The following is a 105,896-nucleotide window of genomic DNA, read 5'->3' on the forward strand; positions in this document are numbered from 1 at the left end:
ATCGCCCTAAGGAACTGTGCGGTCGGGCTAGAAAGAATTTTGGTGCACTTCGAGCTCGATTGCATGATGCGCCGATGCGAGGTTTTGCGGCTCACCGTCGAGGACGTCAAGGATGGAAGGATCGATATATGGGGAAAGGGACGGTCCGGAGGGAAGCCTCGGTCGGTGCCCTGGCACCCGCGGACCGGACAGGAATGGATGTACTACCTCAAGCTAAGGGAGGGACTGATCGCAAAGGCAAGAGAGACGAACCCGACCCTTGTGATACCTGACGAGGTCATGATATATGAGAGGAGAGGCGAGCTGCACCCCTATCGTAAGACGGCAATCGACCGCATGGTCAAGAATGTAGGCGAGAGGGCCATGATACCGAAGGAGGAAATCTCAAACCACGTCCTGAGAAGGAGTGGGGCAAGAATCCATAAAAGGGCAGGCACCCCGACCGCGACGATCATGAAGATACTCGGACACAAGACAGAGGAACAGACGCAGAGGTATCTTGGGCTCAACCTAGATGACATGTCAGAGGGCATGGTGAAGGCCGAGGAGTTTATGATGGGTTTGGAAGGGACAGTACCCGGGCATGCACCATCGGGGTTCAAGCCATAAATGAGTTGTCCCTTAGTCTTCAGGAACGCCTGGAATTCACACAATAGTGGGTGCTATTAGATGAAGCAGGTTTCTACACAGGAGCTGGTTTTTCGAAGAAAATATTTACGCAAACTGAAGATAGCGTGCCTCTGATGTAATGCGAGAGGTCCATCTGCTTGTCCGGGTGGGCTTCCAATGCTAAATGGCGCATTATCTATTTTGACAAACAAGTGATTCCTCGACCCTAGTATTGCGGGCCAGGTACCATCGGAGCAGACTCCCTCGTCTGCGATACCTTGTCCCACCTCGAGGATGCATACATCCCCACTTGATCGGCCTCGTCTCTACTGACAGAACTTGACTTTGAAGGCAAACAAAACATGATAGTTCGTTGTCAATAAGAGACTTCAAGATAATAGATAGTAATTTTATTATATTTATCATTATTTACTAACTATATTATAATATTTGTTCATATCATAATGATGTATGTAGGCCTAATACCTATCCGAGAGAATTACTAATCATCAGATGGATTGACGAGAATCAAATCCTTTTAAAATAAACTATACTAAATTCATATACCATATTTCCATGACAAATTCAATTGAATAACTCAGATAAGTTGCGTTATTTTCGTGATAAGAACCGTCATTTTTTTGGTATATTTTACCATTCATTCTCATATGATGTCAGTGTTTGAATGACCAAATAATACATTTGGTGATGTAGAACAAAGCTCTGTCCGAGCCTTATAGATACTGGCCTTAATTTGTATTGATCCATCAAACCATGGAGAAGAAGAGAGATGAATGGTATTTTTCACCGATAATGCATCGATCTTGGCGAATTCCTCAACAATAAATGCGATAATAGATATGACAATTTATTATAAATATAGTTAGATAAATATGAAGGGGTTTGGGCCTTTTTCGCATTCCTGAGATTTTTTTCCTGACCATCTGGATGAGCGGAGAATCGTATACCGACGCCCGCACTCAATCTTCATCCAGTCAGACGGAAAAAATTCTCAGAAATTCGCCTTTTACGATCTGGCCTGATAACGATAGGTTGGCGGTTTTTGGGTCGGGCCGGACATATTCAACACCCCCGGCACAATCAAGTTCTGAGAAGTAGATGTCTGCCTATACAGTGACGCATATGGGAAGAGAAGAAAAGATGGCCGAGATCCGGTCCAATTTTTCCGAGAAGTCCAAAGAATACGACGCCCATGTGAGAAAGGTCATTCCCCTGTACGAGGAGATGCTGGATGCCCTGATCTCATGCATTGATAGACCAATTCAAAGTAAATTCAGGGCGATCGACCTCGGTTGTGGGACCGGGGCGGTTTCAGAAAGGTTGATGGCCGCGTTTCCTGGAACAGAATTGACCTGCCTGGACATGACCGAGGAAATGATGAACGTCGCCAGGCAAAGGCTGAGCGCCCATCAGTCAGTGAGATATGTTCTCTCAGACCTTTACCACTTTGAGTTCGACGGCCATTACGACATCATAATCTCGTCGCTTGCCCTGCACCATATCGTCACCGATCAGGACAAGAAGATGATCTACCGCAGGATCTTCGAAGCACTCGCACCTGGTGGGTCGTTCTATAACGCGGACATCGTCCTGGGTTCGGACGACCGCATCCAAAACATCTACATGAAGCAGTGGAAGGAGTTCATGTACCGAAGCTTTCCCAGAGAGGATGTCGATGAGGTGCAAGTCCCTCGCTATGAGCATGAGGATTCACCGGCCAAGCTGATCGATCATTTGCACTGGCTTGAGGAAACGGGTTTCAGGAACGTGGACGTGATCTGGAAGTACTATAACTTCACCGTCTACGGCGGAAAGAAATGAAATTGTCATACCGTTATCGATAGAAGGGAATGAACATGAACATCGCGATAATAGGCGTTGGCGGGGTCGGGGGATATTTTGGGGGCAAGCTCACCCAATTGCTAAGGGACGACCCAGACGTGATGATATATTTCATCGCCCGAGGAAACCATCTGGCTGAGATCAGAAGGAACGGTCTGCTCCTGGATACCGACGAACACCAAATAATATGCACGCCAACGCTTGCGACCGAGGACATCTCTGAATTGCCAACCTTGGACCTGTGTCTCATCGCCGTGAAGAGCTACGACCTGGAAGAGGTGCTCATAAGACTAAGACCTAAAATCACTGGTTCGACCATCATCCTGCCGCTTATGAACGGCGTGGACATCTACGAAAGGATACGAACGATCATCGGAAAAGGGCTCGTCCTTCCCTCCAGTGTCTATGTGGGAACACATATCGAAAGGCCGGGCAAGGTGACCCAGCGGGGAGGGGCCTGCACCATCGTGTTCGGGAAAGACCCAAGAAATGGGAACGACATCGCAGGTCTGACGGACACATTGAAACGGGCCAACATCCGATTTAGCCTATCGGACAATCCCTATGTGGAGATATGGGGAAAATTCATCTTCATTGCCTCTTTCGGCCTGGTCACGGCTTGTTACGACAAGACGATGGGCGAGGTGTTGGAATCCGAGGAACTGTCCAGCTATGTTATGAAAATAATGAAAGAGATCGTTGATATCGCCAACGCAAAACGCATACCTTTGCCCCCGTCGATCATCGATGAATCCTTCGTCAAGGCTAGAAATTTTCCTTTCGGAACTAAAACTTCATTCCAGAGAGATTATGAGATCCCAGGCAAAAAGGATGAACGGGACCTTTTCGGTGGTGCGATCATCAGAATGGGAGAAGAGCTTGGAATAAATACTGAAACTACTAAAATGATCTATGAACTTCTACAGAAAGGGAAGGCAAACTATTGATTCCTCCGTAAGGGCATTAATATCGTGGTGGAAATAAGAGTTCTATCTGGGAGTTAATGTCCCCTTGGGCCTAATGCATTATTATTCTTGAGGTTATTTAGTGGTTGCCTGGATGACTCGGGTTCAAATCCCAAAGCTCGCAACCTTGTCAAGGACCTACGATGTGCGAAGACCGTTGATTAACAATTCTTGTTTTGCTTCAGAGTCGAAAATCATTGACCCCATGCAGACACGTTGACCCATGTCACAAAAACCATGAACGGCCCGCTCAGCGCACCCAATAGCAATATCCAAGGAACCACGGAGAAAAAGGAATTTGGGGCGACAACAGCGAACAGGAGCGACATGATCACAAAGCAGGCGACATGGATCATCAAGGCCTTGGTGATATAGTACCTGAACCTGGGATATGCCCTAGGAAATGCTCGAACACCGCTTACCTACCACTGAAAATTTCATGACTATGATACTATGAGCTATTCTGACCATCCTGGAAGATGGCCATCAAAGATCGATTATGAACCCGGTCTTCTTTCCCCGGACGAATCCGGCCTGTTCATAGAACCTCAGGGTCCCCTCGTCCTTCTGGCCGGTCAAGAGCATCACCTTGTAGCAATCCCGCTCCCGGGCGATGTCCACCGCTTTGCTTAGCACCATGGTGCCATACCCCCGCTTCCTAAAGTTACGGTCGGTGATCACGTTCTCGATGATGCAGTACGGCCTCATGGCCCGAGTGAGGTTCTTGATGATGGCCAGGCAACAGGAGGAGACGATCTTGCCATCCACTTCGACCGCCAGATAGTGTAAGTTGGGGTCGTTGAGGATGTTGTCCCAGTGTTCCTCCAGGCGGGGGTCCTCCCTAATGTCCGGGTCGCCCTCATGTAGTTGCCCATAGAGGCCGAGCAGGTCTTCCAGTTCCTCATTGCGAATCCTCCTAACGGTCGTGTTGAACACAAAGCACCGTGCAAATAATGAGATATCGGATATTTAGGGAACTGTCCAGGTCATGCCAGTGCAAGGCTTACAACGTGCCCTTTTTGAATGGAGTCGACCGGTCCGGAGGAGAGTAATCAGGCTGCCCAGCGTATGAATCCTGGACCACGCACCCGTGCATTGGGGCCATAACATCTCGATGAAATGCCCGATGTCGATGAACCTGGCCACAATTCCATGTCCGCTCATAGGGTTAACGAATTCCAAACCAGCGCCTCCGAGAGGGCGTGGCCGAGCATCTTTGTCAATTTCGTTAGCAAGAAAGATTCAGTCCAGCAAAACGTCCTTGTTAGAGATTCCCATCATTTCCGACAGTTACCACCACTTTCCCTAGGGCGAGCCCTTTTGATAGGTACGTGAGAGCCTCGGGAACCTCGCCGAGAGTGACCTTTCGATCAATGACCGGCGAGAGCTTGCCCCTTTCATGGAGCTCGAGCAGGAACCGCATGTCCTCATCGTTGTCAACGTTCCAAGGGTTGATGGTCATCCTCTTGCCGCCGATGGAGACCAATGGCCCTAGGACGAGCGCCTGGAAGATAGCGTATCTCGAGCCTCCCACGAGCACATACAGACCATCGGGGGCCATGACCCGCCGGTAATCGAAGATCGACCGCCGCGCGACCGTATCCAGTATGAGGTCGTAGCGCTCCCCGCCGGTCGTACAATCGACCTGGGCATGATCGATGACGTGGTCTGCCCCGATGGCAAGAAGCATCTTGTGCTTCCTCAGGCTATCAACGCCGGTCACCTCTGCCCCATAGTGCTTGGCGATCTGAACAGCGAACGTACCCATACCGCCGCCGGCGCCATTGACCAGGACCTTCTGCCCTTTTTTGATGGGGCGCCTCCCTCGGAGGCCTTGGAGGGCGATCTTGGCCGCCTGGGGAAGGGTGGCCGCGTCCTCGAAGGATATGCTGTCCGGTTTCCGCATCAATGCAACTTCAGGTACTGCCACGTACTCTGCGAAAGCGCCGAAGCCGCAGGTGAACAGGTCGCCGAAGACGGCATCGCCGGTTTTCAGCCGGTCGACCTTCCTTCCGACCTCCACGACCCGGCCGGCGACGTCCGATCCTGGTATCCGATGTCGTGGCCTGAAGGGACCGGTGATGCGCGCCGAGACCGCGCCGCCCAGCAGCTCGAGATCGGCCGCGTTCAGTGACGAGGCGTGAACCTTCACCAGTACCTGGTCGTCCCGGAGGGTGGGCCTCCCCACCTCCTCGAGCCGGAGGACATCCGGCAGGCCGTATCTGTCGCACACTATGGCTTTCATGGTGTTGTGGATTCTCAGGCATAATTATCACCGACCACGGTTATAACCACATTGCCCCTCTTGTGTCCCTTGTCGACATACCGGTGCGCCTCCGGGACATCCTCCAACGGATACGTCCTGTCGATCACCGGCCTTAACCTTCCCGCCTCCACGAGCTCTTTGAGTCGGACCAGGTCCTCATTCGACTCCCTGGTGGGGGACCACGTCGATAGGAAGACCCCGTTTTCACCCAGGGACCGGTCGCAGCTCGACCTCTTGAGCTTCCTCACGGTGTCGAAGATGACGTCGTAGGTCTTCCCGTTCTTCCTGAAATCCTCTTTGGTGTAGTCGATCACCTCATCGGCACCGATCGACCTCACCAGGTCGAGGTTCGCACCGCTGCAGACCCCAGTCACGTGTCCCCCGTAGCACTTCGCTAGCTGCACGGCGTAGGTGCCCACGGAACCGGACGCCCCATAGATGAGGACCCTATCCCCTTTCCCGATGTTCCGCAGCCTGAGTATCTGGAGCGCGGTCATCCCCCCGATCGGGATGGCGGCGGCTTCCCCGAAGGATACGTTGGCCGGTTTCATGGCCACCGCCCCCTTTCCGCCCTCCCCGGGGATGCAGACATATTCGGCGTTGGCGCCACACTTGAGGCCGGTGGTCGTTCCGAAGACATGGTCGCCGATCTGGAACGACCGAATTTCCTTGCCCACCGCCTCGACTGTACCGGCAAGCTCATGACCTGCGATCTTCTTCATCTTCATGCCCATCACGACCATCATCGGGCCCATAACGAATCGGGGCAGCTTGCGGAGGATGGCGTCCCCGATGGTCACCGTCGAGGCGTGGACCCGGACCAACATCTCATTGTCCCGGGGGGTGGGCTTTTCCACCTCCCTGAGCTCAAGGACCTCGGGCGCCCCGCTTCCCGTTATCACTATGGCTTTCATTTTGGGTCACACTCACGCGTTCAGGACGTCCAACCCTTGTGCGCTCCTTACCGCCCCGTCCCTTTGGACCCTGGGCCACTTCCATGCCACCCAAATGATCATGGCTAGGATAATGACCTCCACGACGGTCCCGAAGACGTAATAGGCATTGACCTCTCCCGAACTGAACCCTAACGCGGTCATGATCTGGAACGTGCCCAGACCGATGTTCGCATACCGGTTCATCTTGGCCGGCAACATCAGGGAGACGCAGACCATTATGACCGGCAGGGTCATCAACATCAGGCTCAGCAGCAGCCACGTTTGATCGATGTCGAAGATCCAGGCCTTACCTGCCAGAATTTCTGCTATCGTCCCCGGTTTAAAGAATCCGATGATGTCCACGTAGATGTACATGAACATCACGGCGGCCCACAACCCCGCCAGCTTGACCTGGACCGGTATCCTCAACTGTTCCAGGACCGGCCCCGGCGTCGCTTCCAGTCCCTTCCCGTTCGTCCTCTCGACCTTGTCCTTTCCGATCGTTTGATGCTGTTCCACGATTGTATCACCCGGCGATATTCGCCGACCATTGCATGCTCGAGAAAGTACTAGGAAATTGAGCAATACATGTATTATAGTTTAAATAGCGGCTTGCTTATTTTAAGTGCATGGCCATGAGGACCCTCACCCTGGAGATCGAGCCCTTCGAGGCTGTAAAAGAGGAAATGGCCGAGACCTTTGCCATGGTCAGTTCCTACTCGATACTTGAGACCCTGAAGATGGACTACAAGGAAGGCATATGCATCGAGATCATTGAGTTCACGCTGAAGGAGGGGGTGTCGATCCAGGATCTCAGGAAGGTAGGCAACATGGACATCCTGAGCGTCCTGAAATCCACCGACAACAGACATACCTGCCTTATCCGATACACGGAACCGGAAGAGACCAAGGGGCAGTTCCAGGAATCCGACCTCGGTCTGGTCCACACCATACCGACGATCGTTTCTCCGGAGAAATTGACCATCAGCATGATGGGGGAGCGGAAGAACCTGTCCGATTTCATCGAGATGATCAGGAACGCCGGCACCATACGGAAGATGTCCTTCAGAAGGGCCGCCTACCATAGCGCCGACATCCTGGCGGTCCTGACCGACAAACAGCGGGAGGTGATGGTGATGGCATTTCAGAATGGCTATTACGACTATCCCAAGCGGATCAGCAGCGAACGCCTGTGCCGGAAGGTGGGCATCAGCAAACCCACCCTATTGCAGCACATGAGGAAGGCGGAGGGGCGGATATTCAAGGAGATCATCACCGGGCGCTTCTGATCCATTAGCGATCACAGCCAGAGTGAAACACGTTAGGGACATGCATCAGATTGAGAGTAATGATCAGATCACCCCGAAGAGCATCACCGTACCGAGAAGTAGCATCACCGCGCCTATCACGAGCCTGAGTTTGCTTCTCTTCTCCAGGCGCCATTCATTGGCCTTTTGCGCCGAGACCCCGAAGTAGATTATCACCAATATTGCCGCAAGGGGCAGCACAAAGATGAGGTTGTACAGTACCAGGTAGGGCATGCCCTGAGCGGCGGTCATGTTGTCGCCCAGCAGGCTCAGTATCGCCAGGTATATGCCTCCGGTGCAAGGGAGCTCGAACATGCTCACCATCGCCCCCAGCACCACTGCCGCCGGGATGCTGGCCTTCTCGATGTATTTCTTGATCAATGGCTTCCTGGATTCCGGAATGGCCACGGTGGGTTTGTTGCCCGGGAAAATGTAGTCCTTTATGTTGATGACGCCTATCGCTATTGATAGCACGGCTGCCCCATAGTAAACGTACCTGGTCATTGCCGTGGATTGCAGGAAGGCCAGCAAACCGATCCCAGCGATGAGATAGACGAGGAATACGGTGACGATGTAGGCGATGCCGACCAGAAGCACCCGCCTCTTGTTCCCGAGGCTGGTAAGGAACATCAGCAGGAATATCATGACACTTATGGCGCAGGGATTGATGCTGTCTATCGCTGCCGCAGCTATGACCATCCCTATCGTCAGGTCCGTCGAAAACCCACCTTTGGGTGTGGAATCGAGCACATCGGTCATCGTGCCATTGCCGGCCGAGCTGAAGGCACAAACCCGGTAATAGTAGACCTGACCGTTTGTGAGACCGGTGTCTGTGTACGAAGTCGAAGTTACCGTGTTTAATAGCGTCATCGAGGCCGGGCTCGTTCCCCGGAAGATCAAGTAACCCGATATCGCGGCCGATCCGTTGGACGGTGGCGCATTCCATGACAGAAGGACTTGCCCGTCCCCTGAGGTGACGACAAAGTCCTGAGGAACGGAAGGAGCAACGGCCGTCCCGATGGAGGTGATGTTCACCTCGTTGGATTCCGGTCCCGGGCCTTGGGCGTTCACCGCCCGCACTTTATAGTGATAGGTCTGACCGTTGATCTGGTCAGTATCATTGAACCAGAGGTTCGGATATGCGTCGGTCAGGATCGTCTCTGCGTCAGAGGAAACCCCCCTCCATAGCTCATAGTTGGTGATGACGGAGCAACCGTCGTAGAACGGAGCCTGCCAGCTGAGGTTGATGTAGCCGTCGCCGCGGCTGGCCTGGAGGTTTTGGGGCGCGGTAGGTACGGTTGCAGGGGTGGCACTGGACTCGACAGACCTCGGCCCCTCCCCTACCGAGTTCACCGCGCTCACTTCGTAATAGTAGGTCTGGCAGTTGGTCAGACCTCTATCGGTATAGGTCAGAGCGCTTCCCAGGGTGAGGAACAGGGTCTCGCTGCCAGATGTCATGGAGCGATAGACGTTGTAGTTTGTGACCGTTGAACCGCCGTTGTTCGCTGGCACGGACCAGGTCAGGATGATCTGACCGTTGCCGGCGGTGGCGGTCAGGGATCGAGGCGCGGTTGGCGCGGTCGGAGCTTTGCCTGGTATGGCGTAGACCTCATTTGAACTCGGTGCCGATCCCTGTGCATTTTCGGCCCTTATGATGTAGTAATAGGTCTGACCGTTTGTCAGGCCAGTATCGTTGAACCAGAGGTTCGGATAGACATCGGTCAGGAACGATTCTTCACCTGGGGATATACCCCGCCACAGCTCATAGTTGGTGATGACGCTGCCACCGTTGCTGGCAGGTGCTTGCCAAGATAGATTGATACAGCCGTCACCAGGACTTACCTGAAAGTTCTGAGGAGTGGTTGGCGGTCCGACAGGAGTGGCACTGAGCTGATCCGACACAGGTCCGTCTCCTGCGCCGTTCACTGCGCTTACCCGGTAACAATAGGTCTGGTCGTTATCGAGCCCGGAATCGGTGTATGTTAGAACGTCGCCAACGGTGGTCAGGAGCGTCTCATACCCGGATGCGATCCCGCGGTACACCCTATAATTGGTGATAATGCTTCCACCATTACCACTTGGAGACGCCCAGATTAGTACCACCTGACCGTTGCCTGGAGTGGCCGAGGTTAGGCTCGGTGCCGAAGGTGTTGTGGCCGGAGTGGCGGCGGCTTCGTTGGATCGTTCCCCCGCTCCATCAGAATTTACCGCGCTCACCCTGTAATAATAGGTGACGCCGTTCGTCAGACCGGTGTCGGTGTAAGCCAGTACGTTTCCCAGAGCTGCGATCGGGGTCGATTCCTGCCCGCCGGAGACATATCCTCGATACACATCATATCCAGTGATAACTGCGCCGCCATTGTCTGCCGGCGTGGACCAGGTTAGAGAGACGCCTCCATTCCCGGCATTCGCAACCAGGAATTGAGGTGCGGAAGGCGGATCGACCTGGGTCAATCGCAGTATGGTCGATTCCAGGTCAGCCCTGATCTCATCCGGACCTATCAGTGCCACCTCGTTCTCTATGAAGACAGAAGGAGTCGTCGTGCGCCCGGTGCTGAAGGCGTTGTTGAAATCCAAGAACTGCAGATAGTTGGTACGGTTATGGGTTATCTCCAGTTTCAGAAAGGTGACTTGAGTATATTTTGCGGCAAGGCTATCGATGAACGGCTCCGTTGCCGCACAGTGTGAGCAGCCGATCGCCCAGAAATAGTAGATGACGATGCTTCCATCGACGCTGTCTCCGATGTATGAAGTTGCCAGCGGCGCTTTCATCACGATATCGTTCGTCTGTGCTACGGAGAGCGCGCCGTCACCGCCATAGGCAAGGCCTGAGACGGATGCTAGCGAAAGCATCAACGCCAATGCCATGATCGTCAGCGAACGCGACCTCATGTGAAGCCGATCCCCCAATTAATATGCGGAGGTCAGCGTAATAATGCTTTTTCATTTACCACATTTTTCCGCCCTACCATTGCTTCCGTACATCCCTCAATCCTAATTCAGGCCTGGACGAATGAAAGGAAGGTTGTCTCATGAGGCCGGTATCGACTGATTATGGCCAGGGTTTTTTACGCAGAGACAGGAGATCGACACGGCGCATCAAGAAATGGCCAGTAAGTATTCGCACAATCGATTGATGCTGGAAAAGATAGAGAAAAGTGTTGATGGTCCTTACCGCTAAGGACCATCAGGAAAGAGATAAAAGGAGGCGGTGAGGCCTCGTTGCTCTCGACGCTCACTTCTTCTTGCGCCTCTGCAGCAGCAGGAACGCGGCGGCCAGCAACGCTATGATGCCGATGGCCCCTCCGGCGATCAGCAGCGTGTTGTCACTGCTGGACTCGCTGGCCAGTGCGCTCAGTGTTCCCAGGGCGGTCGTCTCTCCGGCTGCGGTGGATACGCTCTGCGTGACCGTCTTGTACCCATCCTTGCTGATCGTCAGCGTATATGAGCCGGACGTCACGTTCTTGAGCTCAAAGTACCCGTTGGCGTCGGTGGTGGCGCTCATGCCGTTGCTCAGCGTGACCTTTGCGCCGGCCACCGCCTTGCCGCTGGCATCCTTCAGGGTGCAGGTTATCTTGCCCTCGTCCTTCATCGTGGTGAACGACCAGCTTACGGTGGCGAGCTCCTTCCCGGACAGGTCCTTACCGCTGACCGTGACGGTATAGGTGGTGTTATAGGCCAGCGCCGAGGAGGGCGTGTAGGTGGCGTTGTTGCCGTTCCAGGTCAGCACTCTGATGACGCCGTTGACCGAGATGGTCGTGGCGGTCTTGTTCATCGGCTCACTGAACTGGACGGCGATGGTGGCGCCCCTGGGGACGACGTTTCCGATCGGGGTCTTGTCGGTGACCGTCGGCGTTGACGATTCGACGGTCAGCGACACCGACGTCTGGTTGACGTTGCCGGCCTTGTCGGTCGCCTTGACGGTTATGGTGTATGGGCCGTCGGCCAAGGTGAGGACGCGGCTGTTCCCGGTCACGTTGGTCCAGGTCGTTCCGTCAGTGCTGAGCTCGACCTTGTCGATGCCGGAGGTGGCATCGCTGGCTTCCCAGCTCACAGTCACCGAGCCGGTGATGTTTACGGTGTTGTTGCTCGGCGAGGTTATCACGACTACTGGCTTGACCGTGTCGACGGTGAAGGCAACGGAAGTCTGGTTGACGTTGCCTGCATTGTCGGTCACCTTGATGTGCACCTGGTAGGCGCCATCGGCCAGGGTCAGAACGGTGCTGTTCCCGGTCACTGGTGTCCAGGTCGTTCCGTCGGTGCTGATCTCGGTCTTGGCAATATCCACTACCCCGCTGTCGTTCCAAAGCACCGTCACGGTGCCAGTGTTGTTGTACGAATTATTGGCCGGAGAGATGACGACGACGACCGGCTTGACCGTATCGACGGTGAAGGTTACGGAGGTCTGGTTGAAGTTGCCGGCCTTGTCGGTCACCTTGACGTATGTGGTGTAGGTTCCGTCGGCCAGGGTGAGTACGTGGCTGTTCCCGGTCACGGTGGTCCAGGTCGTTCCGTCGGTGCTGATCTCGGTCTTGTCGATGCCGGACGTGGCATCGCTGGAGGTCCAGTTGACGGTCACCGAGCCGGTGGTGTTCTTCGAGTTGTTGCTCGGGGAGGTTATCACGACTACCGGCTTGACCGTGTCGACGGTGAAGGCAACGGAGGTCTGGTTGACGTTGCCCGCTTTGTCGGTGACCTTGACGGTCACGGTGTAGGCGCCATCAGCCAACGTGAGGATGGTGCTGTTCCCGGTCACTGGTGTCCAGGTCGTTCCGTCAGAGCTTATCTCGGTCTTGTCGATCAAGGACGCGGCCTCGCTGGTGTTCCATTGCACCTTCACCGAGCCGGTGGTGTTGTACGAGTTGTTGCTCGGCATGATGATGGTCAGGTTCGATCCGAGCGTCTTGAGGACGATGGTCACATTGTCGCTGACCATCAAGCCCTGGCTGTCGGTCGCGTTGACGGTGATGTTGTTGATGCCCAACACCAATGTGGCCGTCGCGGTCCATGAGCTTATTCCGCTGCCCTGACCGGACGCTCCGGAGACCAGATTGTGCCAGGTGACGTCGGCGATGATGTAACCCGTGGTTGTTCCCGACAGAACTATGCTGGTCGCGTTAGTGTACAGGTTCGAAGGGGGTGAAAGGATCTTCACCGAGAGGGCCACTGGGTGGTTGTCAACGGATAGGCCCCCGGCGATGGCGTATGACGAATCGACTATCCCGTCCTTGTTGGCGTCGGGAGTGGCCCAGTCGCCCCAATAGTTGCCGATCGTTCCATTCCAGCGGTTGGAGGCGTCGTCATGGGCCTGGATATGGTCCGCGCTGTACACCGAGGTGCTGCCGTTGTTGCCGATCAGCACATTGGTGTAGATAAGATCGACAGCCCCGGTGCATTCCGTCAGGTTGATGCCGTAGTCCAAGGAATTGAAGATCTTGTTCCTGTTGACGGTATTGCCGAAGGACTTCCACAGGCTGATACCGCAATCCAGGGCACCGACGACGGTATTGTTGTAGAGGACATTGCCGTTGGACAGCTGGGTGAATATGCCTCTGAACGATGAACCGTTCACGATGTTATTGGAGACGTTGTTGTTGTTCGATGCCTCGATGTATATGCCGTTCCCGGTTGAATGATTCACTCTGCTATCGGTGACATTGTTGTTGTTAGAATAAGATAGGGCTATACCATCGAATGTGTCTTTGACGGTGCTGCCGGCGATGACATTGTTCGTTGAATACATCACCACTATGCCGTACGCAGTGCTGTACACGACCTGGTGAGTGACGACGGTACCGGATACAGCGTTGTGCGACGACAGGTACAGCCGAATGCCGGCGTGCCAGGCATCCACGATCTGGTTGTTGGTGTAGGTACAGTAGTTGGACGAGAACGAGTAGATCGCGTCGTACGCGCCGGTGATCACGCTGTTCTCGACCGTGATGTGAGAGCTCCAGAAGATTACTACTCCGCCGTGGTTGTTCAATCCGTTGACGTTAGCGTAGGTAACGTTCAGCAGGATGACCTCGCCTGCCCCGGAGGGGACCGAGGCGTTGTCCATGTTCTGGTTCTTAAGGAAGAACACGGCCGCGCCGTTGACGGTGTTGGTGGATGAGATCGCCGTGGCGTCGATGTAGGCTTGAACGCCGCTGTTGCTGTCGACGTGCCTAAGCTCGATCGAGCAACCGGTGAGCTTGTTCCTCTCCAGGGTGGCGGTGCTGGAATCTAGATAGATGCCGTGAGTCCCTGCCGCTCCGGTGATGGTGTTGTTGTCTACGAGTATGTTACTTGATCCGACGATCTGGATACCATAATTAGCATTGTATATGGTGCAATTGAAGATCGTAACATACAGGTTGACGTTGGTAATCGATATGCCCGCGCCCCCACTGCCGTCGATGCTGAGGTTGGCGATGACCTTCGGGTCCGAGGCCGTTCCGGCTCCCGGATAGCTGTCAAGGTCAGTGTTGCCATTAATTACGATTGGGGTCGATGTGGTGAGCGTAGCGCTCGCCATCGACGTGCCAAACACGCTAATCAGCAAGGCAATGGATATTATGGCTGTCAGAAACTTGGTCCTCATGAATTTATCCCCACTGTTAAATCGTACAGGCGTATATTAACATAATCAAAGAACCCAGCAAATGATAATAACCGCAAGACAGCCATAGGAAAATCGGTGGCCTATTTTCGATTCGTGATAGGAATGAGCGACATTTCTTATACCGCTGCCATCAAAATCGAACGCATCATCCTGGAACCATCGATAACATCATCCATTCTCCATCAACCGGGTGGTATTTTGGCTAATGGAATACGTTTTATCGACACACGATCGGACCGCAAATGACACTTTTTGTTCAGCGAAGGGCAGATGTGTGATTCCACATTAGTGAGCACCGATGGATAGGTTCAGGACCGACACCACCTTCTTGCTGCGAGACATCTTGGGAAATTCCCCGAACGTTCGGCGATCCGATCCGGTCGTCGGCAGTTCCACGGGGCGATAATCGCCAAGCAGCATGCTCCGTCCCTGGTATATCGAACCGGCAGGACGGTCCAGTGAGCGTCCCGGTTCGATGATGGAGCGTTCAGTACTTCGACAGATCTGGGCTTAGTATGTGTTGTTCGCGCCGTTCACCATGCTCCCTCCCGGCCCGGACGGGTTCTGGGATACGGTGACGATGAACTGACCGATCACATTGTTGTCCGAATTGTCATTCACGGAGAATATGATCGTCCGGCCATTCCAGTTGCTATAAGAAGCCGTGTAAGGATCGATGCTCGTAAACGTCCCATCATGGTCTGGGTCTGTCAGTGCGATATTGCCCGCCAGACCAAGCGAGGAGGCGTCGACCCACGCGTTCTTGACGCTGGTGCTTTTGACCGGGATCGTGACGAAGAAATGCACCAGGTCTTGATCGTAGACCGGGGACGGCATAAGACCCCTCTCGGCAATGATGGGTGGAGTGTTTTGATCGGTAGTGGTTCCGGCCAATGTTGTCTGCCATACGATGCTGTTGGTCGTCTTGTCCACGATCATGATGCGCACTGCCACGCTGCTATCGTAGCCTGGCACAATGTAGGACCATACCTCTCCGATATTCCAGTCTTGGCCTATGCTGGACGTACTTGATGATATGTTTAGCGTCGATGACACGTCATTCTTGAAAACGTAGATGTTAGTTGATGAATCGCTCAATGGCTGTCCTTCCTCGTGGGTTATATTGACATATAGGCTTGTGCCGGAGACACCGGTCTGAGCATTGAAATCGCTTATCGTCCGGTCCTGTGGCGGAGGCATGTTCATTACGAAGACCAGGACGCCCGAGAACATGGTGACCGTTATGGCCAGGACGAGCAGGTTCCCGATGATCTCAGAGACGGCGTTATGGCCTTTCTGGAGGCCTTTCAAGTTTCGATGATGATTATGCGTTTTAATTGTCATGGATTATGTTGCCTCGATCGTCGAGTGCCCTCTTTCGGTGCCTATCTGCCCATTTGGTTTGTCTATATTTACGATTTCCGGAGGCGGCAGGTAAATGCAGGCATGGTCTGGCTACGGCAGAAGCATCGTATCTCGTCGATCGCCAGATTCCAAGTGATTCTTGACAAGGAGATATAGGACCTTTAGCAAAATGACATATCGGAGACGCTCTGTTCATTTTTTCGAGAGGAGGTCGTCTATTGAAAGAAAATGGCGGATTTCCAGTCGTATTGACAGCTGATCGGACTCTTATGAGCGAGTACGGTGGCAGCATATTTCTCGGTTTCAGCGCCGTGGTCCCGGAAAAATGGGTCCCTCCATCGATCTATTTTTCAATATTCTGCCCTCCGGTGGATGTCAATCAGGACGGTTCGGTACCCGTGGCTCCCTGCGGAACCAGGAAGGTCGAGTCCATACTCCTCCATGGAGGGTTTTCTCGAGAGGACGTTATCGTGGCTCATCCGGAACACCTCGATAAGGTCGTGGGACCGGACACGAAGGTCATCGGGTTCACCGAGAACGATCCCCTGGGTATCGGGCCGGCCACCTCCACCTTCAGCAGCATTTTCAGAGGGGATGCGTACATGAAACGCAAGTTCAGGGAGGCGCTGAACCATCCTTCCATCCTGAAATACAAACCGAAGATCATCGTCGGGGGTCCGGGGGCATGGCAGCTGACCGACGCCGCGATCAGAAAGGAATTGGGAATAACCACGGTCGTTCTGGGCGAGGGCGAGATGGTGATCCCCCAGTTGTTCCAGAAGGCGATAAGAGGCGAGACCCTGCCAGGAATGGTCATGGGCGAGGTGACCCCGATAGACCGCATCGCGAGGATCGAGGAACCGACCGTTAACGGGCTCGTTGAGATATCCAGGGGTTGCGGAAGGGGATGCGATTTCTGCATCCCCACCATGGCGAAGTACCGGTGCCGGGAGATAAAGGACATACTGGCGGACGTAGAGGTCAATCTGGCGGCAGGCCGGCAGCCATGCCTTCATGCGGAGGATGTGTTCCGCTACGGGGCCAAGAAGATCGAGGTGGATCCAGGTCGATTGATCAGCCTGTTCCAGGCGGTCAGCGAGGTACCGGGAGTGACCCGCATGACCATCTCCCATTTTGCCCTGGCATCCGTCGCCAGCGCCCCCGAGGAGATCAGGACGATCTCTGATCTCATGAACGTAACCGAGAAGGAATGGATGTCGGGCCAGACAGGGATCGAGACCGGGAGCCCGGAATTGATGAAGCGCTACATGATCGGCAAGTGCCGCCCGTTCGAGCCTGATGCCTGGCAGGAGACAGTGGTCAGCGGGTTCAGGATCCTGGAACATAACCATTGGATCCCCTGCGCCACGCTGATAATGGGTCTGCCCGGTGAGACCGATGAGGATGTGGACATGACGATCGAGCTCGTCAGGAAGATAGACGATTACAATTCGCTGATAGTGCCCCTGTTCTTCGTCGCGCTGGGAGAACTTGACGAAGGCGGCCGATCGTTCACCGCGGAGATGATGAGCAAGGCCCAGACCGAATTGTTCCTGGCCTGCTGGGAGCACAATCTGAAGTGGTCCCCGTCGATCGTCAATGACTGGGCCCACCGCAGCATCCGCAATCCGTTGGCACGACCTTTGCTGAAGGTGCTCCTGAAGTTCGGCATGGCCGAGGGCATGGAATTGATCCGCATGTGCAGGGATGAATACGACTATGACATCCAGGAATTCCTGGACGAACGCAGGAAGGGCAATGTGAAGATCCTGCCGCTGACGGTGAACGCGATCGGGCACCTGGTAGGGCAAAGCCATTAGCGTCGATGTCCCACATTCAAAGGACAATTCGTCCTTGACATTTTAGCCGATCCCGGTCGGTCATGGCGTGAGAATTGCCTCTGGTCTGGAAAATGTTCTCAATGTCGAATAATTCCGTTTTGGCGATCTGGGAGACCCATCTGACGATATTATCCTCTGGTAAGGTAAGAAACCCAACGGCCGATTCAGATGCATCGCAGAGCCTTCAGGATTTGTATCTGAGGAGCTCTCTCCAGAAGACAGGCGTGAGGATGACGAACACTGCGATGAACTCCAGCCTTCCCGCCCACATGGTGATCGTGAGCGCTATCTTGCCGAGATCTGGGATGCCCGCAAAGGTGCCCATGGGGCCCAATGCCCCCATCCCCGGACCTACGTTCGATAGGGTGGTGATGGCGGCCGACATCGAGGTCGTTGGGTCGATCCCCAATATCACCAGCACTATCGTGCAGGCCAGTGCCGAAAGGATGTAACAGATCAGAACGGCCATCAGCGACGAGAGCACGTTCTCGCTCATCGGCTTTCCATCCATTTTCGTGGTGTAAACGGATCTGGGATGGACGGTCTTGTACAGGGTGGAATAGACGAATTCCCGGGTCAGCATGAGCCTGGCCACCTTTAGTCCGCCTGCCGTCGATCCGGTGCAGCCGCCAATGACCATCAGGCCGAAGAGAATGAACAGGGCCGCCTTCTCCCACTGGGCAAAATCTATGGTGGCAAATCCGGTCGATGTCATGGTCGAAGCGACCTGGAACATGGACGTTCTGATCCAGTATTCGATGTTAGCGAGGGACCCGTCCCATACCAGGAGGAATATCATGGCCGAGGCGATGATCATGAGCGCCAGATAGGTGCAGAACTCAGAGCTTTTGAAGTATGTGCGGATGCGACGGGACGATATGGCGGTGTAGTGGAGGTAGAAGTTCACCCCGGAAATGAACATGAACGCGATGACCGTCCATTCGATGACCGGATTCCCATAGAATGAAATGCTCTGGGTGTGGGGAGAGAAGCCACCGGTTGAGACGGTGGAGAACATGACGGCGAACGAATCATAGATCCCAATGCCACCAAGCAGCAGCAGGACGAGAAGGACCCCGGACAGACCCAGGTATATGTTCGTGAATTTTCTGGCCTCGTCCTTTATCCGGAGGGAAATGCTGCCTTGACCATTGCTGCTTCCCGGAGATTCGTTGCGGGTGAGGTATCGCCCTCCGACACCGAGCACGGGCAGAACGGCCACGAACAGCATGATTATGCCCGCCCCTCCCAGCCACTGGGTGAAGCTGCGCCATAGCAGAAGGCTCTCCGGCCACGATTCGATGCTGGTCATGATGGTGGCACCGGTGGTGGTGAACCCGCTCATGGTCTCAAAGATCGCATCGATGGGACCCATTCCGTACATGATGTAAGGCAGGGCACCGACCACTGACGTCGTAAGCCAGACCATGGCCACTATGAACATCGCCTCCGTCGACCGCAGCCTGCCGGACGATCTGCACCGGGACAGGACCATCCCGGCTATCATGCCAGAGAGAAGGATCGGGTACAACCAAGGCCTGACGTCCTCCCGGTAGATGACGGCGACGGAAAGCGGGAGCAGCATGGAAACGGCGAGATACAATGAGAGCAGCCCGAACATGTGAGGAACTGGTCTCTCCTTTCTCGCCAGACCTTCCCTGATCAGATAGAGGTTGATGCCCTTGACCTTGAGGGTCCTCTTGATCTCCCTCTTGAGGTGCTTGAGGTTCTGTCCCATCGCCCTCACCTCCTCACGGATTCACCGGGATCCGGATATCCAGCATCCGTTCCAGGGCCGGAATGTCCGCCTTCACCGTATAGAATAGCATGGTATCGCCCTTCTCCAGGACCAGCCCCATATAGGGGACCGTTGTTCTGCCATTGCGCAGGACCATCGCTATCGTCGTTCTGTCCGGCAGGTCGATCTGTTCGATGGCCTGCCCCTTGAACTGGCTTTCGTCGCCCACATCGATGCTGAACAGCATCTCGGAGAATGTTTCCAGCAAGAGCAATGCCTTGAAACCGGGGTAGATCAACCTGATGATCTCGTTGGCGACCACGTGATAATAGCCTATGTCCGCGTCGATCTCGGACATGCTGAACACGTCCTCATAGTCGCGTTTTGAAAAGGAAGCGACCACCTTCAGGACGCCCAACTGTTTGGCGATGAGGGCGGTTATGAGGTTCTTCTCCTCGTTCTCCGTCACCGCGAACAGCACGTCCGTCATGTTCACGTTCTCCGCTTTAAGGATGGACGGATCGGCACCGTTGCCCATCACGACCACGGTCCTGTTCGACCTCTTGGAGAGGCCGTTGCACCTCTCCCCATCCTCCTCGATGATCTTGACCGAGGAACCTTTCGATTCCAACCGGGTCACCAGATGCTCCCCGAGGATCCCGCCCCCGACGATGACGAAATCTTTCATCCTCATCCTCTTTCCGAGATACTGGTCGAATCTGGTCAGGCATTCGCTGCTCCCGATCACGGTGATCTCATCGCCTGCCACCAGTCTGTAGTCATCATCGGGAATGATGGATGCTCTTTCACGATGGATGGCCAGTATCTTGCATCCCTCTGGGATGGGGAGCTGCCTAACGCTGGTGCAGAAGACATGGGAGAACAATCCAGATATCTGAAACTTGCCCATGCTGACATCAATGCCGGGCAATTCCTCCCAATCGACCAAGTTCTCCATGTCGACCATCTTGATCATCTTCTCCGCGACTATGCGTTCAGGCGAGAGGACGAAATCCACATTCATCAATTTGGAGACGGCGCCGTCCTCCTCGTACTCTGGATTTCTGACCCTGGCAACGGTGATGATGTCGCCCTTGACCTGTTTTGCGACCGCGCAGGCGAACATGTTCACCTCATCCTTTTCCGTGACCGCGATCACAAGCTTGGTCTGCTCATCGATGACCTCTCGCAACACCTTGGGATTTGCTCCGTTGGCGTTCATCGCGGCGACGTCCAGATAATCGAGGATGTAGCCGAACTTGTCCTCGTCCCCTTCGACGACCGTGATCGAATGCCTCTTGGACAGCGTTCTGGCTATGGTGTAGCCAATGTTACCTGCCCCGATAATGATTATCTCCGATGACAATGCCCATCCCAATCCGAACAAGAAATATCTTCAGGCTTGAAATAATTTTGTGGCCCATTTTGGAAATCGACAGCATATCCTGACCAGATCTGACCATTGCCTTCAGGATGGCGGTCCTTCCCCGAGATAGGAAATGTCCGGCTCGGAACGATGTCATCTCGACATGAACGAACGTCATGACGATGGAAAATTCCCGATGAATGACCAAGGGTCACGAATTGGTGTGAAATTGACATTACCAAATCGCCACGTTCGGGACCGGCAGGTCGCGCTGGACCTACCGGTTTGCCTTTGTCCCTTTTCCTAGGTTCAGACCATGTTCGGGATCGAGGTTTGATCTCTTCTGTACCCTACTTCCTGGCCCTCCGTCTGTTGAACAGCACCAGTCCTGCTATGAGCATGACGGAAACGACCGCCAGTCCAGTAATGGCCACGATGGGCAGCGGGCTGTCGCTCAGGTTACTGGAACCAGTCTTGGTCACCTCGCCCAGGCTCGCCACGATGCTGTGGGTGCTGTGGTGATATTCGAAGTACAGGATCCAGGAGGATTCGGTGGAGTTGAGCTTATAGCTCATTTCCTTTCCATCCATAGAAAGCCGTATCTCGGAGCCGTTGGCCACCAGGTCCTTGCTGATGACGATCCGTGAATAACCATTGGTCCCGGTCTCGCCGCTCACATTGAAGCTCAATTTCTCGCTCTCTGAGTTGAACGACAGATCGGTGATGGTGGAGTTCGACTGGACCGTGAAGACATATTTGTCCGAGGTCTCGGTGATCGCCAGGCTCTTGATGGAGGTCGAAGGCAAGTAGATCGCATTGCCCGCCCAGGCCGCTTTCACCATAAAGATGCCGGTTGCATGCGGGTTCCATTGGGTCGAGAAACTGCCCTTGACGGATGTGCTGACCGATGATATGTCCGACCAGCTCAGACCGTTGGTGGTGCTGTACGAGAGGCTGATGCTCAATCCCTCGATCGGCATCCCTGCGTTGACGGTGACCACGCTGCCGGTCAACGTCACCAATGCACCGATGGAGCTGGATGATTCCGTCTCCATATCCAATCTGACCGCCGTGGAGGCATAGATCGGCCCGGTCTCCTTGCTAGGGATGGAGCTGCCCAGCTGATTGACCGCTTTGACGTAATAGTAGTAGTTGGTCCCGAGGACTATCGCCCTGTCGGTGTAGGAATTGACAGAGGTGTTGGCCAGCATCGATTCCGTTCCTGCGGAGGTTCCCCGTAAGATGCTGTACGATACCGGATATCCCCCGTTGTCGCTGGGGGCGGACCAGTCGAGAACGATCCCGCTGTCGATGGTCGAGACAGAAACGTTGAGCGGCTCCGACGGTACTGTCTTGGTCGGTATGGCGACGGCATAAGTGGTCGGTCCGGTTCCGGCCGGATTATGCGCGGCCAGGGTGAAGTTGTAGCTCTGTCCGTTGAGCAGGCCGGTGATCGCGAAGGTCAGGCCGGTCGGGTTGATGGACAGCACCACCCCATCCTGATACACGACATAATGATCGATCGCTGCCCCGCCGTTGTTGCTGGGCGCGGTCCACGTCAGTGTCACGAACTCATTGCCCGGGGTCGCAGTCAATCCCGCCGGGGCACCCGGTATCGTGTACGGCATGGCCAGAACAGGGGCCGACTTGGCGCTGAGGCCCATGGAGTTATGCGATGCGATCGAATAGGAATACGATTGTCCGTTGAGCAGTCCAGTGACCGACCAGGAGTTCCCGGTTACCTGGATTATCTCGATGTCGTTCTGATAGACCACGTAATAGTCGATCGGAGCTCCTCCGTTGTCGGCCGGGAGCGCCCAAGCTAGGTCGACCTTGCCATCACCTGGCGTTGCGGTCAGGCCTTCCGGGGCGCCCGGTGATGTCAATGCCGGTCTCGGTGCCGCGGAAACGGTCGTCGTCCTCGGTCCCTCCCCTGCCCCATTGCGGGCGGAAACAGCATAATCATAGGCCTGTCCAGAGGTCAGTCCAGTGATGGTGAATGACGTTTCCGTTGTTTGCTGCACGACGACCCCGTTCTGGTAGATGAAATAGGAGTCTATTGCCGTTCCTCCGTTGGACAGCGGTGCCGTCCAGTTCAAAGTGATCTGCAGATGCCCGGGTACTGCAGTCAGACCGGTCGGGGCGTCGGGGATGGCCACAGGAACGGATACCGTTGCCACGGACTGTGCGCCGATGCCGGCCAGGTTATGCGCGGCGACGGTAAAGGTGTATGATTGGCCGTTGACCAGAGCGTTGATGATGGCCACTGGCCCCGACTGTTGATAGGTCAGTGCGACCCCGTCCTGATATACCACATAGTAATCGACCGCACTGCCACCGTTATAGGCCGGCGCGGTCCAGTTCAGGGTCACCTGTTCGTTGCCTGGAACGGCCATCAGACCGGTCGGGGCGTTAGGCAAGGTGTACGGTATCGCCGTGATGGGAATGGATTTGACGCTCAGGCCGGCGCTGTTATGGGCCGCGACGGCAAAGGAATATTGTTGGCCGGGGAGCAATTCGGAAATGGTCGCGGTTGTGCCAGGGGCAGTGGTCGTCAACGCGACCCCGTCCTGATAGATCACATAGTGATCGATCGTGGCTCCTCCGTTGTCCGCCGGAGCCGCCCATGCCAGGTCGACCTTCTCATTTCCTGGGGTTGCGGTCAGTCCGGTCGGGACGCCGGCCGGGTCTGGTGTCGGGGTCGCTGGGATGGTGGCCTTGACGCTCTGCCACATGGAATTGTTGGCGGCGACAGCGAACTGATATGGCCTTCCGTTCTCCAGGTTGTTTATCAGGTAATAGGTCTGGGAGGTTTTGCCGATATATGTTCCATCCTGATAGACAGCATATGAATCAATGGCCCCGCCTGTTTCCGATGGGGCAGCCCAGGTAAGATTCACGGCCTTGTTGTGCATGGTAGCCGACAAAGAGACCGGTGCGCCAGGTACGCCCAGCGGTATCACCATTACTGGAGCGGTCTGTTGGCCTGTCCCGACCTCGTTATGCCAAGCGGCGGAAAAGTAATAGGTCCTGCCATTCGTCAGGCCGGTGACTTGTAGATAAGTGTCGGTGGTCTGCGCGACTTCCACCCCATCCTGATAGATGATGGTGTATAGGATCGACAAACCACCAGCATCGGACCGGGCACTTATATGGTAAGAGATATAGGCAGACCCGTCTCCTGCGTCGGCGGTGAAGTCCTCCACTTGGCCTGGCGTATTTACCGGATATGACTCCGCAGGATCGCTTGGCGACCCCACTCCGACAGCATTGTGCGCTGCCACGGTCCAATCGTAGGGATTCCAATCCGACGGTGATTCGATATATTGGTACAGTACTGAGATAACGGCCTTCAACCCGCTGTATTGATCAGGAAGGGGCGCCCCGTCCTGGTATACGACGTAATAATCTATTGGGCTGCCTCCGTCCGAAGCCGGAGCGGCCCATGTAAGGGTCACGTTGTTTATTCCAGAGGTTGCCGATAGTCCTGTCGGAGTCCCGGGCAGCGTTGCGTCTGGGGCAGCGGCAACCGTTTGCATTCCGAAAATGACAAATGTGCTCGACAGTAGGAACAGTGCGATGACTGCGGTTTTTGCGATCGACTTGGATTTCTCCCCCATTTTAGCCCCGCCTCAACAAGGATGAACGAACGAGCGCTTAATAATTTAGGTTCCTATTCTACTCTTGATATTGTCCTTGATATTCACATAATCACCTTGTGCCATATGCTAAGAAATAACGACAATATGTCAATATATTATCAAAAATGATAAAGATGTAAAATATTGAAGAGTGAAATAGATTGTTTGTATGAAATTTTTAGATTTTAGTGCTGGTATGCTAGATGCCGGCCGGCAACTCGTCATTTTCTGATTTGACCGCTTAGCTTTTTCGTTAAACGACCCTTCGTTCGATCGAAAGAACGAAGACCGTAAGACCATACGGTGAAAAAGGACACGGATGCCTTCCAAGGCCTTACTGCCTTTGGCCCGGACCGGCTGCCCGAGGTCCCGACGCCGACCTGGATGCATGTACGGTCGACCTCTGGCCGCCCCTATGCATACTTGATTGCTGAGCCGACGATCCTCTTGTCCGAGGCACGTTCTGCACCGGCACGACCTTCTTGATCTCCGGTTCCGGCCGGTGTACGACCTCGATCTCCAGCGGATCTATGCGCTTGTGCGTTCGGCGCTCGATGTCCCGGATCATGCCGCGTTCCTCCGGCAGGAACAACGATACCGATATGCCTTCCTTTCCCGCCCGTCCGGTCCTGCCGATCCTGTGGACATACGTGTCAGGGTCCATCGGCGAGTCGTAATTGAAGACATAGTCGACATCGGAGATGTCCAGTCCCCGCGCCGCCACGTCCGTCGCCACGAGGATCATGACCGAGCCTTCCTTGAACGCCTTGATGACCTTGTCCCGCTTGTTCTGCGCCACATCACCGTGGATAGCACCTGCGGGATAATTGTCGGCCAGCAGCTTCTTCGTCAGCTGGTCGGTCTTGCGCTTTGTCGCGCAGAACACCATGGCCTTGGGATGGGCGGTGTCAAGGATCGTGCACAGGACGTCACGTTTGACCTCCTTGTCTGCGATGAAATAGTATTGCTTCGTGAGGTCCAGGACCGGCTCGTCCTTGGAGACGAGTACTTCCTTGGGTTTGTCCATGTGGCTCATTGCCAAAGCCCGTATCTCTCTGGACATGGTGGCCGAGAACAATAGCGACTGCCTCTTCCTCGGCAGGCATCCCAGAATGAAGTTGAGGTCTCTGGAAAAGCCCATGTCGAGCATGCGGTCGGCCTCGTCGAGAACGAGGACGGATATCTTCGAGAGGTCGATGTCGTTATGCTCGATAATGTCCCGGAGACGGCCGGGGGTGGCGACGACGATGTCCGTACCTCTCCTGAGCTTCTCCAGCTGGGGACCGATGCCGACGCCGCCGTAGATGGCGACGCTCTTGTGGCCGGTGAACTGGGCCAGCTTGGTAAGTTCCTCGAAGACCTGGTTGGCCAATTCCCTGGTCGGGACGAGGACCAATGATGAAGGTGCCTTCGATCCGACCTTGATCCTGCCCAATATGATGGACCCGTAGGTGCCGGTCTTGCCAGTGCCGGTCTGCGCCTCGGCGTACATGTCGCCGCCCTTGAGGCCGACTGGTATAGCTGCTATCTGCACTGGGGTGGGTTCATTCCAGCCCATGCTGTTCATTGCTTTGATGATCTTCTCCGAGATCTGTAGGTCTGTGAAAGTTGTCACGATATTCACTCTATGGGAAATTAAAAACGATCTGTAATGTCACAGGACGATTTTGCTTTCGAACAGTGGTTGCTATTCGTGTATTTAAATGTGCGCAATTGACCTGTGAATCCGGCTGGCAAAAAAAGCATTTAGAAATCGCAGAACGGATTCTAGACCGGCTGATTTGTCGTGAACCATATACCATCGGTCTTTTCGGCCCTGAAGGTGACCCTTCGATGATCTCTCTTTTGGAGCATGGACGGGATATGTGCAAATTTTATCTGCCAATATGCTTACGACGATCCTCCACAAAAGACATGGATCCAGATCCATTCCCTCTCGCTCAAATGGTGAAATGGTATTTAATTCAGGAAATGTCCATTTATTGTTCCATGATCTGGTTCAGGCAAAAGATGTCTTGTCGGAAATGATTTAGAACACTCCTTTGACGCTCGCTATTATGACACGATACGACACGATTGCACCAGTTATATAGGAATCAGGGGAATAAGGCCTAGAATCGGAAGGATGCCGCTGTCATGAGCAACAAGCAACTAAACGATAGATGCGTGATCTTCGTTGACCAGATCTTGAACGCCGATGAAAAGGATCGAACCAAAGAGGATGTAAGGTCCATTGAGCCGGAAGTGACGGAGAAGGAAGGTCGATTCAAGATCCCATGCTGCGAGTACCTGGTGGATAACATAGGCCGGTTCAAAGGAGTGTACGATGGACATATCGGATTGGAGTTCTCGGTAGACGGCGAGGAATACTTTGAAGACTTCACCAACTGTCCATTCTGTGGAGCTGCGATCTCCTATGCCATCCGAAAGACATACAAAATGGTTCAAGGGAGAAACGCAGGGCAATGGACCAAGCAGGAAGTGGATTAGGCAGTGACACCTAATCTACCGTCTTCATCGGAAATGACGGTTATTCGATCACATATAGAGATAGTGTCTCCCAAAGACGTCTTTATGCAGATGGAGTCAATGCCTTGGTGATCAATTTCGATTACCATCCTCTAAACTCCATTCATCTCGTCCAATTGACGTCTTAAGTCCTAACTTATGAGCTGTAAGAAACGTTCCTCGACCGGCCTATCCCAAATCATGCCTATGGATAGGTCCTATGGCAATTCCTAATACAGCGCCATCTACGGACTTTTTCTTCGAATGAAATTCCAGCATTGGCGGGGGAGGTGGAAGGCATGCATAAGAATGTCACATCTTGGAATGATCTTTGATCATAATCACTGAAAAATAGTTTCTTTGCCTTCTGTCCATTGAAACAGACAGACTTGATGTTTCGGTGATCGGAAAGGAACTTGTGGAAATCATTTGATGCTCCGTTCCTGATATCTGGATCCCCGCTGCCATCCCTTTCGCACACCTCTAGGACATCCCATAATGCGATCTCGTTTTTCATTAGAAAGTCGATCTTATCTGGATAGGAAATATGGTGCAATGAACTAATGGATTGCTCGAAAACCTCATACATGATGCTCCAAAAATGGTTCCGGGGGTTGGCATAATATTCTCCCCGTGCCAATGATATCGTGCTCGGCATCGTCCCCAGTATCAACACTCGGGAATTGGGGTCGACGACCGGCGCAAATGAGTGCAATATTTCTTTCAGAGTATTTCCCAGACGAAGCATACTCCTTCTCGAGTTCTTTTCCTTATCTAAAGACGGTAAGAATTCTATCATGGTACTTCTTTGGACATTGTAGATGTACTTGGATGAGATTTAGCTCCATGGTCGTCCAGACAACTGAGACGCAGGTTGATTGAAAATGTCAGAAGAAATTCCTCAGATCATCGTTACTGACATCGGAGAGTATATCGACAAAGGTTGCTGTGCGCGCAACTTCAAGCTTCGCCTGGATAAGGGCATGGAGGCCCGGAGATTTCCTTTCTTCCCCGCAGTGAGGAAACCTCTGAACCCCATCCTGGCGATGAACGGTCAACGATTGGAGGACCAATGGGCCGAGGACTTCTCCAAGACGATGACCTTGATCAACCCCCCGATCTCGAAGAGCGAGAAAGGTGAGATCACCTGGACCGATTTCCTGGAAAGGATCAAAGAATTGCCGCCAGGTCATTCTGTCTTCGCTAGAGAGGTCGAGATATATCGCCAGATAGGGTCATTCCGCGTCACGGGAAGGATGGACTTCCTCCTCTTTCGATGGGATGGACAAACACCAGTCCTCAGAATAGTCGAATGCAAGGCCAGTCGCAAGGACAAGACATATCATCGCATCCAGCTCGCCGCGTACCGGTTGATGGTCATGGAGGCACTGGCAGAGGGAAAGCCAACCTTGGATGGGTTTGGTTTCAAGGACATTCGGATCGAATCTGTAGTGGCCAGGATAGATGAGAAGTCCAATCAGAACCAGGATGCGTTGACGATCCCATCGCTTGATCTCGAAGAGGAGATGGACGATCTCAGGCAACTTCTTTCCAATGGCGGTCCTTTCGTCCATGTCCAAGCTGCTCCGCTCGAGCAACTGAACTACCGTCTGGAACCGAAATGCGATTCCTGCCAGTATTGTCCGATCTGCCTGCCGGAAAGTGCCAGGCTCAGACGGGTAGAGCTGATCGGCATCGATCAATCGACGACCAATACCCTCATCGAGAATGGTATCGACACCATCGATGACCTAGCTGACCTGGACCGCACATCTGAGAAAGCCCAGGCGCTGGTCGGGAGTCCTGGATTCAACATGGACCTGGGCGACCTCATCGTCAGGGCTAAGGCTCGCCGGTCCACCCTCAAGGGCCGACAGGAAGGGGATTGGGGAATCATACCTCGGCCTAACCCGGGCAAGGGTCAGCTCCCAGTATATCAGAGCGGGACCGACTCCCGCCTAATCCGCGTCTACCTAGATGTTGAATACGAGTACATCGAGAACAGATTGGCAGCATTGTCCGCTCACGTCACCGACAGCGAACTGCCGTTGGTCACAAGGTCCGAGAAGGTAGGGGAAAAGAACCGATATGATCCGGTGCCGATGGAATTGGACCGAGAGACCGGACAGTCCCGGCCATGTGTCGGGACGGACGTGGTCAATTACATCTCAAAGCCTTGGACGGGCGACCATAGGACCGATGACGAAAAGGAGGGACAGATGGTCCAGGACTTCTTTGACCGGCTGGCAGACGCGATAGCGGACGTCGGTAAGGGAGAGGACATGAGGCCCGTACACTTCTATGTCTGGTCAAAGAACGATATGACCCACCTCATCGACGCCTGCTCCCGCGTCGGTGGTCCCCTGCTTCACAATCTGACCGAACTGCTCGGCTCCCGTGAGCGCTGCCAGGGTCCGATGGAACAGCTTATCTTCACCCCCCTCCGTGACGAGATCGATCAGAAGGTGGCGCTCGGTTATACAGGTCACAGTCTGGCGATCGCTACCTCGCTAGGCTGGTTCGGATTCCCCAAGTTCCATTGGACCAGGAAGGTCGAGGGTGTACCGACCGATCTGTCCTATTCCTTCCGCCGGGACATATTCGATTTCCGCACATCGCTGAACCTCAACAGCGTAGGCCAATGGTGCGAACGGAACGACCCGGACGGGCATCCCGAGTTCTTTGAGATCAGGACCAAGTTCGGCTCGGACATCAATGCCCCGTATTGGTATGCGTTGTGGGGCATCCTGCCCGAACCGGGCAACAACCTGGACAAGGTTCTGCTGAACGATTACAGGCGGGGCGGTAAGGCCCCTCTAATAGCAGCGTTCCTGCAGGCCAAGTGCCAGGCGCTCAGGTGGCTGGAGGAGCGCCTCTCAAAGAACGATGGCATCCAGAAACCTTTGATGCCGATCAACGACCTGAAACACATTGACAAACGCTTCGAGGACCGTTACGACCTGGTCAACGCCTGCCTCGATTTCATGCGCCTTGATCACCATGTCAAAAAGGTCGAATGGGTCACGTCATGTCTGCGGTCCCCGTCCACCCGGGTCGCCGAAGGCTTCGCGCTGCCGCTGAAGGACCTGATCGACGTCCCGCTGGATGACAATAGCCACGTGGTCCGCGGCGTGATCGACCTGGAGCGCTACGCAGTCGATCCGGACGTCTTCTTCTCGGTCTGCATGATCGGTGAGGAATCGTTCGTGCGCATCTCGCCTTACTCGGGCAAGCCTGACGAAGGCCAATCGATCCACGAGGTCCTGAGCAAGGGGGTCACTGGCAAGGTCACCTTCCTGGACAGGAAGACCGGTCTTTTCGCGGCCAAGGTCATCACCACGAACTATAAGGACCCGATCGCCCGGGACTATGTCCTTCCCTCGCTGTCAAGCAATGCCGCGATGCCATACGCATTAGTCGAGGAGGGCATCTCGGCCTTCGTCCAGAACCGGGTCGACGAATGGCTGAGGAACCACAGGAATGCTCCGGCGGTCAGGTGGTTCGATCCTGGATCCCCTGCGATACCATTACGAGATCAGCTGACATCTGAAACGAAAGAGGCATGCAGGAACGTTCTCCGCTCGATGAGGGTCCTCGACCGCTCGCTCGATGAGGTCCAGGTCCAGGCGTGCATCGATGGAATGGAAGGCACGGTCCAGCTTCTGCTCGGTCCGCCCGGAACGGGTAAGACCAACACCACCGCTGCGGCGATACTTCTCCGCCTGGCATCCACGCCGGAGCGCAAGCTCTTTCTCCTATCGGCGAACACCCACACCGCCGTGGATGAGCTGACGGAGCGATTGAGGCTGACCCTGCCTTCGTTCAGAAAGGCCTCGGCGGAGAACGGCTTCCGGGACAATCCGGTCAGCATCCTCCGGCTCAAGGATGAACCGTCGAGCGCGGAGGAGATCACCTTCGAGAACATCAATCAGATCAAGGACCAATTGAGCATGAACGACGTCGTCATCTGCGGTTCGGTGAACGAGGTCCTGAAACTCGGTAAGAACATGGACAAGTCGGGCTGGCCGTTGGGTTCCGCACATGCTTCCGGATTGATCGTCGACGAGGCCAGCATGATGCTGTTCCCGGACTTTCTGGCACTGGCGACTATGGTATCAGCGAAGGGAGAGATCATGCTCACCGGCGATCACATGCAGCTCTCGCCAATAACATCGCATGACTGGGAGAACGAGGACCGGGAGCAGATCGTCAGGCTGACGCCCCATGAGAGCGCATATGTCACGGTGAAGCGGCTTTGCAGCAGATGCGACAAGAAGGCTCTGAGACAATCGGAGCTCACTCTCACCTATCGGCTTACGGACGAACTGATCCACCTCATATCCGACGTCTACAAGGATGAAGGGGTCACGCTCACTTCAAAAAAGACCGCTCCGTCCAAGAGCGGCAGGATATCCTCGCTCTCTGACGTCTGGAGATATGGCGGCATATACCTGATCGTTCACGACGAATCAAGTTCGAGGAAGCTGAACGAGTTCGAGGCAGGACTTATCCAAGACGTCATCGCATCCCGGCCTGGATCGAAGAAGGATATCGAACCGGGTTCGATATCGATCATCACCCCTCACCGAGCGCAGAAGGGGGCGCTGAAGAGCCTCCTGATGGAAGACCACGGCGATCAGATAAAGATGATCGACACCGTCGAACGGCTACAGGGCGGCGAGTGTGAGACGATCATCGTTTCCGGCACCCAGAGCGACATGAACGCGATCGGGGACAGCGCCGAGTTCATCCTGAACCTAAACCGGACGAACGTGATATTCTCTCGGGCCAAGGAACGCCTCATCGTTGTTTGTTCGAGGAACCTGCTGGACAGCGTCCCTGCCGATATCGATGACTACAGATCGTCGTGGCTGTGGAAACGGTTGCGCTCAACGTGCGACACCGAGATGTTGAAGGTCGAGGGGTACGAACACGAAGTATCGGTCAGAGTGCCGGGAAGATTCTGGAATAAATGACCTTGGTCCCGATCAATCAGCCGATCGTCTGATATCATGGTGAAATTTTATTCAGCGATAGTTAATGAAACAGCTTTAAGCAAGCAGCTTCTAGGAGTACTATGGAAATTGAGAGCAGCTTTACATCCATATCTGACGAGGTTCGCTCAATCATAGGTCCGGTATTGACCACCACCGGCAGCAATGGAAAAAGAATGGTCGAATCGATTCTGAAGATCTTGGAGGACAACCCTGACATTTATCTAAAACCCACCACGCAGGGTTTCCACGTCTGCATGAAATGGAACGGGGAAGAGATCAAATTGATCCAGATATGGGGGAGGCTGGACCCGACGAAGACCGACATCATGGAGACAAGAAGGCAATGGCTGCCCGAATCCCTGCAGCTGGGCAATGAGGAATACAGAAAGATAGCCCAGCTGTTCTTGACGGCCAACTTCACGCCGGTCGGCGGAAAATATCGCAACTACTCGTTGCATTTCGAAGATGCTAGGAAGCTACAGTTCAACGACACGGTCATCGACAAGGTGGGAAAGGCCATCGTCGGGCTGAAAGACGTGATCAAAGAGAGCACGGAACAATAGGGCGGAACCAATAACCGTCCCAACTTCCCATTCCCAATTAACAAAACAAGGACCATTGAATCCGGCCAGTTGTTTTGGCCAGTTTTCACTTTCCACTTTTTTCAGACAAACAATTAAGCCGGTTCAAGGTCACACCTTCATATCTTCGTGGGGTAGTTGTCATGTCGGAACCAGGTTATTCTCTGCCATCGCCAAGGAAGGGCAAGCGAATCATCTCGAAAGTCATTACATTCGTCGTGATATTGGTCATTGCCTCTGCATCTGCGGCCATATTGTTATGGAACGGCAATGGTGGCGTCAAGAATAATGATGGGAACAACGGCGGTAATGTCATAGATACCCCGTCAGAGGCCACGCCTACCACATGGACAGGAGCCATCATCCCTTCATCAATGATGTACACACCGACAGCGTCGCATCTGGAGTCGACCAATGGTATATCCTCCATCCCACAACAACTTGCCTCCGGTCCCTCGCTGGCATATTTCGTAGGAAGTCCGGAAGATTGGACCAATGGAACGCAGATCACTTTTCCGGTTGACACCAATATCCAGATAACAAAGGTGATTGGCGGAACTTTCAATCTCCTGAAAACGGGAGACCGCTACTCATTCTCAAATATGATCTCATCGAACTCGTCGGCAGTTCCTGGTGAACGACTGAGCAGCTCCATGGTCTGTTATAACAATATCGATGTGACTTTGAGCTCCACGAGTGTGGTCTATTCTGACTATACATTCGGTATTGGCACGAACGGGACCACCGATTACATCTGGATAGCCCCTCACCGATCATTCCCGACCTTTTTCAACCACGTCTCCATGCATGGAATGGTGATGGACCAGAGCACCTTGAGCACGTTGAGGTCGGATTTCTCCGGTTCCGTTTTTGGCGGATTGGACCTTGACCGGATCTCCGAGGTAGGATCCAAGTACGGTCTCTCGTTCCAGGGGATCCAAGACCGTTTCCTCCTGGTAGATAATCTGACCTATCTCGATGAAATTTCCGTGAAAGGAGATGTCCTAGACACTTTGACACCTCAGGATCTGACCAGACTTGCCAGCGTTTTCTGCAACCCGGGGACTGACTGGATCAAGGACGTGATCGGCAACATCGGCGAAGGTGCGGCGTTCGTGACCGAATCAAGCAGTACCTCGAACCTGACCAAACTATGGATCCTGGTCTATCCCCTGAACATGGACCATGAGTTCAACGGGATCTGCGATCTTGTGGTCTCCCCGGCCGACTACTCCATCCTATCAAGCGAACTGAACAAGAACCCTTCATCGTTCCAGCCATTGACCGAGGAACACCGTTTCCAAGTAAAGGTGGGAATGATCACCGAGGCCACGGCAGACGGATATAACAGAACATCAGTCCTTGATCTATGGGGCCAGATGGGTAAGGGAGGGAACACCCAGGTAGAAAGCGTAACGGTCAAAGGCTATGGCGTCGTGGTCGACCTAAACACGATGGAAGATTGTCTCTTGTCCGGTCTCGGGATGAACGGTAATGGCGGCCTATCATCCATCACGACTTTCAAGAATCCGGCGGTGGTGCTGCTTCTGAACGAGAATTTCAGCGGGTTCTTCGAATTCGATGATGTCCCGTTCTGGCACTATGGCGCTATCTGCATTATCCCGAATTATGAGCATGATGATTCAGCCTTCCACCATATGGAGATCAACGGAACGCTTTACGACTCTTCAGCCTACTTCAGCTCGTCATTCCCGATCTTCCGCATTCCATTGGTGATATCGGATAGCTATCATGAGGTCATTGAAGGGCTCCAGCAGGTATCCGTCAAGGACATGAGGGCAGACAACCTGGTTTACCAGGACGTCGGAGGCAGGAATGGTGCGTATGTCGAGTTCGATTCCCAACCGGTGGGTACGAGCTTGTTCACATTGGCAAACTACCTATGCCCGATATCCAGAAGTGTGACACAGTTCCTGCCGATCGACCTGGGAATATACCTAGCAATTCAGAAGGACGGAGGTAAGCATTACTACGTTCCTGTTCTCTATCTGTCATCTGGAAAAGGAGACACATACTTCGGAACAAAGACGGTCGACATTAAAGGGATGTATGTTGATTCCAGTCCTTCTTCCCCCGAATTTGCCCATCTGGTCGACGAGGTTGAGGTGGTAGATAACACGTCGGGCATAATGCCAACTGGAGTGGTTTTCGCCTTCACACTGGACACGATACATGATGGCCTCCAGGACGCCAAGGCGATCGGTCCGGTCAAATCGACGAACAGTAGTTTCGATGTCCATTACTCGATCGACCCTTCACTGGCATCCAATAGCACCACCAGGGTCCAGCTTTACTGGATGGATTCAAAGGATTGGCTGTCCCGTCCTATTTGGTATTCCTATGGCCTTGACCCCACCCCAGGAGATGGGCTATTCCCGGTCGATGCAAAGAAGATGCATGGGGACAAGAACTATGGCTGGTTCATCCAAGTGATCAGCGAGGACTTCACCTCTGACAGTGCACAACCGGATTGGTGGACCAGCCCCGAGGCATATACGAGGGTGAACTACCTCCCGCCCGAGGCTGTCGAACAATATCTACCTGAAGCACCAAATCCAGGCGATCATGTGGTGCTCAATTGGCAGGAAAGCCGCGACAGCAGCTTCGCCTCTTATTCAGTCTTCTGTGGCCAATCACCATCTTTCGTCACGGACTCTTTCTCGTTCGTAGGGAGTGTCACTATCCAGTCTCAGACGTCGTATCAGATCTCGGGATTAGATCCCGGTGTCCAGTATTATTTCACTGTTCGCGTCAACGATCTTGATGGTTTCCATTCCGGCTCGAACACGACTTACACAAGAACCTATTCATCATTGGATTCTGGAAGCTCTTTTTCTTCCGCCACACACGTAGCTCCCGGAGTGGCCTGGACCGAGCAGACGTCGTTCTGGTTCGATTCTGATGACATGTATTCGATTCACCTATCCCAGGGCGACGAATTGATCGTCAACATGATCGGCAATACGCTCGGATTTGCAGATATTTATGCTTACAGTCCGAATGGCACCCTGATCGCGCAATCGAAAAATATCGGTGTCACTGAGGACATCGACATCACAACATCCGTCACTGGATTATACTACATTAAGGTCAATTCACAACTAATAGGAACGGATTGGTACACTCTCTGGTTTGAGGTGATCTAGGGTTTTCTGGAATCGTCTTGCCTCTTCAGCTATGCTGGAGGACGTTCCTCATATGGCGGCTATAATGATGTGACCGTCACCTCTAGTTGGGTCTTTTGACCGGACATAACAGCATCAGGCCCCAGGGTCCCAGACCAATGCCACCAGCTTGACCGAGATGTTCGTCTTGGTTGTGCCTATTGGAATGGATTCCAGCTTCTCCGTCAGCGGGTCTGTCTTCTCCCCCATCGCCCTGACCTCCGCTTGGAAATCCTCATCCAGCTTCTTCCGCTGTTGGCGAAGTGTATCGAGGTTCTCGTCGGCGAACTCGACGTCCTTCTTCTCCTTCTTCACCCGTTCGTAATCGTTTATCGTCTTGGTGCCCTTCACCTTCCTCCCGACCATGGCGTCGAAGAGCGCCGTGCCGAACGAAGCGGAGCTCTGCTGTTTGCGCATGCTTACCTGGTCCTTCTCCTTCTCCAAAGTCATCTCTGCCTTCCGGATACGTTCATCCAGCGCAGCGATCTTGGGGGCATATTTCTTCCTCAGTCTGTCCATGTTCCCGTCCGCGGTCTCCCTGAAGGCAAGCTGCATCCGTATCCTGAAATCGCTTTCCTTCTCCCCCACCTTGGAATATTGGTTCAGGCTCGGGCTATGCAGCAGCTCGATCCTTTGGCTCCGTACCAGCCAGTTTACCAGGTCCTTTTCCCAGGCGGCGTAGTTCTTCGGGACCGATGCCGTGGCCGGAAGATCGGAAAATTTCGCGGCGCCCATGGGCTCGGCCTGCAGGTCGGACATGGTCAATTCCGCTTTTTTCGCCGTCTCCCAATTGACCGGGATGGGACCGTCGGTCACCGAGGCCAGAAGATACAAGTCCTTGGTCTCCTCCACGTTCTTCCTTGCATCGGAGAAGCGCACCTGTGAGATTCCTAGCAGCATCGGCCTGTAGACCAGAGGGGCCGGTTGCTTCGGCCGAAGGAAATACTGCGGAACCCCCGACGGCAACATAGGCCTCTTGGAATCCAGAGAAACGGGGCCGGCGGTTGCTTGCACGGCTGCAGCCGCCTCCGGCGCTACGACCGGAACAGCGGAGCTCGCTTTCGACTTGATCGGGTCCATAAGGATCTTGATCTGGTCCCTGGTCAGCGGTCCCCGGAGATATGACATCGCCCATCTTGATGTGAACACCAATGGTTTGTCTTCGTTCACATTGTGCATGAGGAACACCCGGTTCCCTAGCCCGGCGATGATCTGGTCCATCTCGCCGCGATTGAACGATTTTCCAGTGCCGGCGGATACTCCCTCAAGAGCATCCAGGATGCGTAGTTTGTCCCGGTCGGTCTGGAGCCGTCCGATGAACCAGGTGCCAGTGTTGGACAGTCCTTTATAATCCAGGTCCACCGGGTTCTGAGTGACCAGCACGACGCCTACCCCGAACGCTCTGGCCTGTTTCATGAGCGTCAGCAAGGGCAGCTTCGAGGGCGGATTGGCAACCGGAGGCAGGTAACCGAACACCTCATCGATATAGAGGATCGCCCGCAGACTGGTGGTGCCTGACTGGGTGCGCATCCAGCCGACCACGTGATTCAACAGGAGCGACACGAAGAACATCCGCTCGGAATCACTGAGATGAGCGATGGAGAAGATGGAGGTCTTCGGTCTTCCTTCAGGAGTGTAAAGGAAGCTCTTGACGTCGAGCGGTTCGCCTTCCAGCCAGAGCCTGAAACTTGGGGCGGCGAGAAGGTTATTGAGCTGCATCGCCAGGGTGAGCCTGTCCTTCGATGGGTAGAACGCCTCCAGCTCCAGGACACCTACCCGCTTGACGGAGGGATTTTGGATCTGATTGATCAGACTGGCCAGGTCGAGACTGACCCCATTCCTCCATGCCTCGGAAAGGATGGTCGAGATCAGGATGTGCTCCCTGGATCTGATCGGGTCCGCGTCAACTCCGATCAAGCCCAGAAGGCTCGTTACCGTGGTGCTGATCCGCTCGTTCAGGAGCTCGTCATCGCTGACGATCTCCGGGGGAGGGGCGGAGAAGGACTTTAGTATCGACACCGGCAGTCCGGCGTTGCTTCCCGGCGTGTATATGGTGAAACTGCTGGCATCGCGCAGCCGTTTGATGCGTGCCCCGTCCTCCCCCCATTGAGCCAGGCCGCTCTTCCAGAACTCGGCCTGTTTAGCCGCGTACTCATCGACGGAGAGGCCGTTCTTCGTCGCATCCTCGGCGTTCACCCAAGGCTTGAAATCCTCGTTGCGGAGCTCCGGAAACGTAAGCATCAGGTTGGCGATATCGCCCTTGGGATCTATCACGATGGACGGAATGCCATCAAGGGCCGCCTCCTCAAGAAGACAGACGCAGAGTCCGGTCTTACCGCTTCCGGTCATGCCCACGCAGACAGCGTGCGTCACCAGGTCCTTTGAATCGTAAAGGACGATGTCATCCCTCTTCGATTTGTTTGCCAGATCATAGGTGCTTCCCAGGTAGAAAGCCCCGAGCTTCTCAAAATCCTGCATTTCCAACCCCGCTGATGATTGATATTGGTTAGCTCAATAAAGAAAGTTGTCGAAGGATGGAGATCTGTACTCAGACAAAGCCGTGAAGGACCGAACATACATTTGCTCCGTTCGGTAAGGATCATCATTCCGACCATTAGCATTTATTAGAATATTCAAGCATGGGCTAGGTTTAACTGATGATGTCATGTCGGTACTGCACCCAAATGTTAATAATATGTCACCTGCAAACTAACACCATGAACTCAATCGTTGATAGTGTGATGGGCATGCTATCCTCTGGGGACAATCTGTCCGCCATGGGGAAGTCGGTCGGAGGGGATGAAAAGTCGGTCAAGTCCGCGCTTGGCATGGGATTGCCGCTGATCATGGGTTCCATGGCGGACAAGGCCTCGAAGCCCGGAGGGGCCGAGGAGCTGGCCAACATGATACCGAAAACAGGTAGTAGCACTCCTGACAATTTGAGCGCCCAGATCAACAACCCAGACACATCGGGAGGCTCGGACATGCTGAACAAGCTGATGGGGAACCAAATGGGCCCGATGCAGAGCGCGATCTCCAAGAAGTCAGGACTGGCCCCGGACGGCGTCGGTAAGTTACTGGCTATGGTGGCCCCGATGATAATGGGACAGGTCGGGAAGATGTTCACCCAGGGTAACATGGACAGCAAAGGCCTATCCGCACTGCTCGGAAGCCAGTCCAAGATGGCCATGCAGTCCTCTCCTGAGGCCTCCGACCTCTCCAAGCAGCTGAACATAGGCCAGGTGGGAGGCGGGGGCCTGATGGCGAAACTGAAGAACATGTTCGGGAAATGAATAGATCACCATCTCCTGTCCGGGACATAGAGAAAGCAGCTGGCCTAGCCTGAAATATTCAGGCTAGACATCCGTTCCGGCGAACTCTTCAGTTGCGGATTTCAATGCTCTGAGTTCTACGAAAGACGTTGCGTCCTGGAACATGGCGGATCGAGCATGATCCATGTCCGATCATGGAAGAAAATGGAATCGTATGCTGTGCCTGGTTAAGGCCGGTTTGCGCCGGACGGTGACCTTCGCCAAAATGCATAGAGGGTGCACTACTGCCTTTCAGGACCTGGCACCTATGATATTCGATGCAACCACCGGCGGAGAAGCATCTGGCCTGTCCTGCGTTGGTCTGGCGATGCTCACATGATCAGGGGTGTCGCCTTCCTGTGGGGAAGGAGAGGTGTCCTGCCGACGCAGCCCGTTAGCCCCCAAGATCAGCGCACGAAATCCACACCGTCGTTCTGCTGCCTTGGTTGCTGGTATTGCAAGGGCACCTTACTGGCCGCGTATTGGGACGTTTCCCTCTGGGCCTGCTGCGCGCTCATCCCCGCACCTCTGGCATCGAGCATGTACTTGCTCTTAGCACCGGTGACGATGAGCAGGACCTTGATCGTCCCGGTGAGCTCGGGCTCGATCGAACAGCCCCAGATGATCCTGGCCCGTTCGCTGACCGACTTGGTCACTATGTCGGCGGCCTTCTGGGCTTCGCCGACGGTCATGTCCGGTCCTCCGACGACGCGGATCAAGGCGCCCCTTGCCATCCTCAGGTCGATCTCTCCCAGCATCGGGGACGTCAGGGCCTCATGGACCGCATCCTTGACCCGGTCGTCCGAATCTGTGTTCGCCTCGCCGATACCGACGAACGCCACCCCGCCCTCGTTCATGACGGTCTGGATGTCGGCGTAGTCCAGGTTGACCAGTCCGGGCTTGGTGATGATCTCGGTGAGTCCCTTGATGGTCTGCATCAGCACCTCATCGGCCACCTTGAACGCCGCCTCGATGGGCAGCTTGGGGACCATCTCCAGCAATTTGTCGTTCGGCACCACGATCGTGGTGTCGCAGGCCTGCCTCAGCTTGTTCAGCCCAGTCAAGGCATTCTCCATCCGGAGGGTCCCTTCCGCCTTGAACGGGATGGTAACCACTCCCAGCGTCAGGGCGCGTATCTGTTCCTTGGCGATGCCAGCGACGTAATGCGCCGAACCGGTTCCGGTCCCGCCTCCCATACCCGCCGTCACGAAAACTATGTTCGCCCCGTTCAGGAAGTCCCTGATCTCACCATCATTCTCTCTCGCCGCTTCCTCTCCCACTTCTGGCTTCGCTCCTGCCCCCAGACCCCGGGTCTTGGACTTTCCGATCAATATCTTCTTCGGCGCGCGAATGGTGAGCAGATGCTTTGCGTCGGTGTTGATGGCGCAGAGCTGTGCTCCGCTGATACCTGCATCAACGCAGCGGTTGATGGTATTGCAGCCGCCACCGCCACAGCCGACGATCTTGATACAGACATCCAGCTGAGCGGCTATACGGAGCAGTTCCTCGTCGCTCGCGCTCACCGGCGCTTGTGGCGCCGGTTGGTTTCCTACACTTGCATTTGCCGGTTGCTTAGCTCCGGCGGTCGATAGCGCATCCTTTACCAATGAGCTTGGCATTTGTGCATCCCCGAATATATAGCGCCCTAGTTGATATTAAATATTTCTAAGGTCCAGATTTAAATAGGAATATAAAAAAATGCGATACTTCGGATAATTTAACAATTCTTGCATCTCCCATCAACAGCCCAGTGATCCTGGTGAAATCAGAACATTGAGACCTTAGCCTAAGAATTCGAACAGGCGCTCCATCAGGGCATTATCACTCTAACCTGAAGCTATTCAATCCTATCAAATCATATAGCGGATGGTCCAACTTACCGGTTAGGTAGGAAGCTCAAATGGGACTGATCGACGAAGTATTGAATTTCATATTGCATGGAAACATCGGCGGGATTCCGACCCTGGCGGTGATGTCAATGCCATTGGTCATCGGACTGATCGTCGGGTTCCTAGCGGCCAAGTTCCTCAAGTTGGCGATAATCATCGTCGTCATCATCGCGGTGGCCGTCTATCTGGGTTTCTATTCGCTGGACATCTCCACCCTGCAGCACCTGGCCCAACAATACGGTCCTTCAGCTTTGCATCTGGGTGCCTTTCTGATCGGCCTGCTGCCGCTGACGATCGGCTTTGCCATCGGTGCGATCATCGGGTTCATCCTGGGCTGAGATGGAAATAGCTATGGTCTTTAAGGACCCGGCCCTTGCCCATGATCCAATCTCAACGATTGACCAAAGATGTAACATTTCTCAGGCCACGGCCTTTCCTTCAAGCATAAATATCGTCGGCTTCCAATCGCAATATGCAGGTTGAATGGAATGGCTGATGATAACGATAGGTTGATACCGCGGACCTTGGTACCTCCGAACAAGAAGGTAAAGCTCGAGGAATATCCCACCAGCTGGAAGGATTGCGATGATCTGGACCTTAACGGCCTGGTCCTATCGAAAGAGAACGCGGACAAGATATTGGAACGGAGCAGAGAGGAACTGGAACGGGTCCAGGAACTGCTGTGGGCAGAATCCTCCCATTCCATGCTAATGATCCTCCAAGGGATGGATGCGGCGGGCAAGGATGGAATTATCGAACATGTCATGTCCGGCGTGAACCCGCAGGGTTGCCAGGTGACCGGTTTCAAAGTGCCGTCGGCAAAGGAGCTAGGCCATGACTTCCTGTGGCGCTGCTATGGGGCCCTGCCGGAAAGGGGCATGATCGGGATCTTCAACCGCTCCTATTACGAGGAGGTCCTGGTGGTCAGGGTGCATCCAGAACTGCTGGAGCAACAAAGATTACCAGGAAGCAAGAAAGGAAAGGATCTGTGGCAGGAACGCTATGAATCGATCAATGATATCGAGCGTCATCTCGTTCGCAACGGGACGGCCATACTGAAGTTCTTCCTCCATGAATCCCTGGAAGAACAGAAGGAGAGGTTCCTGGCCAGGCTTGACGACCCGAAGAAGCAGTGGAAATTCAACCCGGCAGACATCAAGGAAAGGGACCTTTGGGACGACTATACGAAGGCCTATGAGAAGATGCTCTCGGCGACCAGCACCGAAGAGGCACCCTGGTACATCATTCCTGCGGACCAGAAATGGCTGGCCCGGACGCTTATCTCCAGCATCATGGCCCGGACGATAGAGTCGTTACATCTCCAGTATCCCCAGCCCTCGAAAGAGGTCAAGAAGGCTTTGGATGAAGCGAAGAAACGGTTGAAGGAAGAATGATCGATCGAACCCATCCCCCTGGAACAATATCAGGTCTCTTGTCGCTACGGAGTCCATATCATAATCTAATGGACGCTCGCCTGATCTCTGTGGAATGATCTTGATGGACGGAATAAGAAAGAGACCTTTGCGGATCACGATCATCGGCGTTCTCTCCATATTCGCCGGCCTGATCTTCTTGTTTCCCATATTAGGGAGCTTCGGACTGGCCCATCTGATCGACCTGTCTGGTCAGACCTTCAATGAGGGTCCGCTGGTATTGACCACAACCATCGTTGCCATAGCCAATTTCATTCTGGGAATAGGTTGTCTTATCGGGTGGCGACCCGTCTGGCTCTATCTTACCGTACTCTCAGTTCTCAACTTCGCCATCGCGCTAGTAGCTTTTTCCAGAGCGGACGCCAGCCACATGTCGACGGTGATCATTCCACTCATCTGGCTACTGATCGCGATATACGTTCTGGTCTCGATCCAATCGAGGAAGACCAAAGTATGGTTCGGACGTTGATCTTATGATACGATTGGATGTCGCCCAGCGTCCGAGGGTCCTTTCATTCGTCGGCCGAATATGGTAGTCCGGCCTCGACACTATCATTACCCCCGACTACCCCGAGTTGTTAGAGCCGAATGGAAACCCCCGGAGATGTGGCAGATCCTACCCATACTGCGCTGCACCATTGACCGGCGCGGAGTGAGGCGGCTCATGCGGTAAGAAGGTGACCTGCCGAAGATCACCGATCCTCCATCGGTCAATGTTGACTTCCGCCAGCGAGGAATGTTTAATATCGTTAATGCCGCGTTGTTTGAACGGTGGGTATGAAGAGCCTTGTGGTGTATGTATCGGTCTCGCATGGGAACACGGAAAAGGTGGCCAAGGTCATCGCAGAGGTCCTCGGTGCCGATCTGAAGGAAGCGAAGGCGGTCGATCCGGCCATTATCCAAAGCTACGATCTGGTAGGGTTCGGTTCGGGTATCTTCTATGGGAAATTTCATGCAAGCCTGCTGAAGCTGGTGGACATGCTGCCTGGCTCCAAGTCCAAGGCCTTCGTATTCTCAACTGGCGGCTATGGGACGACCGATTCGCACGTGAAATTATGGAGGGCCCTAGAAGCCAAGGGATTTACCAATGGAGGCGATTTTGCCTGTAAGGCCTGGGACACCTGGTCGCCTTTCAAATTGGTCGGTGGGATAAACAAAGGGAGACCGGACGAGAATGATCTGAACAAGGCCAGGGAGTTCGCGAAAGGGCTCAAGATCTAGCATGCTTACTTCCGGTCATACGCCTCTTTCAGGTCCTTGATGATGAGTTTGTCCATTTTCAGCATTGCCTCCATGACCCGCTGCGCCTTCACTGGATCCGGATCCCTGAGCATCTCGTTCAGTACTGTCGGAACTACCTGCCATGAAATTCCGAACTTATCCACGAGCCACCCGCATCGGTCCTTGCGACCGCCCTCCGAAAGCATCTCCCATAAGCGATCAACCTCGTCCTGGTCTTTGCAGTCCACGAACATCGATATGGCAGGCGTGAAAGAGTATACCGGACCGCCGTTCAGCGCAAAGAATTCCTGTCCCTCTAGCTGGAACGTGACCGACATTACCGTTCCCTCCGGACCGGGACCAGCTTTCCCGTATCTGGTTATCATGCCCTTGTTTGAGTTCTTGAACACAGATGTGTAAAAGTCCATGGCCTCTTCCGCATTATTATTGAACCACAAAAATGGAGTAATCTTTTGCATGCATTCGATTGGCATCGTGGATTATTTAGTGATTTGCAGGAGACCTCGAGGAGTAAACATAATCCATACCAACCTTATCGATATAATTGCTCCGAATTACAATCGTTAAATAATAAAGGCGAAAAATCGACCTAATTTAAAGTTATTTATATTCGGTCATCACCTAATTCAACAGGGTAACTTAGTGCCATGGAGGCTAAAAGCCGCGACAATAATGGTGGTCGCATTCCTATTCTTGGGCGAGATGATAGCCTCCACGCCATCGAACGCGGCGACCTCAAAAAGCAGTATCGAGACCATTGGAACGAGCGTTCCTGACGATTCAATAGGTCAAACCGGAAAGGCAACGGAAGCGTATGGAAATGTAGATCCAGCCGTTCTCTGCCTAGGGATAGGCGAATTGGATCATCGTTTGATATCAAGTGATGATCGTGCAAGATGCCTGATCAACCATGTAGTAGCCGGGGCGCTATGCCGTGCCATCGCGCCGATTGCCACCTTCAGCCTTATCTCGGAAGAGATGGGGCCTTCAAACTTGAACGCCACGAGGTGCTCAAATTGTTCCATCACCCTGAAATGGACCGCACCGGCTAGTTTGGCCGGATTGACCGCCTATCTGGTCCAGGTGTCCGATTCTAGTTCTTTCCAGGTGGTATTGAAGAACATCACGGTGACTTCGAGATACAACAGCATCACCGTTTCTGATCTGACCAAGGATGCGGATTATTACTTCCGAGTCCAAGGTGTGTTCGATGGAACGGTAGGGCCTTTCTCCGCCACCATCCGTTCCGGTCCGCAGCCATCCCAAGTAAGAGTGGACGTTGTCGACACGAACCTGCTGATCGGAACGGCGATGGTGGTTGCCATCCTCGCATTTCTGGATTTCATGACCCTGTATAGAAAGATGAGAGGGAGGCTGCATCACTAGAAGATAAGGCCAGATATTATGAGCTCAAAATGATGCCCGAACAATAAGAAATTGAGGCCCTGGAGGCGACCCCGAACAAGAAAAGGATCCAGTGAGTGCCCTGGGACTCACAATTTCCCTTTCACGTTATGATCTTTACTCATTTTCTTGGACTCGGAGGATCCTTTAATCCAGGTGCTTCTGTTACGCTCTTTCTTGTGTTCCGTCTCGACTGTCGTGTCTTTAGAAGAGACAACGGGGTTTGCATCCTCAAAGGGCGCCATCCTCTCTGATGGCCCGATCATCCTGTTTACCCCCACACCTGAATTGGCTTCCCCTTTTCCGATCTCTATACGGTCATTATCGCTACCCAAATGTGCGCTTCCCCTCTTCTCAACGGCGGCCTTCTTAGCGGTCGCCTCTGCATTGTCCTTCCTGGTCGGCTTTTCCCGCATATTGTTGGAGTGTTTCATGATAGTGACCTATACCCTTAACCATGCCTGCCCTGTTGATGAACTTTTGGGAATGATCCCTCCTGAAGAATCGTCCTGGGCCGTTGCCTCTCGAAAGTCATCACAACCCTCTGGATATATTTCTGGCCATTCTTTGAGATAATAAATGTGACATCTTTTAATTGCAAATATACAATCACTTTCGGTTGTTAGGATGCTCTAGTTCATATAGAAGACCGGATTTGACTGACCGTCAGTCGAAGTGATTAAAACGCCAAGAACTACCAAACCCGCATCCGACCGTCGCATCGAGTTCATCAACGCGGCCGAAGCGCTGTTCAACGAGAAGGGATTCGAGAACACTTCCGTCGACGATATCGTCCAGCGTGTCGGTGTCGCCAAGGGCCTGTTCTATTACTATTTCAAATCACGCGAGGAGCTCCTCGCCGCAATCGTGGACCGTATACTGGACGAGGTGGAGCAGGTCGTGGTCGAGGCCACAAAGCGAGAGGGCCTCACCGCCATGGAGCGGCTGCAGGAGATGAGCCATTCCTCCGACATCGTCCGCCTCCGCTGTGGAAAACTGATGAAGTTCTTCCACGAAGAGCGCAACCAGGCGCTGCATCTTCAGCTGGAGATGCGCACCATGAAGTTCCTGGTACCAGCGATGGAAGCGATAATCAGGCAAGGTGTGGAAGAAGGAGTCTTCAACACCCCCTATCCGCGGGAGACCGCTGTCGCGCTGTTCGGGATCAAGGGAGTCATTGCCCATGCCAACTCCGGGACAGATTATTGCGAGGATCAAGAAAGAAGCATCCGGATCATCGCGTTCCTGTCGGAACGCCTGCTCGGAGCCGGGGAGGGGACCTTCCTGGAGTTTCTGAGAGAGTTCAAACAACGCAGCATGAAGAACGGCTGCGGCGTGTGATTCACGATCAAAGAAGGAAGTGATTACGTTGTTCGGAAGACCAAAGAAAGAGAAGAAAGAGGCGGGGCCGCTGACTGCGGAGAAGAAGTCGGAGCACCGCACCCGCAATTTCATCATGATCGGCCTCTCACTCGGAATGCTGGTATCCAGCCTGGACCAGACGGTGGTCGGCACCAGCCTGCCGAAGATCGTGGGCGACCTGGGCGGCATGAACATGTTCGCCTGGCTGTTCACCGCCTATATGTTGGGCGAAGTGCTCGCCATACCAGTGGCTGGCAAGATGTCTGACCGCTACGGAAGGAAGCCAGTCTTCCTGGCCGGCATGGGCCTGTTCCTGGCCGGTTCGGTGCTGGCGGGAATGTCGAACTCGATGGAGATGCTCATCGCCTGTCGGGCAATCCAGGGTGTCGGTGGAGGTGTGATAATGCCGGTGGCAATGGCCACGGTCGCAGATCTCTACGCTCCAACAGAGAGGGGTAAGATCCAGGGCATGATGGGAGGCATATTCGCCATCTCCAGCGTCATCGGCCCGTTCTTGGGCGGATTCATAGTCGACAACCTCGACTGGCGCTGGGTGTTCTACGTGAACCTGCCGGTAGGAATATTGGCGCTGGCCGTCACATCGATGAAGTTCCCCAACCAGGAGAGCGACACGTCAAAGCGCATCGACTACACCGGGATGGTCACCCTGGCCTCGTGTCTCACACCAGCTCTGCTGGTCATGACCTGGGGCGGGAGCACCTACTCCTGGGGCAGCGTCGAGATCATCGGAATGACAGTGCTGTCCGTCCTGTCGCTGGTGGCGTTCGTGCTCAATGAACGTAGGGCGGAGGACCCGATCCTGCCGCTGCACCTGTTCCGCGAGCCGATCTTCACCCTGGGAAGCCTGGGCCTGATGATAATCTCCATGGGCCTGTTCGGCGTCATAGCCTTCCTGCCCATGTTCCTGCAGGCGGTCATAGGTATGAGCGCCACCAGCAGCGGTGAGACGCTCATCCCCCTGATGATCGGGGTCATGATAACCATACTAACTAGCGGATTCCTGCTCAAACGCACGGGATACAAGGTGTGGCTATTGATCGGACCCCCGATGTCCGCATTCGGCCTGTACATGCTGTCGACGCTTCACGCAGGCAGCTCGCAGACCGACGCGATCATCTATCTGGTCATCGTCGGCATGGGTCTGGGCGCGGTCATGTCCAACTACATGGTGGCAGCCCAGAACGTCGTGTCCAAGAAGGAGATGGGAGTGGTGACATCGTCGATGACCCTGTTCCGTAGCATCGGTGGGACCATCGGAGTGACCGTACTGGGCGCCATAGTCAACCAGCGCATGGTCGAGGAGCTCGGCCGCAACCTGCCCGCCGGAGCCGTGTCCAGCCTGCCCACCACCGACGTCAATTCGATCGGGGGGCTGCTGATGTCCCCGGCCGCAGCGACCATACCCGGCCCGATAATGGAGTCGATCCGTCTCTCTCTGAGCAACAGCATCACCTACATGTTCCTGATGGGGGCCATCATAGTGATGTTCGCCCTGGTCACGAGCGTATTGATTAAGGGCGTGCCGCTAAAGAGCGCTGAGGAGTACCACGAGACAGCCTCCGCAGAGAATGAGCCGGCCAAGGACGTCCTGAAGACAGAGATGGCAGTGGCGATAGACCTTCCTTCGCACCACAAAATGGTCAAGAAGTGACGCACAAACCTTTTAATTTCCCTTTTTCAGCATTGCCTTTTTGGTTCCCGTCTATTTTCTGATACGTTTTGAGACAATGACCAAGGCGACAAAAGCGGCCAATATCATCGCTAACGGCAACAGAACGAACAAGGCCGGATCAGAACCAATTGTGCCGCTTGATCCGATGGCCAACCCGATACCGTATCCGGCGGCAAGACCGATGACCAGAAGATAGGCGGCCGGTGCCCACCTGTCCCAAGAGGAAATACCGATATTCATGGCAAGACCGTTCTTGATTCCTTCTTTCAATACCGGACTAGACAGACATGAGGTTATAATTGTTGGTCCATCGCCTTCCAAGTTGCTCCATGGAAGCAAAGTGTCCAAGGTGCGCAGCGATCTTCGAATACCCTTGGCACCCCTCCTTGATCCACATCGGAAGCGTCAAGCTTCTGAAATGTCCGGAATGCGGGAAACATAGCATTTATGGAAACGAATGTGATGGACCGGGTGACCTGGCCGTTGGAAAGGATACAATGACGGATCGTTTATTGATCGTGTCAGGACAGAGACCGGTGACCTCATTCGTCCATGAACAGCATCGATTTGGAAAGAAGAGGCTATAAATGAGTCTAGCCTTCTTCCTTTGAGTCCTTTCCTAATGTGAGATCGACCGAGGTCTGGAGGGGGTTGTCGGAGAGACGAAAAATCGGTCCAGACCCCGTAATGATTTTCTTCCATCTGTCCTTCGTGGACCACTAGATCCGCATTCGTTTGCCTCCCTATGGGCACACGCCAATATTCTATCCTCCCGCAGACTATATGAATCGTCACTGCCGTTTTGCACTTGTTTTGTATCGACTCCCCGTTCAGTCTTCAGGGAAATGAACGGGCCATTTGTATTTCGGACCATGGTTTAATGACTGCCATACGGTCGAGGAGAATCCAGTCGGGATCTAGGGTTAATCAAATTGTCCATGATCATTATACGCTATCAGGTTCCGGAGCTGCTGAGGTCCCCAGCCACAGACATGGTCGGGATATTCCGCATTGTTACTATCGATGATAGTACCATTTTTATAGAGTACCTTCCTTGACCGTTCCTGAGGTATGCGCCTGGAACCTGATGGTCATCGGCACATATCTTCGGTCTGGTGAGTCCATGCAAAAATGTTGGAATTGCGGAGCGGATGTTCCCGAACAAGCCACTTATTGTCCGAAGTGTGGAAAGACCTTCGTAGCTACCTCGCCTGGTTCCCCTCAGCAGCCTGGACCGGGCGGTCAGCCCTCTCAGTGTCCACCACCACCGTATCCCTACATCCCGAACTATCCATATCCACCAATGCAGGGCGGTCAGTTGGAACGTAAGGTGGACGGCCTCCGCAACCTGGTGACCGCGGTATTGTTCCTGCAGATCTTCTTCATTATCCTGATCTTTCTGTGATCGACTTTTCGACCGTCAGGCCTTGTACCGGTCATAAAGCCGGTCCGCCGCCACCTGGAAGATCACGATGAAAAGTACCAGCATGCCCACGTCAACCAAGGGATCGAAGTGCGAGGTTCCGGTATAGGCGGCATGAATGAGGTCGAACCCGTAGGTCAGAGGTGAGAAATAGGTCACGAACTGGGCGTAGGACGGGATCGATGCCAGCGGTATGAACACCCCGGAGATGAACACCAGCGGCAATCGGACGAGGTTGAGCATGGACATGATGTCCCCCGGGCTCTCTGTCGGATAGGAAGCGAACAGCGTCCCCATGGAGGCGATGCAGAAAGAGGTCAGGAGGAGACCCAACACCAGGGGGAGGATGCTGACTACTCCCAGGCCGAAGATCAGTATCCCGGCCACCAACGGGATGAAGGCGATGCCTATGCTGTACAGGAACCCGCTCAGGCTTTCTCCCAGGACCACGCTGTTCAGCGAAACCGGCGCGGAAAGCAGGCGGTCGAAGGTCTTCGTCCTCCTTTCTATCGGTATGGACACCGGTTCGATGGATGATGCCGAGAACAGAATGGTGATGGCGATGAGACCGGGAACCAGCAGTTCCGGACCGGCCGTGGTGCTGACGGAGAAGGCCAGGAACATGAAGAGCGGGAACATTATCCCGGAGACGATGATGTTCGGCTTGATGTAGTAGATCCGCATGTCTTTCTTGGCAATGGCCCAGGCCGCTTTCAGTTCGATGACCGGCTGCCGGTACCATGCGGCCTCAGTCAACCGTCCTCACCCCCTTGGCGTTGATCTCCAGGCCCGTCAGCTTGATGAAGACGTCCTCCAGGCTCGGTCCGAAAGTGTTCATGCTGATTATCCGGTTCGCCTGCATCTTCGAATACTCCATCAGCTCCGCCATGACCGCCGCGGGGTCCTCGGTGAATATCCGGAACTTGTCCCCTTCCTTACGGACCTCGCTGGCCCGGCCCATTCCTTTTAGTGTTTCCATCAGTTCAGCTGAAGGCCGGTCGAATGCCACCTCCACCGACTGCACGCTCTGGATGGTCCCCTTGAGCCTTTCCGGCGAATCTACGGCGGCGATGCGTCCCCGGTTGACGATCGCCACATGATCGCAGACCAGGTTGGCCTCCTCGATGTTATGCGTGGTAAGGAAGACAGTCACCTTCCTTGCGTTCAGGTCCCGGATGACATCCCGGATGATCAGATTGCTCTGCACGTCCAAGCCCGAGGTCGGCTCATCCAGGAATAGTAGGCGCGGCTCATTGATGAGCCCCATGGCCAGAGTAAGTCGTCGCTTCATCCCTTTGGAGTATCCTCTGGCCTTATCACCCCTCCTTGACCACAGCCCGAACATTTCGAGAAGCTCTTGACCCTTCCTTTCCCTAACGCTCTTGCCGATTCCGTAAAGTTCGGCGGAGAACATCAGGTTGCGCCATGCCGACAGATCGTCGTAGACGTTCGAGGTCTCAGGTACCACTCCCATCAACCCCTTGGCGGCGATGGTCTCCTTGACGATGTCCAGCCCGAAGATGGACGCCGTTCCCTCGGTGGGGGCGGAGATGCCGGTCAGGATACGGATGGTCGTGGTCTTGCCTGCGCCATTGGGGCCGAGGAACCCGAAGGTCTCTCCATCCTGGACAGATAGGTTTATGTCCGTGACCGCCTGAAAATCCCCGAACCTCTTGGAGAGATGCTTGACCTCGATCGCCAACAATGTTAGGACCCTCGAAACTTTCACATGCTATACATACTGCGGACGGACCGCGGGATATTCAAATATCCACAACCTCTCACCGGCCGACCGATCAGTCCGACCAGACGGATGGCTACATGCCCGTGACCGTCTGAGACGGTTGATACCGGAGTCATCCATACTTATTTTCTTCTTCGATCCGATGGATTGCTCACCCAATATCCGAAAGTCAGGGTGTCCACAGGATTCATCCTATGAACCCCACAGGGAACGTCATTCCTTGTTCGGCACAGCCATCCTTTGGTTCTTGACCACCAGGACAGGACACTCGGCGAATCGGACCACCTTCTCGGCCACACTGCCCATTAGGAACTTCGAGACACCCGAACGGCCGAGCGAGCCCATCACTATCAGGTCGAAGTTCCCGGAATCCTTGACGATCGTGTTCGCTGGAGACCCCCACTCTATCTTGGTCACGACCTTGACCCCCATCTTCTCTCCTTCGGATTGAACCGAGGTGACTGCCTTGGCCCCTTCGCTCTCGAGGACCTTCGTCAGGTCGGGAACGGTGGTCGGCATGATCGGACCCCAGGTCTTCGTCATGTACACGTCGTCATCTATCACGAACAGCGCAGTGACCTCAGCACCGGCCAATTTTGCCAAAGCCAGTCCATGCAAGGTCGCCGCCTTGGTGTACTCGCTTCCATCGGTGGGAACAAGAATACTTCGATAGAGTTCCATAACACTCCTGGAAGAACATTGTTGCCCGTTGTATTTGTTGTTATTATTTCGGAATAGATCGGGAGTCTTCGCTGATCTCAACGGAAAATGATGATCCAGCCCCCGAGAACGAGGCTTAGGCCCGGTATCTGTACCCGCCCAAAGGTACGCGGATCTCAAAACGGGCGCCTTCACCCGGGATGCCGTTCTCGACGATGGTGATGCAGGTCATGTTCAGTATCTCCTGGATAAGGAACAATCCCAGTCCAGTGTTCTTTCCGTAGCCACGCAGGAATATCCTTTCCTTTTCCCCGGACGGTATCCCTATGCCATCATCCTCGTACACCAAGGTAAGTCCTTTTTCATCCCTTTTGCATTCCAGCCTGATCGTTTTGACGTGCTCACCGTGACGTACCGAATTGTCGACCAGGTTCTGGAAGACCTTCTCCAGCATCGGATTTGCGTACAGTTCCAGGTCTTGACCGCCCTCCATGCCCTCGATCGGGTAGATGGTCGATGACCTCCTCACGATCTCCCCTAGGCTCTGCCACACCGGATCCTGGCCACTCAGGTCCTGCAGGTCACCGGTGAGCTCCAGCTCGGAACGTATTGCGGTCACGGAAGAAGCAGCCTTGGTCAGGATATCCTTTGTTCCGTTGTCAGAAACCCGCCGGGATGCCAGCTCTAGATACCCAAAGGCGGCTGCGATCTTGTTCAGGCAGTCATGCCTCGTGATGCTGGCCATGAGATTAAGCTGCCGGTTCATGCGCCGTAGCGCGTCCTCGCTTCTCTTCCGTTCCGTGATATCGGTAAAGATACCTGTCCAGATATCTGATCCGTCAGCCTGTACAGGGGAAGGGGAGGCCGTTCCCAGTATCCACTTCATCGTGCCGTCCACGTCGAGGATCCGGAACTCCTTCTCCCAGAGCTTCTTGGAGACCATCGCGTCGACCACCGAGGCCATCAACGGCTCTGAGTCCTCGTCTAGTATTACCGCCATGACCCGGCCGATATCATTTTGCCAGGTCTCTACCGGAAGGTGAAGGATGTTCTCCGCCCCTTTGCTCACGAACAGGAACTGCAGATTCCCGTCCGGTGCGATCAGCAATTGATAAACGATGCTCGGGGTCAGGTCTGCTATCATCTGCAGCCGGGCCCTTTCACGTTCAAGCTCCTCGGTCTTTGCCTGCAGGTCCTGCTTGACCTCCACCAGGTCTGTCATGTCATCGTTCATCATCAGGACGTGGGCTTTGCCGTTGAAGTTGATCAACCTGGCCGATGTCATCAGATGCCTTTTTCGGCCGTCGGTCTGCATTATGGACGTAGGGTACCGATCCATGGTTCCGTTCTTTTCCAGAACCAGCTCCGACAAGGTCTCGTACTCGGACCCATCGATGTATCCTAGATCGACCGGGGTCTTGCCCACGATATCCCCTTTCTTCATGCCCACCATCTCCTGGTGCTTCTCGTTCACGTCCACGAACCGGCCATCGACGCCGTTCAGGGTCATGGACAGAGGACTTTTGTCGAAGAGGGTGTGGTATAGCTCTTCGCTCTCCCGCAGCGCCGATTCCACCTTCTTCCGTTCAACGATGGAGCGGGTGGTGATGACCATGCCGTCGACGTTGGGCACGCCGAACATGTTGCTGCCGATAGCCTCAACCATTAGGTAATGGCCATGGACATTCTTCACCCTGAACTCGGCGGGTAGACCGTCCTGGCGATTCTCCTTCACCAACCTAAGTTCGGTCAGCACCTTTTCATGGTCGTCGGGATGGATGATCTCCAGCGGACTCTTCCCCACTAAGAATTTCTCGTCGTAACCCAGGATCCTCTCGATCGATGAGGAACTGTAGATCACTATCCCGTTCCCGTCCACTATGGTGATGAAATCGGAAGAGTTCTGGACCAGGGTCCTGAACCGGTTCTCGCTCTCTTTGAGCTGCCTCTTTGCGCGCTGGGACTCGTCCGACCTCCTTATGATGTTCGCAAGCTCGGTGAATTGCGCACCCGGGTCTCCTCCCTTTTGAAGGTAATAGCTGGCGCCCAGGTTGAGGGCGTCCACCGCCACGCTCTCTCTTCCCTTTCCGGTAAACAGAATGAAAGGCAGGTCGTACCCCTTGTCCTTGATGGCACGGAGCAATTGCAGACCGTCCATGGACGGCATCTGGTAATCAGACACCAATACATCGAAATCCTCATTTTCTATCCTTGCCAAGGCCTCCTCGGCAGAGCCGGCCGTCACCACTTCGATGTCCTCATTGCCTTCCAAGAAAATCTTCGTCAGATCGAGAAGGTAAGGTTCATCGTCGACGACCAGGGATTTGATCTTACTCATTTTGTCGGACTTCCTAATATCGAGCGAATATCCAAATTCGATATAAAAAGCTAGGAGCCATGAGTTCAGTCAATGATTTTAGTTGCTCTGGATTCGATGATCAAACAAATTGAGACGAAGGATCCGCTTCGGAAGTGATGTTGATACAGGGTCCTTGACCTTTGACACCGCCCTTCGATCTCAGACGTCATTTCTTTGATACGACAAGGTTTGGGCATGACCTCCGAATGAAGTGACCTTGCTGGCATCCCTTCTTATTGCAACCTCTCGAAGATGGTAATGCTTTGAACATTCAGAGCCTCTATCTTGGGGTTCGTCAATAAGCAATATCGAAGCTGACCGAGAAGTCCATTAAGACCGCTTCCTTCGAATTTCATCGGGCCTGGTAATATCTCCTCGTTGACGGGAGTATCAGCATGACAAAGATGCCGACCCCTATCACGACCGTGAAATAGGTCGCCGGCCAGTCAAGACCGATCAGGCTCCCTTCGACCGCCAACCAGATCACGAGGACCAACGTCAGAAGCATCCCTCCGGTCCAGGACCAATGGTATCCGGACACCTCGCTGACCTTCCTGAACACCGATTCATTACGGGTCAATGCACCGTACGCAAGGACCAGAGATCCCATGCCGTAGATGAAGAAGAGGAACAGACCGACCAGGAGGAAACTGTGAAGAGGCACCTTTTCTACAATGTTCGAATCGAATCCCAATCCCCCTCCGGTAGGGTCGGCGATCAGAAGCGCTCCACTGATCAACCCCAATATGCCATAGAAGACCAGCAGAGCCATCAAGATCTTCGAACTCAAAGGACGCGGTGTATTCGGATAACCCATGTTGAGGTGTATGTTATAAAAATATTTCAAGACCGCTTGGGCCCTCCGAGAGGCCGAACGGGTTCGGGGCCCACTGCCAACTTACTTCTTTGCTGCCCATCCCCTGATTGGCCTGGGTGATCGAAGCTATTCATCTGAGATTGCATCCATGAGGGGAGCGCTTCCGATATGGAAGTTGCATCGATATTTCCAAGCGAAAGGACAAACCATAGGTCATAGCATCAGAGAATGGGTGTCAGTAAAATATATCGTCCGGCCGCCCTGGATATGGCCGGCAAGGGTGTCCGCGAAGACTCTGGAGGGTCGCCCTTGCCGACCGGATCGGGCCGATATTCCCGTGACCGTTCTGTACCCTGCTCGACCACTTTCGGCGACCGGTGTCTCAGATGGTCTTCCTGCGTTTGCGAGCGATCACGACCACCGTGACCAGCCCCCCAACTGCGGCGAGCGCCCCGATGATCAGGAAGGGTGTGATGTCCCCTCCCTTGGATCCACTATTCTCCCCGATGTTCTCCGTAAGGGATATCATCGTCAACTGTCCCAATTCCTGGTCAGATGATATGACTAAACCTTGGACATAATCGGTCATTCCCGAAGCAGAGACGCGAAGCTGAAGTTGACCGGCGTCCACATAGACACTGAACTGACCCTGGGCATTGGTCGTGAGGCTCTGCCCTCCGGCCACCACGGTGGCACTGGAAATCGGCTTGCCATCCTTGTCGATCATGGTCCCTCTGAGAACGAACCGACCAGGAGACATCTCGCCTGATACCGAGTTGAACGACCAGGAGAACACCTCCATTGTGTTTCCGGAAAGGTCCTTGGCACCTGCGACGATCACAGTATAGTTGGTCCCTCCGACCAACTGTCTGCTCACCTCATAATTGGTGCCATTCATCGTGAACGGACATTCCTGCCCGTTGACCTTAACGGAGATGCCGATCTCGCTGACCGTCTCTGAGAACCTGAACGATATCTTTTCATTGACACCTGCGTTTGCCGTGGATGGCGAGTGGGCCACTATTCTGGGAGCTGCACCATCCGCCGTGACGTTGACATATCCAATCGTGGCACGCCAGGCCCGGTCGGTCACCGTCAGCTTGAACGTGTGGTTTCCCGGCGTTAATGAGACCGATACCGACGAGGCTCCGCTCGTCAGACCATGGTTGATGTCCGAGTCAATGCTGTATGTGATCGAAGAGATCCCGATGGAATCACTGACGTCCCACCCGAAGAGCACTGTAGCATTGTTAGCCATCGAGCCTTCGGCAGGAGTCATCGAATGGATGACCGGGGGGTTCAGGTCCACGGTCATGTTCACGCCCACTGTCCTGGCGTTGCCGGCAAGGTCGGTAGCCCTGACGTAGACGGTATGCAGACCTTCGCTCATCTGGATCGGATCATACGCTCTGGTGGCCTGTGATTGCCATTCACCCGTGTCGACCTTGACCTCATAGTATGCCAGACCGCTTCCGAACTCCATGCTCGACCATGTGATGTTAAGGGTCGGGATGATATAGAATCCGCCTTCGGTGGGGGCCATTACGCTCAACGACGGAGCGACCGTGTCGATCACTACCGTGAGGAACGCGATCCTCATCTTCACGGATTTGTCCACAGCCATGACACGGAGGTCGTGGGTTCCGTCAAAGAGATTGTCGAATGTCCAACCCGTCGCGGTGCCGACCGAGGTCATCGGACCGCTATCGAGACCGACCTCATAATGATCGATACCAGACCCGCTATCTGCGCCAGTCCATGTGATCGAGATCGTGTTCACGGCACAAATGGTGTGATTGGACGGAGAGGATATCGTGATCGTGGGCAGAGCGAAATCGACCAGTACCCTTGAGCTCTTTTCCACAGTATTTCCAGCCTTATCATATGTCCTCAGGTAGATGGTATGGGGACCTTCGGTTACGTCTAGGAACGTATGGCTGGTGCCCAGGCCCTTGTTCACCCAATCTCCATCGTCCAACCTTAATTCGGTCCGGTCAAGTCCGAACGGGCTGACCGCCAGGTCGAAGGCGTACCAGGAGATCGGAATGTCGCGATCGCTGATGGGCGTCCCGTCCGAAGGCGATATCGAATCCAAAGTTGGTATCCTGGTATCGACGTAGAAATCAAGAGAGCAAACGCGTATGTGGTTGGAGGCGTCCTTTGCCCACAGATAGACGGTGTGGGACCCATCGTCCAACGGTAAGATGAACGTGAATGAATTGACCGTCCCGACCGACTCGTAGACCCCCAGGTCCCAGGCCACCATGTATTCTGCCACAGTGCTGCCGGCATCGGTTCCTGTCCAGGAGATGGTCGGAGTGTTATCATTGATGGCGGTATGATTTTCAGGAGTAACGATATTGACAACTGGAGCATTGGCATCGATGTATAGGGTGCGTGTAGCGGTGTTCTCGTTGCCGGCCTTGTCGACGGCCTTCACTGTCACAATATGTCGTCCGTCGGTCAGCCCGCCGAAGCTGCAAAGGTTTCCCAGACCGATGTTCCCAAAGACCCCGTCATCGATCTTGACCTCGAAATATTGTATGCCAGCATAATCATCAATGCCCTGCCAGCTGATCGAAGCGGTATCCGTGGTGAAAATCACGCCATCATGGTCGGGGCTGGTTATGTCCACGACGGGAGCCCCTGTGTCTGCGATAGGGAAGTAATCGTAGGCACCGCCTGGGATGAGGAGCTCTTCATCGACGATGCCGTTTCTGTCCCCGTCAGGCCAGCAATAGTCCGACCAAAAGTTGCCGATCCCGTCAGGACCGGTGGTGTTCCACCGGTCGTTCGGGCTGTCGTCCCAGGCCTGATATGCCGTAGGTGAGAATTCTCCGTCCGACCCGTGGTTGAACAGGAATCTGTTGTGGTGCAACAGAATGCTCTCGCAGTCGCTTATGTATACACCCACGTCCCGGTTGTGATAGAACACGTTATTGGTGATGAGGTCGGTTGCCTCGGCATTCAGCACCATGCCGATGTTACATTGGGTGAGGTTCATACCCTGAACGATCGTTGCGGAGGATTGGACGAGGTAGACCCCTATCGAACTGGCCCCTCCCGTCGAATCGGTACATAAGCCATTGTATATTTCGAACGTCCCGCACCCGAGGAGGTAAATACCCCCGATGGAGGCGTCCACCAGATTGTTGGTCATGACCCCGTCGGTGCATTGTTCGAAGCACATGCCATTGACGCCACCGGTGAGAGTGTTATGATCGAACACTCCATGGAGGCATAGCTCAGCGTATATGCCATCGACCTCGGAATCAGTGACGGTGTTCTCGGTCACTGTGAGGAAGCTCGTGAGCTGCATCCAAATGCCATAGACACACTCTGAGATGTGGTTCTGGTCAAGGGAGATCACATTCGCATTGGAAATCTTCATTCCGCGGTCCAGGCCAGTGATGGTATTATCCTGGATCATGGTGGATAGGCCGGAAGAGACCTCGATGCCGATGCCTGCCGAACCAGGTCCGGCGATCTGGTTCCCGCTAATGTTGCAGTCAACGGAACCGGAAGGACCGGTAAGGAGCACTCCAGAATGCGAATTCAACAATATGTCATTGTCCACTATCCACGCTCGGTCCGAATCGGATATCCATAGCCCATAGATGTTCCCGGTGAGATGGCAGTCCGACACCGTCGCATTATCGGAGTTGTAGAGCTCAACGCCCTCCTGGTTGAGGTATGCTCTGATACGCTGGACCGTTGAATTGTCAGAACCTACAACCCTTATTCCGATGACATTCGACATGAAGCTTCCGTCGATAACGCGGCACTTGTAACAGCTGTCCAAGATCGCACCGTTCTGGGCGTTGTGAGAGGCGTTTGCCGAGCCGATCGTGCAGTTGTCGCTGTTGACGATCCAGAATCCACTTGCTTTGTTGTAGGTGCAGTTTGAGGTGGTATAGATCCAAGAGGACCCGGAAGAGAAGAAACCATACTGGGTGTTATTGCAGAGGGTATCATACCACAAGTAAGAGTCTCTACAGTTAGTCAGGTAGATACCCTGCCCATTGAAGTACATCCGGTTACGGTCGGTGCTGATATGCTCACAGTAATTTGCGTAGAATCCGTACTGGCTGCTCCTGGAGCAGTTGTTGCCGTTCAGGGTGACATAGTTGGCTCCGGTGGCGTATATGCCTCTCGGGTTGTCGATGCAGAGATTGCCGGTCAGAGTGCAATTATCCGCCTCATTGACCTGGATACCGCTGAATCCGTTGGAAAAGACCTTGTTCGCGGCGACAGTGTTCCTGTCACCCGCGATGAAGATGCCGGAGTTTGAGTTCGAGCTGCAGTTGTTCAGATCGATCTTATTGAAATTGGAACCAGCTTCAATGTACATCCCATAGGTGAATCCTTTTACGATATTATCGCTGATCACGTTCTGATAGCTCCCAGAGATGAGCAGACCGTCTACTCCGCGAAGGCAGGTATTGTTGTCGAAACTGCTTCCATGGGTCGATTGGATGGCGATGATCGCGCCATATGAATCGGCTATGTTGTTCTGATAGACCTTCACGTTCGAACAGCCAGCGATCTTGACACCGGCCATGGTGACATTGTGCACCGTGTTCCCGTAGACCACGACGTTCTGTGAGTTGAGAACGGTTATTCCATCATAGGTCTCGTTGACCCTGCTGTTGCATACAAAGATATGGCTGGACGATGAAATGAAAATGCCTGCGCCTGATCCGATGTCGGAGTTGAATAGTCGGGTGTTGTTGACAACGCAATTGTCGATGTTGAGGTAGTCGTCGACGTTCTTGATGACTATCCCGTTCTCCTCGTCGTCCGCATCGATGACTAGGCCGTTGATCTGGAATGGTGAACCTGATGAGCCATCCCCCACGTTTCCATGTCCTGCCACGAAGACCGCCAGTTGATCATTTCCATCGATCACCACGGGCTCATGTGACGCGGCAGTAGCATTTCCGGTAATAAGCACGATCGTGACGACGAACAGCATACCAATGATGGTCCCCAACAGGACCTTTCGCAGAGACATTGAACAACACCCTTGTCACAAAAATTCGCGAATTGAATATTTAATCATGGATTGCCAGTTATCATCTGTGATAATCTCCATATACGAATCATCGATTCATTTGGCTCGATGTATAACATTCATCTCGTAACAGTTAATCTCACAAAATCGAATGAGAATTTCATACTCCATGAACTACCGATGTTCACAGATCAGGATGCGCTTATTTCCGCTGATATGTTCGGATTTAGTATCTTTGATGAAAAGTGAAAAAGGCTTGCCTTATCTGATACAAGGTCGATGGTCATAGCATCATTGATAGCGCTGACGGATAAGGAATGAGGCTGGAATAGGTTTCAAGCGACGATGGAATGTTCAGACCTCACATTCCGCCAGTGGTCTCCCATAGACCCATGATGTTCCCCTCGCTATCCTCGAAGTAGGCAAAGAAGCCCATGGTTCCGGCCGCCATCTTTTTCATTGTGATCTTGCCGCCATGCTTCTTCACGCTTTCCAGCGCCGCATCGATGTCATCGACCTCGAGGGTGACGATGGGATGCATGTTCGGACCCTCCCTCGGCACAATACCGCCGTTAATGGCACCAGGCTCTTTAGGCATGAACTTCTCGTTTACAGACGTCGTTCCCACTGATTGATAGTGTATGACCGGGTCGGGAGGGAACATCTGCCACCCAAAAACCTCGGTATAGAACTTCTTTGCTCTATCCATGTCGTCAGCCGGAACCTCGAAATGAGTCACTTTGGCTTGTTTTGCCATGATTTCATCCTCGTTCAAATCCTCTGAGCAGAACGTAATTAACGATTTGTGGTCTCTTTCACCGGGATAATGCCCATACGTCGTTGATTCCGCAATGAATGGCGCTTGTCAGAGATACGACCATGAACGGAAGGGATTTGTCCTATGCAACTGTCACTTTTTCGGACCTGATCCTGGCCCACAGTGCGACCATCCCCACTGCCGTGACCATGCCCAGGGCGGAGATGGAACCCCAGAAGATCCATCCGTTTGCGAGGTTGTCATAGAGGATGCCTCCGACCAGCGTCGAACCGAACCAACCGAATGATCCGATCAGCCCGAATATCCCCAGATACTTGCCGCGTTCGGTCTCGCTCGACATGCTGACCGTTAGGTCGGTAGAAACCGGTACGACGATCATCTCCCCGATGGTGATGATCACCATGGTGATCGCTAGCGTGATCCCTTCAACCACCCCAGCCACGAGGAAGTATCCCACCGCATAGATCACCGTACCCAATGTCATGGCCAGATATTTGTCCCTCTTTTCCAGTGAACGTGCCAGGGGCATCTGCAGAAGGACCACCATGACACCATTCAGGCCAAAGACAAGTCCGATGGTGAGTGTATCGATGTGCACCCGTTCGTTAGCGTAGACCGTGTAAGTGGTCCCGAACTGGCCGGACATAAGGAACATGGGGATGCATACCAGGCAAAAGATCAGGAAGAGCAACTTGACGTTGCGCAGTTCCTTTACCAGGGTAAAACGCTCCTTCGCCGGTCCCGGGACATAGGACTCGGTCAGCATGAAGGCAACTATCAGACCCGCCACCAGGGAAATCAACGCCGAGACCAGGAATGTGACGGAGTAGGAGAACACCAGCAGTATCCCGCCGATCATCGGTCCGAACGCGAATCCGAGGTTCCAGGCGACGCGCAACAATCCGTAGGCCTCTAAGCGTCTGGCCGGTTCGACCACATCAGCCACCATCGCATTGTTTGCCGGGTCGAACACCCCTCCGAAGAACATGCTCAGCGACAGCACAAAGGCCACCGCAAATATATCGGGCCAGAACGCCACCAGGACGGCCAGGGCTAGGAAGGTGAGGCATCTCAAGATCATTGAGTAGGTCATGACCCCGAGACGACCGTATCGATCGGCCAACAGACCGCCGGCAAGGTTCCCGGCCGCACCGGCGATGCCGGAGACCAGCAATACCAGCCCGACCACCACCATTGGCACCCCTAGCCCTTGGTACATGAAAAGGGCGAGGAAGGGGCCGACGATGCTGAAGCCAATGCCATCGATCAGACGGGACGTAAAGAGTACCCAAACCCTGTGGTCGTAACCCTTAAAGCCGAACCCTTTCACCGGATCGCCTCATCCCGGAGTGCAGTCATAATGGTCATTGGCATGGATGATTGGCCATGGTTCTGGTTTTATTTATCTGCAATGCCGGAATCACCGCCTGGTCGATGGAGGTAACCGCTCGACAGGATGGTCCAGGGTGCATTTCGCGGAGAACGAACCAACGATCATCATGCCCTCTGATCCTGACCGGCCAATCTCCACTTTCCCGCCGGGACCTTGATCTCGAACCTGACACCCTTATGGTACTCTCCGTTCTCCCTTATCTCGATCCCGGTGATGGCCAGGATCTGCATGCCCAGATAGAGACCGAGACCGGAGTCCTTACCGAAACCTTTCAGGAAGATCCGGCTCTTGTCTTCAGGCCGAACCCCTGTCCCGTCATCCTCATAGACTATGGTGCAACCACCGTCAAGGGATGTGATGGATGAAAGCCTGACCTTTGTCACTTTCGACCCATGACGGTTCGTGTTGTCCAGCATTATGTAGAAAAACCGTTCCAGCATCGGGTCGGCGAATATCTCCAGGGAGCCGGTGTCCACAATGTACTCCACACCCTGCTCGGCACAGAGAACCTTTGCCTTATGGTACACCTTACTGACGTTCTGCCATTCGGGGGAGACGATACCGACCTTCTCATAATCCCGGGTGAAGTTGATCAGATGCTCTATGGCCACCGTGGAGTCCATCATCTTCCTCAGATACTCGCTTGCCTGGGAATTCTCTTCGGTCTTGTCGTTTAGCAATTGGCCATAACCCCGTATGACCGTGATGCGGTTCAGGATATCATGCCTGGTGACGCCATAGAGAACGTTCAGTTTGGAATTGGAGGATGCGAGCGCCTCTTCCACCTTCCTTTGCGAGGTAATGTCCCTAAGGATGAGAAGCTGACTGACCTTCTTTTTCTCGACCATGACCGGTGAGTAACGGACCTCCAGCCGTAGCGTCCGACCCTCAGGTCCGATCATCTCGATGATGGCCGACCCCTCCTCGTCCGGAACGGTGGCCGCGTTCACTGCGGGCAGAATGGAACTGAGGGGCTTACCGAGCGGGAAGCCTTTCTCACGATGGACCAACCTTTCCGCCGACGCGTTGAGGTAGGTGATGAGTCCCTCTTGGTTCACCATGATGGCACCGTCCTGCATGATGTCGGCGATCGAGTTCAGGGCCAAGGGCGTGGCATAAAACAACCCGTAACGGTAAACCACCAGGTATAACACACATCCCGCCAGTATGAACCCGAACAGCATCACATCAATGATCGGGAACGGGAGAAGGTTCTCAAGGCTCAACGTGACCAGCAAGGTCGGCACCAATGACGAGAACAGGATCAAACCGACCTGAACCCTCTGCACCTTGTGCGATTTTATGACGGCGATAGCGGCTATGCTGATCGCAGCCAGTTCGAGCACGTAAGAATATGCGATCTGTAGGAGCGAGAAGATGCCGTCAACCGCCTGGAAAGGTTGAAGAATGCCAGGCTCCAGGGTTACGCTCTCAAAGAACAGATGGTGGAGATCATTGGTCCACAGGGTGACCAGGCAGAAGGCAGGAACCACCGAGACCATAATGATGTTCGTCCGAGTAAGGAGGTCGTCTCGGCCTGCATATCTCACCACGATCAGAAGGTACAGCTCTGGGATGCCGACTATTCCGAGATATTCCAACCCGTTCCAGAATAATTTCTCAGAGAGGGTGGCGCTCAGTAGTTCGAGCACATAGGAGACGGCAAGTATGGTGATCAGCAAAGACAGAGCGACGAAGAACATCTTGAACTGCTTGTTCCCTTTTACCCAGAACAACACCGCCAGGACCACTGACATGATGGCGATGGTTGAGTCCAAGAACAGGGAGGCGATATCAGACATCCATGTTGGCGATTTTAATGTAGATACTTTAGGGTATGCCTCATCATCCGATGGATTGGAATCTATTCTCGGATCTCGACATAATTTAAGGAACGGAATATGCCGTCGGCACCAAGGTCGATATTAGGTCCGCTCAATACAAATAGGGCCGTATCCTTTGATTGTGGCCATTAGGTTGGATCGGGGTTCGATTCATGCAGAGATCGGTCCTTTCCTTCGAACGGCAAGAACAACATTGTAGCAATTTGACCTCTCAATAAATATTCCCTTGATGATATGCATCTGTTTGTGCATTATTGAATTTCGTACCAGTCACCTCTTGAAGGAACGATGCCTCGGATTCTCCATAGGTCTTCGGATGCGTCTTGAGGATCTCCGGGTGGATTGCTGCTCCGTTGGCTCAATCCGTACATCATGAAGAATACCGGTCCAAATGGGGCTTGACCTGTGAAGTGCATTTTCTATCTACCGACATGATCGTTGCACCCATTTGTCGTTTGATAGAATCAAGGGTCAAACTTGATACACCATGGCGACAGTGGATAGGTGGATGATGAGGTACCGGGTCAAATTCGGATTGATCGTTGCCGCGGTGGTCATCACCGTTTTCATCGCATTCCTGGCCATACTATTCTCTTCTCCGCTCCTCAAACCAGGGGCTCTTCAAATGGATCCCGTGTCCATGGTATTCTCATTGGTTGGACTCTTCGCCGTGGTCTTCGTCGTGATGATCATTCTGGCCCTGGCCATCTCTGCCATCATATGGGGGCAGTGGCTAGGGGCGTTCGGGGAGGAGCCCACTTCAGACCAGATCCTTGATGAACGATACGCGAAAGGAGAGATCGACCATGCCGAGTACTCGATGTTGAAAAACAACATCGAAATCGCTAGAAGAAAGTGAGTCCACGGTTATTATCAGAGGAGCCACCTAGGATGTGATTTGACCATTGAGCATCCGCGTCAACCTATGCGCAGAATGATCTTGCCTGAAGCGTGTCCTGCCTGGCTCAGCACATGGGCCTCCTTCGCATCCGTTAAAGGATACTCCTTCTCGATTATGACCCGGACCTTTCCGGCGTCGATGAGTTCCCTTATGTCCCTCAGACGGGACCCGTTCGAGGTCAGCAGATATGACCTTCCGATCACTCCATGGGCGTCTGCGGCATTCTCATCGACCCCCACGGTGGCGACGAGCATCCCTCCCTTCTTGATCATCTCCCATGATCTGGCCTGGGTGTCTCCCCCCACCGTATCGTAGACCATGTCCATTTCCGAAACGACCTTTCGGAAATCACCGACCGAATAATCGATGACCTGGTCCGCCCCCAGCGAATGGACCAGCTCAACGTTCTTTGTCGAAGTGGTCGCGATCACCCTGGCACCGGCGATCTTGGCGAATTGCACGGCAAATGAACCAACCCCGCCGGAGGCTCCATGTATCAGGACGGATTGTCCAGACCTTAGACTGCCAATCTCGAAGAGCCCTGCCCAGGCCGTTTGACCTGCAAGAGGCACACCGGCTGCGTGTTCCAGAGGTATCGTCTTCGGTGCAAATGCCATCTCCATCGACTTCACCGCAACGAATTCCGCGTAGCCGCCGTCCTTCGAGGTAGCTGGGCGGGCGAAGATCTTGTCTCCTTTCTTGAACCGTTTGACCAGCGGCCCGACCTCCTCGACCGTTCCAGACACATCCCATCCCAAGATCAGTGGCATATGATATTGGACCCGCCCTCTCGTATATCCCTGACGCACCTTCCAGTCGATGGGATTCACACCGCAGGAGTGGACCCTGACGAGACACTCATCAGGTCCGATCTCCGGTATTGGGACCTCCTCGTATCTCAGGACCTCTGGTCCTCCAAAGTCATGGATGGTCATCGCCTTCATAATGCCCTTAGACGCCATGTGTGCTGATTTCGAGCCGGCCGGTATTTGTGGTTTTCGTCCACTATGCTCTATTAATTTAAGCAGTCACCGGGGAAGCTTCTGCATTGGTGCAGTTCGTAGACGAACACTCCAGCCTTTACTCCCGGGTCGTCATCCATGATCTGCCTGGCCTCTTGGACGGTCCTGTCCATTATCCCGATCCCATGGAACCCTGTCCCATCGTTCACGGGGCACACGATCGGCATTATCCTGTCCATCTTTAGCGAGAAATTGCGACGGACGTGCTCCCAGATGATCTTGTCCGCCCCTTCCATGTCCCGGTTCGGTCCGGCTCTGAGGAGGACTATGCAGTAGTTCTTTGTCTGGCCGATCTTTTCTTTCATGAACTCGTCGGTTATGGTTGCCATATAATCATCGACCTCGGACTGGTCTCTGAGCTGAGGACGGACTAATTGAACATTGCTTGACTAGACCGTCCTTTTAGCATAATGTACCTGTATCAATCCAGATGAGAAGGTCAAATTGCCCTTCAGGTCAAGGTCCTGCCTTGGGAGGCCGGTCCTTAGCATTGGGATCCCCTCGCCTAATACCACCGGATGGATGGATATGATGAACTCGTCGATCAAGCGCTCCTTCATGAAGGCCTCGATGAGCTCAGAGCCGCCGACGAGCCAGATGTCCGCTCCATCGCGTTCCCTCAAGACCTGAACGAACTCGCTCACCGGCTGATTAACGAACTCCACGTTGTCGTCCCCGCCCATCAATGACCTGGAAAAGACATAACAATCCTTATCGGCATAGGGAAAAGGACCCATCCTGAGCACTTGGTCATAGGTCCTCCGCCCCATTAGGACGGTGTCTATCGAAGATAAGAACTTGCTGTAACCATAGTCATCATCACTGAACAGCCAGCTGATATCATCGTCGGTCCCGGCTATGTATCCGTCAAGGCTGCAGGCGATAAACAGGACCACCTTCCTTGCTTTTCCCCTCATCATTACCCCATACTCCCAATTTGAACTGACAGTATTTGATAAGTTGTGGCGGTCATTGGCTCACAATCTGAGCAGCCTTTCCAATTGGTCATCGTTCATTTTCACGATCCCTAGCCTAACCAGGTCTGGAGAGAACTTACGCCAGTTCGGGTTCTTGAGGAACACCTTTCGGAACAGCGGGGCCGCTTCATCGAAACGCCCTAAACTGGCCAGAGTGGCCGCATGCCAGAACATCATCTCCTCGTTCCGGGGGAACATGTGCTCCGCTGTGGAATAATCCGACATCGATTCATTTATCTTACCATCCTCCAGCTCACGGTCCGCCTTGTTCATGAGCTCATAGGCATGATGGACCCGGAGCAGTCTCCGCATCTCGCGTAGCGGTTCCCGATGGTCATCCACCCGGAGATCGATCTTCCTGTCCAGCCAAGGCTGGCCGGTCCGTGCTCCAGACAACACCAGCAACGCCGCTGACTGTTTGCCCCGGAAATCTCCTCCTGCCCTCTGGGCCGCGTCAAGAGCTGCCATCATCCTGTCAGCCAAGTCCCCCTTGGTGGCAAGGTAAGCCTTGGACATCGCCGGCCAGACCTCCTGGTTAAGCATCATGTTCGCCTGGACCGAATGGCCTTCCCCGACGAAATGTCCGGCAAAGGGCACGCACCTTCTTCCGGTGTAAGAGGCAGCTTCGCCCCGGGAGTTCATCACCGATAGTTGCCTCAGCTCCCTGCCTTCATCCTTGCAGATCATCTCATCCACGACGCCCTTTGAGAGATGACCTTCCCTGAGCAATTCCAGCCCTTCCGGCCCAAAGGCGGGGTTGGTGAAGGACTGGGTGGCCACCATGCCCACTCCAGCCTCACCCCATAGAACGACAGTGCCGACCGAGAACCAGTGGGATTGGACCGCGCCTCCAATCTCTCCGGTCTCGGGATCATAGGCCAGTATGGAAAAGGTATGGGCGAATGGGCTGCCTTCAAGAAGCCCGGCCAAATGGTTCGATCTCATGGAGATGGGAACGATTCCAGCGGCTTTAGTAACCTTCCACCTTATGGATCTTCAATATCGGGGATTCCGGCTTCGCAGGATCATCAGGGGGAAGATCACCCCGGCGACCATCGCCGCAGCGATGAACAGGGTTTGCAGACCCACCTGGACCGTTCCGAGGAGTTCTGAGATGGTGGCCGCTGAGCCATGCTGCTCCATCGTGAAAACGCCTTCGATGAACTTGACCCCGAAATATCCCGGTATCATCGTCAGCGCGGCAGCGACGGCCATGATGATCTCCGGGACCCGGAACCGGCGAGCAAAGAGAAGAGCTAGTACTGTGATCAAAGAGACCGAGGCCAAAGTGGCCAGGGCGATATCTACCCCGCCGTTCACCAGGATAAGACGGGAGGCGCGTCCGACGGCCCCGCAGACCCCACAGGCCAGTAGCGGATAGCCGGGCGTATAGAACAGTGCCCCGAAACCGCAGGTAGCGATTGCCCCGAGCAACGCATCGTACGCGATATTGTCTGGCCAGGAAACCACGGGGACGAGCGCTCCCTGGGAAGGGATGGGGAACAGTGCGATGGCAGCGGTGATACCGAAGGCGATTATCGCCAGGGTAACGATGACCATGGTCAAACGGGACAACCCTACCAGGTTGTGGTTCCTTACTATCTCGATACCCCCATTGATGAGCTGCACCCCAGGAATGAGGAATATGACCGACACGATCAATGAAACGTCTGTTGCATTGGTTATGCCCAGACGTGCCAGCATACAGGCGGATATTGCCCCCACGAGGGTGGCGGCAAGAACGTTGACATAGTAATTCCATCCCTGCCTTCCCATCATCCGGAAGACCATGAATGAAAGTGCGGTCGCCGGAAGAACGACCAATACCGAGGACAGATCGCCACCGTTGAGAAGACCGAAAGCCGCCATTGCGACCGCGGTTATGGCCATCATCGACAGCGTACCTCTCGATCCATGTTCTTGGTTCAGCCTGTCAAGCTCCGCCCTGATCCTGACATGGTCCATCTCCGTGGTGAGCGAATGGAGCATCGAACTGATCCCCGAAACTATCCCGTTGTCGATGGTACCAGTGGATGGGACCGTATCGATCTTGGTCCTGTACTCGGCCCCCGAGACCGTCGTGACCATTATTGCATCCGGATTGACCAGGATGTGAACGTCCCGTCCACCCAAATGACGGTTCAATACCTGCATCGAGTCTATGATCCGCTGGGCGGATGCGCCGTAGAGGTATAGAGTTCGCCCCAAGTACAGGAGAAGGTCGGCGGTCTCGTCTGGCGGTGCCGCACATTCTCCGCTGATCTCAATGGTCTGTTGCATCCTCCTACCCCAGCTCGAAAGATGTTATTCCGAAGAGGCGATCGATGTCGATGTTCGGAGGCCCCCGGGTGTACATCCTCATGGTGCTGAACACCGGTCTCATCCCGAAATGTCGGGCAAGATCGACCCCCCTCCGATTCGATGACGGAACATCGAGGCTAAAGTCTTCCCCAGGGAATCTGGAGACCAATGAGGACAGGATGTCAGCGGCCACGACCTCATCATCTGCAAACAACGGACCGACCTTGTGGCCGGCATGGCACCGCCGGATCAGACCATATCCCCTGATACGGTCTTCCGATCGGCGCACCAGCCCAAACGAGTCTGGCTGCGATATCCATAGTTCAAGGAACCGTTTCCGCTCAGATGAGAACACACCGGCGTCATATCCAACGAGTTTCGGGAATGGGACGGATGATACCGGGACCATGTCTTCCCCGGCACCCCGACCTAGAACGGATCTGCCAGCATACCTGACATTTTCGTATGAAGGAATGAATCCATAGGATTCATACTTCTTGACCATAGGTAGGACCCCGTCGCAGCCCAGGTTGCCGTCCTGCGATATTCGGAGCATAAGGGATATCAGTAGTTTTCCGACCCCTTTATTTCTGTACTCCGGTTTCACAATGAGCAAGCCGCCGAACCTGAACTGGTCCGGATAGGTTGCCACCGAGATGCAGCCCACCATTTCTCCTTGGCAATGGGCGGCGAAGAATCCTTCCGGTCCGGACCCATAGAAGACATCTGCATCATGGAGACCGGGGTTCCATCCCTCGGCCCTCGCCCAATCAAGGCAGACCAAAGCCTCATCATGGGTCATCTGATCGATGGTAATACCCTCCATTGGGACACCCATGAGTCAACGAGTACAATCCAACGGTTAAATACCGTTCGATGCAGGCATCGATCGACGGAATGTTGTTTTCTCTGGTGTTCCGGTCCCAAATTGGACATACCGTCCAGAATCGGCAACAATAAGCTATAATATCCCTTCAAAATAATAGGGGGTAGCGCGGGGGTTAGAACTACGGGGATCTTGGGGAAAGACCTTTTGGAGGACCCCCACGCCATTTCTACCTAATTTCTCCTCATTAATAACCGTTACTATTTGAGTATCGAGGTAATGCTCTTGTTTTCGGATTTATTATCACGAACGCATGCCGAATCAGCGATTCCTATCACAAATGTACAATCATTTTCCATTCTATGCTGATGAAGAATCATCGAATGAATATGGACGGAGATGCCCGAAACGGATCGGTCCGAGAACGACCGATGTCCTCATAACAGATCGGAAGATACGCGCATCTGTCTGTCAAACATCGCTGGTAGGTCCATGATATCGGATGAAAGGGTTCAATTGGTCATCGCGACTGAGGATGATTCGGTTCAATTGAGTCAGATCCAGAAGGCGGCCTTTGACGAAGAGGCACGCCTTTTCCATCGGTCAGAGGCGTGCGGGCCTGAGGGATACGACACGGTGTCCGGTCAGATAGCTCTGATGCAGCGCACCCACTTTTACAAGATCATGAGCGACGGCGCTATGGTCGGAGGTGTGGCGGTCATCGATTCGGACAGGATATGCAGACTTGTGAGGATATTCATGGATCCACAGAATCAGGGAAAGGGAATAGGACATGCCGCCTTCAGATCGCTGATGGAACGCTACCCAACTGCGCTCAAATGGGAGCTGGATATGCCTTCTTGGTCATCCAGGAGCCACCAGTTCTACCAATCTCTGGGCTTCATCAAGGTAGGAGCCACGGACGAGGGCGGACGGGGATTCCCGCTCTTACTGTTCGAAATGAAAGTCTGATCGAAAGGATCTCCTTCTGTAACTAGGCTCACTTGGACCCATAAGCCCGAAAGTGTTTCCACGAATCGTCGAACGGGCCGTTTCCATCATAGATGCTCATGTCGGTACGGCCATGGATGTCACGGTCCTCGCCCACCGGACAGACCTTTATGCATATCCCGCAGGGCGATATGCCACGCTTTCCCAGACTGGCATTGTGCTCTGTGCATCTTGCCTTGTCTATGGTCCGTGCCGGATAATCCAGCGGCTCTATGGCCCGGACTGGGCAATGATCGACGCACCGCATGCAGTGCACGCAGAGCGTTTCCTGCATCATGGTGCTTGGCCGGAGCTCCGCATCGGTGAGCACTGAGGCGAAGCGAACCCTCGGACCATAGCGCTCTGTCAGCAACGTATTGTTCACGCCGAAGGTTCCCATTCCGGCGAGAAAAGCGGCGTGGCGATGGGAGAAAGCGGCGATAGGCCTTTCCCTGAGGATGTCTAGACTGGTATAGCCATCACGAGTTATCCCGACAGCCGAGTAGCCTTCACTCTCGAGAAATAAGGAGATCCTGTATGCGTATTGATCCAACAAGGCATTTATCGTCTTGTACAGCTCATGATAATTGACGGAAGGTGTGGTCTCGAGGACCGGCAGTGTGACGGGCAGACCTATCACAATTACCGTCTTCGTTCCCGGTACCACATTCTGAGGATAGAACTCGGACGGCATCCACGGTCTGAATGGTGGATCTTCCCAGCGGCCGCTGGATGCAAAACCGATCAGTGGAATGCCCATCGATTTCGCCAGTAGTTCGACCTTGGATCTCATCGAATCGTTCATTGTTCCACGACTGCGCAAGCTATCCCGCTTCCACGTAAAAAAGGAATCTTATTACCCTTCGACCTTCCAGCCGCCTTTAGGGACCTCTATCTCGAATCTGACACCCTTCCCCTCCGCCCCGTTCTCCGTGATGGTCAGACCGGTTATCCCAAGTATCTCACGTGCAGCGTAAAGTCCAAGACCAGTATTGCTGCCGAACCCCATCTTGAATATCTTGTCCTTATCCTCTTGGCCGATCCCTATGCCATCGTCGCGATAGACGATTACCTTGTTGTTTCCCCGGTCCTCCACATCCACCCAGATATTGTTGACGTTGCCTCCATGCCGCTGGGAGTTCTCCATGAGGTTGAAGAACATCCTCTCCAGCATGGGATCGGAGTATATCCTGAGCCCCATTGTTTGGAAATGATATGAAATGGTCTGCGATGCCATGGCCACCCGGGCATTCTCCAATACGTCCTCCAGTCGCTGCCATTCAGGTGCCTTCACACCCAGATTCTGGTATTCCTTAGCGAACTCGATACCGTGTTGGATCGTCGTGGTGGAGGCGATTATCTTATCGACTATACGATTCAGCTCTTCATCGTCTTGGCGTTTGGATGCGATCAGCTCTCCATACCCATGGATCACCAGCAATTGGTTCATGATGTCATGGCGGGTGATGCTGGACATCAGATGGAGTTTGGAATTGGCGGTCTTGAGCTCCCTCTGGTTCTTCCTTTCCTCGGTCACGTCCTTTAACAGGATGAGGGTACCCGATCGTTCCTCCCCGTGATTCACTATATTCGTGATGTGTATATCGACGATCCGGTCACCGAAGGCACCCGGAAAGGTCATTTCCTTTTTCGCCACTCCAGCATCGAGCATTTCGTGTATGTCCGGGACCACGTCCGCAAGCATCTTGCCGCTGATGGCCTTGGACTCCAGATTGAGCATGTCCTCCACCGCCGGATTGGAGTACACTATCTGTCCCTTATTGTCCAACACCAGCGTGCCGTCCTGGATCGTCTGGATCACCGAATCGAGGACCAGCGGGGTCATGTCCAGGAGCTCGTAGCGGAATGAACCGTAGAACAACACCAGGATCGTACCTAGGAACCCGGTGTCCAGAGTGAAGCTCATCGGAAACTCCTCAGAGAAGGTGATGCCCATGAACAGGCCCAGCATCGGAAATGCCACCGCCCCGAGGACCACCATCACCTGTTTGCGGTGATACCGGCTCCTGCTGAAGAGACCCTGGGCCACAAGCGTAAAGGCCGAGACCATGATGAATACGAAGAACACGACCAGCAGCCAGAATCCGATACCGTAGGCGTAGGTGAGGCCGCTCATCTCTCCAAAGAACTGCTGACTGCCCAGGTCGGCGTAGAACGCGTGGGTGGTATCGTTCGTCCAAAGCAGGGCCAGCAGCACGGCTGGTATCAGGAACAGGAGGAACATCCTTTTCCGATCGAGGATGTCGTCCCGGCCCAGGTAGGAGACCACGAATATCAGGAACAGCGAAGGAAGGATGATGAACACGGACATCTCCAGGAGGTTCCATGCCGCCATTGTCCCCTTGTCCGAGGACAGGAGCTCGCCCAGGTAACCTACCGTGAATATGGCGATGGCCACCATCAGGGAAATGAACGGAGCCCTGATGGGCAACGTCCGGGAGGTCCACTCCAATGCCACGAGCGTCATCGCTACGGTGACGGTGATCCATACCGGTAAGGTAAGGGCAAAGGCGAGGTCCACGTCGGATTTGAGGTTTTACCTGCTATAATAATTGAATGTGGATTCTCTCACCATGTGGAAAAAATGAATCTCTACCGGACACGCCAACCCCCGTCGGGAACGGTGAGCAAGAATCTTGCGCCATTTCCTGTCTGACCCTGCTCTTCGATGGAGATGTCGGTAATTGCCAGTATCTGCCTGGACATGAGGAGGCCGATGCCGGAATCGACCCGACCGTCCTGGAATATGCTAGCCTTGCGGTCAATAGAGATACCGACCCCATCGTCCTCATAGATGATGTGCAGGTCTGAACCGCAGGGCTCGGACCAGATCGATATCCTCTGGACCTTCTGACCGTGCTTGGCCGAGTTATGGATGAGATTGTGGAAGACCTTTTCCAGCATCCGATCCGCGAATATCTCCACCTTCCCTACCTGGACATTCACCTGGGAAGGAGCCGTGGGGCCGAGGCTCTTAGCCCGTGCAAGGACCAGTTCCAGGTTCTGCCATTCCGGTTCCTTCACCCCCAGGTCCTGATATTCCCTTGTGAACAGCACCTGCTTCTCTATGGAGGCAGCTGAAGCCACCATCGTGTGGACGAATCTGCTGACATCTGTCTGTCTGACGTCCCCCATCCCTATCAGGTCTCCATAGCCCCGTATGACCGAGAGTTGGTTCAGGATGTCATGGCGGGTGATGCTGGAAAGCAGCATGAGCTTGGAGTTGGCGGTCCTGAGAGCATCGGAGGTCTTCCTCTCCTCGGTGACATCCCTCAAGACCAGCATTCTGCCGATGACGGTGCCGGAGCTGTTCCTGATGGTCGAGGCCCTGACGTCATAGTTTTGTCTTTCGGTACCTATCCTATGTACCAACTCCTCCGGCTTTCCATCCTCCAGGGTCACCAGGAGATCGGACAGAAACGGCAAAGCTTCGGATATCGGCTTCCCCAGGCTTTCTTTGGGATCGCTGACGATCATCTTTTGGGCCTGCGGATTCAAAAAGATTATTCTCCCCTTGATGTCAAGGACCACTGTGCAGTCCTGAATGTTGGATATTATGGTGTCGAAGGCAAGAGGATTGATATCGAACATCTCGAGACGGAAAGAGCAGATGAACACGATTATGCTGGTAAGCATGAAACCGATGATCAGGATGTAGCTCGTGGGCATATGGATCGATTCTGTGAGGCCGACCATTATTGCTGCGGTGGGGATCAATCCCGAAAGGACGACGCCGAGTATCTGGTAACGTTGGGTCCTGCACGTGGTTCCCAACGATTTCAGGCACAGGGCGATCGCGGCGATGACCAGGATCACCACGTAGACGATGTGGATCCAAAACCAGGGACCGTAGGAGACGGACATCACCGATGCCTCGCCCCATTTGACCGAAGAAATGCTGGTATAGATCAGATGGTGCAAGTCGTTGGTCCAAAGAAATATCAATGTGGCGACCGGGATGAGGGAGAGGAGGATCGCCTTTCGAAGATCGAGCCACTTCTCCATACCGACATAGTCGATGATCAGAACCAAGTACAGAGGGGCCGCGAAGACCACATATAAATATTCAACGTTATTCCAGAAGATCATTTCCTCAATTTTCTGGCTTGACATTTCCAGGGTGAACGCCGTGGTGGCCAAGATCAAGCCCGCCATTGAAAGGATGAAGGGCCATTTGATGGGAAGGGCGCTCTTGGAGGCAGAATAGGCCAGGAAGAACGCTATCATCACCGTTGCTATAAGAGGCAAAGTGAAGATGAATCCGAGCGCCATCGCATTGAAAATCGCGCTGACGGGCATATAGCTTGATTCCCGTGGTTATTGGCCCTGATATTCAGGAATGACGAACGCAGTTCGCCGGTTCAATCTCGCGGCTCCCAGGTCGGGTCCTGCCAATCGTTGCCGGTCCGCTCTCGGCACTCGGCGATGATGGCATTGACCTGCTTGTCCCGCCGGACCTCCTGGGCGATATCGGTGATAAGCTCGTTTGTGTAATGTCGATGGCAGGAGGGGCAGAGCGTCTTCAGGTTTCCCGGGTGATCCGAACCGCCCCGGGAACGGGGAATGATGTGGTGGACCTCGAGCGATTCGTACCGCATGCCCCCCTTGCCATGCCTGAGGGTAGGATCAAAGACCTTCATCCGGCCCCGCTCGAAATTGACTCCGCAATCTTGACAGATGTACTTGTCCCGGCGCAGCACGGAGGACTTGATCCTAGGCCAAAGGACCCGCCGGACCAGGTCGGTGGTATCCTCGCCGTAGGGCAACTGAGTCGTGCCATTAAGATAGAACTTGCGCAGGCCGGGAAGCTCTGCCCGCATCTGTTTGAGTGTCATCTTCGTCGAGGCCCAAGCATCGCAGATCATCCTGGAGTTGGAATCGGGCCGATGTCTGTGCCCACAATGAGGGCATAGGACCATGGTCATCTTGGCGGATCTTGCTGGACCACCGGAACGAAAAGGACATACGGAAGCCAATTCCGGACCGCAGAGGATAGGCCTGCTCTCATCGACGCCTTGAAAGACCAGTGAAGGTATCGAGTTCTCCGGGTCGGCCATGCGTTTGGTCTTCATCAGGCAGTAGCTGCTCTCAGCGCCGGTAAGGCGGAAATGGCAGACGGTTTCGGATCGTTCCATCCTTTCATCTCCGAAGATGGCGGGGGGGATAATAACATTTTTCTCGGAATGAGTCGATGGATGCCAACGATTATCTACCCTCTAATTCCCTTGTCAAGGCGACGAGATGGCGATGAGGGACTGGGACTGGCAATTGTATCCGGAAGCGGAGAGCATGGTTTTCGGATTGGTCAGGTCATTCCTTGACGGGAACACGTATGCTAACATGATCCGGGGTGAGATCGAGAACACCAGTTCGACCCGGTTCATCGATTGGGTGGACAGCATGGAGATTCCAGATACGATCGTGAGCGGACAGGATCTCCAGCGGATCGGTTATATCAAGGATTCGAAGGCCTCCGCGGATGGGGCCGTCTTCAATCATCCTGGAGCGTTCTTTCCGATCATCCTGCGCGCCGACGGAACAAGACGCCTTTCGATCTGCGTTGATGATCTGGACCGATTCCTTTTGATGGGTCACCTTACCAACAAAGAGGTCAATGGACAAAGGAACGCCCCCTTCCGAACCGTAGAATTGAATCGGGAAGGCGACAACACATTCTGCGGGGTGGAACGACATGGAGGCAGGACATACGATGTCGTTCCGGGGACCGACCTTGAGGAATACGGATCGGCGCTGAAAGTTCTCCTGGACCGGAAGCGGGAGTATGATGATGATGAGCTTGGCATCGAGGACTTTGTGGCGAATATGGCAACCCTCGGGGACGGCCTGGAAAAACCCCGTCTGGCGGATGCATTCTTCCGGTCCGAAAGGACATACTGGCAATCCAAGAACCGTGCGGGAGCCGTGCAGTTCAAACGCCAGGAATCGATGGGTCTGGGGTGGGGCAACCACGACCATCATACGTTCCGCTGCTCGAGAGAGAATTTCGGTAATGCCGTTGAGATCTTCGAGAGCATGGGGATGACCCGCCGGGAACGGTTCTTCGCCGGAGCTGAGGCCGGGTGGGGGGCGCAGGTCATGGAACAACCAGAATCGGGCATGGTGGTCTTCGCAGACGTGGATCTAGGGCCTGATGAAGGCAATGAGGATTTCGTCAACCAAGGATTGGAGCCGCTGGAAAGGATCGGCACGGTCGGGTTGTGGGTAGGGTTGCATGGCGAAAGCCTGCTGTCCTCGGGGATGCATCATCTGGCAGTGGGATCGGATTTCCCGATGATGCGCGAGGACCTAAGGAAACGGAATGTCCCCTCCATGGCCCCGTTCTCGAATTTCGAATTCCTCAAGCAATCATTTACCGAGCCGGAGCACTGGATGCCCATGAAAGCACGTGTCGAGCATCTTCTAAAGGAGGGGCTCATCACCGAAAATCAGGCGGGTAAGTTCAAGGAACAGGGTACTGTGGGAAGCCATATGGAGATCATCCAAAGGGACCAGGGCTTCAAAGGTTTCAACCAGAGCTCGGTGAGCGCCATTATCCGTTTGACAGACCCACTGAAGCGGAACGGGACCGGGGCGTAAAGGACTATGAACGACGGTGTTCTTTCCATCAAAGGAAAAGTGATATCGGACGAGAGGCAGCTGGAGAGGTTTGCCAGCGATCTAAGTCATTATTATATCAGACCTCGACTGGTCGCTATCCCGTTGGATGAGCACGATATTACGGTAGCGATGGAATACGCGGTCGGCAATGGAATGCCGATCACACCGCGAGGAGGGGGATCGAACCTATCTGGCTCTGCCGTTGGTGAAGGATTGGTCATTCTGACCCGAGAAATGGACCGTCTGATAGGAAGGGAGGACCGGGTGTACTCATGCCAACCTGGCACGATATTCAATCAGCTGGACAAGCTTGCCAGAACGGAAGGATCGTTCATCCCTTATGACCCTAGCTCCCGGGCATTCTGCACCATCGGAGGAAACGTAGGTACCAGAGCTAGCGGTATCCGTTCCCTGAAATATGGGAGCGTCGACACTTGCCTGGAATCGATCCGGTTCGTCAATCCGGTGTTCGGTGTGATCGATACCGCCAAAGAACTCCCGCCCGAGCTGAAGCAGGCGCTCGAGAACCTTGCCGCCCGTTTCCGAGAGGACGAAGAAATGCTCCTTTTGCTGGAGACCCGGGCCGGCCTAAAATCCAGCAGCGGATACAACCTGGGCGCTTTCCTGGAGGAAAAGACAGTGAACCGGATGGCCGCCCACCTTATGGTAGGTTCGGTGGGGACGCTCGCTGTCTTCACCGAGGTGCGGCTGAGATTGAGGCCCCTAAACAAGGACAGGGTCCTTTATCTGGTGTTCTTCGACTCGTTGCCAGAAGCGATCCGCAAGATGCTTCCTGCCAGAGAATTCGGCCCTTCGGCCTTCGAACTGCTCGATTCGTTCGGGGTCAAGAACCTGGCCACCCTTATCCAGGCGCCGGCCGAAGCGAAGGCGGTGATAATGCTCGAATTCGACGAGGGGTTGAACGAGGCAGGGGCGAAGATGTCCGCCCTGCTCAAAGAAGCCGGGCGCAAGAGCATGATGTTCAAGGACCAAACGCTGATCGAAAAGATATGGGCGGTTCGGGAGAGCAACCTCCTGCGGATAAAGCATGAACTGGAACGGCCAGAGCTGAAATTCCTCTCGTTCATCGATGACCTGGCGGTTCCGCCGGACCGGCTCCCGGCGCTGATCGAGAGACTGAACGCGATCTTCCGAGAGGAGGGTGTGCAGGTGATCATGTATGGCCATGTTGGCGAGGGAAACCTGCATGTCAGGCCTTACATCCACAAAGAGGACTGGGAAGAGGTCACTAAACGCCTGGCCGATAAATGCTTCCGAGCCGTGCTGGATAATGACGGCACGATCACTGGTGAGCATGGAATGGGCCGAAACCGGTCCAGGTACCTCTGCGATGAGTGGGGCGAGAATGCCTGTGAATATTTCCGTGAGATCAAACAGATATTCGATCCGCAGGGGATAATGAACCCGGGCGTGGTGTTCACGGATCGATATCTCACCGATCATCTGCTATTCTGACGACCCTTGGAACATCGGATGGTGCGCCGAATTTTCAAAACCCGATATTGAGAGGCGTAACTAATTAACCCCTCATACCTTCGAAAGAATGCGGAGCAATATAGTATTGCCGATTTCTAACCTGATCAATAGCCGTGCCAAGATCATATTCTTGACACTGATAGTCGCCGGGGTATCGGTGATGATATCGGCAATGGCCATGGCGTTCACCATCGAAACGAACGAATCGATGGGCCTGTACGTCGTGGAATCGACGATTCTCAGCGTAGGCATGGTGATGCTCTGCATGGGCATGATCCTGATGAGGAGCGGGGAAAAGATATTCGGGACAAGTATCAGCGATGCGGAGAAGCAGAGGATGCATGACGAGATGCACGATCTGGTCATGTCCGAGATGCGCCTTTCCCCAAAGGACCTGGAGATCCAGAGATCCGTGAAGGAATCGAATGACGAGCTCTTCAAGTGAGTCTCGACCGATCGTCGTTCCTTTGATGCTGTAGTGAAAATTTTCAATTCCTCCCAACGAGGATGTCCAGACCAGCAAGGTGCGAGCTCAGTTCATCTGACGGCGTGCCGATCTTTTCCAGGATCTCTTTGGGATCGCTGTTTCTCAGGAAGAAATACAGCGTAGAATCGATGATCTTCACCGTGCTGATGCTGACATCGAAGTCGAACAGGGGAGGGTTTATCTGTTTCCTTATCTGGTATTTCGTTATCGTGTTCAGGAAGTTGCTCATGTCGCTGGGCCGGACATCCTCCGGCCGGTGATGGATCCGGACGATCGCCTGCTGGATGTCCGCTCTCTTGAACCCGTCCATTATCTTATCGAAATCTGTACTCAGTAACACGATCAGAAAGTAGAACGGTATGTAAAGCGGGATCCGGTCGCTCGTCCTCCGGGAGGATTCTGCAAACGATTCCAGCGCCCTCAGGTGCCGAGAGGAATAATCATCAAGCTTCTTCCTGATTGCATCCGCCAGGTGGCATTCGAGTATCCTAACCTTCTGCGGAGAAGATTCAGTGACCCCGGCGCAAAGACACGAACGGTTGCACAGCTCTTGGAGCACCCCGATGCTATCGAAGGAAGAATCGATGATCTTGTTCTCCACCTCGGAGAAATCAACGTTCAGGATGTTTGACCCTTTCTCTATGACCCGATGGAAATCATGGTCATCCCAGGGTTCGACCGCGACCTCGACCACCCGGTCCTGAAGGTCCCCGTTGAACTGGATCAACCGGTTACGTTCGCGCCATATGCCGAGGATGACGAACCGTATGCCCAGCTCCTGAAAGATACGGAGGTCATAAGCCAGTTTTTCCTGAACCTCTTGGCCAAGATAATGGAAGTTCTCCAGGACGATATATTTGTTGAAATTGATCTCATTCAACAGCTCTGCCACGTCCGCGGCCAGGTTCAAATTATACTCGATAGTCCGAAATTCCTGGGTTTTGGACCTTTCTCCCCCTTTGGTGGCCTCGACTCCACCACCCAGGTCGGCGATGATAGGGATCTTCACTTTTGTCGAGACCTTGGAACTCACCGTGCCGGAATCGGTCGTTTGCTCCGATGATTCGGTCATGATTTGAACACCGCTATGTCGTAGTATGGAGGCATAGACATCCTTCTTTTCGGTGTCTGGCGCGCATTGGTACACCAATTGGGATTCGGGTCTGAGCTGCTTGTTCAACAACGATGTCTTACCTTGTTTTGACGAGCCATACACGATGATCTGTTTTCTTGATTCCAGCGCTGCCCGGAAAGATCCGTCCACCTCTTCCCGCTCGATGTATGACTCGACTAGCCCGCTCGAGACTCCGAACACATTTTGAGTTTTGCTCATTTTCCCCACGATGATATCATAGAATTGAGAGGCCTTTTAATGATTATGAACGCCGTTCCGAATGTACTATACCCTCTTTATCCAGGGAACTACCCCCTGGCCACCTGCCACCGCCCTACCGTTGCAGGCGAATTCGCGCCAGTTCCACATAGGACCCGGAATGCCAAAGACAATGTCCTCCACATTACACTTAACCTTGCCAGTCGAATCGACATAGACAAAGCTTTTTAAATGGAGGCGTAATGGCAGCGGTATGATTATTCGGGCCGATTCGATTTCACGCGCCTTCAACGCTAAGGAAGTGCTACGTTCGGCCACCTTACAGATCAATGAGGGCGACCGGGTCGGGCTCGTGGGAAGGAATGGGGCTGGCAAGACCACGCTTTTAAAGATCCTCATGGGAGAGCTCAAGCCAGACACAGGAGAGATCTCCATACGGGCGAGGAAGATCTGCTATCTGTCGCAGTTCGCTCAGGAAGGCGGCCCGGACAAGGTGGAAGACCTCTTGAACAGCACCTCCACCTCGACCCAACAGGAAAAAAGGATGGCCGAGCTGGAAAGGATGATGGTCGAAGGCCCGGAGAGTGGCGGCATGGACTGGGATTCGCTCATGGAAGAGTACAACTCCCTCCATGAGGAGATGGCCAAGTCCAGCTCAAAGGGGAACGGTTCAAAAACCAAGGAAGCTCTGGAGTCGGTCGGCCTGGACCATATGACCGACGGTCTAATGTCGGAAATGAGCGGGGGGGAACGAACCAAGGCCCGCATCGCGCAGATCCTCATGCAGGCAGGGGACGCGGACCTGATCGTGCTGGATGAACCGACCAGCCATCTGGACATCGACACCGTGGAATGGTTGGAGGAGTATCTCATGAACATCGGCTCGGGGCTCCTGATCGTGTCCCACGATCGATATTTCATGGACCGGGTCGCCAACCAGATCGTCGAACTCGAAGGGGGGGTCACGAATCAGTATTCCGGCAACTATTCCCAGTTCGTGGAAAAGAAGGAACTGGAATATGAACGGCTCAAAATTGCGGCCGAGAAGTATAGTACGGAAAAGGACCGCCTGGAGAAGATGGCGGAGCAACAGCATGCCAAGCTATGGTACAAGTCCACCCATAAGGTCACACTCAAGCGCATAGACCGGATGGACAAAGTGGAACCTCCTCGGGAGGACCGAGACATCAAAATGAAGATCGACAGTGCCAGCCGGGGCGGGAGGGAGGCCATCAGGGCCAAGAACGTAACGGTGGAACTGGGCGGGAGGAAGATAATCGACTCGCTGGACCTGGACATAGAGGTGGGCGACAAGGTCGGCATAATCGGCCCCAACGGCTGTGGAAAGACAACATTGATCAGGGCCGTGATGGGAGAGATCGGCCATTCGGGTGAACTTTGGGTCGCTCCGGGGGCCAAGATAGGTTACTTTGCCCAAGGTCATGATCACCTCAACCCGGATATCAGCGCAGAGCAACAACTGCTGTTGGACCTCGGTCCGGACGAGAAGCTTAGAGCCAGGAGCCTGCTCGCCAGGCAGATGATAACCGGTTATGACGCCAACCGGCCGATCAGGACATTATCGGGAGGGGAGAGGGCAAAGGTGGCGTTGGCCTCCCTCATCGCGGAACGGCGGAACCTGCTGGTATTGGATGAGCCCACGAACTATCTGGACATCCCCTCCAAGAACGCGGTCGAATCGGCCTTGGCAGAATATTCTGGGACCATGGTGGTCGTGACCCATGACCGTTACTTCCTGGATGCGGTGTGCAATAAGATCTGCGAGATAAGGGACGGGAAGGCCAAGGTGTTCCCAGGAACTTATACAGAGATGAAGGGATCGAAGACCTTCCACGAGGTCGTGATGGAGGAGGCGGCATTCTACAAGGTCGTGTCATCTTTCACCGAATGGACCTCTAAAAGGACGTTCAAACCAGGGGACAAGGTATCGGTGGCACCGAGCGAGATGCCCCTATTCAAATGGGCCTTCGACAATGGTAAATTGAAGAAGATTCAGGGGTCGGAGAAGAAGAAAGTTCAGTTGTGAGAACAGTCTCCCTCCGGGGTATATTTATTATTTGGTACTGCTATTAATCATATTGAAGGCCGAAAATCGCAGACCCATTCATGAATCTCAGAACTCGGAAATTAAGACTATACGCTTAAAATATCTTGAATTAATTAATTTAACCGAAGGACCGAGTCACCTTCAGGTCAGGAATAATATTGTTCGATGTGCTGGTCGTAGATGATGAAGAGGGCATTCTCGAGGCGACCAAAGATTACCTTGACCTGAATGGCACTTTCAGGATCGACACAGCGACTTCGGCCAAAGAGGGGCTGAAGCTCATCGCCAAGAAACAATATGACGTCATTGTCTCCGATTATCAGATGGATGAAATGAACGGCATAGAGTTCCTCAAGGTCCTGAGGAAGGCGGGGGACCGGGTGCCATTCATATTGTTCACCGGGCATAGCCATAGGGAGGTCGCGTTCGAAGCGCTCAACTGCGGGGCCAACTTCCTCGTGATCAAGGGCGGGGAGGAGGACGAGACCAGCTTGGCCGAGCTGGTCATGGCAGTCAAAGCGATGACAGAACGTCGCATGGAAGAGATCGCCCTCAAGCGCAGCCTGGAGCGCTTCAAGCGCATCTACGGCGAACTGCCAGTGGGCATCGAGATCTTCGATAAGGATGGAGTGCTTTCGGACCTGAACGATGCTGCGCTGGTGATCTTAGGCGTATCGGACCCGAACCAAATGAAGGGACTGAACATATTCCGGGACCTGGAGCTCTCTGATGAGGCGAAACGCCGGATCAGACGTGGAGAGTCGGTCATTCACACCTCGACCATCGATCTGGACCTATTGAAGAGGGCCCATGGGGTACAATCTGACCGTTCTGGAATGGTGTACGTGGAACGCATGATAACGCCATTGGCAGGTGTTGGGGCCTCGAACGACGGGTTCTTCATGCAGATCCGGGAGATCACCGAGAAGATGCACGAGGAGGCCCAATTGCGGTATCAGGCCTACCTCATGCAGAGCGTGCGGGATGCCATCATCGCCACCGACAGCGACCACGTCATTAACTCATGGAACGCGGCGGCAGAGCGCCTGTATGGATGGAAATCCGATGAAGTTCTGGGCAAGAGCGCAAAGGATATCCTGCGCACCCATAGCGCTGCTGAATCTTCTGAGGAAACGTTCAGAAGGCTGGAGTCCAACAGCAGCATGGTCGGTGAAGTGAGACAGATACGCAAGGATGGCGTGGAGATCGATATGGAAATGACGGCGATCGCCCTCAAGAACCGAAATGACCGAGTTACCGGTTATGTCGGAGTGTTCAGGGACATCGCCGAGAGGATCAAATCACGCAATGACCGGGAGCGGTCGTTCTCATTGCTCAAGGCCACATTGGAATCGACCGCCGATGGGATCCTGGTGATCGACAATGAAGGAAGGATGACCGCCCACAACGACAAGTACCTGGAGATGTGGGGCATCCAATCCGAGGGGTTGGCTGAGGCCAAGGAAAGGGATATGCTTGGCATTCTGGTGAGACAGGTGCGGGACCCGATAGGCTTCACCTCGGTGATCGATCATCTGAAGCAACAGAACAATCATATCAGCCATGACGACGTCGAATTGCTCGATGGTCGCATCTTTGAACGATATTCCAGACCGCAGAAATTGGGCGAAAATGTTGTCGGAAGGGTCTGGAGCTTTCGTGACGTCACCAAGAGAAGACGGGCAGAGGAGAGACTGAGGGATTCAGAAGAGATGCTCCGTTCGATTTTGAACTACTCACCGGATGCCATCAACCTCATCGATATGGATGGGACGATAGTCGAATGCAACCCGAAGGCGATCGAGCTGACCGGCCTGACCCGCAAGGACGAGATCATCGGCCATAACATCCTCGAGGCCATCTCGCCGGACGAACGGGAATGCATGATGGAGAACATCAAGGAGCTCATAGCCGCGGGCAACACAAATCGTCTAGAGTATACCTTGGTGAAATCCAACGGAGAGCCCTATTTCGCTGAAGTAACCTCGTGGGCGGTCAAGGACAAGATGGGAGACCCTGCTCTTCTGGTCTCGATGACCAAGGACATAACCGACCGGAAGATGGCGGAGGAAGAACTGAAGAAGAGCCAAGATAGGCTTCTTGCTGCCCAACGCATCGCCCACTTTGGATATTGGGAATATGACATGGAAACCAATAAGCTGTACCTGTCCGACGAGGTCTACGAGATCCTCGGATATCAACCTCAATGCTTTGAGGCCACACTCTCCAAGTTCATCCAACATGTCCATCCTGAGGAAAGGGAGTTGGTGAAGAATGTCTTCGAGGAATCGGCCAGGGCGATCAGCGATGTCGAATCCGAGTTCCGCGCGTTGAAGGCGGATGGCACTGAGATATGGTTATATGACCGGTCGAAGCCGGTCCTGGGCTCCTATGGGAAGCCCAAGATGCTCATCGGGACTCTGGCCGATATCACCGAGCGCAAGCGCATCGAATCTAATATCCAGCTGTCGAACCGGAAGCTTAACCTTCTGGGAGCGGTCACCCGTCATGACGTCCTGAACATGCTTACAGTGCTCATGGGCAACATCGAACTGGCATCCACCATAGTTACGGACGAGAAGACCAAGAAGTACCTCAATCGCTCGAAGGATGCGGCCTTGGTGATACAGAAACAGATGGAATACACCCGTTCATACGAAAAACTAGGTTCGAAAGGGTCCGATTGGATCAACGTCAGCAAGGTCCTGAGGTTCAACATGCCCCACCTGAACCTGAACGGTACGAGGGTGAAGATAGAAACCGGAGGCCTGGAACTCTACGCGGATAACATGCTCGACAAGGCGCTGAGCAACCTCATGGAAAATTCGGTGAGGCATGGGTTGAAGGTCAAGAACATCACCATCCGATACCAGGAGGACGGCTGCGACCTGAAACTCTACGTCGAGGATGACGGGGTAGGCATCGCTGAAGAAGAGAAGGAGATGATATTCCGGCGCGGTTATGGGAAGCATATCGGTCTCGGCCTGAACCTGACCCGAGAGATCCTGGGAATAACCGGTATGACCATCCGGGAAACCGGAAGGCCGGGAGAAGGGGCTTGCTTTGAGATCAGCGTCCCGAATGGCAAGTTCCGCTTCCGGGTGTCCGAAATGGCCGAGGCGTCCACCGAGCTTATGGAAAGGTCCAGTGGGGTGTCCGGCTCCGAACATAACGCCTAAGGCAACGCGGCCGTCCCGGCGATCCGCAATTTCCCGCCCTCAAGCTGGGTTAGCACCACCCTGGCACCAGGCGGATGGATCAGGCCCTTTTCCAATGAAAGCGTCAACACCGGTTTCTTCCAATCATTCCCATTGTCCACACCTACCACCCGGGCCGGCAGGAACTGCATCCAATGGCAAACATGGAGGACCGTGCCTTCCTTGATGGACGATGGCCAGTACTTGACCAGGTCAGCCTTCACCTTCAACGTTGTCTCAACCTTGATGGCCTCATCATTGGTAAGGACGTAGCCCCTGTCCAGCTCATCTGCCTCGACCCCTTTCAGGGCAAGGCCCACCCGATCGCCCCGGTAGGCCACATCAAAATCGTCGTCATGCTTCTGGATCGATCGCACCAGTGCCGACTTGGCAGTCGGGAGGACCTTGAGCGTCTCATGCTTCTTGATCCCGCCGCTGGCGACGTAACCGAGGATGACCGTTCCGACCCCTTTGACATTGAAGTGGTGATCGATCGGGATGACCCCGACCTTGCTAGGAGCAGCATCAGGCTGCATCTTGGCCGCCATGTCGAGCAGCATCTCCCTGATCTCCACCGGGTTGTTCTCGATGTACCGGTACTTCTCCAGCCTGGTCCCCTTGATGAAAGGCGCGATCTTGTCGGCGGTAAGGTAGTTACGCAGAATGAAGAAACCTTGTTCGATCCCGGCACAATCAAGCATGAGGATGCATTCACCCAGTTGAGCGTTTATCTCGTCTACCACGACCAGCGCCAGGTTGGCCATCGAAACGGAATAGAAAAGGGAGTTGATCCTCTCCGGATATTTCGTCGGTTCGATCAGAGTGACCGTGTCCTGGTCCTTCTTTATGTCATAAAGAGTGATATCGGTGGAAGTCCCCTTCTTGGCCAGGTCCTTGGCGTAATCTATCGGCCCGATCATAGCGACATTGAGATTTCCCATGCCGGCGAATATGGAAGATGAGTTTAATGGTTTTTGCCCATTATCGATGTTGGCTAGGACGAAGTAGATGGTTGAACCGAGGCCCTAGCGAATCTCGCTATATGGCATCGGGACAGTCGATTTTATGACCGGTAATGACCATTGTTCCCATTGGCGGTGCTTTATCCTGTTGGAAGAGGTCGATCTGGGCAAGAAGCTGGATGACAAGGAGTTCTCCAAGCAGATGGAAAGGCTTACTCCAGAGATCGGCGAGATGCAACGCTTGGCCCGGTATGCCAAGAAACCGATCGTGGTGGTCTTCGAGGGTTGGGATACGAATTGCATGAGCAAGGTCATCAACGATTATATCAGATGTCTGGACCCTCGCGGTTTTGACCTGTATCCGATCGGTAACCCCACTGAGGAAGAGTCGGCAAGGCCTTTCATGTGGCGTTTTTTTATCAAGACCCCAGAGAAGGGCAGGATTGCCATCTTCGACCGGTCATGGTATTCGAGGACGCTCGAGGAGAGGGTTCCAGAAAAGAAGGAAGATAAGGTCCCCCCCAGGGCGCTGGAGGAGATCAATGATTTCGAGCGCCAGCTTGCGGCCGATCACTGCACCATGATCAAGTTCTTCCTTCAGATGAGCAAGAAGGAACACCATAAACGTCTAGAAAAGGCAGAGAAAGGGAACGGCAGGCGCTGCCTGTTGGTCCAGGATGGATTGGTCCATCACAAGGAATATGAGAAGTATCTACCTATGGTAGAGGATGTCCTGGAAAGGACGGACAGGCCGAACGCATCTTGGACGATAATTGAGGCAGAGGATGACAACTATGCCCTGGTGAGGGTCATCGAGGCGAGTATAGCCACGATCAAGGCCACCCTCGAAAAGAAGAATGGAAACGGTTGGGCGCCTATGCCGGATGAGACCAGATATCCATTTGGAACGACCACTCTGAAGAACCTTGACCTTTCCGTCTCGATCGATCCTACCGAGTACAAGGAACAGCTGAACAAGATGCAGCAAAAGCTGGGAGATCTCCAATGCCGGATCTTCAAGCAGAAGATACCTTTGATCATTGCGCTGGAAGGATGGGATGCGGCCGGAAAGGGGGGCGACATCCTGAGACTCACGGACAACCTTGATCCGAGAGGATACCGAGTGGTGCCCATCTCCGCCCCGAACGACCTCGAGCTCAGCCATCATTACCTGTGGCGCTTCTATTCCAAATTTCCCGAGGCCGGGCATGTGGCCATATTTGACCGGACCTGGTATGGACGGGTGCTCGTGGAAAGGGTGGAGAACATCACTCAGCCTTCGGACTGGAGGCGGGCCTATACGGAGATAAACGAAACCGAGGAGATGTTGGCCGATGGCGGTTCCGTGCTGGTGAAGATGTGGCTGCAGATTGACAAGGTAACTCAACTTAAGCGCTTCCAGGAGCGCGAGTCCGATGAGATGAAGAAATGGAAGATCACCCCGGACGATTGGAGGAACAGGGAGAAGTGGGACCAATACGAGCTCGCGGTGGAAGAGATGCTGATGAGGACCTCGACCAGGAAAGCCCCGTGGACGGTCGTAGAATCGAACGACAAATATTATTCAAGGATCAAAGTCCTCCGGACGGTCATCGAGGCGGTCGAGAAGAGACTGGACTAAACCGGGGCAAGCATATCTCTCGTTCTGTAAATGGTAGCTAGATCTACATCGTGACAAACGATAATGATAGGACGATTCCGATCATATGCGGGTCGAATGCCGCGACTAATGATCCGCTAAGGACCGCAAGTATATCATAGGAGGGCGTGTTGGTGGGACATGGCGCACAGCCCCGGCATTATGTTAGACAGTCAGGTGAAAGGACGATTCAGGCCAGTATATTGCCAGGAAAAACGAGATATCTGCCGGACAAAGAAGTGCCAATCATACGATGCGCACAAGCAGAAGTGTCTACTCCTCAATATCGAACTTAACTGAACGGCCATTATGCCGTTTGGGCTTTTCTGGATCACTTTTACGAGCGGCGATAAGAGATTCCTCTGGTCATCATCAATCCGTTTTAAAAGGCTAGCTCCTCGGAAGGAATTGTTGTAACGGACAAAAATCTCTATAACCGTCCAGAATACGGCCTCCACTAGGGGATGGGTACAATAGTTGGGTTCCACCGTGGGGAGGACAAAAGGAACCAGGCCGTTCATGACATGAAAGCCTTCAAGCTGGTCGTGTTGTTGGGCCTCATCTCGCTCTTCATAGACATGACCGGGGATGGGTACTATAGTGTGGTAGGCCCATATCTTGGAACGTTGGGCGCCAGCGCCGCGATCATCGCGGTCATCGTGGGGATCGCCGGATTGGTGGCATATACCCCGCGACTGGCCTCCGGTTGGTACTGCGACCACACTGGCCACTATTGGAACATAATGATCGTGGGCCTGATCATCAACTTCCTTGCCGTACCGGTGCTGGCGTTGGCAGGGCACTGGGAACTGGCGTTCGGGGTCATCATCTTCGACCGGATGGGAAAGGCCCTCAGGTCCCCGGCGAGGGATGCCATCATATCCCATGCGGCAAAAGGGATGGGAGGTGCGGGACGGGCTTTCGGACTTCACGAGGCGATGAGCGACATCGGTTCCATGGTCGGTCCGATAATCGTTGCGGTCATGCTCCAGGCCAACTATGGCTACTCAGCAGCCATCGGTGTCCTGACGGTACCCGCCCTGTTGGCCGTGATAATCGTTTTCCTGACCATGCGATGGTATCCGCACCCCATCGAGCTGGAAACCCCCTGTCCGGTCGCGAACCAGGATAGGCAGGTGAAAGCAAAGCTTCCGGCCCTGTTCTGGATCTACATGTTGGCGGTAGGGTTGGTGGCCGCCGCTTTCATCGATTTCCCTTTGATATCCTTCCATATGAGCAACGAGGACCACCTGCAGATGTTCTGGATCCCGGTGCTTTTCGCCGTCGCGATGGGATTGGACGCCATAAGTGCGCTCGTCTTTGGCCATTTCTTCGACCGCATCGGAATGACCGCGATCGCGGTCGTTTTTGCGATCGCAGCATTCTTTGTCCCGCTCGTCTTTGGCACGGATCCGATGTTCATGGTGATCGGGATCGCCCTTTGGGGAGTTGGACAGGGTGCGATCGGGTCGATCCTGAGAGCGGGGGTCTCTGAACTCGTTCCCCAGAACAGAAGGGGATTGGGCTACGGCATATATGCCACCATCTTCGGAGTGTTGTGGTTCCTGGGCAGCGCCGCGACCGGCATCCTATATGTGATCAGCGTTCCGCTCATGATCGCGACCTCTGTGATGGTACAGTTCGTGGCCGTTTTCATCTTCATCTATATCCAGAGGGAGCTGCGGAAACATCCTGATCTCAAGTGCATTGCCTAATGCCATCGGTGCTGGTGGAGAGCCAGAATTCTCATTCATACCATTGAAGATGGGGGATCATACATCTGACCTAACAATTTAAGGGTCTCTGGGAGTCACAGATGGCCTAGACCCGGGAATTCCAGATAGGAAATCGGTGAGACTTTTTCTGCCGCTGGGGAAATCCATTGTGAATGATGTCTTGAACGGTTCTCGCCATGAGCGACCTTTCCCAAGAGTATTTTGAAACGTTTTGGCACGGCCGGCGGTTGCAGTAAGTCACGTGGTGGTCCATATTTCGAGGATCATCTCGCTAGCCGGCCGCGCCTTATGCCATCGACCGATTACGGTTAAACGGCTTTCGAGACAGTTATCAACGAAAGGAAAATCACTCTTGGTGGCCAGGTTTTGGCAAAGAGGACGCCGTCGCCCCCTGGGAGGAGGGGTAGGTCGAGCAACGACGGCGCGATATATTCTAGCACACCGTCCGATAAGATATTTTCCATTCCTAACGAATGTAACGGTCCAATAGATTGGGCGTTGCACGTGGAGATCAATGGCTGGAGACTTGCGCTCCATATATCAGGGTAGGCAGGCCGGGGAACATAGATGGCAAAATTTCTGTAATCCGGCCTTGCCTGTGGACAGGATATCTCCCTGGTTTGATATACCTGTTTGACGGGTTCGAATTTCTGATAATCAATATCACCACACTGGCGGGGAATTTGTGATCATGCGAAGGTCGAGACACCTGGTTAGATCATGCCCAATATTTAGCCCGCGGCGCATTAGCACGGTCACTGGTTAATCGTCGCCTCAATAGCGGGCGCCGCACATTTACACGAGTCAGTGGTTAGATATATGAAAAGCATAAGTCAACCATCACAAGAATCTGGGAAATGACCTTCCGGGCTGAATATCATTGGCAATGTTAACTCATTGCTCGTTTTGGGCCAACTATTTTATTGTCCGAGACTAATGGATTCCGGGGGGCGGACGAAGTTGGATTCCACCAAAGTATTTAGTGAATTAAAGCTAGATCTAAAGAGCCTTCTACTCGATGTCAAGAAAGAACATCTGGAAAAATTACTGGATAACGCGATCGAAGCAAAGGTTGCTAGAATGAACCAAAGGGAGATCAAAGGGTTCTTGGTCGGTATGTTGTTGAAACCCGAAAACTTCTCGATCGAGGACATTGTGGAAGCATTGGAATTTCCTGGAACCGAGATCTCACTAAGCTCACTTTTGGAAGAGCCTTCATCTGAGGAGGAAATGAAAAAGCCAGTCATTTCCGAGTACCCTGGAGATAAGTTCAAGAGCGCAACAGAAGTGCAATTACCGGCAGAAAAGAAAAGCAAATCCGCAAGGATTGATGTGGCGATATTAAGAAAGGGGTTACTTGGGAGCAACCTTACGGCGTTCGAGCTCAAGCTCAGCTCACAACGAGGGGAGATCTTGAAAGCATTCTCTCAAGCCCAAGCATATCTGGAGTTCTGCGATGAAGCCTGTGTAGCCATATCTCCCATCGTCTATGTCAAACAATATGAGCTTGTTAGAAGCCAGATGGATGAGCACAAGAAAATAGGCGTCTGGGTAGTCAACAAAAGGAAAAAATTGGCTGAAATCAGACCCATACCATATGTGGGAATAGAGAACAAAGGAAAGAAAGAAGTGATCCGTTTCATTGAAGGTGATTCAGTATCCAAGAAATGACACGAACTGTTAGGCAAAGTAAGGGTTCTCTAATGAAGGTCGTAGAAATGGCACTTCCGAGACCTCCCCCTTTGGCCTGATCACATCAAAATCAAGCTTTCGTTGATTCGGTCTCCACATGCCGAACATTATCCATCCTCGGATTCAGGAAATAGCCCTTAAATAACAATTTAATGGCTTTAACTAGTGTGGAAACGGATGATATGCCAGCAGGTGAAGGGGCCGATCCATTGATCGGCGATGTATCGGCATGCATCATGGACCTTCCACATATACGGGTAAATCTGCAGGACATCATCGAGGTCCCAAAGATCCAATCACTTATTGACGATTTCTACAAGCTGACCAATATCGGATTGGCCATTGTAGACCTGGAGGATAACATACTCGTCAGCGTCGGTTGGCAGGAAATATGCTCTAAGTTCCATCGGGTCCATGAAATAACGAAAGCCAACTGCATGGAGAGCGATCGTTATCTGACCCAGAACGTGAAGGACGGAAAATTCCTAGCCTACAGATGCAAGAACAACATGTGGGAGGTCGTCACCCCGATCTATGTCGGGGGGAAGCACATGGGAAACCTGTTCATCGGACAATTCTTTTTCGACGACGAGCCCATCGATATCGATCTGTTCAATGGAAACGCGGAGAGATATGGCTTTGAAAAAGGAGCCTATCTAACCGCCTTGAGTCAGGTGCCACGGATCAGCAGGGAGAGGGTCAATGACCTGATGAACTTCAATGTCAAACTAACTTCGCTTATTTCTCTCCTAGGTTACTGCAACCTAAGACTGATCAATGATAATAATGAGCGAAAGGTAATCGAGAAGGCCTTCCGGGAGAAGGAGAACGTCATTGACCGCATACTGTCCGCCGATCCAAATGGCATACTGATCTGTGATATCGACAATGACCAAATTGTATATCGTAATCCAAGGAGCATCGAACTGCTGGGCCATCTCCCGGAAGATATGAGATCGATCTCCGATGTGATCAAGGCGAGGGTCTATTCCGAAGACACATGGAAGATCGATAAAGCGATCTCGGAGATGAGAGATCTCAAGGATTACGAGACCAACGAGACCGAGATCAGACTCCTCAACCATATGGACCAATGGATATGGGCGCATCTGTATCTTGTCCCCTTCACGAGGAATGAGAACGGTGGGTTGACCCAGATACTATTGGTCATGCAGGAAGTGACCGAGCGTATCATGGCGGAAAAAGAGATGTCCCTTCAGCTTGAAGAGATATTCAGGACCAACGAGCTACTGACCGAGACCACCAGGGAGTTGAGCAAGAGCGAGAACGCGCTAAGGAAGGCCAACGACCAGCTGAACATAATGAACACGATCACCCGTCATGACGCCATGAACCAACTCATGGTCATCCAAGGATTCGCGACCCTCTTGGAAGGGGGTGACCTCCCCCCTAAGTATGCTGACTACGTGAAAAAGATGACCAGATCAGTCCAGGCCATCCAGGAGCAGCTGGAGTTCGTCAAGATCTACCAGGACATCGGCGTCAAGGCTCCGACATGGCAGAATCTGAACGATTGCGTCCAAAATGCAAAAAGAACGCTGACATTGAAGGACATGGAATTGCGGGAGAAGAACCTGGACATTTGGATACTGGCGGACCCGATGCTGCCCAAGGTGATCTTCAACCTGCTCGAGAATGCCGTCAGGCATTCAGGAGGAGCCAAGCTGATGACCGTTTCCGCTGAAGAAGCAGGGAACGTGCTCAAGATCGTTTTCGAGGACAATGGATCCGGAATAACGCCAGAGGACAAGGTCCACCTTTTCGAGCGGGGATTCGGCAAGCACACCGGGCTGGGGCTGTTCCTTATCAGGGAGATCCTGAACATCTCCAATATCCAGATCGTTGAGAACAGCGAACCAGGTAAGGGAGCAAGGTTCGAGATATCTGTGCCATCTGGTTCGTGGTGCAGCAACTAGGGGGCACATTTTTCACCATCTACCGATGATACGACCATGTCTGGGAACAGATAACAATAACTGTTAACATTTTTAATGCGACATAAACTAACCATACCATATCCCATGGGTTGTAACCGCGAGCAGGACAATACATCCACATCTGGGATCTGGCGACCGAAGCACGGGACGATTAGATACATGAAATCCCGGCACGCGAAGCCAGTCAAAAGAGACAAGCATAACCATATAAGTAAGTGTCAATATCGGACAACAGAAAAAGAGAAAACGTGAATTTAATGACAGCGACTTTCGAATCACTAAACCTTGAACCGTTCATCATGAAGGCCATCGAAAAGATGGGCTTTGAAGAACCGACACCTGTACAGGTAGAGACCATCCCCCTCATCATGGAGGGAAAGGATGTCATGGCCCAGGCCCAGACAGGCACTGGCAAAACAGCAGCTTTCGGTATACCTATCCTTCAGAAATTGACCTGCAGCAGGAAGCCATCGGCGCTGATCCTAGTCCCGACAAGAGAACTGGGCGTACAGGTTGCGGCGGAGATCAGCCGCCTGGCAGAGTTCATGAAGGGGGTCAGTGTCCTCCCCGTCTATGGCGGTCGCTCCCTTGACGAGCAATTCCGTGCATTGGAACGAGGGGTCGACATCGTCGTCGCCACCCCAGGCCGTCTGATGGACCACATGCAGAGAAGGACCATCGACCTGAGCGAAGTGCAATTCCTCGTTCTGGACGAAGCGGACCGCATGCTGGACATGGGTTTCATAGAGGATATCGACTACATCCTTTCCAAGTTGCCGAAAGAGCGCCAGTCCATGCTCTTCTCTGCCACTATCCCGGAACAGGTACGCAAGATCGCGGCCGAGCATATGCACGATCCCATACGTGTCATCATCAGCGAGGACAAGCTGGTCCTTCCGTCGACCAGACAGATCTATTTCAACATCGAGAGGAAGAACAAGATCTGGGCGCTCTGCCGTGTGCTGGACAAATATCAGCCGAAGGCAATGGTGTTCGCCCAGACGAAGATGATGGTCAATACGATCGAGCGCGTTCTGAAATCCTATGGTTATCCGGTCGCATCGCTCCATGGCGATCTGACCCAATCGAGACGTGAGAAGGTGCTGACCGACTTCCGTTCCGGCAAGATCATGATCCTTATCGCTACCGATGTTGCAGCCCGTGGTCTGGACATCGAGGACGTCACCCATGTCATCAACTTCGACATACCTGAGGACCCAGAGGTGTATGTCCACCGCATCGGTAGGACCGGCCGGGCAGGAAAGGAGGGTGTGGCCATCACGTTCATCACCGCCCGCGAGATGTACCTCCTGAAGAAGATCAAGGAGTTCGGCGTCGTGGAGATGAAAGAGGAACCAGTGCCTGAATCCGGACAAAAGGACGTGGTCAGAAGAGTGGTCGATTTCGAGGCATACTCGGACATCTTTGGAATGGTGAAGTTCCGTATCTCGCTGGGAGAGAAGGATCATATCCGTTCCATTGACATCGTCGATATCCTGTCCAGAAGGCTCAGGGTGAACGAGATGTCCATCGGCAACATAGAGATCCATGATGATTACACCGAGGTCGAGGTGCACAAGGATGGAGCATCCAAGGCCTTGGCCGGACTGCGCGCTATGGAAATCGACGGGAAGAAGCTACACGTTGACCTGGTCCCGGTCAAGAATTTCTAAAATCCATTAAAAAATGATTCCGGGGCGTCAAGCCCCGTAAGTGTTTTCTCTCACTTCTTCCGACCGGGTATGTTCACGTATTTCGACCAGCCGGTCTTCTTGCCTGGCTTCTTCGCCATACCGGTCAGGACGATGTCCTTCTTGAACAAACTTACCGCGATGAACATGGTCACGAATGCGAATATCGCCTCGTATGCAATCCCGGCGATCACGATGCCGGTGTTATCGAACATCAGCGACCGCATGGCTATCATGGGGTGCGAGAACGGTATCACGAATACCAGAATCTGCCCCACCAAAGGCAGCGTGTCGAAATCAGCGAATATCAGCACGAACATCGGGATCAGCGCCAGGAACGTGATCGGCATGGTCATTGACTGGGCTGCCTTGTAGTTCTTGGTGAATATTCCCAGCAGCATGCACAATGCCAGCGCCGAGATGAGCGCCAGGAACAGCGATATGCCGACCAATATGTAATCGAACAAGCCCAGGCTGATGCCGTACTTGCTGAGGTCGACCGCGGACGAGGCGTTCAGCGAGTTCATGTAATAGCCCATGCCGATCATGTAGATTATCGCCATGACAAGTCCGACAATGGCCGCACCCGCCAACTTACCGGCGACTATCGAAGACCTTCGTAGCGGCAAGGTCAGTAACGTCTCAAGGGTCTTGTTCTCCTTCTCTGTCCCCATGGAGGTGATGACCATGCTTCCGGCCATGATGACCACCATGACTATGATGAGCGGGACGATAATGCCTTGCGAGGCCATGACCGCTGATATCGCGGATGGCGATATGCCGCTCATCTCACGGCCTTTGAACACGGTCGTCTCGGACAGATACGTCGGGTTCAGGATGACCGCGGAGCTCACCGGGACCTTCTGATCGATAAGATAGGTGGACACATTGTGGTTCATCTGGGCCAATGACAGGCTCACGATGGAGGATTGTACTCCTTCAAGCGCGCCTGCACCTTTCATCATCCAATATATCTGGATGGCCGCTGAATGGTTGGCTGAGATAAGTTGGCTGAAATTGGATGGAATGACTATCAGTGCTGCTCCGTTCCCGGTATCGATCTTGCTGAGTCCTTCCTGGACCTTCGAAACGTCCGTTCCGTTGTATGAGTAGATGATCTTCGATGTACTGTTCAGGGCGTAGAAAGCTATCCCTGACAGCTCTGACTGGCTCTGGTCGATGACCCCTATGGCGGGTTTTTCCTGCAGGCTCTTCTGGGTTCCGCCTATGACACCTCCAAGAGAGGCGAACACCACCGCCATGATGATGATGGGGATCAAGGTGGCCGGCGTCAGCAGCTCCTTGACCTCCTTCTTGATAATATTACCAATACTGCTCATTTTACCAACCTCACGAACACTTCCTCGATGTTTGCCGCATCATATTTCTTCTTGAGCTCCGCCGGTGTTCCCATCTCGACGATGTGGCCATCGTTGATGAGCGCGATCCGGTCGCACATGAGCTCCACCTCCAGCATGTTGTGGGATGACAGCAGGATCGTCGTTCCTTCCTTTACTGTCTCCCTCACCGTGCGCCTGACCTCCTGGGCGTTCAGGACGTCCAGGCCGGATGTTAGCTCGTCGAGTATGGCTAGCTTTGGCCTGATCATGAGCGCCCGGGCCACCAATAGCCTCCGGGCCATGCCTTTGCTGTAGGTATCGACCTTATCATCGATCCTCTCGCCCAATCGGGCGATCTGCAGACCACGCTCGACCATGTGCTTCTGCGAGGCGCTCTCCCCAAAAAAGGCGGCTATGAAATCCAGATATTGTCTTCCGGTCAGGTTCTTGTATGCTCCCGCATCCTCTGGAAGGTAGCTGATGATCTTCCTAACCTCATCCGCCTTTGTGGCAAGATCGTACCCGTAAACGTTGATCGAACCTGATGTGATCTCCAGAATGGTGGCGAGGATCCTTAGAGTGGTGGTCTTCCCGGCCCCGTTCGGGCCGATCAGTCCGAAGATCTCCCCTTCGTTGACGTTGAACGAAATTCCCTTGACAGCGTTGATTCCGCCATAGCTCTTGACGAGGTCCTTTACCTCAATCGCGTACATTCTTCATCCCCATCGACCGTCCCCCGGTCGAATTGGAATCAGACCTGAGAACATTAACCTTTCCCTGGCATTGCATTGCAGAAACTGGAATCGAACTATCTCATCCTCTGGACCTTTCCACGATTGGAGGGACATAGCGGAAGAATGGTGTCCCTCATATGAGATCGGCTTGGTCAGCATTTTCATGAACTAATTCAGCTTTTCCAGGAAGCATGGGCGATCATCTCGACATCGTGGAACGAATCGGGATCGAGGTGTACGTGACCGGCATCGGCACCTTGGTCTCATATAATTCGGCTATCACCTCCAGGTGCCTTCCCGAAAATCGAACCGGGCAATGTTCAAATGGGTCATTCACTGGCATCGGACAATTACATCTTCAGCATGTCGCTCACAATTTCTTATCTTCAGTCCTACGCCATTTCGCACAATGCTGTCAGAACGTTGATGAAGGACTTGGGATATGCTATCGAAAAAAAAAGAATAAGTGATTTCGGGGCAGTGGCATCTTGCCAGCGCCCTTTGGTCATTTCTCTTACTTCGCCCTGGAGGTCTTCTTTGGCTGTCCTTGTTTCAGGGAGGTGAAGAAGTCGTGGTGCTCCTCCTCCTGTTCAAGGATCTGCTCGAAGATGAAACGGGTCGTCTTGTCCCCTTCCTTCTCCGCTACCTCCATTATCTCCTTGTATAGGTTTATCGCGAACTCCTCTGCAGCAATATCATTGTCGACCATCTCCCACATCTCGCCACCGACCTGGATAGGGGCGGGCTTGGTGGTGGGCACTCCTTCCAGATACCAGAGACGTTCGGCGATCTTCTCTGCGTGCTTCATCTCTTGTATGGCTATCTCCTTGAACTGCTCAGAGACCGCATAGTGCTCTACCCCGATCCACTGAACGTGCTGCCACATATACTGGATTGTTGCCTGGATCTCCGCGGCCAATCCCTTATTCATGAGATCCTTGAGCTTTTGTGATGCCATGTATGATATCTCCAATGGTCTTTCTGACCAATCGGAATATAACATTCTAACCTACGGTTAATATAGATTTTGGTTCTGTGAAATGTTATGCCAGATACTCATCGGGAGAGCGGGGGACGACCGTCCAGCTCTTGGTCCACCAATATGCCAGAGTGGACATGAGTGCGGTGGCCATCAGGATCACCGACACCGACCATATCATGATCGGAGGATCGAGACCGATCACATATGAGAATATGGTCGCCAGGGTGTTGGGCACCAGGAGGGCCGTCCCGAGGACGGTCATCCATGTCAGGGCGAGGACCATCCTATTGTTGATGACCAACAACTGATTGTTGTAAAGGGCTTGCAGCACGTCCATTCCGGAGACCAGTACCTCTGACATGTTCTCGGACAGCTCCACCTGACGTGCTACGTCCTCGCTCATGAGGTTCAGCCGCCCCAGGATCTTTTGGTTATCGTCGATCAGTTCTGCATCGCCAAAACGCAGCGAATTGATCACGTCCAACAGATGCCACAGGGTGCTGAGGTAGACTATGGTGGTATGCTTGACCTGGAAGATCCGCTTCCCCACGTCCTTCACGTGGATGCTCATCTCCGACAGTTCACCACCGACCGAGTCTGCATGATCCTCTATGAACCGAAGCTGGTCGAAATGGTCATTGCAGTTCTCGTCCAACAGCCGTATCAGGAAGAGGGTCCTTTTCTCCGACAGGGTCAGAGCGGGGCCCATTTTCTTCAGATAGGTGTCGGCATAGCGTGAGAATTGCACAAGATGGGATGCCGCCACCCCATGTATGGTGAGTATCAGATTGTCCTTGACCAGGAAGTATGACGGCTCGATCTCCGGGTCGGGCCTTTCCACTCTCACTGAAGGTATCCGCATGCCGAGCTCTGTCTCCAGGTCTACGTATTCTGAGAGCTTGTCGGACCGGAGAGAATCCAGCATCACCTTGGAGAAACCGAAGCCCAGAGCCACTTCATCGGCGTCCTCGATGTCCGACGCCGTGTGGTCCACCCATGTGAACGTTCCCAGCGCCACCATTTCGATGGCCTTCGACATGACCAGATCGTATTGCTTTGTGATGCCCCCGGAGGGCTGGACGCTCACCAATATGGTGGTGGAAACACCTGGAGTCGAGCGGGTCCCGTTGACGCGACATAGATCCCCGACCGGGATCGATTCCCGAACCTCATTCACGTCCATCCGATCCGCTCCATGATCATGTCAATTGGTGAACTCGTCCGCCTTTTTCGGAAGGTTGACCCGCTTCTTCACCCACCAATAGGCCAGGAGGGTGGAGTTCACCGTGGCGATGGTGATCACCCCCAGTGTCCACACCAGGGTCCGAAGGTCCACATTCAGGGCAAAACCGAAAATTGTGGCCAAGGTGTTTGGAACCAGGACGGCCGTGCCCAGGATCGTAAGCCAGGTCATGGTCAGCGACATCCGGTTGTTGAGGATCTGCAATTGGTTGTTGTACAACGACTGCAAGACCTCCAGACCGGATGCCAACACCTCGGACATGTGCTCTGACAGAGATATCTGCCTGTTCAGGTCATCCGCCAATAGACCGATCTTGTTCAGGACCTTCTGGTTGTCGGTGATCGTATCAGCATCGCCGTAGCGAAGGGAGTTGACCACGTCGAGGGTGCGCCAGAGGGTGTTCAGGTAAGTGATAAGCGAGTGTTTCATACCATAGATCTGTTTCCCCACCTGGGTCCGGGGCGAGCTCGGATCCACCAGGACCTGGCTCATCTCATCTGCCTGTTCCTCGATCTCCCGAAGCTGTTCGAAGTTCCTGGTGTTGTTCTCGTCCAATATGCGGAAGAGGGTCATGGTGAGCTTGTCCTCGGCCGGCATGACCTCCGGGAGCTTCTTCAGGTAAATGTCCGCGTAACGGGAGAATTGGACCAGCCTCTGCACATCGCTGTCATGGATGGTCAGGATGAGGTTCTTCTTGACCAGGATCAGAAGAGGGAACACTGTCAGCTCGAGGCCCCTGACCCGCACGGCCGGCACCATTATCCCCAATTCCGTCTCACGGTCCTCGTAGGCCGCATAATATCCTTTCAGCAGGGTCGGGACCAGGGACTCACCGAACCCGTACATGGTGGCGACGGCCGTTCCATCCTTTTCCAGATCGTCCACTCCGCAATTGAGCCATGAAAGGGTTGAGGAATATACCGTAGGAATGAAATCTCCGGGGATCTGGCTGGACGATTTCACCGGCCGATTGCTCCCCTGGGGAATTGAAACGCAGATGACCTTCGCTTTCCCCTTACCGTTCAGCTCCGCCTCGGGTGCCCCGTTCATCGGTCTTGCCGATGCGGCCTCGCCAGGTTTCGATCCGTTCTCCATTGACGTCCCTCCGCGTTTAAATATAAAGGCGACCTGGTATCCGGCAAGGGTGATATACCTTTTTTGGAGAGATTTCTCTATTTAAATTCTAGAATGTCCAGAAACTTCTGGAAAACATCAGTGCAATAGCTCCGATCTAGGTGGAGGAACGGGATCGCATTGTGGATCCCCTCGGCTATCTCAATCCTCTCGGTATCGGTAAGAGATGTTGCAGCCGCCTTCTCTCGAGACCATGCACGGCCCCATCGGGTGCTTAGGATTGCATGCCCTGCCGAACGCCGGACATTCCTTTGACTCTATCAGTCCACGCAACATTTCGGCGCAGCGACAGTTGCCCATGTCCTCCTTGACCTCTGGTGCGGTGGCGAGGATTTTCTCGTGAACGATGCGAGCGTTCTGTCCGTCGAACTCGGGACGAAGCTCTAGGGCGCTCTTGGGTAACATCGGGAAACCGCGCCAGTTCTTATCTACCGTCTCGAACACATCGTCGAGCATCTTGATCGCGATCGGGTTTCCCTCAGGTCTGACCACGCGGGAGTACTCGTTCTCCACCTCGGCCCTGCCTTCGCGGATCTGGGTCACCATCATATAGACTGTGACCAGGATGTCCAAGGGCTCGAACCCGGCGACAACTTGCGGAACATGCATATCCCGGGCGAACCTCTCGAAAGGCTGGGTCCCAATGATGGCAGCCACATGTCCAGGCTGGATCAGGCCATCAATCCGCACCTCGCCCATCCTGAACAATGCGTCCAGGGCAGGCGGGAGGATCCGGTGACAGCTCAAGAAGGTAAGATTCTTAGGTACCCCACTCAGAACCACCGAGGCGGTCGTCGGGCTGGTGGTCTCGAACCCTATGGCCATGAAGACGGCGTCCTTGACCTCCGGGGCGATGCGCAGGGCATCCTCCACAGAATATACCACCCGCACATCAGCACCCTCGGCCTTGGCATCCGCCAGCGATCCGATCGGCGTCGGTACGGTGAGCATGTCGCCGAAGACGGCGATGGTCACGCCGTTCTTCGCCAGTGTAATGGCTTCGACCACTTCCTTGGTGGTGGTGACACAGACCGGACATCCTGGCCCTTGTCGGATTCGTACGCCCACCCCCTTCAGCATCTCCTCCAGGCCGAACTTGACCAGAGTATCCTGATGTGTGCCGCAAACGTGCATGAACTGGAGGTCCAGATCGTATTTGCCGAGATTCTCGATGATCTTCTTGGCTGTGGCTTCCTCTCTGAATCGGAACATTATTTCTCCACCACCTTGATCGATGAAATCCTGCAGCTCTTGCCCTTGACCACCTTGACGCCGGCGCCGCACTTGGGGCAGGAAAGCTTAGGGATGCTGTTATGGAAAGACTCGTCTACATAGTATTCGGCCGGACCCTGGAAACCGCAGGTGGGGCATGAGACCTCGGCCTTTTCGTCCTCGAAGACCAAACTCGATCCCTCCAGCACCGTCTCCCTGGTCATGATCTCATAGGCGAAGGCGAGCTGGTCCTTGCCCAGATAGGTCATTTCCCCTACCACCAGGTTGACCTCTTCCACCTTCTCGATGTCATGCTTCGCCAGTTCCGCCATCACCGCGTCTAGGATGCCGGACATGACCGATACTTCGTGCATTGAAAATGCAAACGGGAAGGTCCTATTTATTTAGTTACTGGCGAAGGGCATTGGATTACGATGGAAAGCCACGCGGACATCTATCGATGTCGATTGACGCCGGAACAATTGCCAATGGTAAATGGTTCCATAGCAACGGCGTCAAATCGGCGGGATAGCACCGAACCTCAGCCAAGAGACCGACCAAATGCTAAATATTCCGAGCTATCAAATTCATTTCGATTACCATGGTGAAGGCCCTTCAGTTCAATTGCCCCTGCGGATTCAGCTTGATCACGCCGAACGGTATGGAAGAATTGATGAAACATGTAACGGCTCACAAATCGGACCGCCATCCAGATATGAACCTGAGCCAAAAACAGTTGGACTCGATGATCAAAGAGGTGGACATTGTGGTCATGGGACCAAAGAACGTAGGCAACATGCAGAAGGAGGAGACAGAGGCCTGGAGGGTCCAGGAGAGCATCGGGCGGCGGAGCCGCTAAAGTGAATGACGATGCCCCCTACCAGCATCATATCGAGCCAGGGACGAAGCGTGCGCCTTTCATCTGGATATTTAGAGGCTAAGAAACCTGAACAACGCTTTTATATCTCTAGTCCAATACGAATGACGGAATGCCAGAAGAAGAGAGGACGCGGGGCGAGATAATGCTCGAATCCATCATTGAGGGCAAGAAGATGGAGGCCTACGTCGAGCACTGTACAAAGGACATGCATGTCTGTACATTCTGCGGCATGATAGGCTATAAGAAGCAGCCTATGAGGCTGATAGGAAAGAAATGGCTCTGCATCGACTGCCTCCGCCAGCTCAAGGAGACCATGGAAACCATGGATCAATGGGAAGCGGAACTGCAGCTAGAGAAGGAAATGTCCAAGAAGATCGATGAGACGCTCGGGTTGTGAATCGACCTAGACGCTTTTTCGCTCATCATCATCTGGCAAGGATGCAAAATAGTCGCAGTGGACCTTTACTGAGCATCTGTCACATCGAGGACGCCGGGGAAGACATATCCTTTGGCCGAACCGGATCATGATCGCATTGATCTCGCACCATAGTTCCTTGGGTGCGATCTCCTTGAGTGCGACCTCGGTCTCATCCGGAGATACCGTCTTCACCAGACCGATCCGGTTTGATATCCTGTGCACGTGCGTATCCACGCAGATGGCTGGTATCCGGAAACCGTAGGAGAGGACACAATTGGCGGTCTTACGCCCGACCATCGGGAGTGTTAGCAGGACCTCGATGTCCGAGGGGACCGTGTCGCCGAATTCTAGGTGAAGGCGGCGGCATATCTCCTTGATCGCCTTGGCCTTGGCCTGGGGAAATCCAGCTGGGCGAACAAGTTCGATCAGCTCTTCCAGGTCGGCCGAGGCGATGGCGCCAGGCGAGTCGAAACGGGAGAAGAGAGCTTTGGAGGCGTTGAAGGTGTTCTGGTCCCTGGTACGCTGGGAAAGGACCGTGGAGATCAAAACGTGGAACGGATCCCGGGCCCAGACCACATCGATGTGCTCCATCGCCCCAGGATAGGCCTCGTCTATCACCTGCCCCTTCATTGACATCAATAGCGGTCTAATGCGTTTCATGATCTTCCCACCACCGCATGGCCTCGCCGATGGTGTACAACGACCCCCCTACTATGACAGTATCCTCCGGCCCTGATCTGGCCAACGCTTCCCCAATTGATGCCCCCACATCCTGGCAGACTGAGACGTCCTTGCAGAAGAGCATCATCGCATCCCTTACCTGTTCAGGGGAGAATGCTCTCTGGGTCTTCGGCCTGGTGGCGATGACCGAATCGGCTACTTTCCCGAACTCTGAAGCGATGCCTTCCAGATCCTTGTCGTTCAGCACACCCAGAATCACGGTGGTATGACCCTGCCGGATCTTCAGCAGCTCATCGACCGCCACCCTTGCACCCTCAGGGGTGTGGCTGACGTCGAAGATGATCAAGGGGCTTTCCAGAACCACCTCCAACCGTCCGGGCCAGACGACCCTGGACAATCCCAGGACGATGGACTCCTCGGTAATTTTGAGCCCTCTCTTCCTCAATTCGAGTGCAGCCTCGCAGGCCATTGCCGCGTTGGATGCCTGATAGGCGCCCAGGAGAGGCACCTGCGCCGTCCTTCCGATCGATGATAGATGTAAGCCGACTCCGGAACGGTCGCTTCCCATCGGTCTGAAGTAGAAGTCCTTGCCCAGCCGGGACAGGTACGTGCCCCTGTCCCTAGCGATAGAATCCAGGACCTTGAGCACCACCGGGTCTTCCTCGGCGGTGATCACGATCGCGGAAGGCTTGATAATGCCAGCCTTTTCGTAGGCGATCTTTGCCATCGTATCGCCCAGATAGGTCACGTGCTCCATGCTGATGCGCGTGATGACGCACACGTCCGGGACGATCACGTTGGTGGCGTCGAGGCGGCCCCCCATCCCGACCTCGATGACCGCAACATCTACCCCCTCACGGGCAAAATGCAGGAACGCAATGGCTGTGGTCACCTCAAAGAAAGTGAGAGGCCGGCTTTCGGCATCCGACGACCGATCACCTGCCGCACGTACCTCCTTGGCCAAGGCCACGACCTCGGCCTCGGAGATCATCTCCCCGTCGACCATGATGCGCTCCCTGAAGTCCACCAGGTGCGGCGATGTGTAAAGTCCAGTGCGCAGTCCGGAGGCTTGCAGGATGGACGAGGTCATGGCGCAGACGGAACCTTTCCCATTGGTCCCGGCAACATGGACCGAACGATACGCGTTCTGAGGGTTCTCCAGGTTGTTCAACAGTTCCCTGACCCTCCCCAGTCCCAGCTTGATGCCCATGTTCTCCAG

At 53.9% G+C, this 105,896-nt stretch carries 79 protein-coding genes; 32 read left to right on the plus strand and 47 right to left on the minus strand.

Features of this window, described 5'->3' with window-relative positions:
• From VGK23_08740 to VGK23_08750, 3 genes are all read left to right on the plus strand, one after another.
• Positions 1–609, plus strand: a 609-nt coding sequence (locus tag VGK23_08740) for a site-specific integrase (GenBank protein HEY3420623.1), incomplete at its 5' end; no start/stop codon positions are given.
• A 1,143-nt stretch (positions 610–1,752) separates the two neighbouring features.
• A complete protein-coding gene (locus tag VGK23_08745; protein ID HEY3420624.1) occupies positions 1,753–2,451 on the plus strand; it encodes a class I SAM-dependent methyltransferase in 699 nt (232 codons plus the stop codon).
• Positions 2,452–2,480: 29 nt separating this feature from the next.
• On the plus strand, positions 2,481–3,419 hold the full coding sequence (locus VGK23_08750) for a 2-dehydropantoate 2-reductase (protein HEY3420625.1): 939 nt from the start codon (positions 2,481–2,483) through the stop codon (positions 3,417–3,419).
• 504 nt (positions 3,420–3,923) lie between these two features.
• On the opposite strand, the gene VGK23_08755 is transcribed toward VGK23_08750, so the two are convergent.
• From VGK23_08755 to VGK23_08770, 4 genes are all read right to left on the minus strand, one after another.
• On the minus strand, positions 3,924–4,373 hold the full coding sequence (locus VGK23_08755) for a GNAT family N-acetyltransferase (protein HEY3420626.1): 450 nt from the start codon (positions 4,371–4,373) through the stop codon (positions 3,924–3,926).
• Positions 4,374–4,701: 328 nt separating this feature from the next.
• Entirely contained in the window at positions 4,702–5,682 is a 981-nt protein-coding gene (locus VGK23_08760; protein HEY3420627.1) for an NAD(P)-dependent alcohol dehydrogenase, read from the minus strand.
• A gap of 14 nt (positions 5,683–5,696) precedes the next feature.
• Complete coding sequence (locus tag VGK23_08765; protein ID HEY3420628.1) at positions 5,697–6,617, minus strand: NAD(P)-dependent alcohol dehydrogenase; 921 nt, start codon at positions 6,615–6,617, stop codon at positions 5,697–5,699.
• 12 nt (positions 6,618–6,629) lie between these two features.
• Entirely contained in the window at positions 6,630–7,157 is a 528-nt protein-coding gene (locus VGK23_08770; protein HEY3420629.1) for a DUF6326 family protein, read from the minus strand.
• Between the two features lie 110 nt (positions 7,158–7,267).
• Between VGK23_08770 and VGK23_08775 the strand changes: the two genes are divergently transcribed.
• A complete protein-coding gene (locus VGK23_08775; GenBank protein HEY3420630.1) occupies positions 7,268–7,927 on the plus strand; it encodes a helix-turn-helix domain-containing protein in 660 nt (219 codons plus the stop codon).
• 63 nt (positions 7,928–7,990) lie between these two features.
• Here the strand turns inward: VGK23_08775 and VGK23_08780 are convergent, their stop codons facing one another.
• The 4 genes from VGK23_08780 to VGK23_08795 form a co-directional block, all read right to left on the minus strand.
• Positions 7,991–10,837, minus strand: a complete 2,847-nt coding sequence (locus VGK23_08780; GenBank protein ID HEY3420631.1) for a fibronectin type III domain-containing protein — start codon at positions 10,835–10,837, stop codon at positions 7,991–7,993.
• A gap of 343 nt (positions 10,838–11,180) precedes the next feature.
• Entirely contained in the window at positions 11,181–14,528 is a 3,348-nt protein-coding gene (locus VGK23_08785) for a right-handed parallel beta-helix repeat-containing protein (GenBank protein HEY3420632.1), read from the minus strand.
• A 306-nt stretch (positions 14,529–14,834) separates the two neighbouring features.
• Complete coding sequence (locus VGK23_08790; protein ID HEY3420633.1) at positions 14,835–14,969, minus strand: hypothetical protein; 135 nt, start codon at positions 14,967–14,969, stop codon at positions 14,835–14,837.
• Between the two features lie 90 nt (positions 14,970–15,059).
• Complete coding sequence (locus VGK23_08795; GenBank protein ID HEY3420634.1) at positions 15,060–15,860, minus strand: type IV pilin N-terminal domain-containing protein; 801 nt, start codon at positions 15,858–15,860, stop codon at positions 15,060–15,062.
• Positions 15,861–16,183: 323 nt separating this feature from the next.
• Between VGK23_08795 and VGK23_08800 the strand changes: the two genes are divergently transcribed.
• Positions 16,184–17,734, plus strand: a complete 1,551-nt coding sequence (locus VGK23_08800) for a radical SAM protein (protein ID HEY3420635.1) — start codon at positions 16,184–16,186, stop codon at positions 17,732–17,734.
• A 205-nt stretch (positions 17,735–17,939) separates the two neighbouring features.
• On the opposite strand, the gene VGK23_08805 is transcribed toward VGK23_08800, so the two are convergent.
• From VGK23_08805 to VGK23_08820, 4 genes are all read right to left on the minus strand, one after another.
• Positions 17,940–19,493, minus strand: a complete 1,554-nt coding sequence (locus tag VGK23_08805) for a TrkH family potassium uptake protein (protein ID HEY3420636.1) — start codon at positions 19,491–19,493, stop codon at positions 17,940–17,942.
• Between the two features lie 13 nt (positions 19,494–19,506).
• Positions 19,507–20,871 carry a Trk system potassium transporter TrkA gene (trkA, locus tag VGK23_08810; GenBank protein HEY3420637.1) on the minus strand — a complete coding sequence of 455 codons (1,365 nt, stop codon included), beginning with the start codon at positions 20,869–20,871 and terminating at the stop codon, positions 19,507–19,509.
• A gap of 338 nt (positions 20,872–21,209) precedes the next feature.
• The gene (locus tag VGK23_08815) at positions 21,210–24,479 is read right to left on the minus strand and encodes a fibronectin type III domain-containing protein (GenBank protein HEY3420638.1); all 3,270 of its coding nucleotides are present in this window, start codon (positions 24,477–24,479) and stop codon (positions 21,210–21,212) included.
• Between the two features lie 355 nt (positions 24,480–24,834).
• Positions 24,835–26,115, minus strand: coding sequence for a DEAD/DEAH box helicase (locus VGK23_08820; GenBank protein HEY3420639.1), 1,281 nt, complete (start codon positions 26,113–26,115; stop codon positions 24,835–24,837).
• 521 nt (positions 26,116–26,636) lie between these two features.
• On the opposite strand from VGK23_08820, the gene VGK23_08825 reads away from it, so the two are divergent.
• The 4 genes from VGK23_08825 (at position 26,637) to VGK23_08840 (ending at position 35,753) form a co-directional block, all read left to right on the plus strand.
• Positions 26,637–26,990, plus strand: a complete 354-nt coding sequence (locus VGK23_08825; protein HEY3420640.1) for a hypothetical protein — start codon at positions 26,637–26,639, stop codon at positions 26,988–26,990.
• Positions 26,991–27,892: 902 nt separating this feature from the next.
• On the plus strand, positions 27,893–31,984 hold the full coding sequence (locus VGK23_08830) for an AAA domain-containing protein (protein ID HEY3420641.1): 4,092 nt from the start codon (positions 27,893–27,895) through the stop codon (positions 31,982–31,984).
• A 101-nt stretch (positions 31,985–32,085) separates the two neighbouring features.
• Positions 32,086–32,568 carry a hypothetical protein gene (locus tag VGK23_08835; protein HEY3420642.1) on the plus strand — a complete coding sequence of 161 codons (483 nt, stop codon included), beginning with the start codon at positions 32,086–32,088 and terminating at the stop codon, positions 32,566–32,568.
• A gap of 161 nt (positions 32,569–32,729) precedes the next feature.
• Complete coding sequence (locus VGK23_08840; protein HEY3420643.1) at positions 32,730–35,753, plus strand: hypothetical protein; 3,024 nt, start codon at positions 32,730–32,732, stop codon at positions 35,751–35,753.
• A gap of 114 nt (positions 35,754–35,867) precedes the next feature.
• Here VGK23_08840 and VGK23_08845 read toward each other — a convergent pair whose 3' ends face one another.
• Positions 35,868–38,249, minus strand: a complete 2,382-nt coding sequence (locus VGK23_08845) for a DUF87 domain-containing protein (protein HEY3420644.1) — start codon at positions 38,247–38,249, stop codon at positions 35,868–35,870.
• Between the two features lie 239 nt (positions 38,250–38,488).
• Here VGK23_08845 and VGK23_08850 point away from each other — a divergent pair, with 239 nt between their 5' ends.
• Positions 38,489–39,064, plus strand: coding sequence for a DUF937 domain-containing protein (locus tag VGK23_08850; GenBank protein HEY3420645.1), 576 nt, complete (start codon positions 38,489–38,491; stop codon positions 39,062–39,064).
• Positions 39,065–39,489: 425 nt separating this feature from the next.
• Here VGK23_08850 and ftsZ read toward each other — a convergent pair whose 3' ends face one another.
• On the minus strand, positions 39,490–40,701 hold the full coding sequence (gene ftsZ, locus VGK23_08855; protein ID HEY3420646.1) for a cell division protein FtsZ: 1,212 nt from the start codon (positions 40,699–40,701) through the stop codon (positions 39,490–39,492).
• Positions 40,702–40,982: 281 nt separating this feature from the next.
• On the opposite strand from ftsZ, the gene VGK23_08860 reads away from it, so the two are divergent.
• The 4 genes from VGK23_08860 to VGK23_08875 all read left to right on the plus strand — a co-directional run bounded on the left by VGK23_08860 (position 40,983) and on the right by VGK23_08875 (position 43,625).
• A complete protein-coding gene (locus tag VGK23_08860; GenBank protein ID HEY3420647.1) occupies positions 40,983–41,309 on the plus strand; it encodes a hypothetical protein in 327 nt (108 codons plus the stop codon).
• Between the two features lie 150 nt (positions 41,310–41,459).
• Complete coding sequence (locus tag VGK23_08865; protein ID HEY3420648.1) at positions 41,460–42,365, plus strand: polyphosphate kinase 2 family protein; 906 nt, start codon at positions 41,460–41,462, stop codon at positions 42,363–42,365.
• Between the two features lie 103 nt (positions 42,366–42,468).
• The gene (locus VGK23_08870; protein HEY3420649.1) at positions 42,469–42,873 is read left to right on the plus strand and encodes a hypothetical protein; all 405 of its coding nucleotides are present in this window, start codon (positions 42,469–42,471) and stop codon (positions 42,871–42,873) included.
• Between the two features lie 308 nt (positions 42,874–43,181).
• Positions 43,182–43,625, plus strand: a complete 444-nt coding sequence (locus VGK23_08875) for a flavodoxin family protein (protein ID HEY3420650.1) — start codon at positions 43,182–43,184, stop codon at positions 43,623–43,625.
• A 5-nt stretch (positions 43,626–43,630) separates the two neighbouring features.
• Here the strand turns inward: VGK23_08875 and VGK23_08880 are convergent, their stop codons facing one another.
• The gene (locus tag VGK23_08880) at positions 43,631–44,104 is read right to left on the minus strand and encodes a VOC family protein (protein ID HEY3420651.1); all 474 of its coding nucleotides are present in this window, start codon (positions 44,102–44,104) and stop codon (positions 43,631–43,633) included.
• Between the two features lie 184 nt (positions 44,105–44,288).
• Here VGK23_08880 and VGK23_08885 point away from each other — a divergent pair, with 184 nt between their 5' ends.
• The gene (locus VGK23_08885; protein HEY3420652.1) at positions 44,289–45,032 is read left to right on the plus strand and encodes a fibronectin type III domain-containing protein; all 744 of its coding nucleotides are present in this window, start codon (positions 44,289–44,291) and stop codon (positions 45,030–45,032) included.
• Positions 45,033–45,139: 107 nt separating this feature from the next.
• Here VGK23_08885 and VGK23_08890 read toward each other — a convergent pair whose 3' ends face one another.
• Positions 45,140–45,484, minus strand: a complete 345-nt coding sequence (locus VGK23_08890) for a hypothetical protein (GenBank protein HEY3420653.1) — start codon at positions 45,482–45,484, stop codon at positions 45,140–45,142.
• A 241-nt stretch (positions 45,485–45,725) separates the two neighbouring features.
• On the opposite strand from VGK23_08890, the gene VGK23_08895 reads away from it, so the two are divergent.
• Together VGK23_08895 and VGK23_08900 are read left to right on the plus strand one after the other, a co-directional pair.
• The gene (locus VGK23_08895; protein HEY3420654.1) at positions 45,726–46,391 is read left to right on the plus strand and encodes a TetR/AcrR family transcriptional regulator; all 666 of its coding nucleotides are present in this window, start codon (positions 45,726–45,728) and stop codon (positions 46,389–46,391) included.
• 28 nt (positions 46,392–46,419) lie between these two features.
• Positions 46,420–48,084, plus strand: coding sequence for an MDR family MFS transporter (locus VGK23_08900; protein ID HEY3420655.1), 1,665 nt, complete (start codon positions 46,420–46,422; stop codon positions 48,082–48,084).
• A 51-nt stretch (positions 48,085–48,135) separates the two neighbouring features.
• On the opposite strand, the gene VGK23_08905 is transcribed toward VGK23_08900, so the two are convergent.
• A complete protein-coding gene (locus tag VGK23_08905; protein HEY3420656.1) occupies positions 48,136–48,375 on the minus strand; it encodes a hypothetical protein in 240 nt (79 codons plus the stop codon).
• Positions 48,376–49,159: 784 nt separating this feature from the next.
• Here VGK23_08905 and VGK23_08910 point away from each other — a divergent pair.
• The gene (locus VGK23_08910) at positions 49,160–49,510 is read left to right on the plus strand and encodes a zinc ribbon domain-containing protein (protein HEY3420657.1); all 351 of its coding nucleotides are present in this window, start codon (positions 49,160–49,162) and stop codon (positions 49,508–49,510) included.
• Positions 49,511–49,525: 15 nt separating this feature from the next.
• On the opposite strand, the gene VGK23_08915 is transcribed toward VGK23_08910, so the two are convergent.
• The 9 genes from VGK23_08915 to VGK23_08955 all read right to left on the minus strand — a co-directional run bounded on the left by VGK23_08915 (position 49,526) and on the right by VGK23_08955 (position 64,095).
• Positions 49,526–50,284, minus strand: a complete 759-nt coding sequence (locus VGK23_08915; protein HEY3420658.1) for an ABC transporter permease — start codon at positions 50,282–50,284, stop codon at positions 49,526–49,528.
• Positions 50,277–51,257 carry an ATP-binding cassette domain-containing protein gene (locus tag VGK23_08920; protein ID HEY3420659.1) on the minus strand — a complete coding sequence of 327 codons (981 nt, stop codon included), beginning with the start codon at positions 51,255–51,257 and terminating at the stop codon, positions 50,277–50,279. Before VGK23_08920 ends, VGK23_08915 begins: the two co-directional genes overlap by 8 nt.
• A 228-nt stretch (positions 51,258–51,485) precedes the next feature.
• Complete coding sequence (locus tag VGK23_08925) at positions 51,486–51,953, minus strand: universal stress protein (protein ID HEY3420660.1); 468 nt, start codon at positions 51,951–51,953, stop codon at positions 51,486–51,488.
• A 115-nt stretch (positions 51,954–52,068) separates the two neighbouring features.
• Complete coding sequence (locus VGK23_08930) at positions 52,069–54,270, minus strand: PAS domain S-box protein (GenBank protein HEY3420661.1); 2,202 nt, start codon at positions 54,268–54,270, stop codon at positions 52,069–52,071.
• A 373-nt stretch (positions 54,271–54,643) separates the two neighbouring features.
• Positions 54,644–55,108, minus strand: coding sequence for a hypothetical protein (locus VGK23_08935; protein HEY3420662.1), 465 nt, complete (start codon positions 55,106–55,108; stop codon positions 54,644–54,646).
• Positions 55,109–55,490: 382 nt separating this feature from the next.
• Complete coding sequence (locus tag VGK23_08940) at positions 55,491–60,122, minus strand: right-handed parallel beta-helix repeat-containing protein (GenBank protein ID HEY3420663.1); 4,632 nt, start codon at positions 60,120–60,122, stop codon at positions 55,491–55,493.
• Positions 60,123–60,483: 361 nt separating this feature from the next.
• Positions 60,484–60,879 carry a VOC family protein gene (locus tag VGK23_08945; protein ID HEY3420664.1) on the minus strand — a complete coding sequence of 132 codons (396 nt, stop codon included), beginning with the start codon at positions 60,877–60,879 and terminating at the stop codon, positions 60,484–60,486.
• 142 nt (positions 60,880–61,021) lie between these two features.
• Positions 61,022–62,230: an MFS transporter gene (locus VGK23_08950; protein ID HEY3420665.1), complete on the minus strand. Its 1,209-nt coding sequence runs from the start codon at positions 62,228–62,230 to the stop codon at positions 61,022–61,024.
• Positions 62,231–62,397: 167 nt separating this feature from the next.
• A complete protein-coding gene (locus VGK23_08955; GenBank protein HEY3420666.1) occupies positions 62,398–64,095 on the minus strand; it encodes a histidine kinase N-terminal 7TM domain-containing protein in 1,698 nt (565 codons plus the stop codon).
• Positions 64,096–64,645: 550 nt separating this feature from the next.
• Here VGK23_08955 and VGK23_08960 point away from each other — a divergent pair.
• A complete protein-coding gene (locus tag VGK23_08960; GenBank protein ID HEY3420667.1) occupies positions 64,646–64,996 on the plus strand; it encodes an SHOCT domain-containing protein in 351 nt (116 codons plus the stop codon).
• Between the two features lie 59 nt (positions 64,997–65,055).
• Here the strand turns inward: VGK23_08960 and VGK23_08965 are convergent, their stop codons facing one another.
• Genes VGK23_08965 through VGK23_08990 form a run of 6 tightly spaced genes read right to left on the minus strand, consistent with a single transcriptional unit; the run spans position 65,056 to position 70,176 of the window.
• Positions 65,056–66,000, minus strand: a complete 945-nt coding sequence (locus tag VGK23_08965; GenBank protein HEY3420668.1) for an NADP-dependent oxidoreductase — start codon at positions 65,998–66,000, stop codon at positions 65,056–65,058.
• A 53-nt stretch (positions 66,001–66,053) separates the two neighbouring features.
• Entirely contained in the window at positions 66,054–66,389 is a 336-nt protein-coding gene (locus VGK23_08970; protein ID HEY3420669.1) for a hypothetical protein, read from the minus strand.
• A 60-nt stretch (positions 66,390–66,449) separates the two neighbouring features.
• Positions 66,450–66,980: a dihydrofolate reductase family protein gene (locus VGK23_08975; protein ID HEY3420670.1), complete on the minus strand. Its 531-nt coding sequence runs from the start codon at positions 66,978–66,980 to the stop codon at positions 66,450–66,452.
• A gap of 57 nt (positions 66,981–67,037) precedes the next feature.
• On the minus strand, positions 67,038–67,982 hold the full coding sequence (locus VGK23_08980) for a DUF1028 domain-containing protein (protein HEY3420671.1): 945 nt from the start codon (positions 67,980–67,982) through the stop codon (positions 67,038–67,040).
• Between the two features lie 51 nt (positions 67,983–68,033).
• Positions 68,034–69,317 carry a threonine/serine exporter family protein gene (locus VGK23_08985; protein ID HEY3420672.1) on the minus strand — a complete coding sequence of 428 codons (1,284 nt, stop codon included), beginning with the start codon at positions 69,315–69,317 and terminating at the stop codon, positions 68,034–68,036.
• Positions 69,318–69,321: 4 nt separating this feature from the next.
• On the minus strand, positions 69,322–70,176 hold the full coding sequence (locus VGK23_08990; GenBank protein HEY3420673.1) for a GNAT family N-acetyltransferase: 855 nt from the start codon (positions 70,174–70,176) through the stop codon (positions 69,322–69,324).
• Between the two features lie 537 nt (positions 70,177–70,713).
• On the opposite strand from VGK23_08990, the gene VGK23_08995 reads away from it, so the two are divergent.
• Entirely contained in the window at positions 70,714–71,136 is a 423-nt protein-coding gene (locus VGK23_08995; protein ID HEY3420674.1) for a GNAT family N-acetyltransferase, read from the plus strand.
• A gap of 28 nt (positions 71,137–71,164) precedes the next feature.
• Here VGK23_08995 and VGK23_09000 read toward each other — a convergent pair whose 3' ends face one another.
• From VGK23_09000 to VGK23_09015, 4 genes are all read right to left on the minus strand, one after another.
• On the minus strand, positions 71,165–71,947 hold the full coding sequence (locus VGK23_09000) for a 4Fe-4S dicluster domain-containing protein (protein HEY3420675.1): 783 nt from the start codon (positions 71,945–71,947) through the stop codon (positions 71,165–71,167).
• A 63-nt stretch (positions 71,948–72,010) separates the two neighbouring features.
• Entirely contained in the window at positions 72,011–73,696 is a 1,686-nt protein-coding gene (locus VGK23_09005) for a histidine kinase N-terminal 7TM domain-containing protein (protein ID HEY3420676.1), read from the minus strand.
• A 71-nt stretch (positions 73,697–73,767) separates the two neighbouring features.
• Entirely contained in the window at positions 73,768–75,447 is a 1,680-nt protein-coding gene (locus VGK23_09010) for a histidine kinase N-terminal 7TM domain-containing protein (protein ID HEY3420677.1), read from the minus strand.
• A gap of 89 nt (positions 75,448–75,536) precedes the next feature.
• A complete protein-coding gene (locus VGK23_09015; protein HEY3420678.1) occupies positions 75,537–76,310 on the minus strand; it encodes an HNH endonuclease in 774 nt (257 codons plus the stop codon).
• A gap of 106 nt (positions 76,311–76,416) precedes the next feature.
• On the opposite strand from VGK23_09015, the gene VGK23_09020 reads away from it, so the two are divergent.
• From VGK23_09020 to VGK23_09030, 3 genes are all read left to right on the plus strand, one after another.
• The gene (locus VGK23_09020) at positions 76,417–77,772 is read left to right on the plus strand and encodes a hypothetical protein (protein HEY3420679.1); all 1,356 of its coding nucleotides are present in this window, start codon (positions 76,417–76,419) and stop codon (positions 77,770–77,772) included.
• 6 nt (positions 77,773–77,778) lie between these two features.
• Positions 77,779–79,269 carry an FAD-binding oxidoreductase gene (locus tag VGK23_09025; protein ID HEY3420680.1) on the plus strand — a complete coding sequence of 497 codons (1,491 nt, stop codon included), beginning with the start codon at positions 77,779–77,781 and terminating at the stop codon, positions 79,267–79,269.
• 106 nt (positions 79,270–79,375) lie between these two features.
• Positions 79,376–79,735 (plus strand): hypothetical protein, encoded by a 360-nt coding sequence (locus tag VGK23_09030; protein ID HEY3420681.1) that lies wholly within the window; start codon positions 79,376–79,378, stop codon positions 79,733–79,735.
• 43 nt (positions 79,736–79,778) lie between these two features.
• On the opposite strand, the gene VGK23_09035 is transcribed toward VGK23_09030, so the two are convergent.
• Positions 79,779–81,110: a hypothetical protein gene (locus VGK23_09035; protein ID HEY3420682.1), complete on the minus strand. Its 1,332-nt coding sequence runs from the start codon at positions 81,108–81,110 to the stop codon at positions 79,779–79,781.
• A 253-nt stretch (positions 81,111–81,363) separates the two neighbouring features.
• Between VGK23_09035 and VGK23_09040 the strand changes: the two genes are divergently transcribed.
• Together VGK23_09040 and VGK23_09045 are read left to right on the plus strand one after the other, a co-directional pair.
• A complete protein-coding gene (locus VGK23_09040; GenBank protein ID HEY3420683.1) occupies positions 81,364–83,157 on the plus strand; it encodes an ABC-F family ATP-binding cassette domain-containing protein in 1,794 nt (597 codons plus the stop codon).
• Between the two features lie 188 nt (positions 83,158–83,345).
• Positions 83,346–86,357 carry a PAS domain S-box protein gene (locus VGK23_09045; protein ID HEY3420684.1) on the plus strand — a complete coding sequence of 1,004 codons (3,012 nt, stop codon included), beginning with the start codon at positions 83,346–83,348 and terminating at the stop codon, positions 86,355–86,357.
• On the opposite strand, the gene VGK23_09050 is transcribed toward VGK23_09045, so the two are convergent.
• Positions 86,354–87,316, minus strand: coding sequence for an EF-Tu/IF-2/RF-3 family GTPase (locus VGK23_09050; GenBank protein ID HEY3420685.1), 963 nt, complete (start codon positions 87,314–87,316; stop codon positions 86,354–86,356). The genes VGK23_09045 and VGK23_09050 overlap by 4 nt on opposite strands.
• A 169-nt stretch (positions 87,317–87,485) precedes the next feature.
• Here VGK23_09050 and pap point away from each other — a divergent pair, with 169 nt between their 5' ends.
• The 5 genes from pap to VGK23_09075 all read left to right on the plus strand — a co-directional run bounded on the left by pap (position 87,486) and on the right by VGK23_09075 (position 96,035).
• Complete coding sequence (gene pap / locus VGK23_09055) at positions 87,486–88,958, plus strand: polyphosphate:AMP phosphotransferase (protein ID HEY3420686.1); 1,473 nt, start codon at positions 87,486–87,488, stop codon at positions 88,956–88,958.
• A gap of 482 nt (positions 88,959–89,440) precedes the next feature.
• Complete coding sequence (locus tag VGK23_09060) at positions 89,441–90,691, plus strand: MFS transporter (protein ID HEY3420687.1); 1,251 nt, start codon at positions 89,441–89,443, stop codon at positions 90,689–90,691.
• Positions 90,692–91,672: 981 nt separating this feature from the next.
• Entirely contained in the window at positions 91,673–92,383 is a 711-nt protein-coding gene (locus VGK23_09065; protein HEY3420688.1) for a hypothetical protein, read from the plus strand.
• Between the two features lie 203 nt (positions 92,384–92,586).
• Positions 92,587–94,341 carry a PocR ligand-binding domain-containing protein gene (locus VGK23_09070; GenBank protein ID HEY3420689.1) on the plus strand — a complete coding sequence of 585 codons (1,755 nt, stop codon included), beginning with the start codon at positions 92,587–92,589 and terminating at the stop codon, positions 94,339–94,341.
• A 278-nt stretch (positions 94,342–94,619) separates the two neighbouring features.
• Positions 94,620–96,035: a DEAD/DEAH box helicase gene (locus VGK23_09075; protein ID HEY3420690.1), complete on the plus strand. Its 1,416-nt coding sequence runs from the start codon at positions 94,620–94,622 to the stop codon at positions 96,033–96,035.
• Between the two features lie 50 nt (positions 96,036–96,085).
• Here VGK23_09075 and VGK23_09080 read toward each other — a convergent pair whose 3' ends face one another.
• The 7 genes from VGK23_09080 to hypA form a co-directional block, all read right to left on the minus strand.
• The gene (locus VGK23_09080; GenBank protein HEY3420691.1) at positions 96,086–97,393 is read right to left on the minus strand and encodes an ABC transporter permease; all 1,308 of its coding nucleotides are present in this window, start codon (positions 97,391–97,393) and stop codon (positions 96,086–96,088) included.
• Positions 97,390–98,106 (minus strand): ABC transporter ATP-binding protein, encoded by a 717-nt coding sequence (locus VGK23_09085; protein HEY3420692.1) that lies wholly within the window; start codon positions 98,104–98,106, stop codon positions 97,390–97,392. The genes VGK23_09080 and VGK23_09085 overlap by 4 nt, the downstream gene beginning before the upstream one ends.
• 535 nt (positions 98,107–98,641) lie before the next feature.
• Positions 98,642–99,085 (minus strand): ferritin-like domain-containing protein, encoded by a 444-nt coding sequence (locus VGK23_09090; GenBank protein HEY3420693.1) that lies wholly within the window; start codon positions 99,083–99,085, stop codon positions 98,642–98,644.
• Between the two features lie 85 nt (positions 99,086–99,170).
• Positions 99,171–100,292: a CorA family divalent cation transporter gene (locus tag VGK23_09095; protein HEY3420694.1), complete on the minus strand. Its 1,122-nt coding sequence runs from the start codon at positions 100,290–100,292 to the stop codon at positions 99,171–99,173.
• Between the two features lie 21 nt (positions 100,293–100,313).
• On the minus strand, positions 100,314–101,447 hold the full coding sequence (locus tag VGK23_09100; protein ID HEY3420695.1) for a CorA family divalent cation transporter: 1,134 nt from the start codon (positions 101,445–101,447) through the stop codon (positions 100,314–100,316).
• Between the two features lie 180 nt (positions 101,448–101,627).
• Positions 101,628–102,698, minus strand: coding sequence for a hydrogenase formation protein HypD (gene hypD / locus VGK23_09105; GenBank protein HEY3420696.1), 1,071 nt, complete (start codon positions 102,696–102,698; stop codon positions 101,628–101,630).
• On the minus strand, positions 102,698–103,072 hold the full coding sequence (gene hypA, locus VGK23_09110) for a hydrogenase maturation nickel metallochaperone HypA (GenBank protein ID HEY3420697.1): 375 nt from the start codon (positions 103,070–103,072) through the stop codon (positions 102,698–102,700). Before hypA ends, hypD begins: the two co-directional genes overlap by 1 nt.
• 227 nt (positions 103,073–103,299) lie before the next feature.
• Here hypA and VGK23_09115 point away from each other — a divergent pair, with 227 nt between their 5' ends.
• Both VGK23_09115 and VGK23_09120 read left to right on the plus strand, forming a co-directional pair.
• On the plus strand, positions 103,300–103,557 hold the full coding sequence (locus VGK23_09115) for a hypothetical protein (GenBank protein HEY3420698.1): 258 nt from the start codon (positions 103,300–103,302) through the stop codon (positions 103,555–103,557).
• Positions 103,558–103,687: 130 nt separating this feature from the next.
• Positions 103,688–103,975, plus strand: coding sequence for a hypothetical protein (locus VGK23_09120; GenBank protein HEY3420699.1), 288 nt, complete (start codon positions 103,688–103,690; stop codon positions 103,973–103,975).
• 6 nt (positions 103,976–103,981) lie between these two features.
• Here VGK23_09120 and nth read toward each other — a convergent pair whose 3' ends face one another.
• Both nth and VGK23_09130 read right to left on the minus strand, forming a co-directional pair.
• The gene (gene nth, locus VGK23_09125) at positions 103,982–104,656 is read right to left on the minus strand and encodes an endonuclease III (protein ID HEY3420700.1); all 675 of its coding nucleotides are present in this window, start codon (positions 104,654–104,656) and stop codon (positions 103,982–103,984) included.
• On the minus strand, positions 104,643–105,896 hold a 1,254-nt coding region (locus VGK23_09130), incomplete at its 5' end, for a folylpolyglutamate synthase/dihydrofolate synthase family protein (protein HEY3420701.1). The genes VGK23_09130 and nth, both read right to left, overlap by 14 nt.

This window comes from Methanomassiliicoccales archaeon (assembly GCA_036504055.1).
GTDB lineage: Archaea > Thermoplasmatota > Thermoplasmata > Methanomassiliicoccales > UBA472 > DASXVU01.

Bases quoted from the DNA above. Each gene is read 5' to 3' on its own strand.
- VGK23_08745 (HEY3420624.1), top strand. From the start codon at position 1,753: ATGGGAAGAGAAGAAAAGATGGCCGAGATCCGGTCCAATTTTTCCGAG.
- VGK23_08750 (HEY3420625.1), top strand. From the start codon at position 2,481: ATGAACATGAACATCGCGATAATAGGCGTTGGCGGGGTCGGGGGATAT.
- VGK23_08760 (HEY3420627.1), bottom strand. From the start codon at position 5,682: ATGAAAGCCATAGTGTGCGACAGATACGGCCTGCCGGATGTCCTCCGG.
- VGK23_08765 (HEY3420628.1), bottom strand. From the start codon at position 6,617: ATGAAAGCCATAGTGATAACGGGAAGCGGGGCGCCCGAGGTCCTTGAG.
- VGK23_08775 (HEY3420630.1), top strand. From the start codon at position 7,268: ATGGCCATGAGGACCCTCACCCTGGAGATCGAGCCCTTCGAGGCTGTA.
- VGK23_08780 (HEY3420631.1), bottom strand. From the start codon at position 10,837: ATGAGGTCGCGTTCGCTGACGATCATGGCATTGGCGTTGATGCTTTCG.
- VGK23_08785 (HEY3420632.1), bottom strand. From the start codon at position 14,528: ATGAGGACCAAGTTTCTGACAGCCATAATATCCATTGCCTTGCTGATT.
- VGK23_08790 (HEY3420633.1), bottom strand. From the start codon at position 14,969: ATGCTGCTTGGCGATTATCGCCCCGTGGAACTGCCGACGACCGGATCG.
- VGK23_08800 (HEY3420635.1), top strand. From the start codon at position 16,184: ATGAGCGAGTACGGTGGCAGCATATTTCTCGGTTTCAGCGCCGTGGTC.
- VGK23_08805 (HEY3420636.1), bottom strand. From the start codon at position 19,493: ATGGGACAGAACCTCAAGCACCTCAAGAGGGAGATCAAGAGGACCCTC.
- VGK23_08815 (HEY3420638.1), bottom strand. From the start codon at position 24,479: ATGGGGGAGAAATCCAAGTCGATCGCAAAAACCGCAGTCATCGCACTG.
- VGK23_08825 (HEY3420640.1), top strand. From the start codon at position 26,637: ATGAGCAACAAGCAACTAAACGATAGATGCGTGATCTTCGTTGACCAG.
- VGK23_08830 (HEY3420641.1), top strand. From the start codon at position 27,893: ATGTCAGAAGAAATTCCTCAGATCATCGTTACTGACATCGGAGAGTAT.
- VGK23_08835 (HEY3420642.1), top strand. From the start codon at position 32,086: ATGGAAATTGAGAGCAGCTTTACATCCATATCTGACGAGGTTCGCTCA.
- VGK23_08840 (HEY3420643.1), top strand. From the start codon at position 32,730: ATGTCGGAACCAGGTTATTCTCTGCCATCGCCAAGGAAGGGCAAGCGA.
- VGK23_08845 (HEY3420644.1), bottom strand. From the start codon at position 38,249: ATGCAGGATTTTGAGAAGCTCGGGGCTTTCTACCTGGGAAGCACCTAT.
- VGK23_08850 (HEY3420645.1), top strand. From the start codon at position 38,489: ATGAACTCAATCGTTGATAGTGTGATGGGCATGCTATCCTCTGGGGAC.
- ftsZ (HEY3420646.1), bottom strand. From the start codon at position 40,701: ATGCCAAGCTCATTGGTAAAGGATGCGCTATCGACCGCCGGAGCTAAG.
- VGK23_08860 (HEY3420647.1), top strand. From the start codon at position 40,983: ATGGGACTGATCGACGAAGTATTGAATTTCATATTGCATGGAAACATC.
- VGK23_08865 (HEY3420648.1), top strand. From the start codon at position 41,460: ATGGCTGATGATAACGATAGGTTGATACCGCGGACCTTGGTACCTCCG.
- VGK23_08870 (HEY3420649.1), top strand. From the start codon at position 42,469: ATGGACGGAATAAGAAAGAGACCTTTGCGGATCACGATCATCGGCGTT.
- VGK23_08875 (HEY3420650.1), top strand. From the start codon at position 43,182: ATGAAGAGCCTTGTGGTGTATGTATCGGTCTCGCATGGGAACACGGAA.
- VGK23_08880 (HEY3420651.1), bottom strand. From the start codon at position 44,104: ATGCAAAAGATTACTCCATTTTTGTGGTTCAATAATAATGCGGAAGAG.
- VGK23_08890 (HEY3420653.1), bottom strand. From the start codon at position 45,484: ATGAAACACTCCAACAATATGCGGGAAAAGCCGACCAGGAAGGACAAT.
- VGK23_08925 (HEY3420660.1), bottom strand. From the start codon at position 51,953: ATGGAACTCTATCGAAGTATTCTTGTTCCCACCGATGGAAGCGAGTAC.
- VGK23_08930 (HEY3420661.1), bottom strand. From the start codon at position 54,270: ATGAGTAAGATCAAATCCCTGGTCGTCGACGATGAACCTTACCTTCTC.
- VGK23_08935 (HEY3420662.1), bottom strand. From the start codon at position 55,108: ATGGGTTATCCGAATACACCGCGTCCTTTGAGTTCGAAGATCTTGATG.
- VGK23_08940 (HEY3420663.1), bottom strand. From the start codon at position 60,122: ATGTCTCTGCGAAAGGTCCTGTTGGGGACCATCATTGGTATGCTGTTC.
- VGK23_08945 (HEY3420664.1), bottom strand. From the start codon at position 60,879: ATGGCAAAACAAGCCAAAGTGACTCATTTCGAGGTTCCGGCTGACGAC.
- VGK23_08955 (HEY3420666.1), bottom strand. From the start codon at position 64,095: ATGTCTGATATCGCCTCCCTGTTCTTGGACTCAACCATCGCCATCATG.
- VGK23_08960 (HEY3420667.1), top strand. From the start codon at position 64,646: ATGATGAGGTACCGGGTCAAATTCGGATTGATCGTTGCCGCGGTGGTC.
- VGK23_08965 (HEY3420668.1), bottom strand. From the start codon at position 66,000: ATGGCGTCTAAGGGCATTATGAAGGCGATGACCATCCATGACTTTGGA.
- VGK23_08970 (HEY3420669.1), bottom strand. From the start codon at position 66,389: ATGGCAACCATAACCGACGAGTTCATGAAAGAAAAGATCGGCCAGACA.
- VGK23_08975 (HEY3420670.1), bottom strand. From the start codon at position 66,980: ATGATGAGGGGAAAAGCAAGGAAGGTGGTCCTGTTTATCGCCTGCAGC.
- VGK23_08980 (HEY3420671.1), bottom strand. From the start codon at position 67,982: ATGAGATCGAACCATTTGGCCGGGCTTCTTGAAGGCAGCCCATTCGCC.
- VGK23_08985 (HEY3420672.1), bottom strand. From the start codon at position 69,317: ATGCAACAGACCATTGAGATCAGCGGAGAATGTGCGGCACCGCCAGAC.
- VGK23_08990 (HEY3420673.1), bottom strand. From the start codon at position 70,176: ATGGGTGTCCCAATGGAGGGTATTACCATCGATCAGATGACCCATGAT.
- VGK23_09000 (HEY3420675.1), bottom strand. From the start codon at position 71,947: ATGAGATCCAAGGTCGAACTACTGGCGAAATCGATGGGCATTCCACTG.
- VGK23_09010 (HEY3420677.1), bottom strand. From the start codon at position 75,447: ATGGCGCTCGGATTCATCTTCACTTTGCCTCTTATAGCAACGGTGATG.
- VGK23_09015 (HEY3420678.1), bottom strand. From the start codon at position 76,310: ATGGAACGATCCGAAACCGTCTGCCATTTCCGCCTTACCGGCGCTGAG.
- VGK23_09020 (HEY3420679.1), top strand. From the start codon at position 76,417: ATGGCGATGAGGGACTGGGACTGGCAATTGTATCCGGAAGCGGAGAGC.
- VGK23_09025 (HEY3420680.1), top strand. From the start codon at position 77,779: ATGAACGACGGTGTTCTTTCCATCAAAGGAAAAGTGATATCGGACGAG.
- VGK23_09035 (HEY3420682.1), bottom strand. From the start codon at position 81,110: ATGAGCAAAACTCAAAATGTGTTCGGAGTCTCGAGCGGGCTAGTCGAG.
- VGK23_09040 (HEY3420683.1), top strand. From the start codon at position 81,364: ATGATTATTCGGGCCGATTCGATTTCACGCGCCTTCAACGCTAAGGAA.
- VGK23_09050 (HEY3420685.1), bottom strand. From the start codon at position 87,316: ATGGGAAATCTCAATGTCGCTATGATCGGGCCGATAGATTACGCCAAG.
- VGK23_09060 (HEY3420687.1), top strand. From the start codon at position 89,441: ATGGGTACAATAGTTGGGTTCCACCGTGGGGAGGACAAAAGGAACCAG.
- VGK23_09070 (HEY3420689.1), top strand. From the start codon at position 92,587: ATGCCAGCAGGTGAAGGGGCCGATCCATTGATCGGCGATGTATCGGCA.
- VGK23_09075 (HEY3420690.1), top strand. From the start codon at position 94,620: ATGACAGCGACTTTCGAATCACTAAACCTTGAACCGTTCATCATGAAG.
- VGK23_09080 (HEY3420691.1), bottom strand. From the start codon at position 97,393: ATGAGCAGTATTGGTAATATTATCAAGAAGGAGGTCAAGGAGCTGCTG.
- VGK23_09085 (HEY3420692.1), bottom strand. From the start codon at position 98,106: ATGTACGCGATTGAGGTAAAGGACCTCGTCAAGAGCTATGGCGGAATC.
- VGK23_09090 (HEY3420693.1), bottom strand. From the start codon at position 99,085: ATGGCATCACAAAAGCTCAAGGATCTCATGAATAAGGGATTGGCCGCG.
- VGK23_09095 (HEY3420694.1), bottom strand. From the start codon at position 100,292: ATGGACGTGAATGAGGTTCGGGAATCGATCCCGGTCGGGGATCTATGT.
- VGK23_09100 (HEY3420695.1), bottom strand. From the start codon at position 101,447: ATGGAGAACGGATCGAAACCTGGCGAGGCCGCATCGGCAAGACCGATG.
- hypD (HEY3420696.1), bottom strand. From the start codon at position 102,698: ATGTTCCGATTCAGAGAGGAAGCCACAGCCAAGAAGATCATCGAGAAT.
- hypA (HEY3420697.1), bottom strand. From the start codon at position 103,072: ATGCACGAAGTATCGGTCATGTCCGGCATCCTAGACGCGGTGATGGCG.
- VGK23_09115 (HEY3420698.1), top strand. From the start codon at position 103,300: ATGGTGAAGGCCCTTCAGTTCAATTGCCCCTGCGGATTCAGCTTGATC.
- VGK23_09120 (HEY3420699.1), top strand. From the start codon at position 103,688: ATGCCAGAAGAAGAGAGGACGCGGGGCGAGATAATGCTCGAATCCATC.
- nth (HEY3420700.1), bottom strand. From the start codon at position 104,656: ATGAAACGCATTAGACCGCTATTGATGTCAATGAAGGGGCAGGTGATA.